This is a genomic window from Streptococcus sp. VT 162 (genome assembly GCA_000688775.2).
Lineage (GTDB): Bacteria > Bacillota > Bacilli > Lactobacillales > Streptococcaceae > Streptococcus.
Genome location: CP007628.2, coordinates 115344 through 230686 on the forward strand (window position 1 = coordinate 115344; position 115343 = coordinate 230686).

At 42.1% G+C, this 115343-nt stretch carries 108 protein-coding genes, 4 tRNA genes and 1 pseudogene (2 of these 113 cut by a window edge); 97 read left to right on the forward strand and 16 right to left on the reverse strand.

Annotated elements, in window-relative coordinates; translation table 11 throughout:
* Positions 1-808, forward strand: the 3' end of a protein-coding gene (locus V470_00625; GenBank protein AHZ46960.1) for a maltose phosphorylase. It extends 1451 nt beyond the left edge of the window; only the last 808 of its 2259 coding nucleotides appear in the window; its start codon lies off the left edge, out of view; it ends in the stop codon at positions 806-808.
* Positions 809-870: 62 nt separating this feature from the next.
* Here the strand turns inward: V470_00625 and V470_00630 are convergent, their stop codons facing one another.
* The gene (locus tag V470_00630; GenBank protein AHZ46961.1) at positions 871-1719 is read right to left on the reverse strand and encodes an rRNA (guanine-N1)-methyltransferase; all 849 of its coding nucleotides are present in this window, start codon (positions 1717-1719) and stop codon (positions 871-873) included.
* 151 nt (positions 1720-1870) lie between these two features.
* Between V470_00630 and V470_00635 the strand changes: the two genes are divergently transcribed.
* A complete protein-coding gene (locus V470_00635) occupies positions 1871-2149 on the forward strand; it encodes a hypothetical protein (protein ID AHZ46962.1) in 279 nt (92 codons plus the stop codon).
* Position 2150: 1 nt separating this feature from the next.
* Positions 2151-4211 carry an ATPase P gene (locus tag V470_00640; GenBank protein AHZ46963.1) on the forward strand — a complete coding sequence of 687 codons (2061 nt, stop codon included), beginning with the start codon at positions 2151-2153 and terminating at the stop codon, positions 4209-4211.
* Positions 4212-4288: 77 nt separating this feature from the next.
* Here V470_00640 and V470_00645 read toward each other — a convergent pair whose 3' ends face one another.
* Positions 4289-5545, reverse strand: coding sequence for a tyrosine--tRNA ligase (locus V470_00645; GenBank protein AHZ46964.1), 1257 nt, complete (start codon positions 5543-5545; stop codon positions 4289-4291).
* A 140-nt stretch (positions 5546-5685) separates the two neighbouring features.
* Here V470_00645 and V470_00650 point away from each other — a divergent pair, with 140 nt between their 5' ends.
* From V470_00650 to V470_00675, 6 genes are all read left to right on the forward strand, one after another.
* Positions 5686-8187, forward strand: coding sequence for a transglycosylase (locus V470_00650; protein ID AHZ46965.1), 2502 nt, complete (start codon positions 5686-5688; stop codon positions 8185-8187).
* A gap of 77 nt (positions 8188-8264) precedes the next feature.
* Positions 8265-9176: a membrane protein gene (locus V470_00655; protein ID AHZ46966.1), complete on the forward strand. Its 912-nt coding sequence runs from the start codon at positions 8265-8267 to the stop codon at positions 9174-9176.
* Between the two features lie 84 nt (positions 9177-9260).
* Entirely contained in the window at positions 9261-9959 is a 699-nt protein-coding gene (locus V470_00660) for a 2,3,4,5-tetrahydropyridine-2,6-carboxylate N-succinyltransferase (protein AHZ46967.1), read from the forward strand.
* A gap of 61 nt (positions 9960-10020) precedes the next feature.
* The gene (locus tag V470_00665; protein ID AHZ46968.1) at positions 10021-11151 is read left to right on the forward strand and encodes an N-acetyldiaminopimelate deacetylase; all 1131 of its coding nucleotides are present in this window, start codon (positions 10021-10023) and stop codon (positions 11149-11151) included.
* Positions 11152-11162: 11 nt separating this feature from the next.
* Positions 11163-11702, forward strand: a complete 540-nt coding sequence (locus V470_00670) for a 5-formyltetrahydrofolate cyclo-ligase (GenBank protein ID AHZ46969.1) — start codon at positions 11163-11165, stop codon at positions 11700-11702.
* Positions 11686-12366 carry a peptidase C54 gene (locus tag V470_00675; protein ID AHZ46970.1) on the forward strand — a complete coding sequence of 227 codons (681 nt, stop codon included), beginning with the start codon at positions 11686-11688 and terminating at the stop codon, positions 12364-12366. Before V470_00670 ends, V470_00675 begins: the two co-directional genes overlap by 17 nt.
* A 120-nt stretch (positions 12367-12486) precedes the next feature.
* On the opposite strand, the gene V470_00680 is transcribed toward V470_00675, so the two are convergent.
* Positions 12487-13386: a UTP--glucose-1-phosphate uridylyltransferase gene (locus V470_00680; protein ID AHZ46971.1), complete on the reverse strand. Its 900-nt coding sequence runs from the start codon at positions 13384-13386 to the stop codon at positions 12487-12489.
* 21 nt (positions 13387-13407) lie between these two features.
* A complete protein-coding gene (locus tag V470_00685) occupies positions 13408-14424 on the reverse strand; it encodes a glycerol-3-phosphate dehydrogenase (GenBank protein ID AHZ46972.1) in 1017 nt (338 codons plus the stop codon).
* A 206-nt stretch (positions 14425-14630) separates the two neighbouring features.
* On the opposite strand from V470_00685, the gene V470_00690 reads away from it, so the two are divergent.
* The 23 genes and pseudogenes from V470_00690 to V470_00800 all read left to right on the forward strand — a co-directional run bounded on the left by V470_00690 (position 14631) and on the right by V470_00800 (position 36376).
* On the forward strand, positions 14631-16337 hold the full coding sequence (locus V470_00690; protein ID AHZ46973.1) for a multidrug ABC transporter ATP-binding protein: 1707 nt from the start codon (positions 14631-14633) through the stop codon (positions 16335-16337).
* Position 16338: 1 nt separating this feature from the next.
* Positions 16339-18105 carry a multidrug ABC transporter permease gene (locus V470_00695; protein ID AHZ46974.1) on the forward strand — a complete coding sequence of 589 codons (1767 nt, stop codon included), beginning with the start codon at positions 16339-16341 and terminating at the stop codon, positions 18103-18105.
* A gap of 139 nt (positions 18106-18244) precedes the next feature.
* Complete coding sequence (locus tag V470_00700) at positions 18245-18934, forward strand: gamma-glutamyl hydrolase (GenBank protein AHZ46975.1); 690 nt, start codon at positions 18245-18247, stop codon at positions 18932-18934.
* Positions 18935-19102: 168 nt separating this feature from the next.
* Positions 19103-20452, forward strand: coding sequence for a glucose-6-phosphate isomerase (gene pgi / locus V470_00705; protein AHZ46976.1), 1350 nt, complete (start codon positions 19103-19105; stop codon positions 20450-20452).
* A 183-nt stretch (positions 20453-20635) separates the two neighbouring features.
* Positions 20636-21436 carry a sorbitol-6-phosphate 2-dehydrogenase gene (locus tag V470_00710; GenBank protein AHZ46977.1) on the forward strand — a complete coding sequence of 267 codons (801 nt, stop codon included), beginning with the start codon at positions 20636-20638 and terminating at the stop codon, positions 21434-21436.
* Between the two features lie 23 nt (positions 21437-21459).
* Complete coding sequence (locus tag V470_00715; GenBank protein ID AHZ46978.1) at positions 21460-23325, forward strand: regulator; 1866 nt, start codon at positions 21460-21462, stop codon at positions 23323-23325.
* The gene (locus V470_00720; GenBank protein AHZ46979.1) at positions 23325-23822 is read left to right on the forward strand and encodes a transcriptional regulator; all 498 of its coding nucleotides are present in this window, start codon (positions 23325-23327) and stop codon (positions 23820-23822) included. The genes V470_00715 and V470_00720 overlap by 1 nt, the downstream gene beginning before the upstream one ends.
* Positions 23819-24364: a PTS system glucitol/sorbitol-specific transporter subunit IIC gene (gene srlA / locus V470_00725; protein ID AHZ46980.1), complete on the forward strand. Its 546-nt coding sequence runs from the start codon at positions 23819-23821 to the stop codon at positions 24362-24364. Before V470_00720 ends, srlA begins: the two co-directional genes overlap by 4 nt.
* 13 nt (positions 24365-24377) lie before the next feature.
* Positions 24378-25358 carry a PTS sorbitol transporter subunit IIB gene (locus V470_00730; GenBank protein ID AHZ46981.1) on the forward strand — a complete coding sequence of 327 codons (981 nt, stop codon included), beginning with the start codon at positions 24378-24380 and terminating at the stop codon, positions 25356-25358.
* Between the two features lie 97 nt (positions 25359-25455).
* Positions 25456-25827 carry a PTS sorbitol transporter subunit IIA gene (locus V470_00735; protein ID AHZ46982.1) on the forward strand — a complete coding sequence of 124 codons (372 nt, stop codon included), beginning with the start codon at positions 25456-25458 and terminating at the stop codon, positions 25825-25827.
* A gap of 196 nt (positions 25828-26023) precedes the next feature.
* Positions 26024-26500, forward strand: a pseudogene (pgi, locus tag V470_10475) (glucose-6-phosphate isomerase).
* Positions 26501-26627: 127 nt separating this feature from the next.
* Positions 26628-28088: a glutamyl-tRNA synthetase gene (locus V470_00745; protein ID AHZ46984.1), complete on the forward strand. Its 1461-nt coding sequence runs from the start codon at positions 26628-26630 to the stop codon at positions 28086-28088.
* 12 nt (positions 28089-28100) lie between these two features.
* Positions 28101-28535, forward strand: coding sequence for a cytidine deaminase (locus V470_00750; GenBank protein ID AHZ46985.1), 435 nt, complete (start codon positions 28101-28103; stop codon positions 28533-28535).
* Between the two features lie 165 nt (positions 28536-28700).
* Positions 28701-28771 (forward strand) — tRNA-Trp (locus V470_00755).
* 14 nt (positions 28772-28785) lie between these two features.
* Positions 28786-28858 (forward strand) — tRNA-His (locus tag V470_00760).
* A 13-nt stretch (positions 28859-28871) separates the two neighbouring features.
* Positions 28872-28949: transfer RNA gene (locus V470_00765), tRNA-Gln, on the forward strand.
* Between the two features lie 9 nt (positions 28950-28958).
* Positions 28959-29042 (forward strand) — tRNA-Leu (locus V470_00770).
* A gap of 183 nt (positions 29043-29225) precedes the next feature.
* Positions 29226-30503 carry a glutamyl-tRNA synthetase gene (locus tag V470_00775; protein AHZ46986.1) on the forward strand — a complete coding sequence of 426 codons (1278 nt, stop codon included), beginning with the start codon at positions 29226-29228 and terminating at the stop codon, positions 30501-30503.
* Positions 30504-30578: 75 nt separating this feature from the next.
* Entirely contained in the window at positions 30579-32063 is a 1485-nt protein-coding gene (locus V470_00780) for a threonine synthase (GenBank protein ID AHZ46987.1), read from the forward strand.
* Positions 32064-32123: 60 nt separating this feature from the next.
* Complete coding sequence (locus V470_00785) at positions 32124-33404, forward strand: sodium:solute symporter (GenBank protein ID AHZ46988.1); 1281 nt, start codon at positions 32124-32126, stop codon at positions 33402-33404.
* 3 nt (positions 33405-33407) lie between these two features.
* Entirely contained in the window at positions 33408-34064 is a 657-nt protein-coding gene (locus V470_00790) for an HAD family hydrolase (protein AHZ46989.1), read from the forward strand.
* A 129-nt stretch (positions 34065-34193) separates the two neighbouring features.
* On the forward strand, positions 34194-35366 hold the full coding sequence (locus tag V470_00795; protein ID AHZ46990.1) for a peptidoglycan-binding protein LysM: 1173 nt from the start codon (positions 34194-34196) through the stop codon (positions 35364-35366).
* Positions 35367-35506: 140 nt separating this feature from the next.
* Positions 35507-36376, forward strand: a complete 870-nt coding sequence (locus V470_00800; GenBank protein ID AHZ46991.1) for a hypothetical protein — start codon at positions 35507-35509, stop codon at positions 36374-36376.
* 141 nt (positions 36377-36517) lie between these two features.
* Here the strand turns inward: V470_00800 and V470_00805 are convergent, their stop codons facing one another.
* Complete coding sequence (locus tag V470_00805; GenBank protein AHZ46992.1) at positions 36518-37375, reverse strand: beta-carotene 15,15'-monooxygenase; 858 nt, start codon at positions 37373-37375, stop codon at positions 36518-36520.
* A gap of 116 nt (positions 37376-37491) precedes the next feature.
* Between V470_00805 and tgt the strand changes: the two genes are divergently transcribed.
* The 24 genes from tgt (at position 37492) to V470_00925 (ending at position 59756) form a co-directional block, all read left to right on the forward strand.
* The gene (gene tgt / locus V470_00810) at positions 37492-38634 is read left to right on the forward strand and encodes a queuine tRNA-ribosyltransferase (GenBank protein AHZ46993.1); all 1143 of its coding nucleotides are present in this window, start codon (positions 37492-37494) and stop codon (positions 38632-38634) included.
* A gap of 133 nt (positions 38635-38767) precedes the next feature.
* Positions 38768-40585 carry an acyltransferase gene (locus V470_00815; protein ID AHZ46994.1) on the forward strand — a complete coding sequence of 606 codons (1818 nt, stop codon included), beginning with the start codon at positions 38768-38770 and terminating at the stop codon, positions 40583-40585.
* A gap of 140 nt (positions 40586-40725) precedes the next feature.
* The gene (locus V470_00820; protein ID AHZ46995.1) at positions 40726-41877 is read left to right on the forward strand and encodes an N-acetylglucosamine-6-phosphate deacetylase; all 1152 of its coding nucleotides are present in this window, start codon (positions 40726-40728) and stop codon (positions 41875-41877) included.
* Between the two features lie 153 nt (positions 41878-42030).
* Positions 42031-42396, forward strand: a complete 366-nt coding sequence (locus V470_00825; GenBank protein ID AHZ46996.1) for a superoxide dismutase — start codon at positions 42031-42033, stop codon at positions 42394-42396.
* 69 nt (positions 42397-42465) lie between these two features.
* The gene (locus tag V470_00830) at positions 42466-43407 is read left to right on the forward strand and encodes a competence protein CglA (GenBank protein AHZ46997.1); all 942 of its coding nucleotides are present in this window, start codon (positions 42466-42468) and stop codon (positions 43405-43407) included.
* Positions 43355-44371 (forward strand): competence protein CglB, encoded by a 1017-nt coding sequence (locus V470_00835; GenBank protein ID AHZ46998.2) that lies wholly within the window; start codon positions 43355-43357, stop codon positions 44369-44371. Before V470_00830 ends, V470_00835 begins: the two co-directional genes overlap by 53 nt.
* A gap of 1 nt (position 44372) precedes the next feature.
* Positions 44373-44696 (forward strand): competence protein ComGC, encoded by a 324-nt coding sequence (locus V470_00840; protein ID AHZ46999.1) that lies wholly within the window; start codon positions 44373-44375, stop codon positions 44694-44696.
* Entirely contained in the window at positions 44659-45093 is a 435-nt protein-coding gene (locus tag V470_00845) for a competence protein CglD (GenBank protein ID AHZ47000.1), read from the forward strand. The genes V470_00840 and V470_00845 overlap by 38 nt, the downstream gene beginning before the upstream one ends.
* Entirely contained in the window at positions 45056-45358 is a 303-nt protein-coding gene (locus V470_00850) for a hypothetical protein (protein AHZ47001.1), read from the forward strand. Before V470_00845 ends, V470_00850 begins: the two co-directional genes overlap by 38 nt.
* Entirely contained in the window at positions 45321-45782 is a 462-nt protein-coding gene (locus V470_00855; protein AHZ47002.1) for a competence protein ComGF, read from the forward strand. The genes V470_00850 and V470_00855 overlap by 38 nt, the downstream gene beginning before the upstream one ends.
* Positions 45760-46173 carry a competence ComGF domain protein gene (locus V470_00860; protein AHZ47003.1) on the forward strand — a complete coding sequence of 138 codons (414 nt, stop codon included), beginning with the start codon at positions 45760-45762 and terminating at the stop codon, positions 46171-46173. Before V470_00855 ends, V470_00860 begins: the two co-directional genes overlap by 23 nt.
* A gap of 32 nt (positions 46174-46205) precedes the next feature.
* Positions 46206-46796, forward strand: a complete 591-nt coding sequence (locus V470_00865; protein ID AHZ47004.1) for a methyltransferase — start codon at positions 46206-46208, stop codon at positions 46794-46796.
* Positions 46797-46854: 58 nt separating this feature from the next.
* Positions 46855-47808, forward strand: coding sequence for a DNA methyltransferase (locus V470_00870; GenBank protein ID AHZ47005.1), 954 nt, complete (start codon positions 46855-46857; stop codon positions 47806-47808).
* 50 nt (positions 47809-47858) lie between these two features.
* Positions 47859-49049 (forward strand): acetate kinase, encoded by a 1191-nt coding sequence (locus V470_00875; protein AHZ47006.1) that lies wholly within the window; start codon positions 47859-47861, stop codon positions 49047-49049.
* Positions 49050-49198: 149 nt separating this feature from the next.
* The gene (locus V470_00880) at positions 49199-49570 is read left to right on the forward strand and encodes a ribonuclease P (protein AHZ47007.1); all 372 of its coding nucleotides are present in this window, start codon (positions 49199-49201) and stop codon (positions 49568-49570) included.
* Positions 49539-50372, forward strand: coding sequence for a membrane protein (locus V470_00885; protein AHZ47008.2), 834 nt, complete (start codon positions 49539-49541; stop codon positions 50370-50372). The genes V470_00880 and V470_00885 overlap by 32 nt, the downstream gene beginning before the upstream one ends.
* A 14-nt stretch (positions 50373-50386) precedes the next feature.
* Complete coding sequence (locus V470_00890) at positions 50387-51373, forward strand: DNA-binding protein (protein AHZ47009.1); 987 nt, start codon at positions 50387-50389, stop codon at positions 51371-51373.
* Positions 51374-51428: 55 nt separating this feature from the next.
* Entirely contained in the window at positions 51429-52052 is a 624-nt protein-coding gene (locus tag V470_00895) for a ribonuclease P (GenBank protein AHZ47010.1), read from the forward strand.
* Positions 52053-52170: 118 nt separating this feature from the next.
* Entirely contained in the window at positions 52171-54147 is a 1977-nt protein-coding gene (locus V470_00900; protein AHZ47011.1) for a transketolase, read from the forward strand.
* Between the two features lie 117 nt (positions 54148-54264).
* Complete coding sequence (locus V470_00905; protein AHZ47012.1) at positions 54265-54585, forward strand: preprotein translocase subunit YajC; 321 nt, start codon at positions 54265-54267, stop codon at positions 54583-54585.
* A gap of 48 nt (positions 54586-54633) precedes the next feature.
* On the forward strand, positions 54634-55077 hold the full coding sequence (locus tag V470_00910; GenBank protein AHZ47013.1) for a phosphatase: 444 nt from the start codon (positions 54634-54636) through the stop codon (positions 55075-55077).
* Positions 55064-55477 carry a membrane protein gene (locus tag V470_00915; GenBank protein ID AHZ47014.1) on the forward strand — a complete coding sequence of 138 codons (414 nt, stop codon included), beginning with the start codon at positions 55064-55066 and terminating at the stop codon, positions 55475-55477. The genes V470_00910 and V470_00915 overlap by 14 nt, the downstream gene beginning before the upstream one ends.
* Before the next feature lie 296 nt (positions 55478-55773).
* Positions 55774-58425, forward strand: a complete 2652-nt coding sequence (locus tag V470_00920) for an acetaldehyde dehydrogenase (protein AHZ47015.1) — start codon at positions 55774-55776, stop codon at positions 58423-58425.
* A gap of 320 nt (positions 58426-58745) precedes the next feature.
* Positions 58746-59756 (forward strand): glyceraldehyde-3-phosphate dehydrogenase, encoded by a 1011-nt coding sequence (locus V470_00925; protein AHZ47016.1) that lies wholly within the window; start codon positions 58746-58748, stop codon positions 59754-59756.
* Between the two features lie 66 nt (positions 59757-59822).
* Here the strand turns inward: V470_00925 and V470_00930 are convergent, their stop codons facing one another.
* Complete coding sequence (locus V470_00930) at positions 59823-60659, reverse strand: pseudouridine synthase (GenBank protein ID AHZ47017.1); 837 nt, start codon at positions 60657-60659, stop codon at positions 59823-59825.
* Positions 60660-60784: 125 nt separating this feature from the next.
* On the opposite strand from V470_00930, the gene V470_00935 reads away from it, so the two are divergent.
* From V470_00935 to V470_00995, 12 genes are all read left to right on the forward strand, one after another.
* On the forward strand, positions 60785-62980 hold the full coding sequence (locus tag V470_00935) for a penicillin-binding protein (protein ID AHZ47018.1): 2196 nt from the start codon (positions 60785-60787) through the stop codon (positions 62978-62980).
* A 214-nt stretch (positions 62981-63194) separates the two neighbouring features.
* A complete protein-coding gene (gene secE / locus V470_00940) occupies positions 63195-63371 on the forward strand; it encodes a preprotein translocase subunit SecE (protein ID AHZ47019.1) in 177 nt (58 codons plus the stop codon).
* Between the two features lie 58 nt (positions 63372-63429).
* On the forward strand, positions 63430-63966 hold the full coding sequence (locus tag V470_00945; GenBank protein ID AHZ47020.1) for an antitermination protein NusG: 537 nt from the start codon (positions 63430-63432) through the stop codon (positions 63964-63966).
* A gap of 120 nt (positions 63967-64086) precedes the next feature.
* On the forward strand, positions 64087-64560 hold the full coding sequence (locus V470_00950; GenBank protein ID AHZ47021.1) for a transcriptional regulator: 474 nt from the start codon (positions 64087-64089) through the stop codon (positions 64558-64560).
* A 258-nt stretch (positions 64561-64818) separates the two neighbouring features.
* Entirely contained in the window at positions 64819-69210 is a 4392-nt protein-coding gene (gene polC / locus V470_00955) for a DNA polymerase III PolC (protein ID AHZ47022.1), read from the forward strand.
* Between the two features lie 151 nt (positions 69211-69361).
* The gene (locus tag V470_00960) at positions 69362-69931 is read left to right on the forward strand and encodes a Zn peptidase (protein AHZ47023.1); all 570 of its coding nucleotides are present in this window, start codon (positions 69362-69364) and stop codon (positions 69929-69931) included.
* The gene (locus tag V470_00965) at positions 69924-71030 is read left to right on the forward strand and encodes a hypothetical protein (GenBank protein AHZ47024.1); all 1107 of its coding nucleotides are present in this window, start codon (positions 69924-69926) and stop codon (positions 71028-71030) included. Before V470_00960 ends, V470_00965 begins: the two co-directional genes overlap by 8 nt.
* Positions 71031-71197: 167 nt before the next feature.
* A complete protein-coding gene (locus V470_00970; GenBank protein AHZ47025.1) occupies positions 71198-72439 on the forward strand; it encodes a peptidase M29 in 1242 nt (413 codons plus the stop codon).
* 9 nt (positions 72440-72448) lie between these two features.
* Positions 72449-72679, forward strand: a complete 231-nt coding sequence (locus V470_00975) for a membrane protein (protein AHZ47026.1) — start codon at positions 72449-72451, stop codon at positions 72677-72679.
* Positions 72680-72912: 233 nt separating this feature from the next.
* A complete protein-coding gene (locus V470_00985; protein AHZ47027.1) occupies positions 72913-73635 on the forward strand; it encodes a 16S rRNA pseudouridylate synthase in 723 nt (240 codons plus the stop codon).
* Between the two features lie 110 nt (positions 73636-73745).
* Positions 73746-75080: an aminopeptidase C gene (locus V470_00990; GenBank protein ID AHZ47028.1), complete on the forward strand. Its 1335-nt coding sequence runs from the start codon at positions 73746-73748 to the stop codon at positions 75078-75080.
* Positions 75081-75245: 165 nt separating this feature from the next.
* Positions 75246-77474 carry an ATPase gene (locus V470_00995; GenBank protein AHZ47029.1) on the forward strand — a complete coding sequence of 743 codons (2229 nt, stop codon included), beginning with the start codon at positions 75246-75248 and terminating at the stop codon, positions 77472-77474.
* Between the two features lie 59 nt (positions 77475-77533).
* Here the strand turns inward: V470_00995 and V470_01000 are convergent, their stop codons facing one another.
* The 4 genes from V470_01000 to V470_01015 all read right to left on the reverse strand — a co-directional run bounded on the left by V470_01000 (position 77534) and on the right by V470_01015 (position 81432).
* Entirely contained in the window at positions 77534-78445 is a 912-nt protein-coding gene (locus V470_01000; protein AHZ47030.1) for a PTS system mannose family transporter subunit IID, read from the reverse strand.
* Positions 78446-78459: 14 nt separating this feature from the next.
* Positions 78460-79272, reverse strand: coding sequence for a PTS mannose transporter subunit IIC (locus V470_01005; GenBank protein AHZ47031.1), 813 nt, complete (start codon positions 79270-79272; stop codon positions 78460-78462).
* Positions 79273-79347: 75 nt separating this feature from the next.
* Complete coding sequence (locus V470_01010; GenBank protein ID AHZ47032.1) at positions 79348-80337, reverse strand: PTS system mannost-specific transporter subunits IIAB; 990 nt, start codon at positions 80335-80337, stop codon at positions 79348-79350.
* A gap of 282 nt (positions 80338-80619) precedes the next feature.
* On the reverse strand, positions 80620-81432 hold the full coding sequence (locus V470_01015) for an HAD family hydrolase (protein AHZ47033.1): 813 nt from the start codon (positions 81430-81432) through the stop codon (positions 80620-80622).
* A gap of 187 nt (positions 81433-81619) precedes the next feature.
* On the opposite strand from V470_01015, the gene V470_01020 reads away from it, so the two are divergent.
* The 7 genes from V470_01020 (at position 81620) to V470_01050 (ending at position 88978) form a co-directional block, all read left to right on the forward strand.
* Positions 81620-83038 carry a guanine permease gene (locus tag V470_01020; GenBank protein ID AHZ47034.1) on the forward strand — a complete coding sequence of 473 codons (1419 nt, stop codon included), beginning with the start codon at positions 81620-81622 and terminating at the stop codon, positions 83036-83038.
* A gap of 54 nt (positions 83039-83092) precedes the next feature.
* Positions 83093-83800 (forward strand): CAAX protease, encoded by a 708-nt coding sequence (locus tag V470_01025; protein ID AHZ47035.1) that lies wholly within the window; start codon positions 83093-83095, stop codon positions 83798-83800.
* A 76-nt stretch (positions 83801-83876) separates the two neighbouring features.
* Positions 83877-84863 (forward strand): dihydropteroate synthase, encoded by a 987-nt coding sequence (locus V470_01030; protein ID AHZ47036.1) that lies wholly within the window; start codon positions 83877-83879, stop codon positions 84861-84863.
* A 1-nt stretch (position 84864) separates the two neighbouring features.
* Positions 84865-86187: a dihydrofolate synthase gene (locus V470_01035; protein AHZ47037.1), complete on the forward strand. Its 1323-nt coding sequence runs from the start codon at positions 84865-84867 to the stop codon at positions 86185-86187.
* A complete protein-coding gene (locus V470_01040; GenBank protein AHZ47038.1) occupies positions 86168-86722 on the forward strand; it encodes a GTP cyclohydrolase in 555 nt (184 codons plus the stop codon). Before V470_01035 ends, V470_01040 begins: the two co-directional genes overlap by 20 nt.
* Positions 86723-86880: 158 nt before the next feature.
* A complete protein-coding gene (locus V470_01045) occupies positions 86881-87702 on the forward strand; it encodes a 2-amino-4-hydroxy-6-hydroxymethyldihydropteridine pyrophosphokinase (protein ID AHZ47039.1) in 822 nt (273 codons plus the stop codon).
* On the forward strand, positions 87695-88978 hold the full coding sequence (locus V470_01050; GenBank protein ID AHZ47040.1) for a membrane protein: 1284 nt from the start codon (positions 87695-87697) through the stop codon (positions 88976-88978). Before V470_01045 ends, V470_01050 begins: the two co-directional genes overlap by 8 nt.
* A 47-nt stretch (positions 88979-89025) precedes the next feature.
* Here V470_01050 and V470_01055 read toward each other — a convergent pair whose 3' ends face one another.
* Complete coding sequence (locus V470_01055; protein AHZ47041.1) at positions 89026-89343, reverse strand: GTP cyclohydrolase; 318 nt, start codon at positions 89341-89343, stop codon at positions 89026-89028.
* Between the two features lie 204 nt (positions 89344-89547).
* Here V470_01055 and V470_01060 point away from each other — a divergent pair, with 204 nt between their 5' ends.
* A complete protein-coding gene (locus tag V470_01060) occupies positions 89548-90558 on the forward strand; it encodes a catabolite control protein A (GenBank protein ID AHZ47042.1) in 1011 nt (336 codons plus the stop codon).
* 52 nt (positions 90559-90610) lie between these two features.
* On the opposite strand, the gene V470_01065 is transcribed toward V470_01060, so the two are convergent.
* A complete protein-coding gene (locus V470_01065; protein ID AHZ47043.1) occupies positions 90611-91573 on the reverse strand; it encodes an asparaginase in 963 nt (320 codons plus the stop codon).
* Positions 91574-91638: 65 nt separating this feature from the next.
* Here V470_01065 and V470_01070 point away from each other — a divergent pair, with 65 nt between their 5' ends.
* Entirely contained in the window at positions 91639-93030 is a 1392-nt protein-coding gene (locus tag V470_01070; GenBank protein AHZ47044.1) for an alanine aminotransferase, read from the forward strand.
* A gap of 496 nt (positions 93031-93526) precedes the next feature.
* On the forward strand, positions 93527-95503 hold the full coding sequence (locus tag V470_01075; protein AHZ47045.1) for a cell wall protein: 1977 nt from the start codon (positions 93527-93529) through the stop codon (positions 95501-95503).
* Positions 95504-95624: 121 nt separating this feature from the next.
* Here V470_01075 and V470_01080 read toward each other — a convergent pair whose 3' ends face one another.
* Positions 95625-96077 (reverse strand): universal stress protein UspA, encoded by a 453-nt coding sequence (locus V470_01080; protein ID AHZ47046.1) that lies wholly within the window; start codon positions 96075-96077, stop codon positions 95625-95627.
* A gap of 166 nt (positions 96078-96243) precedes the next feature.
* On the opposite strand from V470_01080, the gene V470_01085 reads away from it, so the two are divergent.
* The 3 genes from V470_01085 (at position 96244) to V470_01095 (ending at position 98180) form a co-directional block, all read left to right on the forward strand.
* Complete coding sequence (locus V470_01085; GenBank protein ID AHZ47047.1) at positions 96244-96543, forward strand: hypothetical protein; 300 nt, start codon at positions 96244-96246, stop codon at positions 96541-96543.
* 143 nt (positions 96544-96686) lie between these two features.
* The gene (locus V470_01090) at positions 96687-97901 is read left to right on the forward strand and encodes an aminotransferase (GenBank protein ID AHZ47048.1); all 1215 of its coding nucleotides are present in this window, start codon (positions 96687-96689) and stop codon (positions 97899-97901) included.
* A gap of 144 nt (positions 97902-98045) precedes the next feature.
* Complete coding sequence (locus V470_01095; GenBank protein AHZ47049.1) at positions 98046-98180, forward strand: 50S ribosomal protein L34; 135 nt, start codon at positions 98046-98048, stop codon at positions 98178-98180.
* Between the two features lie 181 nt (positions 98181-98361).
* On the opposite strand, the gene V470_01100 is transcribed toward V470_01095, so the two are convergent.
* The gene (locus tag V470_01100; GenBank protein ID AHZ47050.1) at positions 98362-100206 is read right to left on the reverse strand and encodes an amino acid permease; all 1845 of its coding nucleotides are present in this window, start codon (positions 100204-100206) and stop codon (positions 98362-98364) included.
* Positions 100207-100357: 151 nt separating this feature from the next.
* Between V470_01100 and V470_01105 the strand changes: the two genes are divergently transcribed.
* The 15 genes from V470_01105 (at position 100358) to pflA (ending at position 113882) form a co-directional block, all read left to right on the forward strand.
* Positions 100358-101131: a hydrolase TatD gene (locus tag V470_01105; GenBank protein ID AHZ47051.1), complete on the forward strand. Its 774-nt coding sequence runs from the start codon at positions 100358-100360 to the stop codon at positions 101129-101131.
* Positions 101131-101694 (forward strand): DNA primase, encoded by a 564-nt coding sequence (locus V470_01110; GenBank protein ID AHZ47052.1) that lies wholly within the window; start codon positions 101131-101133, stop codon positions 101692-101694. Before V470_01105 ends, V470_01110 begins: the two co-directional genes overlap by 1 nt.
* Before the next feature lie 11 nt (positions 101695-101705).
* A complete protein-coding gene (locus V470_01115) occupies positions 101706-102560 on the forward strand; it encodes a dehydrogenase (GenBank protein AHZ47053.1) in 855 nt (284 codons plus the stop codon).
* 234 nt (positions 102561-102794) lie between these two features.
* Positions 102795-104186, forward strand: coding sequence for a hypothetical protein (locus V470_01120; GenBank protein AHZ47054.1), 1392 nt, complete (start codon positions 102795-102797; stop codon positions 104184-104186).
* Between the two features lie 7 nt (positions 104187-104193).
* A complete protein-coding gene (locus V470_01125; protein AHZ47055.1) occupies positions 104194-104490 on the forward strand; it encodes a hypothetical protein in 297 nt (98 codons plus the stop codon).
* 156 nt (positions 104491-104646) lie between these two features.
* Positions 104647-105465, forward strand: coding sequence for a dimethyladenosine transferase (locus V470_01130; GenBank protein ID AHZ47056.2), 819 nt, complete (start codon positions 104647-104649; stop codon positions 105463-105465).
* A gap of 12 nt (positions 105466-105477) precedes the next feature.
* A complete protein-coding gene (locus V470_01135) occupies positions 105478-106350 on the forward strand; it encodes a 16S rRNA methyltransferase (GenBank protein ID AHZ47057.1) in 873 nt (290 codons plus the stop codon).
* 1 nt (position 106351) lies between these two features.
* Complete coding sequence (locus V470_01140; protein AHZ47058.1) at positions 106352-107230, forward strand: ribosome biogenesis GTPase RsgA; 879 nt, start codon at positions 106352-106354, stop codon at positions 107228-107230.
* Between the two features lie 10 nt (positions 107231-107240).
* A complete protein-coding gene (locus V470_01145; protein ID AHZ47059.1) occupies positions 107241-107897 on the forward strand; it encodes a ribulose-phosphate 3-epimerase in 657 nt (218 codons plus the stop codon).
* Positions 107860-108522 (forward strand): thiamine pyrophosphokinase, encoded by a 663-nt coding sequence (locus V470_01150; GenBank protein AHZ47060.1) that lies wholly within the window; start codon positions 107860-107862, stop codon positions 108520-108522. Before V470_01145 ends, V470_01150 begins: the two co-directional genes overlap by 38 nt.
* A 1-nt stretch (position 108523) precedes the next feature.
* Positions 108524-109780, forward strand: a complete 1257-nt coding sequence (locus V470_01155) for a recombinase RmuC (GenBank protein ID AHZ47061.1) — start codon at positions 108524-108526, stop codon at positions 109778-109780.
* Positions 109770-110711, forward strand: a complete 942-nt coding sequence (locus V470_01160) for a 3'-5' exonuclease (protein ID AHZ47062.1) — start codon at positions 109770-109772, stop codon at positions 110709-110711. Before V470_01155 ends, V470_01160 begins: the two co-directional genes overlap by 11 nt.
* Before the next feature lie 104 nt (positions 110712-110815).
* Positions 110816-111643, forward strand: a complete 828-nt coding sequence (locus tag V470_01165; GenBank protein AHZ47063.1) for a purine operon repressor — start codon at positions 110816-110818, stop codon at positions 111641-111643.
* A gap of 66 nt (positions 111644-111709) precedes the next feature.
* Complete coding sequence (locus V470_01170) at positions 111710-112966, forward strand: diaminopimelate decarboxylase (protein ID AHZ47064.1); 1257 nt, start codon at positions 111710-111712, stop codon at positions 112964-112966.
* Positions 112967-113087: 121 nt separating this feature from the next.
* A complete protein-coding gene (gene pflA, locus V470_01175; GenBank protein ID AHZ47065.1) occupies positions 113088-113882 on the forward strand; it encodes a pyruvate formate lyase-activating enzyme 1 in 795 nt (264 codons plus the stop codon).
* Between the two features lie 71 nt (positions 113883-113953).
* Here the strand turns inward: pflA and V470_01180 are convergent, their stop codons facing one another.
* Together V470_01180 and V470_01185 are read right to left on the reverse strand one after the other, a co-directional pair.
* On the reverse strand, positions 113954-114883 hold the full coding sequence (locus tag V470_01180; protein AHZ47066.1) for a membrane protein: 930 nt from the start codon (positions 114881-114883) through the stop codon (positions 113954-113956).
* A 77-nt stretch (positions 114884-114960) separates the two neighbouring features.
* Positions 114961-115239 (reverse strand): acylphosphatase, encoded by a 279-nt coding sequence (locus V470_01185; GenBank protein ID AHZ47067.1) that lies wholly within the window; start codon positions 115237-115239, stop codon positions 114961-114963.
* A gap of 33 nt (positions 115240-115272) precedes the next feature.
* Here V470_01185 and V470_01190 point away from each other — a divergent pair, with 33 nt between their 5' ends.
* On the forward strand, positions 115273-115343 hold the 5' portion of the coding sequence (locus V470_01190; protein ID AHZ47068.1) for an RNA methyltransferase. The gene runs 670 nt beyond the window's last position; only the first 71 of its 741 coding nucleotides appear in the window; the start codon lies at positions 115273-115275; the stop codon falls past the right edge of the window.

Consider the following 115343-nt stretch of genomic DNA (forward strand, 5'->3'; position numbering starts at 1 on the left):
CTCTATCTTTGATATCCAAATCAAACGCCTTCACGAGTACAAACGCCAACAAATGAACGCTTTGTATGTCATCCACAAATACCTTGATATCAAGGCTGGTAACATCCCTGCTCGTCCAATCACAGTCTTCTTTGGTGGTAAAGCAGCCCCTGCCTACACAATCGCCCAAGACATCATTCACTTGATCCTTTGCTTGTCAGAAGTGATTGCAAATGATCCAGAAGTAGCTCCACACTTGCAAGTGGTTATGGTTGAAAACTACAACGTTACTGCAGCAAGCTTCCTCATCCCAGCATGTGACATCTCAGAACAAATCTCACTTGCTTCTAAAGAAGCTTCAGGTACTGGTAACATGAAATTCATGTTGAACGGAGCTTTGACTCTTGGTACTATGGACGGAGCTAACGTGGAAATTGCTGAGTTGGTTGGCGACGAAAATATCTACATCTTCGGTGAAGATTCAGAAACTGTTATCGACCTTTACGCAAAAGCAGCTTACAAATCAAGCGAATTCTACGCTCGTAAAGCTATCAAACCATTAGTTGACTTCATCGTGAGTGACGCTGTTCTTGCAGTAGGCAAGAAAGAACGCTTGGAACGCCTTCACAACGAATTGATCGACAAAGACTGGTTCATGACTCTCCTTGACTTGGAAGATTACATTAAAGTCAAAGAGCAAATGCTTGCTGACTACGAAGACCGTGACGCATGGTTGGATAAAGTCATTGTTAACATTGCCAAAGCAGGATTCTTCTCATCTGACCGTACAATCGCTCAGTACAACGAAGATATCTGGCACTTGAACTAATAATTACATAACTTAAACCCGTACCTTGAAGGTGCGGGTTTTGTCTTATCTGAAAGTTTTATTTACAGTGCTTTCCCAACCAAAATCTCTGCCTCAATGGTAATCTCTGTCAGTTGACTCCAGTCAATTTTGGTCTGGTCAACATGAAAGAGAAGGGGGGTCATGCTAAGTAAAGCTTGGCGTTGCTCGGCTGTGATGGGTTTGGTTAGGGAAGCTATTTGGATAGATTGGATGCTGAAGTATTCCTGGAAATGTTCCTTGATATCTTGGTTGGAATAGTCCTTGTTTGTCAGCTGGTCTTGTACCCTTTGACGGATTTCTTTGAGGTGATTTTCAGTCGGGATGACCTTGATCAAGATGCCATCTTTGGATAAAACGCGACGGAATTCCCCATAGTTGGCAGGTGAAAAGATGTCGAGCAGGATATCCATACTGGCGTCTTTTATAGGAAGTCGAGCCAGGTCACCGACAAACCAATTAACTGACCAGTTGAGTTCACTTTTAGCTGCGATTTGGACCGAGTCTTTTGAAATGTCAAAGGCATAGAAGGTTTTATCAGAGTGACTTTCTTGGAGTTTACGAGAGTAGAAACCTTCGCCACAACCGATATCCAAGACTGTTTTTGCGGATGGATTAGTTGTTAGTAAGTCCGAGATACCTTCTAAAATAGCCTGATAAAAACCAGCTTCAAGAATTTGCTGGCGGTTTTGGAAGTTTTCCTTGTCGTAGTTGGCAGATTGCTTGATTTGCGGAGCCAAGTTGACATAGCCGAATTTTGCCAGATCAAAAGAATGGCGGTTGCTACACTTGAGGCTAGACTCTACCAAGGCCAGATTTTCTTGGCAGATAGGGCAGGAAAAGGCAGTCGCAGAAGCAAAACGCTGAAGTTTGGGTTTGAGGTTTGTATTCATAGTTTAAGTGTATCAAAAGAGGCAAATGAAAGCAACTTTAGAAATAAGTAGATGGGAGATTCAGTAGAAATAAAACTAATTCTCCAATTTATAGAATAAAATTGCTTTTATATCTAAATTTCTATATAATAATGATAAGGAGGAAATAAGTATGTTAAAAGAAGTATTAACCGTTGCAAAAGTTGCGAAAAAATCATCACTCTTTTTGGGTGGTGTCGCATTTGGTACCCTTGGTTTGAAAATCTTGGCAAGTAAGGAAGCTAAAAAAGGTTATTCTAAAGCTTTGGCTAAGGCTTACAAGTTGAAAGACGGGCTAGATGCATCTGTTTCTGTTGTGAAACAACATGGAGACGATGTCTTGCAAGATGCCAAATATTTGTACGAGCAAGAGAAAAAAGAAGAGCAATTAGATAGCCTTATAGGAGAATAATATGTCTTTTAAAGTGCTACATAGAGGATACCAACATATCCGACTATCATCTTCTTTTTCACTCACCTTGGATATTCAAGACTATCTTCGTTCCTTGGCGAGAGATGAAAAGGGGATTGAGTCTATCCAGTTTTACATGGATCAACAGCACTTTACTCTACGCATAAAAGAAGGCTTTTCTGTATTAGATAATGCAGAAGCCTTTTTAAAAAGAATTGATAAAGGGAAAGTTTCTGAGTTGATGACTCTTCCCATTCGTAGAGAAGAGAGTGCTTATTCTATTGTTTCAGGTGCAGCGATTAAGCGTGTACTTTTTCGTAGTTTTGTGCCGTATCCTATTCGCTATATATGGACTTGTTATCAGGCTTTGGGTTATATTAGAGAAGCCTATCAAACACTAGCGCGTAAGGAACTAACGATGGAAGTCTTGGACTGTTCGGCGATTTTATTGTCCTTGTTTATGAACCAATCCAAGACAGCTAGCAATATCATGTTTATGCTTGATTTGGGGAATCATTTAGATCAGTGGTCTTTGAAAAAAACTGCAACAGATTTAGAACAAAGCCTTCTTGCAAAAGAGAGCGACGTATTCTTAGTACAGGGCGATACGGTTGTTAGTATCAAGAGTTCCGATGTTCAAATAGGAGATGTCTTGGTCCTATCTCAAGGAAATGAAATTCTGTTTGATGGACAAGTAGTTTCAGGTTTAGGTATGGTCAACGAAAGTTCCTTGACGGGAGAGAGTTTTCCAGTTGAAAAAAGAGAGTCTGATTTGGTTTGTGCAAATACAGTATTAGAAACTGGAGAGTTACGCATTCGTGTAACCGATAATCAGATGAACAGCCGGATTTTACAACTGATTGAGTTAATGAAGAAATCTGAAGAAAACAAGAAAACGAAACAACGCTATTTCATCAAGATGGCGGATAAGGTCGTCAAATATAATTTCTTGGGGGCTGGGCTAACTTACCTATTAACAGGTTCTTTTTCTAAGGCTATTTCTTTCCTATTAGTCGATTTCTCCTGCGCTTTGAAAATCTCTACTCCTGTAGCTTATTTGACAGCTATCAAGGAGGGGTTGAACCGTGAAATGGTGATTAAGGATGGGGATGTTCTGGAGAAATATCTGGAAGTTGATACTTTCTTGTTTGATAAGACGGGAACAATCACAACTAGTTATCCTATAGTTGAAAAGGTGTTACCTTTTGGGGACTATAGTGAGGAAGATATTCTCAGAATCAGTGCCTGTCTTGAGGAACACATTTATCATCCTATTGCTAATGCCATCGTCAAGCAAGCTGAGATAGAGGGAATTGAACATGAGGAAATGCATGGGAAACTCCAATATATTGCAAGCAAGGGGATCAAATCTCATATAGATGGCCAACCAGTTCTTATTGGGAATTATGTCTTGATGCAGGATGAGCAGATTCATATCAGTTCAGAACAAAATGCTTTAATTGAAGAGTACAAGAGTCACTACAATCTCTTATTCTTGGCTTATCAGAATGAATTGATTGGAATGTTCTGCATTCATACTCCTTTGAGAAAAGAAGCAAAAGCAGCCTTGGAGAAACTTAAGGCACAAGGGAAAAAATTGATTCTGGCAACAGGGGACACCTTGGTTAGGACAGAGGAATTAGTCAAAGATTTGCCCTTTGATCAGGTCTATACAGACTTGAAACCTGATGGGAAATTTGAGTTAGTAGAGGAACTGCAGAAAGCAGGTCACACGATTTTGATGGTTGGAGATGGATTGAATGACTCAGCGGCTCTAACCCTATCAGATATCGGTGTGGTGATGAATGAGAGTGCAGATATTTCTAAGCAGATGAGCGATATCTTATTGTTAGATAATCGTTTGGATTTCTTCCAAGAGTTGGATTGGCTATCATCATCTTTGCAAACACTCATCAAGAAGAATATTCAAGATACCGTTGTCGTAAATAGTAGTTTGATTGGCTTTGGCTTGTTTAATTGGCTCAGTCCTTCAAACCTCTCTATCCTACATAATCTAACAACCTTACGCATAGTCCTGCGTAGCCTGTCTATTAAGGGATAGGTGGGGACTATTCACAGCAAAAAGGAGTTACCTTTCTCGAGGGTAACTCCTTTGTTTATAGGTAAATGTTTAACAATTTAGTAAGTCAACACAAAGTATTTCTTCTTCCCGCGGCGGATAACAGTGAGTTCGTTTTCTAACTTATCTGCGTCACTCAAGACATAGTCAAGGTCTTGGATACGGTCGCCGTTGACGTAGATAGCTCCGTTTTGGACGTCTTCACGGGCTTGGCGTTTTGAATTCACCACACCAGATGACACGAGGAGTTCCACGATATTGTGGTTTTCGTCTGCTTTTACTTGGTAGTTTGGCACTCCACGAAGTCCTTGTTTGAGTTCTTTGACAGAAAGGTTTTTGATGTTTCCAGCAAAGAGTTGCTCGGTGATGTTAAGGGCTTCTTTGTAAGCTTCTTCTCCGTGAACAAGAGTCACGACTTCACGAGCGAGGACCTTTTGTGCCAAGCGTTCGTGTGGAGCCGCTTCAAACTCTTTGCGGATGTCTTCAATCTCATCGAGTGACAAGAAGGTAAAGATTTTCAAGAAGCGAACAGCGTCAGCATCCATCACGTTCATCCAGAATTGGTACATTTCGTATGGAGAAGTCTTTTCAGGGTTAAGCCAAACTGCGTTTCCTTCTGACTTACCAAATTTCTTACCAGTTGCGTCTGTGATGAGTGGAACAGTGATCACGTGACCAGTCTTGTCAGCCTTACGACGAAGCAATTCGGTACCAGCTGTCATATTTCCCCACTGGTCAGAACCACCGATTTGCAGAGTAACATTGTAGTCTTGGTTAAGGACATAGAAGTCGTACCCTTGCATGATTTGGTAGGCAAACTCAGTGTAAGAAATCCCTGTCTCGATCCGTTTCTTCACAGATTCCTTACTCATCATGTAGTTGACAGTGAAGTATTTTCCGACGTCACGGAGGAAGTCAATGAAGCTGATACTGCCAAACCAGTCGTAGTTGTTGACCATGACAGCCTTATTTTCACCATTTTCAAAGTCAAGAAAACGAGAAAGTTGCCCTTGGATAGACTTGACCCAGCCCTCTACTGTGTCTTTTGTTTGGAGACTACGCTCAGCATCTTTGAAGGACGGATCTCCGATGAGACCTGTAGCACCGCCAACGAGCGCATATGGTTTATGACCTGCTAACTGCAAGCGACGACTGGTCAAGATTGCGACAAGGTGGCCGAGGTGAAGGCTATCAGCAGTTGGATCGTAGCCAGTATAATAAGAAACTTGACCTTCTTCTAGGGCTTTACGCAAAGCTTCTTCATCAGTCGTTTGAAAAATCAAACCACGCTCTTTTAGCTCATCAAAAATGTGCATGTGTCTTTTCTCCTTTATAAAATATTGTTTCTACCTATTGTATCACAAACTCGGACAATAGCCTAGTGGAATAGGGAAGAAAGTGGCTATTTTATTGAAAGTTTCCCTTTTATGGTATAATAGAGAAAGCGAGGACATTCATGAAAGAAAGAATTAATGAATTAAAAACAAAAATGCTGCATTTTTTCCAGCAGCTAATGCAACGAATTGCAAAATGGAAGAAAAGACTAGCAGAAAAACTGGCTAATAAGAAAACCGGTAAAAAGGGGACCTCTTCTGACAAAGTTGGAAGGGCAGGATCTAATTTTGCTAAGGTTTTGAGTGGGTTTAAAATAGTCTTTAACACTCTCTTTATCTTAGGTTTTATCGGTGGACTGTTTGGCGCTGGTGTAGCTATGGGTTATGGAGTCGCTCTATTTGACAAGGCTCAGGTGCCTCAAGCAGAAGAGTTGGTCAAGCAAGTGAAGGATATTGCCTCTATCTCAGAAATCACTTATTCTGACGGCAGTACCATTGCCTCGATCGAGGGTGATTTGTTGCGCACTTCAGTCGCTTCAGATGCTATCTCAGATAACCTTAAGAAAGCCATTGTTGCGACAGAGGACGAGCATTTCAATGAGCACAAGGGAGTTGTGCCTAAGGCCGTTATTCGTGCGACCTTGGGAACCTTTGTCGGTCTAGGCTCGTCTAGTGGTGGTTCGACCTTGACCCAGCAGGTCATCAAGCAACAAGTAGTGGGGGATGCTCCAACTCTAGCTCGTAAGGCTAAAGAGATTATTGATGCTCTTGCTTTAGAAAGGGCCATGGGTAAGGATGAGATTTTGACAACCTACCTTAACATAGCTCCTTTTGGTCGCAATCATAAAGGCCAAAATATTGCAGGTGCCCAGCAGGCTGCAGAAGGAATCTTTGGTGTCAATGCTTCGGATTTAACGGTCCCTCAAGCTGCCTTTATCGCAGGATTGCCACAGAGTCCAATCAGTTATTCTCCTTATGAATCTGATGGTAGCATGAAGAGTGATGAGGACATGGCTTTGGGAATTAAGCGTGCCAAGGATGTCCTCTACAATATGTACCGAACAGGGGCTCTAAGTCAGGAAGACTACGATAAGTACAAAGATTATGACTTTAAGAAAGACTTCCTACCATCAGGTAGTGTTAGTGGTACTTCGCGTGACTATCTCTACTATGCAACCTTGGCAGAAGCAACTGATCGTATGTATGACTACCTCGTCCAACGAGATAATGTTTCTGCGCAAGAATTAAAGAATGAGTCCATTCAGAAATCCTATCGTGATTTAGCCACTAAGGAAATTGAAAATGGTGGATATAAGATTACGACAACTATCAATAAAAATGTTCATGCTGCGATGCAAAATGCGGTTGCGACCTACGGCTATCTGCTAGATGATTCGACAGGCCAGCCTGAGGTGGGGAATGTCCTCATGGACAACCAAACGGGAGCTATCCTTGGATTTGTTGGTGGCCGTAATTATCAAGAAAATCAGAACAATCACGCTATTGATACCAAGCGTTCTCCTGCTTCGACTACTAAGCCGATATTGGCTTACAGTATTGCCATTGATCAAGGTCTGATGGGAAGTGCAAGTATCTTGTCAAACTATCCTACCAACTTCTCAAACGGGAATCCCATCATGTATGTCAATAGTCCTGGTACGGGCATGATGACATTGGGAGAAGCCCTTAACTACTCATGGAATATCCCAGCCTACTGGACGTATCGTACGCTTCGAGAGAAGGGTGTTGATGTCAAGGGCTATATGGAAAAAATGGGTTATGAAATCCCAGAATATGGCATTGAAAGTTTACCGATGGGTGGGGGGATTGACGTTACAGTTGCCCAGCATACCAACGGGTATCAAACTCTGGCTAACAATGGAGTTTACCATAAGAAACATATGATCGCTAAGATCGAGTCAACGGATGGCCGACTGGTATACGAGCACAAGGATGAGCCTGTCCAAGTTTATTCAAAAGCGACAGCAACCATCATGCAAAGTTTGCTTCGCGATGTTATTTCATCTCGGATTACTTCAAGTTTCCAGACGGATTTGACGACTATCAATCCATCCCTAGCTCGTGCTGACTGGATCGGAAAAACTGGTACGACCAATGAAGATGAAAATATGTGGCTCATGCTTTCTACACCTCGCTTGACTTTGGGTGGCTGGTTAGGTCACGATGACAACCGACCACTAGCCAAAGGAGCAGGCCACTACCGTAATGCCAACTATATGGCCCACTTGGTCAATGCTATCCAACAAGCTGAACCTGGAATATGGGGGAATGAGCGCTTTAATCTGGATCCAAGTGTGACCAAGTCACAAGTTCTCCGATCTACAGGGCAAAAACCGGGCAAGGTTTCCATCAATGGGAAAGAAATAGAAGTTTCTGGATCAACAGTAACGAGCTACTGGGCTACTAAAGAAGGTGCCCCAGTGACCACCTATCGCTTTGCTATTGGAGGAAGCGATGCAGATTATCAGAATGCTTGGAAGAATATTCTAGGAAGTATTCCTGCAGTAACTTCTCCAAGCTCAAGTAGCGGTTCGGGAACAACAAGTTCGAGTGGAAATACTCAGAGTGGCTCTTCAGGACGTTCACGTCTGTTTAATCGCTAAGATAGAGTAGCAGCAAGGTTAGTAATTTCCCCTTGTTGCTACTTTTTTCTTGGTTGGTTTCGTGTTACAATAGGAGTATGAATCATTATCAGAAAAAGATTGTTAAGGGAACACTATACTCGCTACTCTCAGGCCTAATCTGGGGGATCTGTGGGATTTTAGGAGAGTATTTTTTCACTCATTATCCAGTGTCTTCTGGATGGATTACTTCTATGCGTTTACTGGTAGCGGGGAGTTTGGTTTTAGGCTTATCGGCCTTTCAGTTGCGCACTCGATTATTGGATATCTGGCGTGATAAGAAAAATTATCTACCTTTTTTAGCCTATGCTATTCTAGGTATTTTTTCTGTGCAGTTTTTCTTCTATCTCTGCGTTGAGTATTCCAATGCGACGACGGCGACCATTTTGCAATTTATCAGCCCCGTTTTTATTTTGTTTTACAATCGCATTGTCTACCAGAAGAAGGCTTCGATTACAGCTGTGTTCTATGTTTTGATTGCCATGCTAGGTGTTTTTTTGATGGCTACAAAAGGGGATTTGTCCCAGTTATCCATGACACCTTTGGCTCTAGTGACAGGTTTGCTCAGTGCAGTAGGGGTCATGTTTAATGTTATCCTTCCCCAACGCTTTGCACGGCGCTACGGATTTGTTCCGACTGTTGGTTGGGGGATGATTCTGGCAGGTCTCTTTAGTAATTTCCTCTACCCTATTTATCGGATAAGTTTTCAAGTGGATCTGGTAAGTGTGCTGATTTGTCTGACGATTGCCGTGTTTGGTACTGCTTTTGCCTTCTTCCTATCTATGAAGGCTGTGTCACTCGTTTCCCCGCTGGTTGTATCGGTTGTGAGTGCTAGCGAACCGCTTTCTTCAGCTTTATTAAGTGTTCTTTTTCTGGGATTGGTCATGGATGGTTTTTTGGCCTTGGCTATGGTGTTGATTATCGTTCCGATGATTTTTTTATCTGTAGAAGAAGCAAAACAAGCCAGGTAAAGATGATTATTTGATAGTTGAGGCTTCAAATTTGAAGCCTTTTTTGGTAGAATAGGTATCATTATAACGAACCAGGAGGCACCTATGACTGCTACAAAAATGAACGCTCAAGAAATTATCCAATTTATCGCCAATGCGGAAAAGAAAACCAGTGTCAAAGTAACTTTTGAGGGAGAACTTGCAACTGCTGTGCCAAGCTCTGTTGTCAAACTAGGAAATGTTTTATTCGGAGACTGGAAGGACGTGGCTCCGCTTCTTGAAGGTTTGGTAGAAAATCAAGATTACGTTGTCGAGCAAGATGCTCGTAATTCTGCAGTTCCTTTGTTAGATAAACGTGCTATCAATGCTCGTATCGAGCCAGGTGCTATTATCCGTGACCAGGTTGAAATTGGTGACAATGCTGTTATCATGATGGGAGCTGTTATCAATATCGGTGCTGAAATCGGTGCTGGAACCATGATTGACATGGGTGCCATCCTTGGAGGTCGTGCTATCGTTGGGAAAAACAGTCACGTTGGTGCAGGTGCAGTTTTGGCAGGTGTGATTGAGCCAGCTAGCGCTGAACCAGTCCGTGTCGGAGACAATGTTCTTATCGGTGCCAATGCAGTGGTTATCGAAGGAGTTCAAATCGGCAGTGGTTCAGTTGTCGCAGCAGGAGCTATTGTTACCCAGGATGTCCCAGAAAACGTGGTAGTGGCAGGTGTTCCGGCTCGTATCATCAAAGAAATTGATGCCCAAACCCAACAAAAAACAGCGCTTGAGGATGCGCTTCGTACCTTGTAAAAATAAAAAGAGGCGGATACTTCTTCCAGCCTCTTTCTTCTATCAAAAGGAGGATCGATAGATGTTAGATTTGATTCAGACTAGACGAGATTTACACCAGATTCCAGAGATTGGCTTGGAGGAATTCAAGACTCAGGCTTATTTGCTGGATGTGATTGAGAAATTGACTACGGGCAAGGATTTTGTTCAAATTCGTACTTGGCGAACAGGGATTTTGGTCTACCTGCAGGGAAGTCAGCCGGAGCGAACCATTGGTTGGCGAACAGACATTGATGGTCTGCCTATTGTCGAACAAACAGGTCTACCTTTTGCTTCTCAACACCAAGGTCGCATGCATGCCTGTGGCCATGATTTTCATATGACCATTGCCTTGGGCTGTCTCGAGCGTGCTCTTGAGGAACAACCCAAGAATAATCTGCTTTTTCTGTTTCAACCTGCTGAAGAAAATGAAGCTGGTGGTATGCTCATGTATGAGGATGGTGCTTTTGGAGATTGGTTGCCAGACCAGTTTTATGGTCTCCATGTTCGTCCGGATCTGAAGGTTGGACAGATTGCGACCAACACCCATACGCTCTTTGCAGGGACTTGTGAGGTGAAGATTCGTTTCAAAGGAAAAGGTGGGCACGCAGCCTTCCCGCATGAAGCCAATGACGCCTTGGTGGCGGCTAGTTACTTTGTAACCCAGGTGCAGTCAGTTGTCAGCCGCAATGTCAACCCAATCGAGGGAGCGGTGGTGACCTTTGGCCTTTTCCAAGCTGGAACAACCAACAATGTCATTACAGACACAGCATTTTTACACGGAACCATTCGCGCTTTGACTCAAGACATGAGCCTCTTGGTGCAAAAAAGAGTCAAGACTGTCGCAGAAGGGGTTGCAGCAGCCTTTGATATGGAAGTCGAAGTAGAACTCAAGCAAGGAGGCTACCTACCTGTTGAGAACAATCCAGCCTTGGCGCGTGAACTGATGGACTTTTTTGAAGAGAAAGACGGAATCGAGTTGATTGATATCGAGCCTGCTATGACTGGTGAGGACTTTGGTTATCTCCTTTCGAAGGTAGATGGCGTTATGTTCTGGCTAGGTATCGATAGTCCCTACGCCCTTCATCACCCTCAGATGAGTCCTGAGGAAGAAGCCATAGCCATTGGGGTAGATGTAGTCTCTAGTTTCTTAAAAAAGAAGGCAGCAGAGTAGAGGAATTGTCTATGAAAGCAGAACTACGCAAGAAAATTTTGCAAGAAATGAAGACTCTATCTCAGGAGCAAAAACAGGCTATGGATCGAGTTTTAACTGAACGATTTTTAAAGCATCCCTTTTACCAAGAAGCTAAGGTCATCGCAACCTATCTCTCCTTCCCTCATGAATTTCAAACGCAGGAACTGATTGAGCAGGCGCTGAAGGACGGCAAGAAGGTTTTGATACCCAAAACCTATCCCAAGGGGCGCATGGAGTTTGTGGTCTATAATCCGCAGCAGTTGGCAAAAACTTCCTTTGGTTTACTGGAACCGCAAGGAGACTTGGAAGTGGTGGAACCGTCTCAGATTGATTTAATTCATGTTCCGGGTTTGGCTTTTACAACAGAGGGCTATCGGATCGGATATGGTGGAGGATATTATGACCGCTATCTGGAACATTTTGCTGGGCATACCATGAGTACAATCTATCCTTGTCAAGTTCAGGAGTTTAACTCGGAAGACCATGATATTGCCGTCCAGGAGGTGCTAATAGATGAAAGAAATCTTTGATAAACGTTATCCTGTGACTAGTTTTTTTCTCCTAGTGACAGCATTGGTATTTCTCTTGATGTTGGTTCTTACAGGTTTAAATTTTGAACGAGCAGATACCTTACTTCAGTTTGGAGCCATGTATGGACCGATCATTCGTTTGTTTCCCGAGCAGATATGGCGCCTTTTTTCGGCTATATTTGTACATATCGGTTGGGAACATTTCATTGTCAATATGATTTCACTCTACTTTCTTGGACGACAGGTGGAGGAGATTTTCGGTTCTAAGCAATTCTTCTTTCTCTATCTCTTATCAGGAATGATGGGCAATCTCTTTGTTTTTGCTTTCACGCCGAAAGTTGTAGCAGCAGGAGCGTCCACTTCTCTTTACGGACTATTTGCTGCGATTATCGTCTTGCGTTACGCAACTCGCAACCCCTATATCCAGCAGTTGGGGCAATCCTATCTGACACTTTTCGTGATAAATATCATTGGAAGTGTTCTGATTCCAGGAATCAGCCTAGCAGGCCATATCGGAGGTGCAGTAGGCGGTGCCTTTCTAGCAGTCATCTTCCCAGTTAAATGGGAGAGAAGGATGTACAGTACCAGCCAGCGAATCGGAGCAACTGTACTTTTTATTGCACTAGCCGTTTTCCTTTGCTATAAGGGAATGAACTATGTGTAGGGGGGATAGTTAAATGCGAGCACCGATTCGGTTGCTAATAAGTCATCTGCAAAGATGGCTTTTTTTATTGCAAGCTTCAACAAAAAAACAAAGCCCTTATTTAAGAGCTTTGTTTTTCTTCTATTCCTCCTCAGCTAACTCTTTTCCGAGTTGGATGAGGTAGTCTTTCAAGTCGTCTTTAACTTGGGGGTGTTTGAGAGCGTAGTCGATGGAGGTTTTCATAAAGCCAAACTTGTCTCCAACATCGTAACGAGCCCCTTTGAACTCACGAGCAAATACACGTTGTGTTTTATTGAGGGTATCGATTGCATCTGTCAGCTGAATTTCATTTCCTGCACCTGGAGCTTGGTTTTCGAGGATTTGGAAAATTTCAGGAGTGAGGAGGTAGCGCCCGATGATAGCAAGGTCGCTAGGAGCATCCTCTGGCGCAGGTTTTTCAACGAAGGTTTCAACGCTATAAAGGCCGTCTTTTCCTTCGCCTTGCGGAGCAATAACCCCATAAGCAGATACTTCGTCGTGTGGGACTGGCATGACAGCGATAGTAGAGGCGTGGGTACGCTCGTAGTCATCCATGAGTTGTTTGGTAAGTGGAACAGCCTTTTCGTCCGTGATATCCATCAAGTCATCACCAAGCATAACGACAAAAGGTTCATTTCCGACGAAAGCTTTGGCTTGCAAGACAGCATCTCCGAGACCACGTGGATGTGTTTGACGGATAAAATGCAGGCGCATGCCAGTTGTTTCATCAACTAGCTTCAGAAGATCTGTTTTCCCTTTTTCTTTGAGGTTGTATTCCAATTCGAAGTTTGAGTCGAAGTGGTCCTCGATGGAACGTTTTGACTTACCCGTAACAACCAAGATATCTTCGATACCAGATTTGAGAGCTTCTTCAACGATAAACTGGATAGTGGGCTTGTCTACGATTGGCAACATTTCCTTGGCCAAGGCCTTAGTTGCTGGGAGGAAACGAGTTCCCAATCCAGCGGCAGGGATGACTGCTTTTCTGACTTTTTGTTTCATGATGTTCCTTTCTATAAGGGTCTATGACCATTCGTTTTCTGCTTTAAATTCATTGCTCATGATGTCAGTGATTGCTTCTTTGATATTGACACCTTCGTAGATCACTCGGTAAATAGCCTGTGTGATTGGCATGTAGACACCCAATTCCTGAGCTAGTTCGTAAGCTGCTCGAGTTGTTGAGATTCCTTCGATGACCATGCCCATGTTTGCTTCGATGTCTGCGAGGGATTCTCCACGACCGAGAGCATCACCAGCTCTCCAGTTACGAGAGTGGACAGATGTCCCCGTTACAATCAAATCTCCAACTCCAGAAAGACCGCTATAAGTCAGAGGATTAGCTCCCAGAGCGACCCCTAGACGGGTGATTTCAGCCAAGCCACGGGCAATGATAGCCGCCTTGGCATTGTCGCCAAATCCTAGACCATGTAGTGCTCCAGCGCCAACTGCGATAATGTTTTTGAGAGCACCAGCGGTTTCAACTCCGATAACATCCGTATTAGTATAGAGACGGAAGTAGTGATTGCTAAAGAGATTTTGGACGTACTGGGCCGTTTCAAGGTCTTTAGAGGCTGCAGTGATCAAAGTAATATCCCGCACAATAGTTTCCTCAGCATGGCTAGGTCCTGAAACAACGACGACTTCACTACGGAGATCGACTGGAATTTCCTCTTCAATAATAGTTGATAGACGTTTGTGGCTATCTGGTTCCAATCCTTTGGAGGCATGCATGATGACAACCTTGTGATCAAGCACCTTTGCTACTTGTTGGGCAACCAGTCTCGTTACTTTTGTTGGGACCACAAATAAAACAGCATCCACATCCTTTAGTGTTTCTTCCAAGTCATGATAGGCTTTGATTTTTTCGTCGAGTAGGATATCTTTGAAGTAGCGTTTGTTTGTATGTTGGTTATTGATTTCATCAATTTGGTCAGAAATATTTCCCCAAATTCGAACCTCGTGTCCATTGTCGTTTAGGACCTGCGAAAGGGCAGTTCCCCAAGAACCAGGACCCAAGACAGCGATGGTTTGTTTCTTCATCTTTTCCTCCTTGTAAGAGTTCTTCCTTTCATTTTACCATAAAAAGCCTTTTCATGCATCACCTGTAGATGAAAGCGCACTAATTTATAATAAGGAGACTTCTTTGACAAGATGCCTCTTTTTTGCTAGAATAGCATCAATATGAACGAATGAGAAGGAGCTGACGCAGGATGTCGCTCCCTTTATCTATTTTATTAGGAGGAAATATGCTCATTAAAAAAATAAAAACCTATAAATGGCAGGCCTTGGCATCCTTAATGATGACAGGCTTGATGGTTGCGAGTTCGCTCTTGCAACCGCGCTATTTGCAAGAGGTGTTAGAGGCTTTGCTGGCCGGTCAAAATGAGGCTATTTATAGTATTGGCGCTTGGCTGATAGGAGTAGCCCTAGTCGGTCTGGTTGCAGGTGGGGTCAATGTAACACTTGCAGCCTACATTGCTCAAGGAGTGTCTTCGGACCTTCGTGAAGACGCTTTTCGCAAGATCCAGACTTTTTCTTATGCCAATATCGAGCAATTCAATGCGGGGAACCTTGTCGTCCGTATGACCAATGATATCAACCAAATTCAGAACGTGGTGATGATGGCTTTTCAAATTCTCTTCCGTCTCCCTCTTCTCTTTATCGGTTCCTTTATCTTGGCGGTTCACACTCTTCCGTCACTTTGGTGGGTGATTGTCCTCATGGTGCTCCTAATCTTTGCACTAACTGCTATCATGATGGGAATGATGGGGCCACGATTTGCTAAGTTTCAAACCCTTCTTGAACGGATCAATGCTATCGCCAAGGAAAATCTACGTGGTGTGCGCGTAGTCAAATCCTTTGTACAAGAAAAAGCACAATTTACCAAATTTACCGAGGTTTCAGATGAACTTCTCGGCCAAAATCTTTATATCGGTTATGCCTTCTCAGTTATAGAACCCGTTATGATGCTAGTCGGCTATGGAGCGGTCTTCCTCTCTATCTGGTTGGTGGCAGGCATGGCTCAGTCAGATCCGTCTGTAGTGGGCTCGATTGCTTCCTTTATCAACTATCTCAGCCAGATTATCTTTACCATCATTATGGTTGGATTTTTAGGAAATTCTGTCAGCCGTGCCATGATTTCCTTACGTCGTATTCGCGAAATTCTAGATACCGAGCCAGCGATGACCTTTAAAGATCTTCCAGATGAAGAGTTAGAAGGAAGTCTCTCTTTTGAAAATGTGACCTTCACCTATCCTAATGATGATGAGCCTATGCTGAAGAATGTAACCTTTGAAATTGCGCCTGGTCAGATGGTCGGTGTGGTTGGGGCTACTGGAGCAGGGAAGTCCACCCTAGCTCAGTTAATTCCACGACTTTTTGATCCACAGGAGGGATCTATCAAGATTGGTGGCAAGGATATTCGAGACGTCAGCGAGGGAACCTTACGTAAAACAGTTTCCATTGTCTTGCAACGTGCTATTCTCTTTAGCGGAACCATTGCAGATAATCTTCGTCAAGGGAAAGGCAATGCCAGCGTGTCAGAAATGGAACGTGCAGCACGGATTGCCCAAGCCAGTGAATTTATCGGGCGCATGGAAAACAAATTTGAGAGTCAGGTCGAAGAACGAGGCACCAATTTTTCTGGTGGACAAAAACAACGGATGTCCATTGCCCGTGGGATTGTCAGCAATCCCCGTATCCTGATTTTTGACGATTCGACTTCAGCCTTGGATGCTAAGTCAGAGAGACTCGTGCAGGAAGCTTTGAACAAAGACCTGAAAGGGACAACAACCATTATCATCGCTCAAAAGATCAGTTCAGTCGTCCATGCGGACAAGATTTTGGTCTTGGATCAAGGGCGTTTGATTGGAGAAGGACGGCATGCAGATTTGGTAGCTAACAATGCCGTCTACCGCGAAATCTACGAAACACAAAAGGGAAAGGAGGAATAAAATGAAAACCGTTCGATTTTTCTGGAATTATTTTAAAGTTTACAAGTTCTCCTTTGTCATTGTGATTCTGATGGTTGCAGTTGCGACGATTGCCCAATCCCTCTTTCCTGTTTTTTCAGGTCAAGCAGTAACAGAGCTCGCTAACCTAGTGCTGGCTTATCAAAATGGAACTTCCGAACTAGCCTGGCAGAGTTTATCAGCTCTGATGCTGAATCTAGCTCTGGTTGTCCTTGCCTTAGTGGTATCCAGTTTGATTTACATGACCTTGATGACCCGTGTGATTGCTGAGTCAACAAATGAGATGCGTAAGGGCCTCTTTGGCAAACTGTCTCGTTTAACGGTTTCTTTCTTTGACCGCCATCAGGATGGTGACATCCTCTCTCGCTTTACGAGTGACTTGGATAACATCCTTCAAGCCTTCAATGAAAGCTTAGTTCAGGTTATGAGCAATATTGCTCTTTACATCGGTTTGATTTTTGTCATGTTTTCAAGAAATGTGACGCTATCCCTGATAACAGTAGCCAGCACCCCAGTGGCCTTTCTCATGTTGGTCTTCATTGTGAAAATGGCCCGTAAGTACACTAATCTCCAGCAAAAAGAGGTAGGGAAACTCAACGCCTACATGGACGAGAGTATTTCTGGACAGAAAGCTGTTATCGTACAAGGAATTCAAGATGACATCGTAGCAGGCTTTGTGGAGCAAAATGAGCGCGTGCGCAAGGCAACCTTTAAAGGGAGAATGTTCTCAGGCATCCTGTTTCCTGTTATGAATGGGATGAGCTTGGTCAATACGGCCATCGTTATTTTTGCAGGTTCTGCGGTCTTGCTGAATGATCCAAGTATCGAAACAACGACAGCCCTAGGTTTGATCGTTATGTTTACCCAATTTTCTCAGCAGTACTACCAGCCGATTATCCAGGTGGCTGCGAGTTGGGGGAGTCTCCAGTTGGCCTTTACTGGGGCGGATCGTATCCAAGAAATGTTTGATGCAGAAGAAGAGATTCGCCCACAAAATGCGCCTGCCTTTACGGAATTGCGAGAAGGTGTTGAAATCAGTCACATTGATTTCTCTTATGTGCCAGACAAGCCGATTTTAAAAGATGTTAGCATTTCAGCTCCTAAGGGGCAGATGATAGCAGTTGTTGGTCCGACTGGTTCAGGGAAAACGACCATCATGAACCTCATCAATCGTTTCTACGATGTGGATGCAGGCAGGATTTGCTTTGATGGCAAAGACATCCGTGACTACGACTTGGACAGCCTGCGGAGCAAGGTCGGGATTGTCCTGCAGGATTCGGTCTTGTTTAGTGGAACGATCCGAGACAATATCCGTTTTGGTGTGCCAGATGCCAGTCAGGAAATGGTCGAAGCAGCTGCCAAGGCAACTCATATTCATGACTATATCGAAAGCTTGCCTGATAAGTATGATACCCTTATTGATGATGAGCAAAATATCTTCTCGACTGGTCAGAAACAATTGATTTCCATCGCTCGGACCTTGATGACAGATCCTCAAGTCCTAATTTTAGATGAAGCGACTTCCAATGTGGATACCGTAACAGAAAGCAAGATTCAACATGCCATGGAGGCAGTTGTAGCAGGACGAACCAGTTTTGTCATTGCCCATCGTCTCAAGACCATCCTCAATGCCGATCAGATTATTGTCCTCAAAGATGGAGAGGTTATTGAACGTGGAAATCATCACGAGTTGCTCAAACTCGGTGGCTTCTACTCAGAACTCTATCACAATCAATTTGTCTTCGAATAAGAAAGAAGTTGTCCTCGTTGGGCAGCTTTTTCTTGTCCATAAAAAATACTTATCACGGTCTTTAAAAAAACATATTAGACAGGAAAGGGGTGGAGTGATAAGATAAGACTGTCGCAAGAAAATCGAAAGGAGACACATCATGGCTAGAACGGTTGTAGGAGTTGCTGCAAATCTATGTCCTGTAGATGCAGAAGGGAAAAACATTCACTCATCTGTATCCTGTAAATTTGCAGAGAGCATTCGTCAAGTCGGCGGTCTTCCTTTAGTAATTCCTGTAGGGGATGAGACCATTGTGCGCGATTATGTAGAAATGATTGACAAACTCATCTTGACAGGTGGGCAAAATGTCCATCCTCAGTTTTATGGAGAGAAAAAGACCATTGAGAGCGATGATTACAACCTTGTACGCGATGAGTTTGAACTAGCCCTCTTGAAAGAAGCGCTCCGTCAGAATAAACCAATTATGGCAATCTGTCGTGGGGTTCAGCTTGTCAATGTTGCTTTTGGCGGCACTCTCCACCAAGAAATTGAAGGCCACTGGCAAGGCTTGCCTTTTGGAACATCTCATTCTATTGAGACGGTAGAAGGGAGTGTGGTGGCTAAGTTGTTTGGCAAAGAAAGTCAGGTCAACTCAGTTCATCGTCAAAGTATCAAAGACCTGGCACCTAATTTCCGTGTGACAGCGGTGGACCCTCGCGACCAGACGGTGGAAGCGATTGAGTCTATCGACGAGCATCGTATCATTGGTTTACAGTGGCACCCAGAGTTCCTGGTCAATGAAGAAGACGGCAATTTAGAACTATTTGAGTATTTATTAAATGAATTGTAACGGTTAGAGCCTCTAGCCGTTTTTATTCGTCCTTTCAGATTTTTTATATTTTAGCAAATTTACGCAAACGTTTGAATTCTGATAAAAATTGGGCAAAATCAATAAAAAAACTTGAAAAAATCTAAGGTAAGGGTTATGATAGAAGAGAAGAAATTTTGGAGGAATATTATGTCACATATTAAATTTGATTATTCAAAAGTATTAGATAAATTTGTTGCACCACATGAACTAGATTATATGCAGCCTCAAGTGACTGCAGCAGATTCTGCTCTGAGAAATGGTACAGGTCCTGGGGCAGAAATGACTGGCTGGTTGAACTTACCTGAAGAATATGACAAAGATGAATTTGCTCGTATTCAAAAGGCTGCTGCTAAAATCCAATCTGATAGTGAGGTATTGATCGTAATCGGTATTGGTGGTTCCTATTTAGGAGCTCGTGCAGCTATTGATTTCTTGAATAATTCATTTGTAAACTTGCAAAGAAAGGAAGAACGCAAGGCACCTCAGATCCTCTATGCTGGAAACTCTATCTCTTCAAGCTATTTGGCTGATTTGGTAGACTATGTATCAGACAAAGATTTCTCAGTAAACGTGATTTCTAAATCAGGTACAACAACTGAACCGGCTATTGCTTTCCGTGTCTTCAAAGAACTCTTGGTTAAGAAGTACGGTCAAGAAGAAGCTAACCAACGTATCTACGCAACTACAGACCGCGCTAAAGGTGCAGTTAAAGTTGAAGCAGATGCTAATGGCTGGGATACTTTTGTAGTGCCTGATAGTGTAGGTGGTCGTTTTACAGTATTGACAGCAGTGGGGCTCTTGCCAATCGCAGCTGCAGGAGCTGATATCAGCAAGTTAATGGAAGGAGCAAATGCTGCTCGCAAGGCTTATGCTTCTGATAAGTTGGCTGAAAATGAAGCATATCAATATGCAGTTGTACGCAATATCTTGTACCGTAAAGGTTATCTGACAGAAGTTCTAGCTAACTATGAACCATCTCTGCAATACTTCTCTGAGTGGTGGAAGCAACTGGCTGGTGAGTCAGAAGGGAAAGACCAAAAAGGGATTTATCCAACTTCAGCTAACTTCTCAACAGACTTGCACTCTCTGGGACAATTTATCCAGGAAGGTACCCGTATCCTCTTTGAAACAGTTATCCGTGTAGATAAACCTCGCAAAAATGTGCTGATTCCTGAATTGGCAGAAGACTTGGACGGTCTTGGCTACTTGCAAGGAAAAGATGTTGACTTTGTCAATAAAAAAGCTACAGATGGAGTGCTGTTAGCACACACTGATGGTGGAGTTCCAAATATGTTTGTGACACTGCCTGAGCAAGATGAGTTCACTTTGGGCTACACTATTTACTTCTTTGAGTTGGCTATTGCTCTTTCTGGCTACCTGAATGGTATCAATCCATTTGACCAGCCTGGAGTTGAAGCTTATAAGAAAAACATGTTTGCTCTTCTTGGGAAACCAGGCTTTGAAGAGCTGGGTGCTGAGTTGAATGCACGCCTTTGATTCTCATATGCTTTGAGTTCATTTAGAATATAAAAAGATCCACAAGTTCATTTCTTGTGGATTTTTAGTACAAGCCTCTTAATTAGTTTATTATTTTTTTTAAAAGTGTAAAAAAGAGTGTCTTAATTCTTTTATGAAAGCGCTGTATAATTGCCTTGTAAATAAAATTTGAGAGGTATCAAAATGAATGATTGGTTAAACATAAAAGGCAAAACAGTTCTTGTGACTGGCGCGTCATCTGGGATCGGTAAGGCAATCGTTGAAGAATTGCTGGAATTAGGAGTCAATGTAGCGAATTTTGATCTTAGCGACAACGATTTGCGTCACCCGAATCTATTATTTGTAAAAGTTGATGTAACTTCTCGCTCTGAAGTAGAAGAGGGTGTTGCCAAAATAGTTGAAAGATTTGGCAATATTGATGCAGTGGTCAATAATGCAGGGATTAATATCCCTAGATTATTAATCGATGCAGAAAATCCTAAAGGTCCTTACGAATTGGACGATGAGACGTTCGAAAAAGTAACGATGATTAATCAAAAAGGTTTGTATCTGGTTAGTCAGGCAGTGGGACGTATTTTAGTGAAAAATGGAAAAGGTGTAATTGTGAACATGGCTTCAGAAGCAGGCTTGGAAGGTTCTGAAGGACAAAGTGCCTATGCTGCCACAAAAGCAGCAGTCTATAGTTACACTCGTTCATGGGCAAAAGAGCTGGGTAAGCATGGTGTACGTGTGGTTGGAATTGCTCCAGGAATTATGGAAGCTACGGGACTTCGAACTCTTTCTTATGAGGAAGCTCTTGCTTATACCCGTGGAAAGACGGTAGAAGATATTCGAGCTGGTTATGCTTCAACTTCAACAACTCCTTTGGGACGAAGTGGTAAACTACGGGAAGTAGCTGACCTTGTAGCATTCTATATTTCAGACCGTTCTAGCTATATAACTGGAGTCACTACAAATATTGCCGGAGGGAAAACTCGCGGTTAAAAAAATGAAGGTGAGGAAGAGAGTTGACCATAGTAAATCGATGGTATAATATTTTAGAAAAAATGGTCTCACAGCCAACTTATTCCTTGGTAGATATGCGCTCAGAGCTGGATATTAGTATGCAAACCTTGCAAAAGAGTATCCAACAATTAAATGATGTTTTGGCTCCGAGTATCCAGATTATCTCACAAGATGATCAGTTAATGTTAGAGGTGTATGACTATACTGAGTTGGAAAGGATTTTATCTGGTAGTTTAAAACGGGAGAGTGACTTCAATTCTTCCAGTAAAAGAATTGCCTATTTACTAAAACGTTTAATTGAGTCAACCTCCCCTCTTCTTATTGACGACTTGGCTGAGGAAGCAGGTGTTAGTAGAAGTACCCTTAATAAGGATTTAAAACAAGTAAAATCTTTGGCAGAGAGTTACTCTATCACTATTTCAGGAAAGCCCAACCGTGGGCTGGAGGTCTTGGGGTCCGAGCTGAATTTGCGCTTGCTCTATATTCACCAAGTGGCCCCTTACTTTGAAGGAAAGACACTCACCGAGGCAACATCTTCTTTTCTGGAGACGCTACTCCAGGAGTATAAAATCCCGAAAGAAACAAAGGAACTCCTTCGAAAGACAATTTCAATTATGGTGGAGCGTATTCATGCATCTAGGGTGTTGAGTTGCCCTATTCCTTACTATAGGAATGATTTAACAGAGACACCTTTGGTTGAAAAATTAATCTATCATATTGAGATGACTTATAAGATTTCCCTCAGTCAGTTTGAGATAGACTTTTTGTGTTTTCCGTTTAATATCCGTTTTATTGACACTTTAAGCAAGCCGTCTTATCAATCTGAACAGCTTGCAAACATTTTTCAAGGGATTGTCAAGAAAGTCAAAGAAACAATGTTGGTTAACTTTGATGATGAAGAATTATTTGAAGAAATCAAGTCTCATCTAGGCTCCTTAATCAATCGACTGATTTTCCATGTGCAAGCTAATGATATATTCCATGGCGAGGTTCAAACTCAATATCCTTTTGCTTTTGAAATGGCGAAAATTGCTGGAGAAGAACTATCTGCAATTTTTGGTTCTGAATTGGAATTATCTGAAATCGGATATCTGGCTTTGTATTTTGAAATGATTTTAAGAAAGCAAAACTCTGTTGTAAATGGTTCTCGCAAGCAGATAGCTGTAGTTTGCACAACAGGAAGAGGAACTGCTGCGATGATTATTCAGCAACTCAGACGAATTCTTGGAAATGATGTAGACATTACTCAGTATTCTGAAGAGGATTTTAATCTGGATTTGAATCAGGACTATTTCGCGATTTTTACGACAGTTCCTCTAAAATATAAAGATTCTAAATCTCCAGTCATTCAAGTTAATCATCTTTTTGATGATCAATGGCTGCAGGAAGAATGGCAGAGGGCCAATGCTTTTCATCAAAAAAATCTAGAAACAGTCAGCTTACGTTTTCTTCGTTTGACTCCCCAAAAAACCTATCAGCAATACTTGCTAAATATGGTTGCAGAGTTAGAGAAACTTCAGATGATTGATGAAGGTTTTAGAAATCGGATAATTGATAGGGATAAAAAACAATCAACCATTTTTGGTGGAGGAATTGCCTTCCCCCATACAATTAACCAGGGTTATGCAAAGACTATTTTAATGTTTGGAAAGCTAGAAGAGCCTTATCAAAAAGGAGATGATTGGATTGAATTTATCTTTCTAGTCGCCATTCCCTCAGAAATTGAAAGCAAAATGGAGAGTGAATTGCTGGAATTGTATGACGACATTTTTCGAATTGCAGGAGAGCCTTCTCTAAAAGAAGCATTGAGGGCTGTAGAAACAGAGACAGAGTTTCTATCATTTTCTAAGAGCAAAGGAGTATTTTAATGAATTCGCTAATAATTTTCGCTGTATTTGTCATGGCAGCTTATATATTTCAAATGTTCCTCGGCTGGCAGCAACTCAAAGACTTCAATAAGACCTATACGATGCTCCGAAAACTGGGGCGCGTAGCGATTGGCAGGAAGTCCGGAAGAATCAAATCCGGTACGATTGTCATGTTCGCGGTTGATGAAAACGGTCGGGTTCTTAAAGCTAGCAAAATGCAAGGAGTCACAATCTTAGCACGTTTTCAAAATATGGACGATTATGTTGGAGAAGACATCCATTATTTTGACAAGTATAATCCTCTTGTGAGAAAAGAAAATAAGTTGATGCAATCAGCCATAGAAGATGCTAGAAAAGTCTATCTTTGGAATGAGGCAGGTATTGAGAAAGAGACAAGTTCATCTGATTCTTTTCTGGGATTCGGCTTTTATGCGAATTACTTACAATTATCTATTAAACAGTTATTTAAAAAAAATAAGAAAGGGAGTTCCTTATGAATCACATTACAAATTTTGCAGAGAGTTTTATGAAACTCTTCCAATTAGGTGGAGAAACCTTTATTAGCTGGATGACAAATATTGTACCGCTTGTCTTAATGCTATTGATTGCAATGAATACCCTTATCGCTTTCTTGGGAGAAGAGAAGGTCAATTCCCTGGCTAAGATTTCTGCCAAAAATCCTGTTAGCCGGTATATGATTTTACCTTTCATTTCTGCCTTTATGCTGGGGAATCCGATGGCAATCAGTATGGGACGTTTCTTACCAGAATATTATAAACCTAGTTTTGTAGCAGCTCAGATGCAGTTCTGCCATACTTCAAATGGTGTATTTCCACATATCAATCCTGGGGAATTATTTGTATGGATGGGAATTGCGACAGGAATTCAAACTTTAGGTTTAAGTCAAATGGACTTAGCCATTCGTTACATGCTTGTTGGGCTTGTCATGAACTTTGTAGGTGGTTGGGTAACCGATTTTACAACTGCTTATGTAGCAAAACAGCAAGGTGTTACCTTGAGTAAAACATTTGATTTATAGAAAGAGTGAAATTATGTCATATAAGAGTATAAAAGTTGTTAAAGGAAATGGCGGTTTCGGAGGACCTTTGGTCATTACACCTAGTGAAGCTAAGCATAAATTCATCTATATTACTGGTGGCGGAGAAAAGCCAGATATTGTAGATAAAATTGCTGATTTGACCGGTATGGAAGCTGTTAATGGGTTTAAAACTTCTATCCCAGATGAGGAAATTGCTTTAGCAATCGTGGATTGTGGCGGTACTCTTCGCTGTGGTATTTATCCTAAAAAGGGAATCCCTACAATAAATATTGTCGCTACAGGGAAAAGTGGGCCTCTAGCTCAATATATAACCGAGGAAATCTATGTGTCAGCAGTTGGCCTTAATCAAATTTCTGCTGCTAATGAAGACGAAAAAGCGACAACTGTGGTAACTGAAAAGCCAACTTACGATACTAGTAAAAAAATTACAGAGCAAAAAGCTGAAACAAGTATTGTAGCACGAATTGGGATGGGGGCTGGTAAGGTCGTTGCAACTTTCAACCAGGCTGCTCGTGAAGCCATCCAAACAATGCTCAATACAATAATTCCTTTCATGGCCTTTGTTTCCTTGCTGATTGGGGTTATTCAAGGATCTGGTGTTGGAAATTGGCTGGCAAAATTAATGGTTCCCCTAGCGGGGAACATCTGGGGACTCGTTTTAATTGGCTTTATCTGTTCCTTACCATTCCTATCTCCTTTGTTAGGTCCCGGAGCTGTTATTAGTCAGATTATTGGAACTTTAATTGGAGTCGAAATCGGAAAAGGGACTATTCCGCCCCAAATGGCTCTGCCAGCTTTATTTGCTATCAACACTCAAAACGGTTGTGATTTCATTCCTGTAGCACTCGGCCTATCTGAAGCCAAGGCTGAAACAGTTGAGGTTGGTGTCCCTTCGGTACTTTATTCACGCTTTCTCAATGGTGTTCCGCGGGTGCTAGTTGCTTGGATAGCTAGTATTGGTCTTTATCAGTAGACCTTTGATAGATGCCTGAAAACAGAGAACTATTATGTTAAACTTATCTATAAGCCTAAGTTTATGACAAATTAGAGAAAGTATGAATAGAAATCAGATGAAGAAAATTTTTGAAACTAAAGTAATTCAAGTAGGGTCTGAAGCTCAGAATATGATTCAAGATGCCAATATGCTCATTTTATTTGGAGAAGAAGCACCAGAAGATTTATCAGAGTATTGTTTTAAGATTGATAACAAAAATCTGCTAGGTTCAATACTAGAAGGTGGCAAGCTGGTGGTAGATAATCAGGAATATTCGATTAGTTCCGTAGGAAATGTAGTAGAAAAAAATTTAACTGGACTGGGACATATCACGATTTCTTTTGATGGTTCAAAAGAGGGGAGCCTTCCTGGTACACTCCATGTTGTAGCAGATCAAGCGGTAGTAATTGATAAAGATTCTACCATTCAGATTTTTGAAACTGCTTAACCATAATAAAATTTCAAATCAAGCAATTTAGAAAAATAAAAGTCTAAAAAATTGATTCAGAGCCTGGACCAAAAGTCCAGGCTTCTGGGTCTAAATTAGAAAAAATAGATGACGCAGTGGTTGATTGGCAAGTCAATCAAACTAGCCAGTCAGTGCAAGGGAATTTCCAGCAGATGCATCCACAAGGGGTGCCTGAACAGAAGGGAAAGACCAAAAAGGAATCTACCCAACTTCAGCTAATTTCTCAACTGACTTGCACTCATTGGGTCAATTTATCCAAGAAGGAACTCGTATCATGTTTGAAACAGTTGTCCGTGTTGACAAACCACGTAAGAACGTGATTATCCCTACTTTGGAAGAAGACCTTGACGGACTTGGTTACCTTCAAGGAAAAGACGTTGACTTTGTAAACAAAAAAGCGACTGACGGTGTTCTTCTTGCCCACACTGACGGTGATGTGCCAAATATGTACGTAACTCTTCCAGAGCAAGACGCTTTCACTCTTGGTTACACTATCTACTTCTTCGAATTGGCAATTGCCCTTTCAGGTTACTTGAATGCCATTAACCCATTTGACCAACCAGGTGTTGAAGCATACAAACGCAACATGTTTGCCCTTCTTGGAAAACCAGGATTTGAAGAATTGAGCAAAGAGCTTAACGCACGTCTATAATAGAAGAAAAGAGTGGCTTGCCCACTCTTTTTACTCTCTTTATTCCTAGACATTGGACTCAGGCGAGACTTGTGATATAATATAGAAAGCAAAAAGGCAGACGCCTAGAGACTTTATAGGAGAAACTATGTCAAAAGATATCCGCGTACGCTACGCACCAAGTCCAACAGGACTACTACACATCGGAAATGCCCGTACAGCATTGTTTAACTACCTTTACGCACGCCATCATGGTGGAACTTTTATCATTCGTATCGAAGATACTGACCGTAAACGCCATGTTGAGGATGGAGAACGCTCACAGCTTGAAAATCTTCGCTGGTTGGGGATTGACTGGGATGAAAGTCCAGAAACTCATGAAAATTACCGTCAATCAGAGCGTTTGGAACTCTATCAAAAATATATCGACCAATTGCTAGCTGAAGGAAAAGCCTACAAATCATACGTTACAGAAGAAGAGTTGGCGGCTGAGCGCGAACGCCAAGAAGCAGCTGGCGAAACACCACGTTACATCAATGAATACCTTGGTATGAGCGAAGAAGAAAAAGTAGCTTACATCGCAGAACGTGAAGCAGCTGGTATCATCCCAACTGTTCGTTTGGCTGTCAATGAGTCTGGTATCTACAAATGGCATGATATGGTCAAAGGTGATATCGAGTTTGAAGGTGGCAACATCGGTGGCGACTGGGTTATCCAAAAGAAAGATGGTTACCCAACTTACAACTTTGCCGTTGTCATCGATGACCACGACATGCAAATTTCCCATGTTATTCGCGGTGATGACCACATTGCCAACACCCCAAAACAGCTCATGGTCTATGAAGCGCTTGGTTGGGAAGCTCCAGAGTTCGGTCACATGACTTTGATCATCAACTCTGAAACGGGTAAAAAATTGTCTAAACGCGATACCAATACCCTTCAATTTATCGAAGATTACCGTAAGAAAGGCTATCTTCCAGAAGCTGTATTTAACTTTATCGCTCTTCTTGGTTGGAATCCAGGTGGCGAAGATGAAATCTTCTCTCGTGAAGAACTCATTAAACTTTTCGATGAAAACCGCCTCAGCAAGTCTCCAGCAGCCTTCGACCAGAAAAAACTTGACTGGATGAGCAACGACTACATCAAGAGAGCCGATCTAGCTACTATCTTTGAAATGGCTAAACCTTACTTAGAAGAAGCAGGGCGTTTGACTGATAAATCTGAAAAAATGGTAGAACTCTACAAACCACAAATGAAGTCAGTGGATGAAATCGTTCCATTGACAGATCTTTTCTTCTCAGATTTCCCAGAGCTGACAGACGCTGAGCGCGAGGTCATGGCAGGAGAAACCGTTCCGGTTGTTCTGGAAGCCTTCAAAGCGAAACTAGAAGCAATGACAGATGAAGAATTTGTGACAGAAAACATCTTCCCACAAATCAAAGCAGTTCAAAAAGAAACAGGTATCAAAGGGAAAAACCTCTTCATGCCGATTCGTATTGCCGTTTCAGGTGAAATGCATGGACCAGAATTACCAGACACCATTTTCTTACTCGGACGTGAAAAGTCAATCCAGCATATTGAAAACATGCTCAAAGAGATTTCTAAATAAAAAGGACTGCAGATGGATATCTGGGAAAAGATGTATGAAGAAGCGCGAACTTTATACAATCCCCATGAGGTTTCTGACTTTGTTTATGCTAACCATGTTGTTGCCGCGGTAGAAGCAGAAGATGGTCAGATCTTCACAGGATTTTGTATGGAGGGCACTTGTGGCGTTTTTCATCTCTGTGCAGAACGGGCAGCTCTCTTCAATATGTATCAATTTTCAGGACAGACCAAAGTTAAGAAAATCCTCGCCTTTCGAGATAAACCTCCCTACGGAGAAGGATCAGGTATGCCCTGTGGCGCTTGCAGAGAATTTCTCTTAGAATTGAATGCTGAGAATAAAGAAGCAGAGTTCATGATGGACTACGAAACAAGAAAAACAATTAAGGTTGCCGAATTGATCCCTTACTGGTGGGGAGAGGAACGTGCGACTAATTGGCAAGATAAATAGAAGGAGTCAGTTTAACTGGCTCTTTCCCTAATCTTTTCAGAATTTCGGTAAAGAGGAAAAAAAGTTCTTGACAAAGGTAAAAAAGTAGGTATAATAGAAAGAGTTGTGTAAATCCGCTCCTTCGGGTTCGGGGGTTCGAATCCCTCCCCTTCCATTACTTTAGTTACGGGCATAGTTTAAAGGTAGAACTAAGGTCTCCAAAACCTTCAGTGTGGGTTCAATTCCTACTGCCCGTGTTAATATGATTATGGCGGGTGTGGTGAAGTGGTTAACACACCAGATTGTGGCTCTGGCATGCGTGGGTTCGATCCCCATCACTCGCCTATTTTATATTATTGGGGTATAGCCAAGCGGTAAGGCAAGGGACTTTGACTCCGACTCCCTCATGCGTTGGTTCGAATCCAGCTACCCCAGTTACTATTTGCCGGCGTGGCGGAATTGGCAGACGCGCTGGACTCAAAATCCAGTGTCCGCAAGGACGTGCCGGTTCGACCCCGGCCGCCGGTATAGTATTAAAGACAAGGTTTTCGGACCTTGTTTTTTGATTTAGTGAAGATTTTGATATTTTTCTTTAAGTACTGATAACTGATGAATGATCTTTTTCTTCTTATTCTAATCATTTTTAGTGTATTTTTGGTATAATATTACTTATTCACAATTTATTTTGATTATGAAAGAGTTTGGTGGTTAATGTCTCGGTCTGTTGAATTACTAAAGAAACGTTACTTAAAAAATATAAAAGAGAATCCAGATTTATTTATTGGGATTGAGTTAGAATTTCCTATTGTAAATTTAGAGGGTAAAGCTACAGATGGTGAAGTTGTTAAGGATCTCTTTCGGTATTTACCATCAGTACTGGGTTTTACTATCGAAAAAGTGGATGATTTTGGGAATCCAATTCAGTTGCTTGATCCAGTCAGTCAAGATACAATCTTATTCGAGGTTGCTTATACTACAATTGAGTTTGCATTCGGAAAGGCCGAATCTATCCAAGAGGTAGAAGAACGCTTTAACTTCTATATGGCTACGATTCAGAATAAGTTGGGCGAAGCTAATCATGCTATTGTTGGTTGTGGTATTCATCCCAACTGGGATAAAAATGAGAATTGTCCAGTGGCTTATCCCCGCTATCAGATGTTGATGGATTATTTGAATTTGAGTAGCAATGTTACTAAATCAGATTTACATCAATTCCCTGAGTATGGAGCCTTTATCTGTGGGAGTCAGGTTCAACTAGACGTTTCAAGGTCCAACTACCTGCGTGTTATCAATGCTTTTACGCAAATTGAAGCAGCAAAAGCCTATTTGTTTGCAAACTCTGAGTTTTCAGGGGCAGATTGGGATACTAAGATTTCCAGGGATATTTTTTGGGAAGAATCCATGCATGGTATCTATCCAGAGAATGTAGGTGTCAATGCTAGACTCTTTAAAGACGAGGATGATTTTTTTGACTATCTAAATCATTCTGCGATTTTTACTGCGGAGCGTGATGGGCAGACCTATTATTTTTATCCGATTCAGGCTAGAGATTATTTGCCTACACGTGAAATTCAGGCATTTACCCTTAATGGGGATGAGGTGTTAATTCACCCTCAGGAGGAAGATTTCCAAACTCATCGTAGTTACCAGTACCAAGACTTAACGACTCGAGGAACAGTTGAGTTTCGTAGTGTGTGTACTCAGCCGCTTGATAGGACCTTTGCTTCTGCTGCTTTTCACTTGGGCTTGTTGGTTCATTTAGACAAGCTTGAAGCTTACTTGCGAACTGCTCCATTTTTTACCACAGCTGGTCGTGATTATAAGCTTTTAAGACGACAATTTTCTAAAAAACAACTCACAGATGAAGAAGAAGCTGCGGTTCTCGAGTTTTCTGAAGATTTACTCACCCTAGCTGAGGAAGGACTGGAGAAAAGAGATAATCAAGAAATGACCTATTTACAGCCTTTGAAAGAACAATTGGGATTATAATTTCTCTTATAAAGGGAGAATTTTCTGAAAAATCGTGATATAATGGAAGAGACTATAGATAAAGGATAGAGATTCATGACATTAGTTTATCAATCAACGCGTGATGCCAATAATACAGTAACTGCCAGCCAAGCTATTTTGCAAGGATTGGCGACGGATGGTGGTTTGTTTACACCGCTTTCTTATCCAAAGGTTGATTTGGACTTTGACACATTAAAGGATGCTTCTTACCAAGAAGTGGCTAAATTAGTTTTATCAGCATTTTTAGATGACTTTACGGCTGAGGAGTTGGACTACTGTATCAACAATGCCTACGATAGCAAGTTTGATACTCCAGCTATTGCGCCATTGGTGAAACTGGATGGGCAATACAACTTGGAATTGTTCCATGGTTCAACGATTGCCTTTAAAGATATGGCCTTGTCTATCTTGCCGTACTTTATGACGACAGCCGCTAAAAAGCATGGTTTGGAGAACAAGATTGTCATTTTGACAGCGACATCTGGTGATACTGGGAAAGCTGCTATGGCAGGGTTTGCCGATGTGCCTGGAACTGAGATTATCGTCTTTTATCCAAAGGATGGTGTCAGCAAGGTGCAAGAGTTGCAAATGACTACTCAGACTGGCGACAATACTCATGTTATCGCTATTGATGGAAACTTTGATGATGCGCAAACCAACGTCAAACATATGTTTAACGATGTAGCTCTTCGTGAAAAGTTGGCTGCCAATAAACTTCAATTTTCATCAGCTAACTCTATGAATATTGGTCGTTTGGTACCACAGATTGTTTATTATGTCTATGCCTACGCTCAGTTGATTAAGACTGGTGAGATTGTGGCTGGTGAAAAGGTCAATTTTACAGTACCAACAGGAAACTTTGGAAATATCTTGGCTGCCTTTTATGCTAAACAAATCGGTCTGCCAGTTGGCAAATTAATCTGTGCTTCAAATGACAATAATGTTTTAACTGACTTCTTTAAAACACGTGTTTACGACAAGAAACGTGAGTTCAAGGTAACGACTAGTCCATCTATGGATATCTTGGTATCTTCAAACTTGGAGCGTTTGATTTTCCATCTTTTGGGGAATGATGCGGTTAAGACAGCTGAACTCATGAATGCCTTGAGTACACAAGGACAATATGAATTGACAGACTTTGATGCAGCGATTCTGGAACTCTTTGCAGCTGAATATGCGACTGAGGAAGAAACTGCGGCAGAAATTAAACGTGTTTATGATACAGATGCCTATATCGAGGATCCACATACGGCGGTTGCCTCAGCTGTTTATAGAAAATACCAAGTGGCTACTGGCGATGCGACTAAGACAGTGATTGCTTCAACAGCTAGTCCTTACAAGTTCCCAGTGGTTGCCGTAGAAGCGGTAACAGGAAAAGCAGGCTTGACTGACTTTGAAGCCTTGGCTCAATTACATGACATTTCAGGAGTGGCAGTGCCACCAGCGGTTGATGGCCTTGAAACAGCTCCAGTTCGTCATAAAACAACAGTGGCAGCTGCTGACATGCAAGCAGCGGTTGAGGCTTATCTAGGACTTTAAGACAGAGGGAGTAAACTCGGTTGGGAAACCAACTGAGTTTCTTTTCATCAGGAGGAGAGATTGTTTAAGAAAAATAAAGACATTCTTAATATTGCATTGCCAGCTATGGGTGAAAACTTTTTGCAGATGCTCATGGGAATGGTGGACAGTTACTTGGTCGCTCACTTGGGCTTAATCGCCATTTCAGGTGTTTCAGTGGCTGGCAATATTATCACGATTTACCAGGCGATTTTTATCGCTCTGGGAGCTGCTATCTCCAGTGTTATTTCAAAAAGTTTGGGGCAGAAAGATCAGTCCAAGTTGGCTTATCACGTGACAGAGGCTCTCAAGATAACCCTATTGCTGAGTGCACTTTTAGGCGCTTTATCCATCTTTGCTGGGCAAGAGATGATAGGACTTTTGGGAACTGAGCAGGAGGTGGCTGAGAGTGGTGGACTTTACCTATCTTTGGTGGGTGGATCGATTGTTCTCTTGGGCTTGATGACGAGTCTAGGTGCCTTAATTCGTGCAACGCATAATCCACGTCTGCCTCTCTATGTTAGTCTTTTATCCAATGCCTTGAATATTCTTTTTTCAAGTCTAGCTATTTTTGTCCTTGATATGGGCATAGCGGGTGTTGCTTGGGGGACTATCTTGTCTCGCTTAGTCGGTCTTGTGATTTTGTGGTCGCAATTAAAGCTGCCTTTTGAGAAACCGACTTTTGGACTCGATAAAGACTTACTGACCTTGGCATTGCCAGCAGCAGGAGAACGTCTCATGATGCGGGCTGGAGATGTAGTGATTATTGCCTTGGTTGTTTCTTTTGGGACGGAGGCAGTAGCGGGGAATGCAGTTGGAGAAGTCTTGACCCAGTTTAACTACATGCCTGTCTTTGGTGTCGCTACGGCAACGGTCATGCAGGTGGCTCGAGCAGTTGGAGAGGATAACTGGGAAAGAGTAGACGAGGTAAGCAAGCAAACCTTTTGGCTTTCTCTGCTTCTCATGTTGCCCTTAACTCTCAGTATCTATGCCTTGGGGACACCATTGACTCATCTCTATACGACGGACCCTATAGCAGTTGAAGCGAGCGTTTTGGTGGCACTGTTCTCTCTACTAGGAACTCCCATGGCGACAGGGACAGTTATATATACGGCAGTGTGGCAGGGATTGGGAAATGCTCGCCTCCCCTTTTATGCGACAAGTATTGGGATGTGGTGTATCCGTATAGGGACAGCCTATCTTATGGGTATTGTTCTTGGTTGGGGCTTGCCTGGTATTTGGGCAGGGACTCTCTTGGATAATGGTTTCCGTTGGTTATTTCTACGTTACCGTTACCAGCGTTATATGAGCTTGAAAGGATAGGAGATGCAAAAAATAGCCTTTATTTGGGATTTAGACGGGACTTTATTGGACTCTTACGAAGCGATTTTGTCAGGGATTGAGGAGACCTTTGCTCAATTTTCTATTCCTTATGATAAGGAAAAAGTGAGAGAGTTTATCCTCAGGTACTCTGTGCAGGATTTGCTGGAGCAGGTAGCAGAAGAGAGAAATCTGGATGCGGAAGTACTCAATCAGGTGCGTGCCCAGAGTCTGGCTGAGAAGAATACTCAGGTAGTTTTGATGCCAGGTGTGCGTGAAGTGCTAGCTTGGGCAGACCAAGCAGGGATTCAGCAGTTTGTCTATACTCATAAGGGGGACAATGCTTTTGCCATTCTTAGAGACTTGGGGTTGGAATCCTATTTCAAAGAGATTTTAACCAGTCAGAGTGGCTTTGCGCGCAAGCCCAGTCCAGAAGCGGCGACCTATCTGCTAGACAAGTATGAGTTGGATTCTGAGAACACCTACTATATAGGAGACCGAACTTTGGATGTGGAATTTGCCCAGAATAGTGGCCTTCAAAGCATCAACTTTTTAGAGTCTTCTTATGAAGGGAATCAGAGGATTCAAGCACTGGCAGATGTTCCTCATATTTTTGAGGATTGGGGACGAGAAGATTGTGTCAGTTTTATGACAGAAGGCTAACAAACTATTTCAACTGATCTAGTTTGTTACAAGGAATAGACAGTTCTGTTAAATAGGCCCGAGAGGGCTTTTTTTCTGTTTTTTTTGTGTTATGATAGACAGGTACTCATTTGAAAGGAATATGAACGAATGAAGAAAAGAATTATTTTAGCCTCAACAGTAGCCCTGTCTCTTGCTCCCGCATTAGGAGCTAAAGCTCAAGAAATCTCTTGGACAGCACGTAGCGTTGAGCAAATCCAAAATGATGTGACGAAAAACGAGAACAAAAACAGCTATACAGTTCAGTATGGTGATACCCTGAGCACGATTGCAGAAGCTTTGGGAGTAGATGTAACCGTTCTTGCTAATTTGAACAAAATCACTAATATGGACTTGATTTTCCCAGATACTGTCCTCACTACAACTGTCAATGAGGAAGAAGAGGTGACGGAAGTTGAAATCCAAACTCCTCAAGCGGATTCTAGTGAAGAAGTGACGACTGCGACAGCTGATTTGACGACGAATCAAGTGACAGTTGATGAACAAACAGTTCAAGTAGAAGATCTTTCTCAACCAATTGAGGATGCTCCAACTGTAACAGAGACTGAAAAACCAACAGAAGTAGCGCCAAATTCAGAAGTTTCTGAGACAGCGACAGTTGCTGAAGAGACACCATCTACAGAAACACCTGTAGCAGCAGAAACAACTAGTCCAGTTGAAGAAGAAGCTCCTCAAGCAGCGACTCCAGCTACTGAAGAAACGGCAGCAACAACTCCAGCAGAAGCACCAGTAGCAGCTGCTCCAGCAACTGAAACACCTGCTGATACAACAGGAACAAGTGCAACAGAAGAAGCAGCATCAACAGCAACTTCTGACACTGCAACTTCGACTTATCAAGCAGAGCAAAGCCAAACTCCGTCAAGAACTTATTCAGCTCCAGCGGCTCCTGACTATGCAGGACTTGCTGTAGCTAAGTCTGAGAATGCTGGTCTTCAACCACAAACGGCGGCCTTTAAAGAAGAAGTAGCCAACTTGTTTGGAATTACATCTTTTAGTGGCTACCGTCCTGGTGACAGTGGGGACCATGGTAAAGGTTTGGCCATCGACTTTATGGTTCCAGTGAGTTCAGCACTCGGAGATCAAATTGCAGAATATGCAGTCAAAAATATGGCTAGCCGTGGTATCAACTATATCATTTGGAAACAACGTTTCTACGCTCCATACGATAGTAAATATGGACCAGCCTATACGTGGAATCCAATGCCAGACCGTGGTAGCGTAACCGAAAATCACTATGACCACGTTCACGTTTCAATGAACTAATAGAAAAAGAAGCTGAAAACTCATAAGGTTGAGGCTTCTTTTTGTTGTTCTAAGTCAAAATGTTTTCAAAGTTATGCTATAATCAAACTGAAGTTGACTGAAAATCAAGTATTTTTATTTTAGTAGAAGGTGAGAACACTATGATGAATAGTTTGAAAAAAACATTTGAGAAAACCATTGATGACTTTGAAAAAGAATTTTGTGGTGAAGTCGTTGAACTCTTGATTATCACTTTACAAAATGTGGGAGGTGCGACTGTTTTAAAGAATGGATGGAAGTTGCCTTCGGTTCATTTTGTAGCAAGTGTGAATGTGGGGACAAAGGAGTTCTCGGAAATAGAGGGACGTTTGGAGTGGTTGGTGAGTCCAGAGGAATATGAAGAAAAGGGCTTGCTCTATAGCTATAGTTTCGAGCCCTATCAGATTCATCACATCAAATGTCAGAAAAGACCACAAAGGCAATTAGAACCTTATATGGCAGCAGTAGCGAATAACTGTTATCGTCTGCTGGAATACATTGAAGATGGGCAGTCGGATAGTAGATTAGAAGCTCTGATTGCAGAATATGTTAAACCAGTCGTCATCAAAGATTCTATAGGCGAATTCACTTTAAATAGAGCTTATTCATGGTTTGAGGGAAGTATGGATCTTGCGGGAAGCAGGGTTAGCGTGATGTTGGATGCAAATGAAGATGCCAGCTTACCACCAAAATCATTTGGCTACTTGAAAACATTTGTCAGGGATATTGACCGAAGAGACTCTGAAATCCGAGACGTTATAGTAAAAGAGATGTGGGAAACAGCAGAGGACTGGCTAGCTTCAGACGGAGATGCCGAAGTATTAACAGAGGACTATTTTTATAATTCCTTGTATCTGGGGGAACTGTCTATCAGCGAAGCGGGGGATTTGACTCTTTATTATGGAGATAAAGAGGATATTTTTGCTGGGCATGCGGTAGAAGTCAGGGCAGATATTGAAGGAAATATAGAAAATGTGACCTTGGTAGGGTAAATGGACAGCATGTGATTATTTCTTTATTGTGAATAAGCAACTTAGTCCTGTTACAGGAGTTTCTTCATTATATTTTAAAAATAACTGAAATCAGCACCTTCTTTAGAAAGTGCTGATTTTTTTGAGATAATAGTAGAAAGTTTATACTTTTCGGCGTTTGAGAGCGAGCAAAGTTCGATAGAAAATGATTTGGCTGCTCTGGATATAGGGAAGGATTGAAAAACTAGCAATTCCAAAAGTGAGCCAGTTGAGGAAGTACCAAGGGAGTAGTTGTAGGTCGAGGACAAAGCGCTGGAATTTGTAACCTTTCATCAAGAAACGGCTGGTTTTAAGTATTTGCATTGGTTTAGCCTGTCCTAAATCCAGAGTGTCGCAGAGGAGGAATTCTACTTGCGAGTAGGCATAATGTTGCGGAACGTAGAGGATGTTCCCTACAATCATCAAGATGAGGCTCGCGAAAAAGTAGAGCCCAAAGGTCATAAGGAATTGCTCTGTTTCAAGGGATGAGAGGTCTAATTTTGGAAATTCAGGATGTAGGGCGACAAATCTCCGAGCTAAGAGATTGCTATAAAAGAGAAAATAAACGCCTACTAAGTTTGGAATGCTCCATAAAAAGAGGTAGAAACGTTTGAGGAGCAGAGTTAGGAAGGTTTGCGAGAAGCGCTCTGCAGCAAAGAGGGCTAGACTTGATTTTACTGAGAGTTCTGTATCAGGATCCTTGAGGAGTCGGAGTGTCGCAAAGGCAGCACCTGCTAGAAAAATCGTGCTCACAAAAGAAACCACTAGCGGGAAGAGATAGGCTTGGAGCACTTGTGCCAGCATGCTGAAAAAGGATTGCTCTAAAACATTTTCTTGGAGACGAGCCAAGGGGTTGAGAAAGCCTGATAAGATGACCAGTATGCTAGGTAAGAGATAGACGAGAAAGAGGCGGGGATTTTCAGCCTGAAACTGCCTCGTCTGCAGACGAATGGTTTTTAAATCAATTTTTGGGTATTTCATTCTCTCATTATACCATAGTTCGTGACAGTTCCTGGTTTTTTTGATAAAATCATACAGTATGCCTTTGGGCACAAAGTATGAACTGGGACTGTCTTTCCCAGCTTCGGAGGTAGAAAATGTCAGATTCACCAATCAAATACCGTTTGATTAAGAAAGAAAAACATACAGGAGCTCGTCTGGGAGAAATCATCACCCCGCACGGTACCTTTCCAACGCCTATGTTTATGCCAGTTGGGACCCAAGCTACTGTAAAAACCCAGTCACCAGAGGAGTTGAAGGAGATGGGATCAGGGATTATCCTCTCTAATACCTATCATCTCTGGCTTCGCCCTGGAGATGAACTCATCGCACGCGCAGGTGGTCTCCACAAGTTCATGAATTGGGACCAACCAATCTTGACGGATAGTGGTGGTTTCCAGGTTTATTCCCTAGCTGATAGCCGAAATATCACCGAAGAAGGAGTAACCTTTAAAAACCATCTCAATGGTTCCAAGATGTTCCTATCGCCAGAGAAAGCCATCTCTATTCAGAATAATCTAGGCTCCGACATCATGATGTCCTTTGACGAATGTCCTCAGTTTTACCAACCCTATGATTACGTTAAGAAATCAATCGAACGTACTAGTCGTTGGGCTGAGCGTGGTTTGAAGGCTCATCGTCGTCCGCATGACCAAGGTTTGTTTGGAATTGTACAGGGAGCAGGCTTTGAAGATCTTCGCCGTCAGTCAGCTCATGACCTTGTCAGCATGGATTTCCCAGGCTACTCTATCGGTGGTTTGGCAGTGGGAGAAACGCACGAAGAAATGAATGCAGTCTTGGACTTCACAACTCAACTGCTACCTGAAAACAAACCTCGCTATTTGATGGGTGTTGGAGCGCCAGATAGCTTGATTGATGGGGTTATTCGTGGTGTGGATATGTTTGACTGTGTCTTACCGACTCGTATCGCTCGTAACGGAACTTGTATGACCAGTCAAGGTCGTTTGGTTGTCAAAAATGCCCAATTCGCTGAGGACTTTACGCCACTGGATCCTGAGTGTGATTGCTATACATGTAAAAACTACACACGCGCTTATCTTCGTCACCTGCTCAAGGCTGATGAAACCTTTGGTATCCGCTTGACTAGTTACCACAATCTCTACTTCTTACTCAACCTGATGAAGCAGGTCCGCCAAGCCATCATGGATGACAATCTCTTGGAATTCCGTGAGTATTTTGTAGAAAAATATGGCTACAACAAGTCAGGGCGCAATTTCTAAAGTGTAAAATTAGAATGCCAAAATCCTAAGTTTTCTCTTAGGATTTTTCCTATTTTTTTGATAGAATAGGGAGTATAATGGAATGGAAATTAGGCGGTGTTTTGCTTCCTAATTTAATGGAGAATAGACTCGTATGCGTATTAAATGGTTTTCCTTGATTAGGATTACAGGTTTACTTTTGGTGCTTTTGTACCACTTCTTTCAAACGATCTTTCCTGGAGGCTTCTTTGGGGTAGATGTCTTTTTCACTTTTTCAGGATTTTTGATCACCTCCCTCCTTTTAGAAGAATTTGGGAAGGCACGCCAGATTGACTTACTGGGCTTTTTTAAGAGACGGTTTTACCGCATCGTGCCACCTGTGGTGCTGATGGTTTTGGTGACCATGCCTTTTACTTTCTTGGTTCGTCAAGACTATGTTGCTGGAATTGGTGGCCAGATAGCTGGAGTTCTCGGTTTTATGACCAACTTCTACGAAATGTTAACAGGGGGTAGTTATGAATCCCAGTTCATTCCGCATCTCTTTGTTCACAACTGGAGCCTAGCTGTTGAGGTTCACTACTATATCCTTTGGGGCTTAGCGGTTTGGTTCTTATCGAAACGTTCAAAATCTAGTAGTCAATTGAGAGGGATAGTCTTTCTCCTTTCTGCAGGAGCTTTTATCATTAGCTTTTTCTCCATGTTTATTGGTAGTCTAATGGCTAGTTCCTATTCATCTGTCTACTTTTCAAGTTTAACCCATGTCTATCCCTTCTTTTTAGGAAGCATTTTGGCGACAGTTGTGGGGGTTCGTCAGACGAGCGATTTAGTCAAGCAGTTTGACCGGATGTGGGACCTTCGTCAAAATCTACTGGTATTTGCTGCGGGGCTTTTGGTATTGTTGCTTCTGACTTTCTTTGTCAAATTTACCTACCTGTTTGCGTACTTATTTGGCTTCTTGCTAGCAAGTTTAGCGGCAGTGACCATGATTTTTGCTGCGCGTGTCTTGCATGAGAAAACGCCTGAGATACAAGAACCTCGGATCATTACATTTTTAGCGGATACCAGCTACGCGGTTTATCTCTTCCACTGGCCTTTTTATATTATCTTTTCTCAGTTGATGAGTAATTTGCCTGCTGTTATTCTGACAATCATCTTTTCTTATTTCTTTGCTATCCTATCCTTCTATATCATTGAGCCGTTGATTGCTGGTAAATCCAATCCTTTAATACGGAAGATTAGTCGATTGCCTCATATTAAACCAATTAGTGGTGCTGGTGCTGGCATTCTTACCCTGATTGCCTTGATTATCATAGCTGTGGCTCCTCAAGTTGGAGCTTTTGAGACAGACTTGATGGTCAATGGTTTCAAACAAGCCCAGACTAATATAGGACAAACAAAGACTCTTGCTGAACAAGCTGAACTGAGTCGTCTAGGAATTTCTGAGGGAACAAGCCTAATAGGAGATTCGGTAGCCTTGCGTGCCAATACAGCCTTACAAGAGGCACTTCCTGAAGCAAATATCAATGCCCAGGTTAGTCGAACGACCAAGCAAGCCAACGATATTATGCTCAATAACAGTCAGAACAAGGCGCTGCTAAAAACAGTTGTTATTGCAACGGGAGTCAACAATCCTGAAGGCTATAAGAATGACTTGGACAGCATCGTGAACAATCTACCGAAAGGACACCATCTGATACTGGTGACACCTTATGAGGGAGATAAGAGTAAGGACACTTACACATCAGTGGAGCAGTATGCGACTTATGCGCGGGAATTAGCTGAAAAGAATCCTTACGTGAGCATCGCTGACTGGAATAAGGTTGCTAAGGAACACCCTGAAATCTGGGCTGGAACCGACCAAGTTCACTTTGGGAATGATAGCAACATGATTGAAGAAGGTGCTAAACTTTACGCAGAAACGATTGCAGCTGCTGTTAAGGCTGCTCAAGAACTGCCTGTGAAATCAAAATAAAATCAAAGAGTTGGAGAAATCCAGCTCTTTTAAAATATCTCTAGAAAATAGGTCTATACCATTTACAAATGAAAAAGAAAGGTTTATAATGTAATTGACATAATAAATTCTAGAAACAATCTATCAAGGAGGTTATCATTATGCCTAATTATATTAAAGCGGATCAGTTTTTCTACCCACACGGAGTTCGTCGTGGCGGTTACTTGGAACTTGTGGATGGCAAGTTTGGAAAGCATGTAGAAGAGATTCCTGAAGGCTCTGACGTCATTGACTATACAGGCTACAGCATTGCACCAGGACTTGTGGATACCCACATTCATGGATTTGGTGGTGTGGATGTTATGGATAATAACATCGAAGGAACCCTTCATACCATGAGTGAAGGCTTGCTTAGCACGGGCGTTACCAGCTTCTTGCCAACGACGTTGACTTCCTCTTACGAGCAGTTGCTTGCGGTAACAGAAAATATCGGTGCTCGTTACCAGGAAGCAAGTGGAGCCAAGATTCGTGGGATCTATTTTGAAGGGCCTTATTTCACAGAGAAATACAAAGGAGCCCAAAACCCTGCCTATATGAAAGACCCTCGTATGGATGAGTTTCGTGCTTGGCAAAAAGCAGCCAATGGCCTGCTCAATAAAATCGCCCTTGCGCCAGAACGCGAAGGTGTAGAAGACTTTGTTCGTACGATTACGGGTGAAGGAGTGACCGTTGCTCTTGGACACTCAAATGCGACTTTTGATGAAGCTAAAAAAGCAGTCGATGCTGGAGCGAGTGTTTGGGTACATGCCTACAACGGAATGCGAGGGTTGACTCACCGTGAGCTCGGTATGGTGGGAGCCATGTATGAGTTGCCACATACTTACGCAGAATTGATTTGTGACGGTCACCACGTAGATCCAAAGGCCTGTGACATTTTGCTCAAGCAAAAAGGAACTGAAAATATCGCCCTTATCACAGACTGTATGACAGCTGGTGGCTTGGAAGATGGAGACTACATGTTGGGAGAATTCCCAGTAGTAGTTGCTAATGGAACTGCTCGCCTCAAATCTACAGGTAATTTGGCAGGTTCTATCCTCAAACTCAAAGATGGTTTGAAGAATGTGGTCGAATGGGGCATTGCGAATCCGCATGAAGCAGTCATGATGGCCAGCCTCAACCCAGCAAAATCTGTTCACATCGATGATGTCTGTGGTCAAATCCGTGAAGGTTATGACGCTGACTTTATCGTACTAGATAAAGATTTGGAATTGGTAGCAACCTACCTAGATGGTGTGAAACGTTATCAAGCCTAAGAAGATAAAAAATAGGGGTCAATAAAGGACTCCTATTTTTATGATAGGCTGAAAAGCTATTTAAAGAAGTCTTCCTAAAGGGAAAGGCAAGCAAAATCCTTTTCTTGTAATAAAAAATTAGATATAATATACGATACAAAGGAAGTAGTAAGAATGTATCGTGTTATAGAAATGTATGGGGATTTTGAACCGTGGTGGTTCATAGAAGGTTGGGAAGAAGATGTCATCATGAGTCAATCTTTTGACAAGTATTATGATGCTCTAAAATATTATAAATCATGTTGGTTTGAGCTGGAAAAGAAGAATCCTCTTTATAAGAGTCGGAGTGATTTGATGACTATTTTTTGGGATCCTGCCGACCAACGCTGGTGTGATGAGTGTGATGAGTATTTGCAGCAGTACCATTCTTTGGCACTTTTACAGGATGAGCAAGTCATTCCCGATGAAAAGCTACGTCCAGGCTACGAAAAACAAACAGGTCAAGAAAAGCACCGTTCTTGCCGCATGAAATGGAGATAAAAAGTAACTTTTAAAAGTTGCTTTTTATTTTTTTCAATTTTTTGCGAATAGTTAGATAAGGAGGGCGGTATGGTACAAGAAATTGCACAGAAAATTATTGCTACTGCTAAGGAAAAAGGAGCTCAGGATATTTATTTTATCCCCAAAGAAGAGTCCTATGAGCTTCACATGCGGGTTGGAGACGAACGATGTCTAGTTGACTCCTATAAGTTTGATGTTTTAGCTGCAGTGATTAGTCATTTTAAGTTTGTAGCGGGTATGAATGTAGGGGAGAAGAGACGTAGTCAGCTGGGATCTTGCGACTATCAGCATGGGGAGAAGGTGTCTTCTCTGCGTTTGTCTACCGTAGGAGATTATCGGGGACATGAGAGTTTGGTTATTCGTTTGTTGCACGACGAAGAGCAGGACCTGCATTTCTGGTTTCAGGATATGAACGAACTGGGTGAGCAGTACAGGCAACGGGGCCTCTACCTTTTTGCGGGTCCAGTTGGAAGTGGCAAGACGACCTTGATGCACGAATTAGCCAAGTCTCTGTTTATGGGGCAACAGGTTATGTCCATCGAAGATCCTGTCGAAATCAAGCAGGACGACATGCTCCAGTTGCAGTTGAATGAGGCGATTGGCTTGACCTATGAAAATCTGATCAAACTGTCTCTCCGGCATCGTCCGGACCTCTTGATTATTGGTGAAATTCGGGATAGCGAGACGGCGCGTGCAGTTGTCAGAGCCAGTTTGACAGGGGCGACAGTTTTTTCAACCATTCATGCCAAGAGTATCCGAGGTGTTTATGAACGCCTTCTGGAGTTGGGTGTGACGGAGGAGGAACTAGCAGTTGTCCTGCAAGGAGTCTGCTACCAGAGATTAATCGGGGGAGGAGGAATCGTTGACTTTGCAAACAAAGACTATCAAGAACACCAGCCAACTAGCTGGAATGAGCAGATTGATCAGCTTCTTAAAGATGGACATATCACAAGTCTTCAGGCTGAAACGGAAAAAATTAGCTACAGCTAAGCAGAAGAAAATCATCACTTTGTTTAACAACCTCTTCTCCAGTGGCTTTCATTTGGTGGAAATTATTTCTTTCTTGGGAAGAAGTGCCCTGCTGGAAAAGGACTATGTGGCCCAGATGCACCAAGGCTTATCTCAGGGGGAATCTTTCTCAGAAATGATGAACAGCTTGGGTTTTTCAAGTGCTATTGTGACCCAATTATCCCTAGCTGAAGTTCACGGGAATCTCCATCTGAGTCTGGAAAAGATAGAAGAATATCTGGACAATCTGGCCAAGGTCAAGAAAAAGTTAATCGAAGTGGCGACTTATCCCCTGATTTTGCTGGGATTTCTCCTGCTAATCATGCTGGGATTGAGAAACTATTTGCTGCCTCAACTGGACAGTAGCAATATCGCCACTCAAATCATTGGCAATCTGCCACAAATTTTTCTAGGACTAGTGTTGGTTTGCTCTCTATCTTTACTTTTAGCCCTCGCTTTTTACAAAAGAAGTTCCAAGATGCGGGTTTTCTCGATGTTGGCACGGGTTCCCTTTATAGGAATCTTTGTCCAGACCTATCTGACGGCTTATTACGCGCGTGAATGGGGCAATATGATTTCACAGGGGATGGAGCTGACGCAGATTTTTCAGATCATGCAGGAACAGGGTTCTCAGCTCTTTAAAGAAATCGGTCAAGATTTGGCTCAAGCCCTGCAAAATGGCCGCGAATTTTCTCAAACCATAGCGACCTATCCTTTCTTTAAAAAGGAGTTGAGTCTCATCATCGAGTATGGGGAAGTCAAGTCCAAGCTGGGGAGTGAGTTGGAAATCTATGCTGAAAAAACTTGGGAAGCCTTTTTTACCAGAGTTAATCGTACCATGAATCTGGTACAGCCACTGGTTTTTATCTTTGTGGCCCTGATTATCGTTTTACTTTATGCGGCAATGCTTATGCCCATGTATCAAAATATGGAGGTAAATTTTTAAAATGAAAAAACTCATGACAAATTTAAAAAAAGCCAAGGTTAAAGCTTTCACGTTGGTAGAAATGTTGGTGGTTTTGCTTATCATCAGTGTTCTTCTCTTGCTCTTTGTGCCCAATTTGACCAAGCAAAAGGATGCCGTCGATGACAAAGGAAAAGCTGCTGTTGTCAAGGTCGTAGAAAGCCAGGCAGAGCTCTATAGTCTGGACAAGAATGAAGATGCTAGCCTTAGCAAATTACAAGCAGACGGTCGTATCACAGCTGAGCAAGCCAAAGCTTATAAAGACTACCATGCAAAACAAAAAACAAGTCAAACTGTTGCAGATTAAGGCCTTTACCATGCTGGAAAGTCTCTTGGTTTTGGGACTTGTAAGTATGATTGCCTTGGGCTTGTCCGGTTCTGTCCAGTCCACTTTTGCAGCGGTAGAGGAGCAGATTTTCTTTATGGAGTTTGAAGAACTCTATCGGGAAACACAAAAACGCAGTCTAGCCAGTCAGCAAAAGACCAGCTTGAACTTAGATGGACAGACGATCAGTAATGGCAGTCAAAACTTGACAGTTCCTAAAGGAATTCAGGCACCATCAGGACAAAGCATTATATTTGACCGAGCTGGGGGCAATTCGTCCCTGGCTAAGGTTGAATTTCAGACAAGTAAAGGAGCGATTCGCTATCAATTATATCTAGGAAATGGAAAAATTAAACGCATTAAGGAAACTAAAAATTAAGGCAGTGATCTTACTAGAAGCAGTAGTAGCGCTAGCCATATTTGCCAGTATTGCAACCCTCCTCTTGGGACAAATTCAGAAAAATAGGCAGGAAGAGGCAGAAATCTTGCAAAAAGAAGAAGTCTTACGTGCGGCTAAGATGGCTCTGCAGACAGGTCAAAATCAGGTAAACATAAACGGAGTGGAGATTCAGGTATTTTCTAGTGAAAAAGGATTGGAGGTCTACCATGGTTCAGAGAAGTTGCTCGACCTTAAAGAGCAGTAAGGTAAGAGCGTTCACTCTATTAGAATCTCTGATTGCCCTTATCGTCATTAGCGGAGGCTTGCTCCTTTTTCAAGCTATGAGTCAGCTCCTCATTTCAGAAGTTCGTTACCAGCAGCAAAGCGAGCAAAAGGAGTGGCTCTTGTTTGTGGATCAACTGGAGGCAGAGTTAGAGCGTTCGCAGTTTGAAAAGGTAGAAGGCAATCGCCTCTATTTAAAACAAGATGGTAAGGATATCTCTATAGGGAAGTCTAAATCGGATGATTTTCGAAAAACGGATACCAGCGGACGGGGCTACCAACCTATGGTTTATGGACTTAAATCAGCTCAAATTACAGAGGAAAATCAATTGGTTCGCTTTCGTTTCCAATTTCAAAAAGGCTTAGAAAGGGAATTCATCTATCGTGTGGAAAAAGCAAAAAGTTAAGGCAGGCGTTCTTTTATATGCAGTTACCATGGCAGCTATTTTTAGCCTTTTGTTGCAGTTTTATTTGAATCGGCAAGTCGCCCATCACAAAGACTTTGCCCTAAACAAAGAAAAGTTGGCTGCTTTTGCCATGGCCAAGCGAAGTAAAGATAAGGCTGAGCAAGAAAGTGGGGAACGAGTCTTCAACTTAGGAAAAGTCAGGTATCACAATACGAAAACAGGTTTTGCAACAAGTGTTCGTATGAATAAGGGCAACTATGAATTTCTCTTTCCTCCGATGAAAACCCAAGAAAAGAAAACAGCTAAAAAGGAAGAGGTAGCGACTGATTCAAGCAATCAAGCAGGGAAGAAAAAATCAGAAGAAAAGCCTGAAAAGAAAGCCAATGCCTAGGCAATTCAACTACTTTGTGCTAAACTAAAAGCATGAGACATGATTTTAATCACAAAGCAGAAACCTTTGATTCGCCCCAAAATATCTTTCTTGCAAACTTGGTTTGTCAAGCGGTCGAGAAACAGATTGCCCTTCTATCAGACAAGGAAATATTGGACTTTGGTGGTGGGACGGGTCTATTAGCCTTGCCCCTAGCCAAGCAGGCCAAGTCGGTTACCCTTGTAGACATCTCGGAGAAAATGCTGGAGCAAGCCCGTTTGAAAGCAGAGCAACAAGACATCAAGAATATCCAGTTTTTGGAGCAGGATTTACTGGCAAATCCCTTGGAACAGCAATTTGACCTGATTGTTGTCAGTCGGGTTCTTCATCATATGCCTGATCTAGATGCAACTCTTGCCATGTTTTACCATCACCTTAGGGAGAAGGGACAAGTCCTCATTGCTGATTTTGTCAAGACAGATACCAACCACCACGGCTTTGAATTGGCTGAACTGGAAACCAAGCTCGCCCAGTTTTGTTTTTCAAGTATTGACAGTCAGATTCTCTATAGTGCTGAAGGTCTTTTCCTAGGAAATTACGCAGAACTCTTTTTAGCAGTAGCCCAAAAATCACTCGCTGACTAAAGCAGTGATTTTTTCTCTTCAGATGGAAAAAAGGAGGGAAATTTGATAAGATAGGAATATGGATTTTGAAAAAATTGAACAAGCTTATACGTATTTACTAGAGAATGTCCAAGTCATCCAAAGTGATTTGGTGACCAACTTTTATGACGCCTTGGTAGAGCAAAACAGTATCTACCTAGATGGCGAGACCGAACTAGAGCAGGTCAAGGAGAACAATCAAGCCCTTAAACGCTTAGCGCTTCGAAAGGAAGAGTGGCTCAAGACTTACCAGTTTCTCTTGATGAAGGCAGGACAAACGGAACCTTTACAGGCCAATCACCAGTTTACGCCGGATGCCATTGCCCTCCTCTTGGTACTTGTTGTAGAAGAGTTGTTTGAACAAGAGGAAATTAGCATCCTCGAAATCGGTTCTGGTATGGGGATTTTGGGGGCTACTTTCTTGACTTCTCTTGCTAAAAAAGTAGATTACTTGGGAATCGAAGTGGATGACTTGCTGATTGATTTGGCAGCCAGTATGGCAGATGTGATTGGTTTGCAAGCTGGTTTTGTCCAAGGAGACGCCGTTCGTCCGCAAATGCTTAAAGAAAGCGACGTGGTCATCAGCGACTTGCCTGTAGGCTATTACCCAGACGATGCCATCGCTTCTCGCTATCAAGTGGCTTCTAGTCAAGAGCATACCTATGCCCACCATTTGCTAATGGAACAAGGCCTCAAGTACCTTAAGTCAGATGGCTATGCAATTTTTCTAGCTCCGAGTGATTTATTGACCAGTCCTCAAAGTGATTTATTAAAAGGGTGGCTCAAAGACGAAGTGAGTCTGGCTGCTATCATCGCTCTGCCAGAGGATATTTTCTCAACTGCAAGCCAAGCTAAAAGTATTTTTGTCTTACAGAAGAAAAGAGACAAGGAAATAGAACCCTTTGTCTACCCTCTTACTAGCTTGCAAGATCCGTCAGTTTTGTTGACCTTTAAAGAAAATTTTCAAAATTGGAGCAAAGGTACTGAAATATAAAAGAGATTTTGTTATAATAGATGAAAACGCTTAAAAAGAGGTATCATCTTATGACAAAAACAATTGCAATCAATGCAGGAAGCTCAAGCTTGAAATGGCAACTTTATCAAATGCCTGAGGAAAAAGTTTTGGCTAAAGGCTTGATTGAACGTATTGGATTGAAAGATTCCATTTCAACAGTAAAATTTGACGGTCGTTCGGAGCAACAAATTCTTGATATTGAAGACCATACACAAGCCGTTAAAATTTTATTGGATGACTTGATTCGTTTTGACATTATCAAAGGGTACGACGAAATTACAGGTGTCGGCCACCGCGTCGTTGCAGGTGGTGAATATTTCAAGGAATCAACAGTTGTTGAGGGAGATGTGTTAGAAAAAGTTGAGGAATTGGGACTCTTGGCTCCCCTTCACAATCCAGCTAACGCAGCTGGAATTCGCGCATTTAAGGAATTGCTGCCAGATATTACCAGTGTTGTCGTATTTGATACTTCATTCCACACAACCATGCCAGAGAAGGCTTATCGCTACCCTCTACCAACTAAATACTACACAGACAACAAGGTTCGTAAATATGGTGCCCACGGGACAAGTCACCAGTTTGTCGCAGGAGAAGCAGCGAAACTTTTGGGTCGTCCTCTAGAAGACTTGAAATTGATTACCTGCCATATTGGTAACGGGGCTTCTATCACAGCTGTTAAGGGTGGGAAGTCTGTAGATACTTCTATGGGATTCACACCACTTGGCGGTGTGATGATGGGAACTCGTACAGGAGATATTGACCCTGCTATCATCCCTTATCTCATGCAATATACAGAGGACTTTAACACGCCTGAAGATATTAGTCGCGTTCTCAATCGTGAATCAGGCCTTATGGGAGTTTCTGGTCAGTCAAGCGATATGCGTGATGTGATTGCTGCTATGGAAGCAGGAGACCATGATGCGACTTTGGCTTATGAAATGTATGTTGATCGTATCCAAAAACATATCGGCCAGTACCTTGCAGTCCTAAATGGAGCAGATGCGATTATCTTCACAGCAGGGATTGGTGAAAATGCAGCTTTGGTTCGTGAGGATGTCATTTCAGGTATCTCTTGGTTTGGTTGTGATGTGGATCCAGAAAAGAACGTCTTTGGCGTAACGGGAGACATCTCAACTGACGCAGCGAAAATCCGTGTCTTGGTTATTCCAACAGATGAAGAATTGGTGATTGCACGCGATGTTGAGCGCTTGAAAAAATAAGTAAATACACGTAAAATTAGATTGTGAAAAGAAGTTGGGAAAGAGATTTTCCAGCTTTTTTTATGTAGAAAATGTCTAAAACCTTGCTGTTATTGGCTTTTTCAAAAAATATGGTATAATAGTAGTAATTTAATAGATGGAGTTGAGTTTTGAAGAAAAGCTTTCGTGTAAAAAGAGAGAAAGATTTTAAGGCGATTTTCAAGGACGGAACAAGTTTTGCCAATCGAAAATTTGTTGTCTACCAATTGGAAAACCAGCAAAACCATTTTCGAGTAGGACTGTCTGTCAGCAAAAAGCTGGGAAATGCAGTTACCAGAAATCAAATCAAGAGACGAATCCGGCACATTCTACAAAGTGTAAAAGGGAGTTTAGTAGAGCATGTTGATTTTGTCGTGATTGCCCGAAAAGGGGTTGAAACCTTGGAATATGCAGAGATGGAGAAAAATCTACTCCACGTATTAAAGTTATCAAAGATTTACCAGGAAGGAAATGGGAGTGAAAAAGAAACTACAGTTGACTAGTTTGTTGGGCTTGTCCTTGTTTATCATGACAGCCTGTGCAACAAATGGTACAGCTAGCGATATAACAGCAGACTCAACAGACTTTTGGAGCAAATTCGTCTATTTTTTTGCTGAAATTATCCGCTTTTTGTCCTTTGACATTAGTATCGGAGTGGGGATTATCCTCTTCACAATCTTAATCCGGACGATTTTATTGCCGGTCTTTCAGACACAGATGGTTGCCTCTAGAAAAATGCAAGAGGCTCAACCACGTATTAAGGCTTTGCGAGAGCAATATCCGGGTCGTGATATGGAAAGTAGAACCAAGCTAGACCAGGAGATGCGCAAGGTTTATAAAGAGTTAGGGATCAAGCATTCATCCTCTCTCTGGCCAATTTTAATACAAATGCCGGTCCTCTTGGCACTCTTTCAAGCCTTGAGTCGAGTAGACTTTTTGAAAACAGGTCACTTTTTATGGATTAATTTGGGAGGAGTAGATACAAGTTTTGTCCTTCCGATTTTGGCGGCAGTCTTTACCTTCTTGAGTAGCTGGTTATCGAATAAAGCTTTGTCCGAAAAAAGTGGAGCTACGACAGGGATGATGTATGGTATGCCCGTATTGATCTTTGTTTTTGCCATCTCCGCCCCAAGTGGTGTAGCTTTGTACTGGGCTGTATCCAATGCTTATCAAGTTCTGCAAACCTATTTCTTGAACAATCCTTTCAAGATTATTGCTGAAAGAGAAGCAGTGGCGCAAGCAGAAAAAGATTTAGAAGGCAAGAAGAGAAGAGCTTTGAAAAAAGCACAGAAAAAGAAAAAATAAGGAGGAATCTGATAATGGTATTATTTACAGGTCCAACGGTTGAAGAAGCAATCCAAAAAGGATTGAAAGAATTAGACATTCCAAGAATGAAGGCCCACATCAAGGTCGTTTCAAAAGAGAAAAAAGGATTCTTAGGCTTGTTTGGTAAGAAGCCAGCTCAAGTTGATATCGAAGCTATTAGTGAAACGACAGTGATCAAAGCCAATCAGCAGGCCATTAAAGGGGTTCCAAAAGAAGTCAATGAAAAAAATGAACCCGTGAAAACAGTAAGTGAAGCAACTGTTGATTTGGGGCATGTAGTTGAAGCGATTAAGAAGATTGAAGAAGAAGGTCAAGGTGTTTCTGAAGAGGTCAAGGCTGAAATCCTGAAAAATGAAAAACATGCCAGCACGATTTTGGAAGAAACAGGTCATATTTCAATTTTAAATGATTTGGAACCAGAGGATACTGCCGAGGAAGTGGAATCTGCTCCAGAAAAAGAAACTGAAACGCAGGAAGCAACAAGCCAATCTTTGGAAGATTTAGGCTTGAAAGTAGAACCAAGTTATGACATCGAACAAGTGGCAACTGAAGTAGCTAACTACGTTCAAACCATTGTAGATGATATGGATGTTGAAGGGACGATTTCAAGTGACTACAATCGCCGCACCATCAATCTTCAAATTGACACGAATGAACCAGGCCGTATTATCGGCTATCACGGAAAAGTCTTGAAAGCTCTTCAACTATTGGCGCAAAATTACCTTTATAATCGCTATTCAAGAACCTTCTACATCACAATCAATGTCAATGATTACGTTGAACACCGTGCAGAAGTCTTGCAAACCTACGCTCAAAAATTGGCGACTCGCGTTTTAGAAGAAGGGCGTAGCCAACAAACTGATCCAATGTCAAATAGCGAACGCAAGATTATCCATCGCATTATTTCACGCATGGATGGCGTGACGAGTTACTCTGAAGGTGACGAGCCAAATCGCTATGTTGTCGTAGATGCAGAATAAGCAAAGCAAAATCAGGTTCATCCTGATTTTTTGCTAGGAAAGGAAAGATTCAGATATGCTGAAAGCAGTTAGAGAATACCTATCATTTGCAGGAGTTCAGTACCGTAATCCTGATAAAGCTGGCGATGAAAGAGAAAAGATGTTGGATTTGCGGCAAAAAGGTCAAGAGGCTCGGAAGTCTTTTACAGAACTTGCCAATACCTTTCAAGCTAATCATCCAGAATGGCAACTGCAACAGACTAGTCAGTGGATGAACCAAGCGCAACGCTTGCGGCCGCATTTCTGGGCCTATCTACAGAGAGACGGACAAGTGACAGAACCTATGATGGCTCTTCGTTTGTATGGAACACCTGCTGACTTTGGGATTTCTTTGGAAGTCAGTTTCATCGAGCGCAAGAAAGACGAACAGACCTTAGACAAACAAGCCAAGGTTTTAGAACTTCCAGTGGTAGAAGGAATTTATTATCTAGTCTACTCAAATGGGGAAAGTCATAAGGTGGAGGCTAATGAAGAAAATCGTCGTACTTTACGAGAGAAGTTGAGAAATCAGGAAGTTCGTAAAGTCTTAGTCAAGTCAGATGTTTCCCTCATTGAAAATCAGTCAGTAGAAGCGATATTGGAGGAGCTAGAAGATGCTTATACGCGCTTGCTCCCTTACTATGAGGTGACGAGGGAATAGACAAATTAAATGTGTTAGATGAACGCAAATTGTTTTATTGCTATTCTATGCATTTTTTCATATAATAGTAAAATAGGATGTGTGATTCATTAATCACCTCAAAGAGAAAGGAAATTCTATGTCAAATCTATCTGTTAATGCAATTCGTTTTCTAGGTATTGACGCCATCAACAAAGCAAACTCAGGTCACCCAGGGGTGGTTATGGGGGCTGCTCCAATGGCCTATAGCCTCTTTACAAAGCAACTTCGTATCAATCCAGCTCAACCAAACTGGATCAACCGCGACCGTTTTATTCTTTCAGCAGGACACGGCTCTATGCTCCTTTATGCCCTTCTTCACCTTTCTGGTTTTGAAGATGTTAGCATGGATGAAGTCAAGAACTTCCGCCAATGGGGTTCAAAAACGCCAGGTCACCCAGAATTTGGCCATACAGCAGGGGTTGACGCTACAACTGGTCCTCTAGGACAAGGAATTTCTACTGCTACTGGTTTTGCCCAAGCAGAACGTTTCTTAGCAGCCAAATATAACCGCGAAGGCTTCAATCTCTTTGACCACTATACTTATGTGATCTGTGGAGATGGAGATTTGATGGAAGGTGTCTCAAGTGAGGCGGCTTCATACGCAGGGTTGCAAAAACTTGACAAGTTGGTGGTTCTTTATGATTCAAATGACATCAACTTGGATGGTGAGACAAAAGATTCCTTCACAGAAAGTGTTCGTGATCGTTACAATGCCTACGGTTGGCATACAGCCTTGGTTGAAGATGGAACAGACTTGGAAGCTATCCATGTTGCTATCGAAACAGCTAAAGCTTCAGGCAAACCATCTTTGATTGAAGTGAAGACTGTGATTGGATATGGTTCTCCAAACAAACAAGGAACTAATGCGGTACACGGTGCTCCTCTTGGAGCAGATGAAACTGCAGCAACTCGCCAAGCGCTCGGTTGGGACTATGAACCATTTGAAATTCCAGAGCAAGTTTATGCTGATTTCAAGGAAAATGTTGCAGATCGTGGCGCATCAGCTTATCAAGCTTGGACAAAACTAGTTGCTGATTATAAAGAAGCTTATCCAGAACTTGCTGCAGAAGTAGAAGCTATCATTGACGGGCGCGACCCAGTTGAGGTAACTCCAGCAGACTTCCCAGCCTTAGAAAATGGTTTCTCTCAAGCTACTCGTAATTCAAGCCAAGATGCTTTGAATGTTATCGCAGCTAAGTTGCCAACTTTCCTAGGTGGATCCGCTGACCTCGCTCACTCAAACATGACTTATATCAAGACTGATGGACTTCAAGATGACGCTAATCGCTTGAACCGCAACATTCAGTTTGGTGTTCGTGAATTTGCAATGGGAACGATCTTGAACGGGATGTCCCTTCACGGTGGACTTCGTGTATACGGAGGTACTTTCTTCGTCTTCTCTGACTATGTGAAAGCAGCTGTCCGCTTGTCAGCCTTGCAAGGACTTCCTGTGACTTATGTCTTTACTCACGATTCAATCGCAGTTGGTGAAGATGGTCCAACTCACGAACCAGTTGAACACTTGGCAGGTCTTCGTGCCATGCCAAATCTAAACGTTTTCCGCCCAGCAGATGCGCGTGAAACTCAAGCAGCTTGGTACCTTGCCGTGACAAGCGAAAAAACACCAACTGCCCTTGTCTTGACACGTCAAAACTTGACTGTTGAAGAAGGAACAGACTTTGACAAAGTTGCGAAAGGTGCCTATGTTGTCTATGAAAATGCAGCAGACTTTGACACTATCTTGATTGCGACTGGTTCAGAGGTGAATTTGGCGGTCGCAGCTGCCAAAGAATTGGCTAGTCAAGGTGCAAAAGTCCGTGTAGTCAGCATGCCATCAACAGATGTCTTTGACGCACAAGATGCAGCATACAAGGAAGAAATCCTTCCAAATGCAGTTCGCCGTCGTGTTGCAGTCGAAATGGGTGCAACCCAAAACTGGTACAAATATGTTGGTCTTGATGGTGCCGTTCTCGGTATTGATACCTTTGGAGCATCTGCCCCAGCACCAAAAGTATTGGCAGAGTACGGATTTACAGTTGAAAATCTAGTCAAAGTCGTTCAAAACTTGAAATAATCGCAGAAATCAGAGTGAAAACTCTGATTTTTTATAACCATAAAAACAAGGCACAATCTTGTAAAAGTAGTTGAAATTTGATATAGTAGTCCTATGTAAAATACAAAGGAGAAAATAATGAATCCAAATATTACTTTTTTAATCATGCTTGTAGGTATGTTTGCCTTGATGTTCTTTATGCAACGTTCTCAAAAGAAACAAGCTCAAAAGCGTATGGAAAGCTTGAACAAGCTTCAAAAAGGCTATGAAGTCATTACAATCGGTGGACTCTACGGAACAGTGGATGAAGTCGATACTGAGAAACAAACAATCGTACTTGATGTAGATGGGGTCTACTTGACTTTTGAATTGGCTGCTATCAAGACAGTGTTGCCACTCAAAGAAGCTGTGACGCCAGAAGGAACAGTTGTTGACGAAGGCGGAGCAATCGAAGAATAAAACGGGATTCTATCACTCCCGTTTTTCTATGATATGAGAGGAAAAGGGATGAAAAAAATAGTATTTGTGTGCTTAGGAAATATTTGCCGTAGCCCCATGGCAGAGTTTGTGATGAAGTCCATGACGAGTGATTATCAAGTTGAGAGTCGTGCAACTTCGTCTTGGGAACATGGCAATCCGATTCATAAGGGAACGCAGGCGATTTTCCAGCAGTATCAGATCCCGTATGACAAAGATAAAACATCGCTTCAGATTGGCAGAGAAGACTTTGAATCGTTTGATTATATTATCGGTATGGATGCTTCAAACCTTTCAGATCTGCGTCACATGTGTCCTCAGGAACTACAGTACAAAATTTACTCTTTTGCATCTGAAAGTGTCCCAGATCCTTGGTATACAGGAGATTTTGAGGAAACCTATACTCGTATCACAAGTGGATGTCAAAGCTGGCTAGATCGATTAGAAAAAGAGAGTGACAATGGAAAAGCTTAAACAATTTTATGAGAAGTGTAGAGTTTACCTAACTCGTCCTAGGATAGAGCTCATTGCAGTTGTCGTAATGGTAATCTGTGCTCTTTCGGTATTTCTGCTAAATACGCCTAAAAAGGGTGTCCTGACACTTGATAGTGGAGCTCTTGTTTATGATGGCACCTTGGTACGAGGGAAAATGAATGGTCAAGGAACCCTGACCTTTGAAAATGGAGACCGATATACAGGTGATTTCAATAATGGTGCCTTTAATGGAAAAGGGACTTTCCAATCAAAAGATGGCTGGAAATACGAAGGTGATTTTGTAAATGGTCAGGCTGAAGGTCAAGGGAAGTTGACTACAGAGCAAGAAGTCGTTTATGAAGGAACCTTTAAGCAAGGCGTTTTTCAGCAAAAACAGTAGTCTCCAAGTTAGGAGACTATTTTTTAAAACCAGCAAGAAAGCGCTTTCTAAAGTTGGTTCAGAAAAATGGGAATGATAAAGGGAAAGCTTTGTGAAATAAAAAAAATTTCTCCATAATTTCACAATCATCCGGCCAAAACTCTATTGCACAGCCATATTGAGAAAAAAATCACAATTTCAGAAAAATTCTTTGTGAAATACTTATGAAACTGTTTACAAAGCATAAAAAAAGAGTTATAATAAACTTGTGAAAAAATTAACAAAGGATAACATCCTTAAAGGCTATGGAGGATAATATGGCTGATAAAAAAACAGTAACACCAGAGGAAAAGCAACTTGCTGCTGAGAAGCATGTCGACGGTCTCGTGAAAAAAGCCTTGGTTGCGCTTGATGAAATGCGCAAGTTGAACCAAGAGCAAGTTGACTATATCGTGGCAAAAGCTTCGGTTGCAGCACTTGACGCACATGGTATCCTTGCACAACATGCAGTTGAAGAAACTGGCCGTGGGGTATTTGAAGACAAGGCAACAAAAAACCTATTTGCCTGTGAACACGTAGTGAACAATATGCGTGGAGTTAAAACAGTTGGAGTTATTGAAGATGATCCAATTACAGGTTTGACAAAGATTGCGGAGCCTGTCGGGGTAATCTGTGGTGTCACTCCTACCACAAACCCAACTTCAACAGCGATTTTCAAATCACTCATTGCTTTGAAAACACGTAACCCAATCGTTTTCGCTTTCCACCCATCAGCTCAAGAATCATCAGCACACGCAGCACAAATCGTTCGCGATGCAGCCATCGCAGCCGGTGCACCTGAAAACTGTGTACAATGGATTACAAAGCCATCCATGGAAGCAACTGGAGCGCTAATGAACCACGAAGGTGTTGCAACTATCCTCGCAACTGGTGGGAATGCTATGGTTAAAGCTGCATACTCATGTGGAAAACCAGCTCTTGGGGTAGGTGCCGGAAACGTTCCTGCCTATGTGGAAAAATCAGCTGACCTTCGTCAAGCGGCTCATGACATCGTGATGTCTAAATCATTTGATAATGGGATGGTCTGTGCATCAGAACAAGCGGTTATCATTGATAAAGAAGTATATGACGAATTTGTAGAAGAATTCAAATCATATCACACTTACTTTGTAAACAAAAAAGAAAAAGCCCTTCTTGAAGAATTCTGTTTCGGTGTGAAAGCTAACAGCAAAAACTGTGCAGGTGCTAAACTAAATGCAAACATCGTTGGTAAACCAGCAGCATGGATTGCTGAACAAGCAGGATTTAGCGTTCCAGAAGGAACAAACATCTTGGCTGCAGAATGTGCAGAAGTAGGACCAAAAGAACCATTGACTCGTGAAAAATTGTCACCAGTTATCGCTGTCCTAAAAGCTGAAGATACAGAAGACGGTCTTAAAAAAGCTCGTCAAATGGTTGAGTTTAACGGACTTGGTCACTCAGCAGCCATCCATACAAAAGACGAAGCTCTTGCTAAACGCTTTGGTACAGAAATCAAAGCAATGCGTATTATCTGGAACTCTCCATCTACTTTCGGTGGTATCGGGGACGTATACAATGCCTTCATTCCATCATTGACACTTGGATGTGGTTCATATGGACACAACTCAGTCGGTGATAACGTGAGTGCGATCAACCTTCTAAACATCAAGAAAGTAGGGAAACGTAGAAATAATATGCAATGGTTTAAAGTTCCTTCAAAAATTTACTTCGAACGCAACTCTATCCAATACCTTCAAACATGTGAAGATATTGAACGCGTTATGATTGTTACAGACAAATCGATCGAAAAACTTGGTTTTGTTCAACGCATTATTGACCAATTGAACAAACGCAGCAACCGTGTAACTGTCCAAGTCTTCTCAGACGTTGAACCAGACCCAGATATCACAACTGTAGAACGTGGTACTGAAGTAATGAGAGCATTTGAACCAGACACAATCATCGCTCTTGGTGGTGGTTCTCCAATGGATGCAGCGAAAGTAATGTGGCTCTTCTACGAACAACCACAAATCGACTTCCGTGACTTGGTTCAAAAATTCATGGACATCCGTAAACGTGCCTTCCGCTTCCCATCACTTGGTAAAAAAGCGAAGTACATCGGTATCCCAACAACTTCAGGTACAGGTTCAGAAGTAACACCATTTGCCGTTATCTCTGATAAGAAAAACAACCGTAAATACCCATTGGCTGACTACTCATTGACACCAACTATTGCCATTGTTGACCCTGCTTTGGTTGAGTCAGTTCCAGACTTCATCGCAGCTGATACAGGTATGGACGTCTTGACTCATGCTACTGAAGCCTACACTTCAAACTTTGCTAACGACTACACAGACGGTATCGCCCTTCAAACAATCAAACTTGTATTTGAATGGTTGGAAAAATCTGTTAAGACAGCTGACCCAGAAGCACGTGAAAAAATGCACAATGCATCTACAATGGCTGGTATGGCCTTTGCCAATGCCTTCCTTGGTATGAGCCACTCAATGGCCCACAAGATCGGTGCGGTTCACCATACTGTTCACGGACGTACAAACGCAATCTTGCTTCCATACGTTATCCGTTACAATGGTACTCGCCCATCTAAGACGACTACATGGCCTAAGTATAACTACTGGAAAGCTGACGAAAAATTCCAAGATATTGCTAGAATGCTTGGATTGCCTCACTCAACTCCAGAAGAAGCGGTTGAAGCTTATGCCAAAGCAGTTTACGATCTTGGTGAAGCAGTTGGAATCACAATGAACTTCAAAGGCTTTGGAATCGATGAAAAAGCTTGGAAAGACAGCTTGCATGAAATTGCCTTACTTGCTTATGAAGACCAATGTTCACCTGCTAACCCTCGCTTGCCAATGGTAGCTGACATGGAAGAAATCATGGCAGATGCTTACTATGGTTATGCAGAACGTCCAGGACGTCGTAAATAATCGTTTATCAGCCTAGAGGCAGGAAATATCCTGTCTCTCTTTTTTGTAAACTCTGAAAGCGTTGAAATTGGAGTTTCACCTTGAAATAAAGAGAATATACAGATATTATAAAAGATTCTAGAGATATACTTTGAAAATAAAAAAATGGATGAATAAAAAGGGGGAGAAAAAGTAGAAAAGCTGGAGAGAAAATCAACGCCCGTACTTGCAATTAAACTCAAATAGTTATATAATAGGTTTGTTGAAAGGTGATTTGTAGTGATTCAAGTTACTCTTTTCACAATAAAATTTTCATGATTTTCATAAGGAGGAAATCACTAATGGTAGTTAAAGTTGGTATTAACGGTTTCGGCCGTATCGGTCGTCTTGCTTTCCGCCGTATCCAAAACGTAGAAGGTGTTGAAGTTACTCGCATCAACGACCTTACAGATCCAGTTATGCTTGCACACTTGTTGAAATACGACACAACTCAAGGTCGTTTTGACGGTACTGTAGAAGTTAAAGAAGGTGGATTCGAAGTTAACGGTAAATTCGTTAAAGTTTCTGCTGAACGTGATCCAGAACAAATCGACTGGGCTACTGACGGTGTAGAAATCGTTCTTGAAGCAACTGGTTTCTTTGCTAAGAAAGCAGCGGCTGAAAAACACTTGCACGCTGGAGGAGCTAAAAAAGTTGTTATCACTGCTCCTGGTGGAAACGATGTTAAAACAGTTGTATTTAACACTAACCACGACGTTCTTGACGGTACTGAAACAGTTATCTCAGGTGCTTCATGTACTACAAACTGCTTGGCTCCAATGGCTAAAGCTCTTCAAGACAACTTCGGTGTTGTAGAAGGATTGATGACTACTATCCACGCTTACACTGGTGACCAAATGATCCTTGACGGGCCACACCGTGGTGGTGACCTTCGCCGTGCTCGCGCTGGTGCTGCAAACATCGTTCCTAACTCAACTGGTGCTGCTAAAGCTATCGGTCTTGTAATCCCAGAATTGAACGGTAAACTTGACGGATCTGCACAACGTGTTCCAACTCCAACTGGATCAGTTACTGAATTGGTAGCAGTTCTTGAAAAGAACGTTACTGTTGATGAAGTGAACGCAGCTATGAAAGCAGCTTCAAACGAATCATACGGTTACACAGAAGATCCAATCGTATCTTCAGATATCGTAGGTATGTCTTACGGTTCATTGTTTGACGCAACTCAAACTAAAGTTCTTGATGTTGACGGTAAACAATTGGTTAAAGTTGTATCATGGTACGACAACGAAATGTCATACACTGCACAACTTGTACGTACTCTTGAATACTTCGCAAAAATCGCTAAATAATTCTTGAGTCGATAAAAGCAAGGCCTTCTGGTCTTGCTTTTTTGTATAGAAAAATGAATGATAGTGTCATCCATTTTGTTTTAATTCTATTTCGAAAGTATCCGAGAGGGCAGTGAAACTCAATTTTTCTAAGGTGAGTGGATGAGTAAAGGAGAGTCGAAAGGCGTGGAGCATCAGCCGGCTCGTTTTTGATCTAGAGTTATAGAGAGGATCGCCCAGGATAGGATGCTTGTGATGAGAGAGGTGAACACGGATTTGATGTGTTCGACCGGTCTTTAGTTTGCAACGAACAAGGGTAGTCTTGTTTGGGAATTGTTTTAATCGACTGATATGTGTTTCAGCATATTGTCCATTTTTTGCATCAACTATTCTTTTTCTACGATCGTGGCGATCACGGCCGATTTTATCTCGGAAGATAAGTTCTTTACTCTCTACTCGCCCTTCTATAAGTGCCCAGTACTCACGAACGATTTCCTTTTTTTCCAACAAATGATTGAGAATGGGTAAGATAAAAGGATTTTTAGCAAAAAGCACTAAACCGCTTGTTTCCATGTCCAGGCGATGAACGACATAGCAGGTTTGACCAACGTAGGCAGAGACATGGTTGAGAAGGGCAATTTCATTAGGTTGATTTCCGTGAGTTTTCATGCCTTCGGGCTTGTTGACGATAATGAGATGTTGGTCTTGATAAATCTCTTGAACGAGGTCTGGATTGCCCCAAAGGATTTCTTTTTGGGGATAATCTTCCTCGTCAAAAGTCAACTGGCAAATGTCCCCTGGCTTGACCATCTCGTTCCAGTGAATTTCTTTGTGGTTAATTAGGATGTTCTTCTTTATTCTCAAAAAATGGCGGATTTTTCTAGGGATGAGGAGTTGTTCCTCTAAGAATTGTTTGACCGTCATTTGAGGCAAGGATTCGGGTAATGTAAATGTGAATTGCATACAGATATTGTAACAAAAAAAGCCCTATTTGGATAGGGAGTAGCTAAATTCTTGAGTTCCTATGGTGAAGATGATAAAATAAACGCATGAAATTAGATAAATTATTTGAGAAGTTTCTTTCTCTCTTTAAAAAAGAAACGAATGAATCAGCGGAGTCTGATTCGACTAGCATGCGCCGTTCACGGAGCGATAGAAAAAAATTGTCCCAAGTAGGCCCGATTCGGAAATTTTGGCGCCGTTATCATCTGACAAAAATTGTCATCATTTTAGGGTTAAGTGCAGGTTTGCTAGTAGGAACCTACCTATTTGCGATAGCCAAGTCGACCAATGTCAATGACTTGCAAAATGCCTTGAAAACGCGAACTCTGATTTTTGACCGCGAAGAAAAAGAGGCAGGAGCCCTATCAGGTCAAAAGGGAACCTATGTTGAACTGACAGATATTAGTAAAGACTTGCAGAATGCTGTCGTCGCGACAGAGGACCGTTCCTTTTATAAAAATGATGGGATTAACTACGGTCGTTTCTTTCTAGCCATCCTTACAGCGGGTCGTTCTGGAGGGGGTTCCACCATCACTCAACAGTTGGCGAAAAATGCCTATCTTTCCCAGGACCAGACCGTTGAACGGAAGGCCAAGGAGTTTTTCCTTGCCTTAGAGTTGACAAAGAAATACAGCAAGGAGCAAATCCTTACTATGTACCTCAATAACGCCTACTTTGGAAATGGAGTATGGGGCGTTGAAGATGCAAGTAAGAAATATTTTGGTGTATCGGCTTCACAACTAACGCTTAATCAGGCGGCTACTCTAGCAGGGATGCTCAAGGGACCAGAATTGTACAATCCATTAAATTCTGTTGAAACTTCGACCAACCGTAGGGATACTGTTTTGCAAAATATGGTTGCAGCGGGCTATATTGATAAAAATCAAGAAACCGAAGCGGCTGGAGTAGATATGGCTTCTCAACTGCAAGATAAGTATGAAGGCAAAGTTTCGGATTATCGTTACCCGTCCTATTTTGATGCAGTTGTCAACGAAGCAGTTTCCAAGTACAATCTCACAGAAGAAGAGATTGTCAACAACGGCTATCGAATCTACACAGAGCTTGACCAAAACTACCAAGCAAACATGCAGGTTATTTACGAAAACACTTCGCTATTTCCAACGGCAGAAGATGGAACGCATGCCGAATCAGGTAGTGTTGCTCTAGAGCCTAAAACGGGTGGAGTGCGTGGAGTTGTTGGCCGTGTAGCTGGTGATGACAAACCAGGCTTCCGCAATTTCAACTATGCCACTCAGTCTAAGCGTAGCCCAGGCTCAACTATTAAACCTTTAGTCGTTTATACACCCGCAGTAGAAGCAGGATGGGCCTTGAACAAGCAACTGGATAATCATACGATGCAGTACAACAGTTATCAAGTAGATAACTATGCGGGTATTAAGACATCTCCAGAAGTACCTATGTATCAGGCCTTGGCGGAATCACTCAACCTGCCAGCTGTTGCGACTGTAAATGAATTAGGTATTGACAAAGCTTTTGACGCTGGGGAGAGATTTGGTCTGAATATGGAAAAAGTTGACCGAGTTCTTGGAGTTGCTCTTGGTGGAGGTGTGGAAACGAATCCTCTCCAGATGGCGCAAGCCTATGCAGCCTTTGCTAATGGAGGTTTGATGCCTGAAGCACATTTCATCACTCGTATTGAAAATGCCAGCGGCCAGATCATCAAGAGTCATAAAAACTCCCAAAAACGAGTGATTGATAAGTCGGTAGCCGATAAAATGACCAGCATGATGCTAGGAACATTTACCAATGGTACAGGAATTAGTTCGTCACCGGCAGATTATGTTATGGCTGGTAAAACAGGTACGACTGAAGCTGTTTTCAACCCAGAATATACCAGTGACCAGTGGGTGATCGGCTATACTCCGGATGTGGTAATCAGCCACTGGCTCGGTTTCCCAACAACAGATGAGAACCATTATCTAGCAGGTTCGACCTCCAATGGAGCAGCCCATGTCTTTAGAAGTATGGCTAATACCATTTTACCTTACACTACAGGTAGCACTTTTACAGTTGAGAATGCTTATAAACAAAATGGTATTGAACCAGAAAATACGAAAAAGCAGGTTGTTGAAAATGAGACAAACCAGTCTGAGGACCCAATAGGAGATATTCGTAGTCGTGCACAAAATCTTGTAGATGAAGCAGGTCGTGCGATTTCAGAAGCTAAAATAAAAGAAAAAGCCCAGACAATATGGGACTCAATCCTTAATCTATTTCGTTAAGAGGCTTGTCAAAGCCTAGGTTTCTTGTTATAATAGATAAGATGGAGGCGTTATGGCACTAAAAAAAGCAAGCCTAGCTTGTGCAGTTTGTGGTTCAAGGAATTATTCAATCAAAATTAGTGGGAACCCCAAGCCAACACGACTAGAAGTAAATAAATTTTGTAAACATTGTGGAAAATATACGACACATAGAGAAACGAGATAGGAGAGAACGATGGGCTTTATTAAGGATATTTTTAAACTTCTTAAAGAAACAACTTGGCCAACTCGCAAAGAAAGCTGGAGAGATTTTCGCTCTATTATGGAATACACAGCCTTCTTTGTGGTCATCATTTACATTTTTGACCAGTTGATTGTATCAGGTTTGATTCGATTTATTAACATTTTTTAGAAGAAAAGTGGAGAAGTTCTGCTAACTTTCTTCTATCATATGTATGAAAGGAAATATCATGGATAGTTTTGACAAGGGATGGTTTGTTCTACAAACTTATTCTGGCTATGAAAATAAGGTAAAAGAAAATCTATTGCAACGTGCGCAAACATATAACATGTTGGATAATATTCTACGTGTTGAGATTCCAACACAAACCGTGCAAGTTGAGAAAAATGGAAAGAAAAAGGAAGTTGAAGAGAATCGCTTTCCAGGTTATGTCCTTGTAGAAATGGTCATGACCGATGAAGCATGGTTCGTCGTTCGAAACACACCTAACGTAACAGGATTCGTCGGCTCACACGGTAACAGATCAAAACCAACTCCACTTTTGGAACAAGAAATCCGTGATATTCTGGTTTCAATGGGACAAACTGTTCAAGAGTTCGATATTGATGTTGAAGTTGGCCAGACAGTCCGCATCATTGATGGCGCTTTTGCAGACTACACAGGTAAAATTACTGAAATTGATAACAACAAAGTGAAGATGATTATCTCTATGTTTGGTAATGATACGATTGCAGAAGTGAATCTCAACCAAATTGCAGAATTATAACCCCAGAGAGGCTTTGCCTCTCTTTTTATGTGCCGTTGGGGGAGGAAGAAGTATAGAATAGAGGAAGTAGACCCAGTGGCTCGCGCATTTTGCTAAACTAAATGCAGAAAGGAGAGGTCTATGAATCTAAAAGATTTATATGAAGAAAGTAAGGGAATCGTCCATAAGTGTCGCAAAGATTATCATTTGCATCTGTGGGAGAAAGAGGACTGGGATCAGGAAGGCATGTTATGTCTGTATGAGCTGGTGAGTTGCAACCCAGAGTTACTAGAGGGGGAGCGCCATCGACTTTATGTCTGCTTTAAAACAAAGTTTAGAAATCGTATCCTAGATTACATCCGTAAACAGGAAAGCCACAAGCGCCGTTTTGACAAAGAACCCTATGAAGAGGTGAGTGAGATTAGTCATCGTCTAGGAGAAAAAGGACTCAGGCTGGACGATTATTATCTCTTTCACGAACTTCTAAAGAATTACAAATCAAAGCAGAGTATGGAAAAACAAGAGTTAATAGACCGTCTAATGGGAGGAGAAGTCTTTAGAGGACGTAAAGCTCTCCTGAGAGAACTTTCCCTTATCTTTTCAGAATTTCGGTAAAGAGGGAAAAAAGTCCTTGACAAAGGTAAAAAAGTAGGTATAATAGGACCAAGGTGTCGCAGGTTCGAATCCTGTCTTCCCGATTGATTACGAGGATACTTAAGGGTATCTTTTTTTATTTACTAAGGAGATTCTGTGAGTCTTCTTTTTTGTTTACGGAACAAATTTGTGTAAACTAGCAGTGCTTAAGGAATGGTACTAGTCATATATTTTCTTTAATTATGGTAAAATAGTAAGAGAATAATGTGAGGAAAATGAATGTCAAGTAAGTTTGAAATTTTAATGAATCAACTAGGAATCTCTGATCAATTGAGACGGGATCCTGCTCTTGTTGATGCCAGAATTGAGCGTGTTGTGGTTCATAAAATTAGTAAGATTTGGGAATTTCATTTTGTATTTTCTAATATTTTACCGATTGAAATTTTTTTTGAGTTAAAGAAAGGGCTTAGTGAAGAATTTTCTAAAACAGGCAATCGAGCTGTTTTCGAAATCAAGGTTCTCTCTCAAGAATTCTCTAATGAACTCTTACAAGCCTACTATAGAGAGGCTTTTTCTGAAGGTCCATGTGCAAGTCAAGGGTTTAAATCTCTTTACCAGAATTTAAACGTTCGTGCGGAGGGAAATCAACTCATTATTGAAGGTTCAGAGGCGATTGATAAGGAGCACTTTAAGAAGAATCATCTTCCTAATTTGGCAAAGCAACTCGAAAAGTTTGGTTTTCCAGCTTTTGTATGCCAAATAGAAAAGAATGATGCTCTTACTCAAGAGCAGGAGGAAGCCTTCCATACGGAGAATGAACAGATTGTTCAAGCTGCCAATGAGGAAGCGCTCCGGGCTATGGAGCAACTGGAACAGGTGGCTCCTCCTCCAGTAGAAGAGAAGCCAGCCTTTGATTTTCAGGCTAAAAAGGCTGCGGCCAAGCCTAAACTAGATAAGGCTGAAGTTACCCAGATGATCGACGTGACGACTGAGGAAAATCGCCTGGTCTTTGAAGGGGTCGTTTTTGATGTGGAGCATAAGGTGACCAGAACTGGTCGTGTTTTGATCAACTTTAAAATGACAGACTACACTTCAAGTTTTTCAATGCAAAAATGGGTTAAGAATGAAGAAGAGGCTCAGAAGTTTGACATCATTAAGAAGAATTCTTGGCTTCGAGTTCGTGGGAATGTGGAGATGAATAACTTCACACGTGATTTGACCATGAACGTGCAGAATGTGCAGGAAGTTGTTCACTATGAGCGGAAGGATTTGATGCCAGAAGGTGAGCGTCGGGTTGAGTTTCATGCTCATACCAACATGTCGACCATGGATGCTTTACCAGAGGTAGAGGAGATCGTTGCGACAGCTGCTAAGTGGGGACACAAGGCGGTTGCCATCACGGACCATGGAAATGTTCAATCTTTCCCACACGGCTATAAGGCGGCCAAGAAAGCTGGAATCCAGCTGATCTATGGAATGGAAGCCAATATCGTGGAGGACCGTGTCCCTATCGTTTACAACGAAGTGGAGATGGACTTGTCAGAAGCTACCTATGTGGTTTTTGACGTGGAAACGACGGGACTTTCAGCCATCTATAATGATTTGATTCAGGTTGCGGCCTCTAAGATGTACAAGGGGAATGTTATTGCCGAATTTGATGAATTTATCAATCCCGGACATCCCTTATCAGCCTTTACTACTGAGTTGACTGGTATTACAGATGATCATGTCAAAAATGCTAAATCACTGGAACAAGTTTTGCAAGAATTCCAAGAATTTTGCAAGGATACAGTCTTAGTTGCTCACAATGCGACCTTTGACGTTGGCTTTATGAATGCCAACTATGAGCGTCATGGTCTGCCTAAGATTAGCCAGCCAGTTATCGATACGCTGGAGTTTGCTAGAAACCTCTATCCTGAGTATAAACGTCATGGTTTGGGGCCTTTGACCAAGCGTTTTGGTGTAGCACTGGAACACCACCACATGGCCAACTACGATGCGGAAGCTACTGGTCGTCTGCTTTTCATCTTTATCAAAGAGGTAGCAGAAAAACATGGTGTGACTGATTTAGCTAGACTCAACATTGATTTGATTAGTCCAGACTCTTATAAAAAAGCTCGGATCAAGCATGCGACTATTTATGTCAAGAATCAGGTAGGTTTAAAAAATATTTTTAAGCTGGTTTCTTTGTCCAATACCAAGTACTTTGAAGGAGTACCACGGATACCGAGAACGGTTCTAGATGCCCATCGGGAGGGCTTGATTTTGGGGTCGGCTTGCTCCGAGGGCGAAGTTTTTGACGCAGTTGTTTCCCAAGGTGTGGATGCGGCGGTTGAGGTGGCCAAGTATTATGACTTTATCGAGGTCATGCCACCAGCTATCTATGCTCCCTTGATTGCTAAAGAGCAGGTCAAGGATATGGAGGAACTCCAGACTATTATCAAGAGTTTGATAGAAGTGGGAGACCGCCTTGGCAAGCCTGTTCTAGCTACGGGAAATGTCCACTATATCGAACCGGAAGAAGAGATTTACCGTGAAATTATTGTCCGTAGTTTGGGACAGGGGGCTATGATTAACCGGACCATTGGTCACGGTGAACATGCCCAGCCAGCTCCTCTTCCCAAGGCTCATTTTAGAACGACTAATGAGATGTTGGATGAATTTGCTTTCTTGGGAGAAGATTTAGCACGCAAATTAGTCATTGAAAACACCAATGACTTGGCAGATATCTTTGAGCCTGTTGAGGTCGTTAAGGGCGACTTGTACACGCCTTTCATTGACAAGGCTGAAGAAACGGTCGCTGAGCTGACCTATAAGAAAGCTTTTGAGATTTATGGAAATCCGCTGCCAGATATCGTTGATTTGCGGATTGAAAAGGAATTAACTTCTATTTTGGGGAATGGATTTGCCGTGATTTATCTGGCATCGCAGATGCTGGTACAACGTTCCAATGAACGGGGCTACTTGGTGGGTTCTCGTGGATCTGTCGGTTCCAGTTTCGTTGCGACTATGATTGGGATTACGGAGGTTAATCCTCTCTCTCCACACTACGTCTGTGGTCAGTGTCAGTATAGTGAGTTTATCACGGATGGTTCTTACGGTTCAGGTTTTGATATGCCCAATAAGGATTGTCCAAACTGTGGTCATAAACTCAGCAAAAATGGGCAGGATATTCCGTTCGAGACCTTCCTTGGTTTTGATGGAGACAAGGTTCCCGATATTGACTTGAACTTCTCGGGAGAAGACCAGCCTAGCGCCCACTTGGATGTACGTGATATCTTTGGTGAGGAGTATGCCTTCCGTGCGGGAACGGTTGGTACGGTAGCTGCCAAGACTGCCTATGGATTTGTCAAGGGCTATGAGAGAGACTATGGGAAATTTTATCGTGATGCAGAGGTGGAACGTCTTGCCCAAGGTGCTGCCGGTGTCAAGCGGACTACAGGACAACACCCAGGAGGAATCGTTGTTATTCCGAACTACATGGATGTCTACGACTTTACGCCTGTTCAGTATCCAGCGGATGACGTGACGGCTGAATGGCAGACGACTCACTTTAACTTCCACGATATCGATGAGAATGTCCTCAAACTCGATGTGCTGGGACATGATGATCCGACCATGATTCGGAAATTGCAGGACTTGTCTGGGATTGACCCTAATGAAATTCCTATGGATGATGAAGGTGTCATGGCCCTCTTTTCTGGAACTGATGTGCTAGGTGTGACGCCTGAGCAAATCGGTACGCCGACGGGTATGCTGGGGATTCCAGAGTTTGGAACCAACTTTGTACGTGGGATGGTAGACGAGACGCATCCGACGACTTTTGCAGAGTTGCTTCAGCTATCAGGTCTATCCCACGGTACCGATGTGTGGTTGGGAAATGCTCAGGATTTGATCAAGCAAGGGATTGCAGACCTATCAACTGTTATCGGTTGTCGGGACGACATCATGGTTTACCTCATGCATGCTGGTCTTGAACCTAAGATGGCCTTTACCATCATGGAACGGGTACGTAAGGGCTTGTGGTTGAAGATCTCCGAAGAGGAGCGAAATGGCTACATCGAGGCTATGAAGGCTAATAAGGTACCAGAGTGGTATATCGAATCCTGTGGAAAAATCAAGTATATGTTCCCTAAGGCCCATGCGGCAGCCTACGTTATGATGGCCTTGCGTGTAGCCTACTTCAAGGTTCACCATCCCATTTATTATTACTGTGCTTACTTCTCTATCCGTGCCAAGGCCTTTGATATCAAGACCATGGGTGCCGGCTTGGATGCCATCAAACGTAGAATGGAAGAAATCGCTGAAAAACGGAAGAATAATGAAGCCTCTAATGTGGAAATTGACCTCTATACAACTCTTGAGATTGTCAATGAAATGTGGGAACGTGGCTTTAAGTTTGGCAAGTTAGACCTCTATCGTAGTGATGCGACTGAATTCATCATTGATGGAGATACCCTCATCCCACCATTTGTAGCAATGGATGGTCTGGGAGAGAACGTTGCCAAGCAGTTGGTGCGTGCGCGTGAAGAGGGTGAGTTCCTCTCTAAGACAGAACTGCGCAAGCGTGGCGGACTCTCATCAACCTTGGTTGAGAAGATGGATGAAATGGGGATTCTTGGTAATATGCCAGAGGATAACCAGTTGAGTTTGTTTGATGATTTGTTTTAATAAAATAGGAATTTTGAATTACAGATTGAAGGGAAATACCAGACTAAAAGGTATATTTCTTCAATCTGTTTCATTGTAAAAAAAAAATTTATTGCGAATAGTATAGATGAATTATGATATAATAGAGGTGATAGTTATCAGGAGGAAAGCTATGAGTTATAAAGATATATATAGTCCTGAGTTTTTGAAAAAATTTGGAGAATATGAACAAAATATTGCGAATATTCCTTTAGGAACAAGTCAAGAAATAGATGTCAATGCAATAGCTCGGGCATGCGATATTGATGTGAAATTTGATTTTGTTGGGCACTCTGGTTGGAGTATCAATAATGATGAAGAGAACCAACAACGAGAAATTATTGTAAATCAGTTTGAGCCTGAATATAGGCAAAGATTTACTATTGCTCATGAAATTGGACATATTATATTGGGCCATAAAGGGAAATCATATCGAACAGATGATATGACAAAATATAAAAATACTATTGATAGAATGAATGAAGTTGCTGCTAATAATTTTGCGGCAGATTTGATAATGCCTAGAAATTTAGTTATAAGTGTAATAATGGAGTCTATAGCTAATCTAGGGTATTCTGTTGATCAAAGTTTTGATGAATATGATATTTCGGAGATTACTAAATTGGCTGCTGTGACACTCAATGTATCTAAGCAAGCTCTAAGTTACAGACTGGAGAATTTACAGGTATTTATAGATGAATAATTCTAGTGAATGGACAGAAGACTCGTACAATAAAATTTTTCAAAAATATAAATCTGAAGACTATTTTGACGAAGTTGAGATAGTTATAAACTATGTAAAAAATTTAGATGCTCAACCAGATGGGAGAGTATATAAAATTCAATCATTACAGATTGGTGAATACAATGAGCAAAATGATTATTTTAGCGAGTTGAAAAATTTTATTGATCTTTTTAACAATATTTTATTTGGAAATAGTTATCCTGATGATTGGCAGCTGTTTTATGTATATAAGGAATTGTTTCAATTTTGCATTGGTAAAGCTAAGACAGGTAGCTGTAACTATTTTCGAGGGCAATCGCATCATTACGATTTGGTACCTGGTATATTGAGAGGAAATGTCCAAAACTCTTATAGAAAAGAATTCGAATCATTATATTTAAAAATAGCAAATGAGTTTCCCGACAAAGTATCTTACTTTGACTTTAGATCGTCCGATAGCATAGAGCAGAGAGAGTATCAATTATCTTTATTGCAACATTATGGTTTAAAAACAAGTCTCTTAGATATAACAAAAAATCCATATATAGCCATGTTGTTTATGTTGTCAGAACAATTTAATAAATATAAAGAACCAACTATTTATCTTTTTAATATAGATGAACAAGTTCATAGGAAGAAGCATCTATTTACTGAAGTGAAAAAAAGTGAGAAAAATGAACGAATAATAGCGCAACAAGGGGCTTTTTTAAATTTTGATAAGATTTTTAATAATAAATCTTTTGATATAGAAAAAATAACCTGTATAAAAATAGTTTTACATTTTTCAGAAGATTATTATACAAATTATCTAGATGAAGAGAAGAAAAATTTATCAAATATTGAAAAATTAGATGATTCTGATAGCAAGGCTGATTATGAACAATTGTTGGATAGGGAAAAACAGCAAATTCAAAATTCTAAATTGAACTGTTTAAAGTTTATTAAAGATGAGCTTACTCAGAAATTGAGAGAATATTATTATTTTGAAGAGGATTTATTTCCAGATTTTGAGAAGCGAATACAGTATTTATCAGAAAAATATGAGTCAAATGGACAAGAAAAGAAAATCTCAAGCTGACTATATTTCAGTTTGTTTTAAAAAATTTAAATCTGAGGCGATATGATAAGATGTCTGGCTCTTAAAGATATATAAATTTATTTTAAATTGACAGATATAAAGCCATTGCTTTAGCAGGATTATTTTCTGCTTTGAAGGAAAAATAACAAAAGAAAAGGAAGAATAGAATGGTTTTACCAAATTTTAAAGAAAATCTAGAAAAATATGCGAAATTATTGGTTGCGAACGGAATTAACGTGCAACCTGGTCACACTTTGGCTCTTTCTATCGATGTGGAGCAACGTGAGTTGGCGCATTTGATCGTGAAAGAAGCTTATGCCTTGGGTGCACATGAGGTCATCGTTCAGTGGACAGATGATGTGATCAACCGTGAGAAATTCCTCCACGCGCCGATGGAGCGTCTGGACAATGTGCCAGAATACAAGATTGCTGAGATGAACTATCTCTTGGAGAATAAGGCTAGCCGTCTCGGTGTCCGTTCTTCTGATCCAGGTGCCTTGAACGGAGTGGATGCGGACAAGCTTTCAGCTTCTGCAAAAGCGATGGGACTCGCTATGAAGCCGATGCGCATCGCAACTCAATCCAACAAGGTTAGTTGGACTGTAGCAGCTGCAGCAGGGCTTGAGTGGGCCAAGAAGGTCTTTCCAAATGCTGCGAGCGATGAAGAAGCAGTTGATCTTCTTTGGGATCAAATCTTCAAAACTTGCCGTGTCTATGAAGAAGATCCAGTTAAGGCTTGGGAAGAACATGCAGCCATTCTTAAGAGTAAGGCAGAAATGCTTAATAAAGAGCAATTTTCAGCCCTTCACTACACAGCGCCGGGAACTGATTTGACACTTGGTTTACCTAAGAACCACGTTTGGGAATCAGCTGGTGCTATCAATGCACAGGGAGAAGGATTCTTACCAAATATGCCAACAGAAGAAGTCTTTACGGCGCCTGACTTCCGTCGTGCAGATGGCTATGTAACCTCTACAAAACCACTTAGCTACAACGGAAATATCATCGAAGGCATTAAAGTAACCTTCAAGGATGGTCAAATCGTAGACATTACTGCTGCAAAAGGTGATCAGGTCATGAAAGACCTTGTCTTTGAAAATGCTGGTGCGCGTTCCTTGGGTGAATGTGCCTTGGTACCAGATCCAAGCCCAATTTCTCAGTCAGGGATTACCTTCTTTAACACTCTTTTCGATGAGAATGCTTCAAACCACTTGGCTATCGGCGCAGCCTATGCGACCAGCATTGTTGGTGGGGCAGAGATGAGCGAAGAGGAGCTTGAAGCTGCAGGACTGAACCGTTCAGATGTTCACGTGGACTTTATGATTGGGTCGAGTCAAATGGATATCGATGGTATCCGTGAGGATGGAACACGTGTACCACTCTTCCGCAATGGAGACTGGGCAATTTAAGGAGAAGCTATGCTTGGAAGTATGTTTGTTGGTCTCCTAGTGGGACTCTTGGCAGGTGCTTTGACCAATCGTGGAGAAAGTATGGGATGCTTTGGGAAAATGTTTCTCGGCTGGATTGGTGCTTCTTTGGGGCACCTGCTCTTTGGGACTTGGGGTCCAAACCTAGCGGGGATAGCTATTGTTCCAGCTGTTTTAGGTGCTATGGTTGTCTTAGCTATTTTCTGGAGACGAGGAAGTTAGTTTCTTAAATCTGATACTCAATGAAAATCAAAGAGCAAACTAGGAAACTAGCCGCAGGCCGCTCAAAGCACTGCTTTGCGGTTGTAGATAGAACTGACGAAGTCAGCTCAAAACACTGTTTTGAGGTTGCAGATGGACGTTGACGCGGTTTGAAGAGATTTTTGAAGAGTATGAAAAGAAAAGGAGGTTGGTCACTTGGGTCAGCCTCCTTTTGAGTATGATATAATAGTTCTATGAGATTAGATAAATTTTTAGTTGCCTGTGCTGTGGGGAGTCGGACAGAAGTCAAAAACTTGCTCAAGGCTGGGCGGGTGACGGTAAATGGTAAAAAAGAAAAGTCAGCTAAACTGCAGATCAATGAGGAAAGAGATGAGATTCGCTTTGATGGCCAAGTGCTGGAGTACGAGGAGTTTGTCTACTACATGATGAACAAGCCCCAAGGAGTCATTTCAGCGACTGAGGATTCTATACACAGAACGGTGTTGGACTTGTTGGATGATATTGCTCGGACCAAGGAAGTTTTTCCAGTAGGGCGCTTGGATATCGATACGCATGGCCTCCTGCTCTTGACCAATGATGGCCAGCTGGCTCATGCTCTTCTTTCACCAAAACGTCATGTGGATAAGACCTATCTGGCACAAGTCGAGGGAATTATGACCCAAGAAGATGTGGAGACATTTGTCAAGGGCATTCCGCTTAAGGACTTTACCTGCCAGCCAGCTAAGCTGGAGATTGTGTCGGTAGATTCAGTAAAGAATCAAAGTTTGGTTCGTGTGACCATTGCTGAAGGGAAGTTCCATCAAGTCAAGCGTATGGTGGCCTACTGTGGTAAGGAAGTGGTGGACTTACAACGTTTGACGATGGGAACTCTAGCCTTGGATGAGAACTTAGAACGAGGAGAATGGCGCCGCCTGACCAAGGAGGAATTAGAGGAGCTCCTTGCTAGTATTGCTTAGTTTCGATTATGTTAGAAAAGGTGAGGAGAATGTCCTTGCCTTTTTAAGTTTTTCGGTTGCTTCCTTTGTGAAAAGAGTTATAATAGACAGTAGAATAAAAGGAGGAATCTATGAACGCGATTCAAGAATCATTTACAGATAAATTATTTGCTAACTATGAAGCAAATGTTAAATACCAAGCGATCGAAAATGCTGCCAGCCATAACGGAATTTTTGCAGCCCTAGAACGTCGCCAAAGCCATGTAGACAATACACCTGTTTTCTCATTGGATTTGACCAAGGATAAGGTAACCAACCAGAAAGCATCTGGTCGCTGCTGGATGTTTGCAGCTCTCAACACCTTCCGCCACAAACTTATCTCTCAATACAAGCTTGAGAACTTTGAATTGTCACAGGCTCACACTTTCTTCTGGGACAAGTATGAGAAATCAAACTGGTTCTTGGAGCAAGTGATTGCTACTGCAGACCAAGAATTGACGAGCCGCAAGGTTAGCTTCCTACTCCAAACACCTCAACAAGACGGTGGTCAGTGGGATATGGTAGTGTCCCTCTTTGAGAAATACGGTGTCGTGCCCAAGTCTGTTTACCCTGAGTCTATCTCATCTAGCAACAGCCGTGAGCTCAATGCAATTCTTAACAAATTGCTTCGCCAAGATGCTCAAATCTTGCGTGACTTGCTCGCTTCTGGTGCAGACCAAGCGACTGTTCAAGCTAAGAAAGAAGACCTCTTGCAAGAAATCTTTAACTTCCTTGCTATGTCACTAGGTCTTCCACCACGTAAATTTGACTTTGCTTATCGCGATAAGGATGATAACTACCAAAGCGAAAAGGGTATCACACCACAAGAGTTTTACAGGAAATATGTCAATCTTCCTCTAGAAGACTACGTTTCTGTTATCAATGCTCCAACTGCTGACAAGCCTTACGGCAAATCTTACACAGTTGAGATGTTAGGAAATGTGGTTGGTAGCCGTGCAGTTCGCTACATCAACGTTCCAATGGAACGCTTGAAAGAATTGGCGATTGCCCAAATGCAAACAGGAGAAACTGTTTGGTTTGGTTCAGATGTCGGCCAACTTAGCAACCGCAAAGCTGGAATCCTTGCGACAGATGTTTATGACTTTGAATCAAGCATGGATATTCAACTCACTCAAGACAAGGCTGGACGTTTGGACTACAGCGAAAGCTTGATGACCCACGCCATGGTCTTGACAGGTGTGGATTTGGATGAAAATGGCAAGTCAACCAAGTGGAAGGTTGAAAACTCATGGGGAGACAAGGTCGGTACAGATGGTTACTTCGTTGCCTCAGATGCTTGGATGGATGAATACACTTACCAAATCGTTGTCCGTAAAGAATTACTAACAGCAGAAGAACGAGCTGCTTATGAAGCAGAACCAATCGTACTTGCACCATGGGATCCAATGGGTGCCTTGGCAGAATAAAGTATAAAGAAAAGAGGTTAGGGAAATCCTAGCTTCTTTTTTAAGTCCTTCTTGAAGTGGCGATAGATGATGCTTGCCAAGGGAGTTCTTCCTATTTTGAGTCTTTAAGTGACAGAGAAAAAGATATGTGTTACTATAGTAGTACAAAAGGATATCGGAGTAGAAATGAAGTATTTAAGCAGTCAAGACATCAAGAATCGTCAACGAAACATCAGCGATATTAAACCCTATAAAACAACCAAGGAAATCGTCGTTTCAAATATCTTTACCTTCTTTAATGCCATGAACTTGGCTCTGGCAGTTCTGGTAGCCACAACCTTGCGATTTGAAAATATGCTCTTTTTAGGTGTGATTGCTATCAATACAGCCATTGGGATTTTCCAAGAAGTGCGTTCAAAAAATGCTCTAGAAAAGCTAAGTTTGCTTGGTAAAAGTAAGTACAGAGTCAACCGAGATGGCCAAACGATTGAGATTGATCCAGAGGACATCGTTCTAGGCGAGTACCTGCATCTCAATCTGGGAGATCAGGTGCCTGTCGATGCAGAAGTCCTTGAAGGGAATATTGAAGTTGATGAGTCCTTGCTGACGGGTGAAAGTGATTCGGTCTTTAAAACAGTTGGTGACAAGCTGATGAGTGGAAGCAATGTCGTCAGCGGTACTTGTCTGGTCACGGCGACAGCTGTGGGTCCCGATAGTTATATCAACAAGCTCGCAAAATCCAGCAAGGAATTCAAAAAATACCCTTCTCAACTGCGCGATTATATGGATAAGATTTTAAAAATCGTTTCTATCTTGCTGGTGCCAGTTGCCATTCTGCTCTATGTCAGAGGTTTTAGTCTAGGACGGACTTATGTTGAAATCGTCTTGGGAAGTTCAGGTGCCTTGGTCGGCATGATTCCAGAGGGCTTGATTCTCCTAGTTAGTGTGTCCCTAGCAGTAGCAGCCATGAAGCTGGCTAAAAAGAAGGTTCTAGTGCAGGAACTATACTGTGTGGAAACTTTGGCGCGAGTAGATGTTCTTTGTTTTGATAAGACAGGTACCATCACGACTGGTAATATGAAGGTCCAAGAAATGAATGCTAATGTGGCAGAGAAACTATCTTCTTATCTGGCTTATTTCGAGGATGAAAATGCAACTTCCCGAGCTCTGAAGACTTACTTAACCTGTGAGAAAAAGTGGGAAGTTCAAGAAGTTGGTGCCTTTTCAAGTAAAAATAAGTATTCCTTTGTCCAAGTAAAAGACAGTGGGACCTATTTCTTCGGAGCCTATGAATTTCTAGGCTTTACCCAGCCGATGGATGCCTACTATGAGCATCTGAAACAGCAAGGTTTTCGAATCTTAACACTCGCTCATAGCAAGGACCAGATTACTAGTCCAGCTAATATGGAACTACTAGGCCACGTCGTTTTGTCAGATGAGATTAAGGACAATACCAAGGAAACCTTTGACTATTTCGAATCTCAAGGTGTTGAAGTGAAGATTATCAGTGGTGATAATCATGTGGCTGTATATGGGGTGGCTCGTAAGGCAGGTTTTAAGGAAGAAGCGCGGGCTATTGATATGACCAAGGTGAGCGATGATGACTTTGAAAGAGTGGTCTTGGAACACGAAATATTTGGACGTGTGACACCTGAACAGAAGCAAAAGATGGTATCTATTTTGCAAAATGCTGGTAAAACAGTTGCCATGAGTGGTGATGGAGTCAATGATGTTCTGGCTCTCAAGAAAGCAGATATTAGTTTTGCCATGAAGGGGGCTACGAGTGCAGCCAAAAGTGTATCCAATATTGTTTTTCTCACAGATGACTTTGCAGTATTTTATGATATCTTGATGGAAGGACGCCGGGTCATTAACAACATCCAAAAGGTAGCCTCTCTTTTTCTAACAAAGACCTTCTTCTCCATCGTTTTTGCCATTTTGAGTGTGGTATTTGGTTTGGAATTTGCCTTTATCCCCATTCAGTTTACAATCATTTCAGCCATTACGATTGGGATTCCATCCTTCTTCCTGACTTTTGAGTCCAATAAAGAAAAGGTTAGCACTCACTTTATGAGAGATATCCTAACCAACGCGGCGATTGGTGGTGGCGTTCTGGTTGCTAGTGTTCTTTTGACCAATTTCTTTATCACTGTCCCAGGTCAGGTCAAATTTATTTGCTTCCTCCTTGCCCTGATCAATGGTCTGTGTCTAGTTGCCAAGGTCAGCTTGCCTTTTAATCGATACAAGATGCTTTTGCTCACGTTTTTGAGCCTTGCAGCCCTTGTTGGTGTACTTGCCAATACTTTTATCCTACAGGGAGCTTTTGTGCCTTTAGAAGCCAAACAGCTACTCTATGTTGCCATACTAGCAGTGGTGATTGGGTGCTTTCATTATCTTACTAGGAGAAAAAGTTGATACATAAAAAGAATCAGGTTTAATCCTGATTCTTTTTTGTTTATATATTCTCACCGAGATTACATGATACCGAAGAAACGAGCTGCGATACCAACTGCAAAGAGGGCAAGGATGATTGTGATTGGAGATACTTTTTTCTTAAGCAACCACATGCAAAGGAAAGTAAGGAGAAGTCCCATCAATCCTGGAATCAATGAGTCCAACTGACCTTGAAGCGTTTGTGGTTGAACTCTATCTAGGCTCATACCACTAAGCGCTTGACCAAGAATGCCCTTCAACTCAGCTCCTGTAACAGGACCTTCTGGGAAGTTGATGTAGGCACCTTCTGACAATTGTTTGCCTGGAAGGTTGATAGTGAAGTTGATGGATACCCAACGTTGTACAAGAACGGCAAGGATGAACATACCAAGGATAGAAGCACCTTTAGTGATGTCTTTCAAGATACCACCAGACATGTCTTTAGTGATCTCAGATCCAGCTTTGTAACCGAACTCTTGTGTATACCATAGGAAGGCCATACGGATAGCATTCCATCCAAAGAAGAAGAGAAGGGGACCAACAATGTTACCAGATGCAGCAAGTGATGCACCAAGGGCTCCAAGGATAGGACGAACTGTAAACCAGAATACTGGGTCACCGATACCAGCAAGAGGTCCCATCATACCGATTTTAACCCCTTGGATAGCCGCGTCATCGATTTCTACACCGTTAGCGCGCTCTTCTTCAAGTGCAAGAGTAACCCCCATGATAGGAGCAGCTACGTATGGGTGAGTGTTGAAGAACTCAAGGTGACGCTCAAGAGCAGCCGCTTGGTCTTCTTTTTTAGTGTATAATTTTTTGATAGCTGGGATTAATGAGTAAGCCCAACCCAAGTTTTGCATACGTTCGTAGTTCCAAGAACCTTGAAGGAATTGTGAACGCCACCAAACTTTTTGACGATCTGATTTTGATAATTGAATTTTTTCAGCCATGATTGTTCCCCTTTCTAGTAGTCTTCTAGGATATCACCGATTGGGTCGTTAGAAGTCGCAGCTCCGCCGCCACCGTTTCCACCTTGTTTTGTAAGGTTAAGGTAGATGAAGGCAAGGGCAACACCGATGACACCAAGGGCAATCAAAGTCAATTGAGAGATAGCTGCAAGAGCAAAACCGATAGCGAAGAATGGCCATACTTCACGAGTTGCCATCATGTTGATAACCATAGCGTAACCAACGGCAACGACCATAGCACCACCGACAGCCATACCACCGTTCAACCAGTCTGGCATCAAACCAAGAGCGTCTTGAACAGCAGAAGCTGGGATAGCGATAAGGAAGGCAGCAGGGATTGCAATACGAAGACCTTGAAGAAGAAGTGCAACAAAGTGAGCACGCTCAACAGCTGCAATGTTTCCGTCTTTAGCAGCAGCATCAGCTGAGTGAACTAAGGCAACTGAGATTGTACGAACAATCATTGTCAAGAAAAGTCCAGCTACAGCAAGAGGGATAGCTGTTGCCGTTGCAACGGCGATACCATCAGTAGTAAAGTTACCACCTTTGATCAAGATGATTGCTGCAGCAACAGATGCAAGAGCAGCGTCAGGAGCTACGGCAGCTCCGATGTTTGCCCAACCAAGGGCGATCATTTGAAGAGATCCACCAAGCATAACCCCTGCTTCGAGGTTACCAGTTGCAAGTCCGATAAGGGTACATGCGACGATTGGTTGATGGAATTGGAATTGGTCGAGGATACCTTCAAGACCTGCAAGGAAGGCAACAACTACAACCAAGATAGCAGAAATGATTGAAATATCTGACATGGTTTTATTCCTTTTCTATTTAGTTTTAATAAAGTATTTAATCCTGTTTTCAAAAATGATAGAAACAGATTAACATTATTGAACGTTTGCTTTCTTAATCAAGTCAAACAAATCTTTTTTCGTGTCGTTTGGTACTTTACGTACATCAAATTCAACACCGAGGTCACGCATTTTTTCAAAGGTTGCAACGTCTTCTTTGTCCATAGACAAAACGTTGTTAATCATTGTCTTACCTGTTGAGTGAGCCATAGAACCAACGTTAAGGGTCTTGATTGGCACGCCACCTTCGATAGCACGAAGTGCATCTTGTGGAGTTTCAAACAAGATAAGGGCATGAGTTTCTCCGAAACGTGGGTCTTTTGCAACGTCGATCAATTTCTGGATTGGGACAACGTTAGCTTTTACTCCGTTAGGAGCAGCTTGCTTGATCAATTCTTTACGCAATTCGTCGTTTGCAACGTTATCTGAAGCAACGATGATACGGTCTGCTTTTGAATCTGGTGTCCAAGCAGTTGCGACTTGTCCATGAAGGAGACGAGTGTCTAGACGAGCAAGGTTGATTTTCAGTTTACCGTCACCGATAACTGTTCCTTCTGGAATAGCAGCTTGTGCAACTGGAGCAGCTGCAGCAGTTGCAACTTCCTCAACTGGGTTAAGCTCTTCTGGAAGAGCCTTGATGCCATCTTTGGCTTCTTTAATGATATTCGCAGCGACTTTATCCACACCTGCATTCGCGTCCATAAGGCGCTCTGTGTAGGCTTGGATCAACATCGGCAAGTTCAGTCCTGTGATGATGGCAAACTTACGTTCTGGATTTTCTCCCATTACGCGGCTAGCTTGGTTGAATGGAGATCCACTCCAAAGGTCAGCCAATACTAGAACCTCATCTTCTGCGTCAAATGCAGCCACAGCGTTGTTGAATTTAGCGTAAAGGTCATCTGGACCTTCATTTGGCATAAAGGTCACAACTTGAACCTTTTCTTGTTCACCAAAGATCATAGATCCTGACTGATGAATACCCGCAGCAAATTCGCCGTGGCTCGCAATAATGATTCCGATACTCATTATTGTCATTCCTCCTTATAAAATGTTTGACTGTATGTTTAAGAAAACTTTAAGCCTAACTTTAAGTATAAACCGTTTTCATATAAAAATCAACTACTTTTTCTAAAAAGATGTAAAAGTTTTCATAGAATGACTTTTTAAAAATATTAATATATCAATGCTTTTGAGAGATAAATGAAAATGGTAATAGAAAATTTAATATAAAAATACAGAAAATGAGCTGCTTTTGTGAAAACAGAATGAAAACAAAAAGGAAAGATTGCACCCCTGCAATCTTTCCTTTTATAGGAACAAATTTTGTAAAGCGTGGGCAACTCCATCTTCTTCGTTGGTCAGAGGAAGTTGTTCGTCTGCATATGGAAGAAGAGCAGGATTGGCGTTTTTCATAGCATATCCCTTGCCTGCAAATGCCAACATTTCAGTGTCATTATGCTCATCACCAAAGGCGATCAAGTCTTTTTTATCACGATTCATCACATTGAGCAAGTACTCTAGAGCAAAGGCCTTGTTTACCCCCTTGGGAGTACACTCGAGGATGTTGAGGGGCCCGCCCCAGGTATTGATAGCTAGTTGGTGCTGATAAAAACGATTCATCTCGTCCGCTAAAGCGTATTTGTCTTCAGCCCTTGTTTGCAAGAGGATGCAGTTGGGATCTTTGGTTACTCGTTCGGGCTTGAATTGATTTTCCGGCCGGAAGTTCTCTACGCCAAATAGTTTAGGGTCTGCAATTTCCTCATTCGGAGTCGTGATATAGAATTTTTTTCGGTATTCTCCTGCAATAAAATCAGCCTGGATGTCTTCCGTGCGCTTGACCATGTCTAGGAGGTATTTTTTGTCCAAGGTTAAACATTTTTCATGCGCCCAAGCCTGTCCTGGTAGATGGGTAAGAGAACCATTAAAGTTAATCATGGGAGTATGCAATTCTAGCTCACGATAGAAGTCTTTTGCCATACGATACGGACGGCCTGTCGTGATGATGACATGGTGTCCTTTTTCTGAAATTTTTTTGATCGTCTCTTTGGTGAAATCGGAGAGCTTGCTTTCACTATTTAGCAGGGTTCCGTCCAAATCGACTGCGATAATTTTTTTAGTCATATAAACCTTCCTAGTCGTTTCCAGATAAGATGTCTACTATTATATCAAAAAGAAGGAAGAAAAGCAGATAAGAACAAAAACTACAGTTGCTTTGATTTATTAAATAAATCAAACAAACATATTGAAAAGGTGAATGATAAATGATATAATACTAATATTGTTCGTAAAAAACAAAAGGAGATTAAAGATGGACAAACTATTTAAACTAAAAGAGCACGGGACAGATGTCCGTACAGAGGTGCTTGCTGGTTTAACAACATTCTTTGCAATGAGTTATATTCTCTTTGTAAACCCTCAAATGCTTTCACAAACAGGAATGCCTGTTCAAGGTGTATTCTTGGCAACAATCATCGGTTCTGTTGTGGGAACTTTGATGATGGCTTTCTATGCTAACTTGCCATATGCACAAGCACCAGGTATGGGACTAAATGCCTTCTTCACCTTTACAGTTGTATTTGGAATGGGCTATACTTGGAAAGAAGCTCTTGGTATGGTCTTCATCTGTGGAATTATTTCACTGATTATTACCTTGACAAATGTTCGTAAAATGATCATCGAATCTATTCCTACAACACTTCGTTCAGCTATTTCGGCTGGTATTGGTGTTTTCCTTGCCTATGTTGGGATTAAGAATGCCGGTCTCTTGAAATTCTCAATCGATCCAGGTACTTATACGGTAGCAGGTGAAGGAGCGGACAAGGCTCAAGCTGCACTTACTGCAAACTCAGCAGCTGTTCCAGGATTGGTAGACTTCAATACTCCAGCAGTATTGGTGGCTCTTGCAGGTCTGGCTATTACCATCTTCTTTGTTGTTAAAGGCATCAAGGGTGGAATTATTCTTTCTATTTTAACAACGACTGTCCTTGCCATTGCTGTTGGTGTTGTCAAATTATCAGGGATTGACTTTGCTAGCAACAATCTTTCAGCAGCGGTTAATGATTTAGGAACTTTGTTTGGTGCTGCTCTTGGTTCAGAAGGTTTAGGATCTTTGATTTCAAACACTTCACGTTTACCAGAAACCTTGATGGCTATTCTTGCCTTCTCACTAACGGATATTTTTGATACAATCGGTACTCTTATCGGTACTGGTGAAAAAGTTGGTATCGTTGCGACAAGTGGGGAAAACCATGAGTCCGCTAAATTGGACAAGGCTCTATACTCTGACTTGGTGGCAACTTCGGTAGGTGCCATTGCAGGTACTTCAAACGTCACAACCTATGTTGAGTCTGCGGCGGGTATCGGTGCTGGTGGACGTACTGGGTTGACAGCCCTAGTGGTTGCGATCTGTTTTGCTCTATCTAGCTTCTTTAGCCCACTTCTAGCGATTGTTCCGACAGCTGCAACAGCACCAATTTTGATCATCGTCGGAATCATGATGCTTTCTAACTTGAAAAATATCCCTTGGGATGATATGGCTGAAGCGGTTCCTGCCTTCTTCACTTCTATCTTTATGGGATTTAGCTACTCTATCACACAAGGGATTGCTGTTGGTTTCTTGACATACACCTTGACAAAAGTTGTCAAAGGTCAAGCCAAGGATGTGCACGTGATGATTTGGATTTTGGATGCCTTGTTTATCCTTAACTATATCAGTATGGCGCTATAAATGGTATAATAGAAAAAGGGGAGTCTCCCCTTTTTAATTATAAGGAGGTACATCATGAAAGATAAGACGGTTTGGCAAGAGGTTTTAAACAGAGGGAAATGGGTGCTCATCCTTTTGGTAGCTTTTGTTCTATCTCAATTTCCCATAGGACTTGCTTTGTTTTTAGCAAACAAACAGTTTCCGATTTTACAGTCAGGGCTCTTAGTTGGTGCCCTATCCATAGTCGTTTTGATTGTATTCATTATTGGTGCACGAAAAACACAACTTGCTACTTTTAATCTATCCTTTTTTAAGGCAAAAGACTTGGCTCGCTTGGTACTGAGTTATCTGGTGATTTTTGCGACAAATCTCTTGGGTTCACTCCTGCTTCGACTAACAAATGAGGCAACAACCAGTAACCAATCAATACTGAATGGTTTGGTTCAGAATAGTTCTTTGATTTCAACTTTCTTCCTATTAGTCTTGATTGCGCCGATTTGTGAAGAAATTTTGTGTCGTGGGATTATTCCAAAAAAGATCTTCCGTGGAAAAGAAAAACTTGGCTTTGTTGTTGGTGCAATTGTCTTTGCCTTGCTCCATATGCCAACCAATCTACCTTCTGTGATTATTTATGGAGGAATGTCAACGGTTTTGACTTGGACAGCCTATAAGACTGAGCGTTTAGAGATGTCCATTTTGCTTCATATGATTCTCAATGGTATTGCATTTTGTTTGTTGGCCTTATTGGTATTGATTAGTAGAAATCTAGGTCTATCATTCTAAACCATTGGCCTACTTGGAAAAGATGAATACTAAAGTGTCCATCTTTTTTCTTTTTATGGTAAAATAGAGAGATAATATGGTAGAGAACCTTAAGGGAGTAACCGTTATGTCCAATAAAGTCAACCGCGAAAAAACAGCCATTTGTGGAATTATCAATGTGACGCCAGATTCCTTTTCAGATGGTGGTCAGTTTTTTGCTCTTGAGCAGGCACTCCAGCAGGCTCGTAAATTGATAGCAGAAGGAGCGAGCATGCTAGATATCGGTGGAGAATCAACTCGGCCGGCAACTCGGCCGGGCAGTAGCTATGTTGGGATAGAAGAGGAAATCCAGCGTGTTGTTCCAGTGATTAAAGCTATCCGTGAGGAAAGTGATGTTCTCATTTCCATCGATACTTGGAAAAGTCAGGTGGCAGAGACTGCTTTGGCTGCTGGTGCCAATCTGGTCAATGATATCACTGGTCTCATGGGAGATGAGAAAATGGCGGATGTGGTTGCTAAGGCTGGAGCGAAAGTGGTTATCATGTTTAATCCAGTCATGGCTCGACCTCAGCACCCTAGTTCGCTCATATTTCCTCATTTTGGTTTTGGGCAAGCTTTTACAGAGGAAGAGTTAGCTGACTTTGAAAAAATGCCAATCGAAGACTTGATGGAGGCTTTCTTTGAACGTGCTCTAGCGAGAGCGAACCAAGCTGGGATAGCAAGAGAAAACATTTTGCTGGATCCAGGAATTGGCTTTGGTCTGACTAAGAAAGAAAATCTGCTTCTTCTACGGGATCTGGATAAACTCCATCAGAAAGGCTATCCGATCTTTCTTGGAGTTTCGCGCAAGCGGTTTGTCATTAATATCCTAGAAGAAAATGGCTTTGAAGTTAATCCTGAGACCGAACTTGGTTTCCGCAATCGGGACACAGCTTCGGCTCATGTAACCAGTATCGCTGCGAGACAGGGTGTGGAAGTGGTGCGCGTGCACGATGTAGCCAGTCACAGGATGGCGGTTGAAATTGCGTCAGCCATTCGTTTGGCAGATGATGCAGAAAATCTAGATTTAAAACAATATAAATAAGATGAACGAAATTCAAAACAATCAGTGGATTGCCCACTACCGGACGGACCAACCGCATTTTGGTTTGGAACGAATGGTGGAACTCCTAGCTCTGCGAGGCAATCCCCATCTCAAACTTAAGGTCATCCATATCGGCGGGACCAATGGTAAGGGGTCTACCATTGCTTTTTTGAAAAAGATGCTGGAAAAGCTAGGTCTAAGAGTTGGTGTGTTCAGCTCGCCCTATCTCATTCATTATACGGATCAGATTAGCATCAATGGGGAATCTATTCCCGAGGCTAGGCTAGAAGCCCTCATGGCAGACTATCAGTCTTTGCTTGAAGGGGAATCTGCTGACAATTTGCAGGGAACAACCGAGTTTGAGATTATCACAGCTCTAGCTTATGATTACTTTGCCTCAGAGCAAGTAGATGTGGCCATCATGGAAGTGGGCATGGGTGGTCTTTTGGATAGTACCAATGTCTGCCAGCCGATTTTAACAGGAATTACGACCATTGGACTGGATCATGTAGCCCTACTTGGTGACACCTTGGAAGCTATAGCAGAGCAGAAGGCTGGTATTATCAAACAAGGTATTCCCTTGGTGACAGGTCATATTGTTCCTGAAGCCTTGACTGTGATAGACTCTATTGCAGAAGATAAAAATGCATCGAGACTTGCCTATGGGAAAGATTATCAGGTTCGTCACCAAGAAAGTGTGGTAACGGGTGAAATATTTGATTATACCAGTTCTCTCAGACAAGGTCTCTTTCAGACTGGTTTGCTTGGTTTGCACCAGATAGAAAATGCGGGGATGGCCATAGCTTTACTTGATACTTTTTGTCAAGAAGATGGGCGGGAGTTGGCAAGTAATGACTTAATTGCTCAAGCTTTGAAAGAGACCAGATGGCCAGGGCGTTTGGAGGTCGTGTCTAGCGACCCCTTGATGATTTTGGATGGGGCCCACAATCCCCATGCTATCAAGGCTTTATTAGCAACCTTGCAAGAACGCTTTGCGGATTATCATAAGGAAATCCTCTTTACTTGTATCAAGACCAAGGCCTTGGAGGATATGCTGGATTTGCTAGAGACGGTGCCAGATAGCCAATTGACTTTAACCCATTTTGACGATAGTCGGGCGACGGATGAAAGCGTGCTGAAAGAGACAGCCAAGTCTAGAAATCTCAATTACCAAATTTGGCAGGATTTTCTAGAGCAGAAATTGACAGATAAAAATGAAGAGAAACAAACAGTTAGGATTGTCACAGGTTCCTTGTATTTCTTGAGCCAAGTGAGAGCCTATCTGATGGAGAGGAAGAACGAGAATGGATACACAAAAGATTGAAACGGCTGTAAAAATGATTATTGAGGCTGTTGGTGAGGACGCTAACCGCGAGGGCTTGCAGGAAACACCTGCTCGTGTAGCTCGTATGTACCAAGAGATTTTTTCAGGTCTTGGCCAAACTGCTGAGGAACACCTGTCAAAATCCTTTGAGATTATCGACGATAATATGGTTGTAGAAAAGGATATCTTTTTCCACACTATGTGTGAGCACCACTTTTTGCCCTTTTATGGGAGAGCGCACATTGCCTACATTCCAGATGGTCGGGTGGCAGGCTTGTCCAAGCTTGCCCGTACGGTTGAAATTTATTCTAAAAAACCACAGATTCAAGAACGGTTAAATATTGAAGTGGCCGATGCCTTGATGGATTATCTGGGGGCTAAAGGAGCCTTTGTTGTCATTGAGGCCGAGCATATGTGTATGAGCATGCGTGGTGTCAGAAAACCAGGTACTGCGACTTTGACGACAGTAGCGCGAGGTGTATTTGAAACAGATAAAGACCTCCGAGACCAGGCTTATCGTTTAATGGGACTATAATACTCTTCGAAAATCAAATTCAAACCACGTCAGCTTCCATCTGCAACCTCAAAACGGTGTTTTGAGCAGCCTGCGGCTAGCTTCCTAGTTTGCACTTTGATTTTCATTGAGTATAAAAAGAATCCGCTTCATGCGGATTTTTCTAGAAAGGACTAGTTATGGATCAACTGCAGATTAAAGATTTGGAAATTTTTGCCTATCATGGTCTTTTTCCAAGTGAGAAAGAATTGGGGCAGAAGTTTGTTATTTCCGCAAGCTTATCCTATGATATGACCAAGGCGGCGACAGACTTGGATTTAACAGCATCTATCCATTACGGAGAACTGTGTCAGCAGTGGACGACTTGGTTTCAGGAAACCGCTGAGGACTTGATTGAAACGGTAGCCTACAAACTAGTTGAACGTACCTTTGAGACCTATCCTCTTGTCCAAGAGATTGAGTTGGAACTAAAAAAACCGTGGGCTCCAGTGCATTTACCATTGGATACCTGCTCGGTGACCATTCACCGTCGTAAGCAACGGGCCTTTATCGCCCTAGGAAGTAACATGGGAGATAAGCAAGCAAACTTGGAAAAAGCCATTGACAACCTGCGAGCTCGTGGCATCCATATTCTCAAAGAGTCCAGTGTTTTGACGACGGAGCCTTGGGGTGGTGTGGAGCAGGATAGCTTTGCCAATCAGGTGATTGAAGTAGAAACCTGGTTACCAGCATCAGTCTTGTTAGAAACATTATTAGCTATTGAGTCAGAAATGGGACGGGTTCGAGAGGTGCATTGGGGGCCTCGTTTGATTGATTTGGACCTACTCTTTGTGGAGGACCAGATCATTTACACAGACGAGCTCATCTTGCCTCATCCTTATATAGCAGAACGCCTCTTTGTTCTTGAGCCGTTAGTGGAAATAGCTCCCCATTTTATCCATCCGATCCTAAAGCAACCAATTCGTTATTTGGTTGACCAGTTGGAGCAAGGAAATGCCTAAGCTTTCCGAGACCTATAGTAAGTGGAAGAGTATCGGGGAGGGACTACTTGCTATTGTTTTAGGGCTTCTCTTGATCCGATTTGGACAAGTTATTCCGCGAATGGGGTACCAGTTGCTGATGGGCTACTTTTCCTTATCAGCAGTTTGGCACTTGTTGACTCGCTGGTTTCAGGATAAAAAACGTCGGGAAAATATTTTTGTAACCTTGGGCAAGCTGGTGGTTGCGGCTCTGGTGTTTGACTCTATCATTTTGCAAGACCTTGCCCTCTATCTCTTGGTCTTTATCATTGCGAGCTACCAGCTGTTTACGGGCATCATTAGTCTTGTGACCTGGTCTCTCTATCGAAAAAATGCTATTCATCCTCGGCTCCATCATCTCTTCGATGCTGTATGGATGATAGGATTCGGTCTTTATAGCATCTCTCCTTTTCACGATGCAGCGAATTTTGAATTGCTCTTGCTTGGGTTTTACTTGCTCATGCTAGGAGCCAGTAGCCTCCGGGATGGTTTCTTTTTTGAAAGGATAGAAAACAATCCCAAGCTGAAACGACGAATGCGAATGACCTTGCCGATCTTTGTGACAGCTCTTATTCCTATTAGTACCTTGCGAAAACTAAATGAGTGGCTGGCAAATCATGAAAGTCAAGAAGGGGAAGTTCATTCAGAAAGAAAAAATGACCAGACGGTTGATCTGGAAATTTTTATCCATACCTCAGAAACATCTTTCTTCCTCGCCATGGGACATGTGGATATTTGTTATCAAGGGAAGGTTATTTCCTATGGTTCCTATGATCCCCACTCGGAGCGTCTATTCGGCATGGTTGGAGACGGCGTTTTGTTTAAGGCCAATCGGGAAAAATACATCGAGCTCTGTAAGAGGGAAAGTCAGAAGACCTTGTTTGCTTATGGTCTGAGTTTGACGGACCAACAGAAAACAGCTATCCAAGCTCGCCTAGCAGAGATAGAAGATCTGTTAATTCCTTGGGAACCAAGTTCGCAGTTGATGAAAAGAAGAGAGGGAGAGGTCAAGCATACCTACTCCTACCAACTGAAAGAGGAAGCAGATGCGACCCTCTATAAATTCAGCTCATCCGAGTTTAAGACCTACTTTGTTCTCAGTACCAATTGTGTTCTGCTAGCAGACTCTATCGTGGGAAAAGCTGGAACTGATATATTGAGTCCCCAAGGTTTCATTGTGCCAGGGACTTATCAGGATTACCTTGATTTAGAGTATACAAAACCCAATGGTCTAGTTGTTAGTCGATCCATTTATTAGAAAAAAACTCTAGTTCCTCAGCAGTTTGCGCCGAGAAGCTAGAGTTTTTAAAATAGGTCATTTTCTTCTGGAAGGAGGATGGTTTCTCTGCCGTCTAGGTCTAAAACAAGGACCCTAGGCGGGTAAAGCGGATCGAAAGGATGATTGAAATCAAAATCGATGCTAGTCGGAAGGTGCTGACTAGAAAAATGGAAGGTGATGGTCCCCTTATTGTTGAGCAGTTGAAACTCAAGTTCTTCTTCTAGTTCAAAGACATTTTTCAGGAAATGATCGATAATATACCATAAAGAGTCAATGACATCGTCAGGCAGGCTGGTCACGACACCAAAACTAGCGGAACGTCTCTGTGTATTTGTAAAAGCCATGTTTTCATCCCCCTTTTATTTTCCTTATCATACAGCAAAATGTCTTAAAAATCAAGAAATCGTAATTGCTTTTTCAAAATGGGAATAAACTGTGAAATTTTTTCAAAGTTTCTCTAAAAAATACTTGAAAGTGTTTACAATAAGTGATAAAATGGAGTAAGTAGATGCGTGAAAGCGAAATTTTCATTATAGAAAGGAAACGGAATGAACACAGATGATACAGTAACGATTTATGACGTTGCTCGTGAAGCAGGAGTTTCAATGGCAACAGTTAGCCGTGTCGTTAATGGCAACAAGAATGTTAAAGAGAACACTCGAAAAAAAGTCCTCGAAGTGATTGAACGCTTGGACTATCGTCCAAATGCGGTCGCTCGTGGTTTGGCTAGTAAGAAAACAACGACAGTCGGAGTTGTGATTCCTAACATTACCAATGGTTATTTCTCAACGCTTGCTAAGGGGATTGACGACATTGCTGAAATGTACAAGTATAACATTGTCCTTGCAAATAGTGATGAGGATGATGAAAAGGAAGTTTCAGTGGTTAACACTCTCTTTTCAAAACAAGTCGATGGGATTATCTTTATGGGCTATCACTTGACTGAAAAGATTCGTTCAGAGTTTTCTCGTTCACGGACACCGGTTGTTCTTGCTGGTACTGTGGATGTCGAACACCAACTTCCAAGTGTCAATATCGACTACAAACAAGCAACGATTGATGCTGTGAGTTACCTTCTCAAAGAAAATGAGAAAATTGCTTTTGTGAGTGGACCACTCGTCGATGATATCAATGGCAAGGTTCGTTTGATCGGTTACAAGGAAGCCTTGAAAAAAGCAGGACATTCTTATAGCGAGGGATTGGTCTTTGAATCAAAATACAGCTATGACGATGGTTATGCCTTGGCAGAACGCTTGATTTCATCACAAGCTACAGCCGCAGTTGTAACAGGTGATGAATTGGCAGCAGGTGTGTTGAATGGTTTGGCTGACCATGGCGTATCTGTGCCGGAAGAGTTTGAAATCATTACGACAGATGACTCTCAGATTGCACGATTCACTCGTCCAAACTTGACGACAGTTGCCCAACCTCTTTATGATCTAGGTGCTATCAGCATGCGTATGTTGACTAAGATTATGCATAAGGAAGAGTTGGAAGAACGTGAAGTTCTCTTGCCTCATGGTTTGACAGAGCGCCGCTCTACACGAAAACGTAAATAGTAAAAATAGGAAATCGTGAAGATTTCCTATTTTTGCGTTCTAGAGAAGAGGTTTAGCCTTCCATATAGTCTTTCAAAGCCTGTCCTTTTAGTCTAGCATTGAGGGCAATTAATAATTTGAGGCGCGCTTTTTGAGCGTTGAGTTCTTTGACAAAGAAAACACCAACTCGTTGCAACTGCACTCCTCCACCTTGGTAGGCGTAGACAGGTTCAGCAATGCCATTAAAGCATCGTGAGACCAAGGCGACTGGAATTCCTTTTTGGAGGAGATTTTCCAACTTTTGAGCTGTTTCTTTGGGAACATTGCCTGCTCCGAAGGCCTGAATAACTAAGCCATCCAGCTGTTCCAAGTCTAACATATCAATCAGCTCGTCTGTCATACCGGCATAGGCTGAGATGATGGGAACCAGACCTTGAATATGCTCAAGATCAAACCGGACACGAGGTTCAGCTGTTTTGAAGTAGAGGATTTCTTGCTTCATGATAAGACCAAGTGGTCCATGTGTTGGGGTTTGAAAGGTGCTGACGTTGGTCGTATGAGTTTTGGTAACATACTTGGCTGCGTGGATCTCGTCGTTCATGACGACCAGTACACCCTTGTCGGCTGCTTTGTCATCGCTGGCAACTCGCAAAGCGCTCAGATAGTTATATACACCGTCGCTACCAAGTTCGTTTGAACTACGCATGGCCCCTGTTAGAACGATGGGGATGGGCGGAATTTTCATGGTATCAAGGAAGTAGGCTGTTTCTTCTAAGGTATCTGTACCATGTGTGATGACAACTCCATCATAGTTATCAGCTTCCTCTTTAATCTTATGATAGAGTGCAAGCATATGCTTGGGTTTGATATGAGGGCTTGGCAGATTAAAAAAGTCTAGGGCATGAACCTCAATCCCTTCAAGCGGATTGGAAACATGGTTCATGGGATTGTCCTGGCTAGTTACAACGGCACCAGTGGCGTCTGCTTGCATGGAAATAGTCCCACCTGTATGTAAAACAAGGATTTTCTTAGGCATGATTTAGTCACTCTTTCTGAAATGTGGTATAATCATTGTAACACAAAAGGGGAGAATGGGATAGGATGGAAGTCAAAGCTGTTTTTTTTGATATCGATGGAACGCTAGTCAACGATCGCAAGAGTGTTTTGAAATCCACTAAGGACGCGATTAAGATTGTCAAAGAGCAAGGAGTGCTTGTTGGAGTAGCGACAGGACGAGGGCCGTTTTTTGTCAAGGAATTGATGGAAGACTTGGACTTGGATTTTGCGGTGACCTACAATGGCCAATACATTTTTAATAAAGAAAAGGTACTCTTTGCAAGTCCGATTGCTAAGTCAAGCCTGCGTCAACTGATTGCTTACGCTAAAAAGGAGCGTAAAGAAATCGCTCTTGGAACCGAGCATGCCGTTGTTGGTTCGAAAATTATGTCATTTGGTCTCGGCTCCTTTTCCCAGCTGGTTAGTCGTTTTATTCCGACTGTTCTGACAAGAACCGTTAGCCGTTCCTTTAATCGAATGGTCAGCAAGGCAGTTCCTCAAAAGGAAGACGACTTGCTTAACTTGATTAATCAACCCATTTATCAAGTTTTGATGCTGATGACGCCAGAAGAATCTGAGAAGGCAGCAAGTGATTTTGAAGATTTGAAATTAACTCGAAGCAATCCTTTTGCAGCAGATATCATTAACCAAGGAAATTCCAAACTAGAAGGCATTCGCCGAGTCGGGAAAGAATATGGCTTTGATCTCAACCAAGTCATGGCCTTTGGTGATTCAGATAACGACCTGGAAATGCTGGCGGGTGTCGGTATGTCAGTCGCTATGGGAAATGGCAGTAGCAGTGTCAAAGAGGTTGCTAAACACATTACGGCAAGCAATCAACAAGATGGCATCCACAAGGCGCTCGAGCACTTTGGTGTTTTGGCTTCAGAAAAAGTGTTTGTCAGTCGGGACTACCACTTTAATAAGGTCAAGACCTTCCATCACATGATGGATGAACGAACTCAGGAAGAGCCACAGGCATGGGATGCTGAAGGTGCAACCCACCGCGCAGACTTTAAAATTGAAGAATTAGTAGAGTTTGTTCGCGCAGCAAGTTCTTCGGAGGAAGAATTCCAAGACTCCCTTGCAAGCATGCATGAGGCACTTGATAAGGCTGCAGAGAAAGTGGCGAAAAAGACGCCTGCTAAGCAAAATCTGGTCGGTCAAGTGGATGCTTTGATCGATACATTGTATTTCACATACGGTAGTTTTGTTTTGATGGGAGTAGATCCAGAACGTATTTTTGATATTGTCCATGAAGCGAATATGGGGAAAGTTTTCCCTGATGGAAAAGCTCATTTTGACCCAGTTACACACAAGATTTTAAAGCCAGATGACTGGGAAGAAAAATATGCTCCAGAACCTGCCATCCGACAGGAACTACAACGTCAGTTTAAAGCTTATGAGCGACATAAAGAAAGAAAAAATAAAAAATAAGAGAAAATTCTTTTCCCTGGATGAAAAATTCGGGGATTTTTTGAGCGGAAAAACCGAACAATTTTATATATATCACTAATTATTATTAGCATATTTATACTAGAAAAAGAAAAGAAAAAATGAAAAGATAGTGAAAATAAAATAATAGGAAATTACATTTCTTACAAAGAATAGTTAAAAAGCTAGATATATTAGTAATATATCTAGCTTTTCTTTTGAAAGAATATCAAAAAAAGACAAGTCAAATTATTTGATGTTTGAAAGTTGATGTGTTAGAATAAATTCAGAAAGCGAATAAATATAAAATACTCATGCTACTATGATATGCTCTTTTTAAAGACAGAAAGTCAACTTGTTTATTTCAGGCCTGTTAACAAGTTGATGTGAGGAGTTCACTCTAGCTTTGAGGTTTAGTTATAAAATTGTGCACAATTGCTTTCCAAATTTTTATTATTTTAATTTTCAAGTTTAAAAATTAGAGAATTAAGAGGTTGAAATGAAGAAAAAATATACCTATTTGACAGCTTCTGTTTTAACAGCTGTAACAATGCTTCCAACTTTTGCACCAAGTGAAGCTCACGCTGCTTACAATTGGAATGGGAATAATAGCTACTATACAAGAACTAGCCGTCGTTCAAGCAATCGTACTTCTAACCGTACTACTGCAAATCGTAGCCGTACATCAAACTATACTGTAAGAAGTTACGGCTACAATAGTTATTACCCAAGCTATAACTATGGCTACAATAGCTACTACCCAAGCTATAACTATGGATATGGTAGCTATTACCCAAGTTACAACTACGGTTACAATAATTGGAATAACTACTATGGCTATGGCAACAGTAGCAACTACTATGGTTATAACTATTGGAATAATTACAACAACCTTGCTAGCGATGAAAACTATATTTACTGGAATGGCAATCACTACTACCGTATGAACGATGGTAGCTTCCGTATTTATCGTAACGGTCAGTGGAAACCTTTGACAAACAATAGTAATAACAACTCATCTACTAACAACTTGGAAAACGATCCTCACTATCGTTACGAAAATGGGTACCATTACTATGTATTGGACAATGGTGATTATTACTACTACCAAAATGGTAAGTGGGTATTGGTGAAAGATTCTGCTGATACAACACTAGCACAACCGGCAACACCTGCTGAACCAAAACCAGAACAACCAACAACTCCGGTTGAGCCAGCACAACCAAGTCAACCTGAAGTTCCTGCTCCAACACCAGCAGAACCAGAGACTCCAACACCAGCACCTAGTGATAAACCTGAAGAGCCGACAACACCAACTGAGCCACAACCAGCACAACCAGCAACTCCAAGTGTTGACCTACCAGAAAATCCACCAATTAATGGTGCTGATAGTGAATTTGATCCATTCAAGCCATCAACAGAAACGCCAGTAGAACCAAAACCAGAAACACCAGCAACTCCAGCTATCCCAACAACACCAGGTTTGGTAACGACTGATGAACCAAGTGAAAACCAAATCCCTGATTATGTTGAAAAACCAGCTGAAGGATTGGAACACTTGGCTTGGGCACCAAATGGACAAACTCCAAAATTGGTTTACCCACCAGGTAAACCAGGTGATGCAGTCCTCAAGAATGATAAAAACTACTACTTCGACGGTAGTGTACATTACTACTATGTACCATCTAACTCAGAGCGTACAGGTTACTCAGCATACTGGAAGTGGCTTGGAGGAAAATGGAAACTTCAAGGGATGACTGATCCAAACGATCCAGCTCGTGATCCAAAACTTCACGAAAACACTGCTGATGACGAGTACATGTACAGTGACAAGAACTCAAGTGTGAAACTTTACTCAACTAACTTGGTAACGACTGCTAAAGCAGGTCAAGCATTGCCATTCAAGAATGTTGAAGAGTTCAAAAACTATGTCATCGAAAAAATGAATCCTAAGTTCCTTGATAACTCTGGTTGGGATGCTAAAGTTGAGTGGGAAATCGAAGATCCAGAAATCTTTGAGAAGACGAAAGAAAACCCATACGCTAAGGACTATGTCTTGATTGCAAATCTCAAGAGTGGTGTCGAAGACAAGAAATACAGTGATGTAGAATTTGGTTATGTGAAGTTTGTTTACCGTGTTGAAGCAACAAACGATACAAACTATGACTATGTTTCAAAAGCGAAAGAAGCTTTCGCTAAAATCAATGAGACTCGTAAAGCTCAAGGATTGAAAGAATTGACTTGGTCTGAAGACATTTATCAAAATCAAGCACTTCCGAAAGTAAATGAAATTTCACGTCAATACGATAGCACAGGCTTTGTAGGACGTCGTGATGAAGATGCTGCTGTTGTCGTTAAGAAATGGGCAAACAGTGGTTTGAGAGACTTGCTTCTCGATCCAAATGTCACTGAGGGAGCTGTAGCAGCAGTAGTTGATGGAAATGGTGTATACTACTGGGCATACAGTTACAAATAATTCAATCTTTTGAGATTGACTACTTTCTAAATAAGATAGAGGCTTTAAACAATTGTTTAAAGCCTTTTTGTGACCCAATCAGGATAAACAAAAAGGAGCCAGAGGCTCCCTTTTTTAATGATTACAATGTTTTTTCACTTTCTCTCACGACCAGCAAATCGACTTTTGCATGGCGGAGAATGTACTCAGATGAAGAGCCAACCAAGAGGCGTTCAAAGGCATTAAGCCCTGTTGCACCAACGAGAATCAGGTCAACATTTTCTGCGTCTGGAATAGTACGGGCAAGGAGGGTTTTTGGATTTCCCATTTCGATGACGATGTGAATATCGGTCACACCAGCATCTCTTGCGCGCTTTTCGTACTCCTTCATCAGACTTTCAGCATCGACTTGGAGTTCTTCGTAAACTTCAGCATCAAAGGTAGACACGCTTTGAAGAGCGCGTGTGTCGATAACATGGGCAATGGTGAGCTTGGATTCGTTGCGTAGAGCAGTGTAAACACCTTTGACGAAAGCCAAGTCCGCTTCTTTAGAACCATCAATTGCGACCATAACATTTTGGTAACGTTGTGCCATAATGAAACCTCCTGAAATTTTCTTACTGTTATTGTAACCCTTTTCACTAAAGAAGTAAAGTAAAAATCATATTTAAATAAATATTATTGGAGATTCGATTTGGTGGAGATATGTTAAAATAAAAGAAAACGAGCTAGTAGGAAACACAGCGAGGGGATGAGAAAGTATGAAAGGGTCTGCTCAAGCTTCTAAAAAAATAAGTTTTCTTTATCATGGAATTATCCTTGCGTCACTTGTAGGTGAAGTAGTGATGCTTTGGCAGCTGGAAAGAGTCGTGCCCGTTCTTTATCCAGGATTTGTTGGATTTCTTCTCTTTCACCTAGTCTACCACATCATTTTATTGGTGATTGCAAAGAGAAGTGGTCGTTTGGACTATTTGGTCACGTGGGGGCTCTTTCTCATGTTTAATCTTTTATATGACTCCTTTTTAGCGCTGGTCTTTCTAGGTTTGTCTTTTGGTATGTGAGAAAATACTTCTGTATTCTAGTTGTTTAGACGGTGAGAACCTAGTCGTTGTGAGTTTTTTCTTTACTTGCTCATTTCAGGAAACTTGTCGCAATCCCTTTCTAGTGGTATAATGTTACTATCTCGATGAATTGAGGAAACAAGATGAAAGAATATAACAAGTCTAGTAAGTTAGAGCATGTTGCCTATGATATCCGTGGTCCTGTTTTGGAAGAAGCTATGCGGATGCGAGCAAACGGAGAAAAGATTTTACGTCTGAATACAGGGAATCCAGCAGAATTTGGCTTTACAGCGCCAGATGAGGTCATTCATGACTTGATTATGAATGCGCGTGATAGTGAAGGGTACTCTGATTCCAAGGGTATTTTTTCGGCGCGTAAGGCTATCATGCAGTATTGCCAACTGAAGAAATTTCCCAATGTGGACATTGATGATATCTACCTTGGAAATGGTGTCAGTGAGCTGATTGTTATGTCCATGCAAGGGCTTTTGGATAATGGCGATGAGGTCTTGGTGCCTATGCCAGACTATCCTCTCTGGACAGCCGCGGTCAGCCTAGCTGGGGGAAATGCCGTTCACTATATCTGTGATGAGGCTGCAGAATGGTACCCAGATATTGATGATATTAAGTCAAAAATTACTTCCAATACCAAGGCAATCGTCCTTATCAATCCGAACAACCCAACTGGAGCCCTTTATCCTAAGGAACTCTTGTTGGAGATTATTGAGATTGCTCGTCAAAACGATTTGATTATCTTTGCGGATGAGATTTATGACCGCATGGTGATGGATGGGCATGTGCATACGCCTGTGGCGAGCTTGGCACCTGATGTTTTCTGTGTCAGCATGAATGGTCTGTCAAAATCTCACCGTATCGCTGGTTTTCGTGTAGGCTGGATGGTCTTGTCTGGTCCTAAGCACCATGTCAAGGGTTATATCGAAGGGCTCAATATGCTGTCAAATATGCGCCTTTGCTCCAACGTTTTGGCCCAGCAAGTCGTACAAACATCACTAGGTGGGCACCAGTCAGTGGATGAATTGCTCCTCCCTGGTGGACGGATTTACGAGCAAAGAAACTTTATCTATAATGCCATTCAAGATATTCCAGGTTTATCTGCAGTCAAGCCTAAGGCGGGTCTTTATATCTTCCCTAAAATTGACCGTAATATGTACCGCATTGATGATGATGAACAGTTCGTTCTTGATTTCTTGAAGCAGGAAAAGGTTCTCTTGGTTCATGGTCGTGGTTTTAACTGGAAGGAACCAGACCATTTCCGTATCGTTTACCTTCCTCGTGTGGACGAATTAGCGCAAATCCAAGAAAAGATGACACGTTTCTTGAGTCAGTATCGTAGATAAGGCTTTCATAGGGAAAAGCAGGAAACATTTCCTTAGAGCTATTGACAAATAGGTCAGAATCAGATAGAATAGTAAAGTATGTTTAGTAACTGATCACTTTATAGCCGGCTAAACGAATACAAAATCTATGAGGAGGTATTCATCGTGAAACGTACTTATCAACCAAGTAAACTTCGTCGTGCGCGCAAACACGGATTCCGTAACCGTATGTCAACTAAAAACGGTCGTCGCGTATTGGCAGCTCGTCGTCGTAAAGGACGCAAAGTTTTGGCTGCATAATCCAAACGAATTCAACAAAGAAGTCAGTAGGAACTCGAGTCTACTGGCTTTTCTTTTTATCATAAAGAGTGAACTGTCTACGAAATCGGTCATTTTAGATGAAACTCATGGAGGGCTCGTTTAAAAGGTCACATACAAAAAACTCAAAACCAGATATAAGTTACTGATTTTGAGTTTTTGTTTATTCTTTTAAGTGATAAGAGTAGCTAGCGATAACGACGTCTTCATGCCATCTGAGAGCGTATTTTAGTTTAAGGCTCATTTGATTGTGCAGGATATTTTGCCAAGGCTTGTTAGGGATAAACTGTGGGACAAGGACTGTAACAGTGTAGTTTTTTTGCTTAGCTTCTTGGGCGATTCGTTTGACATACTTAACGCTAGGGGTGATGATGTCGCGGTAGCTAGTATTGATATTCTTCAGAGTGATACTTGGAAAGTAATCGGCAAATTCCTGAAGAATTTCTTGGTCTTTTTCTGCCGTTTCTTTAGTAGAAATGTGCATGGCTAACACTTCGTCACCGATACTTTGAGCGTAGTTAATGGCTCCAACACTTACTCGAGTAACATTTCCTACTAGGACAAGGACAAGATTGCCGTCGTAAGTGCGCTTTTCAATTCCTTCGTAGAGTCGCAGTTGTTTTGCCACTTTTTGGTAATGGCTGTGAATGGACAAAAAGAGGAAGGTTAAGACTAGGATAATTGGGAAGAATGGCCAGATATCACCCAGTCTGAAGAGGAGTAAAATGAGAACAATAGCATAACAAATGATGGCCCCTAGGATATTAGCAAAGGCAGGTTTTAAGAAGTTTGCTCCTTTTTCCTTTTTCCAATGACGAATCATCCCAGTCTGAGAAAGGGCAAAGGGAACGAAGACCCCGATAGTATAAAGAGGAATCAAGCGTTCAGTATTCCCGTTAAAAATGAGAAGAAGGATCATAGCTCCAAAAGCCAGAGTTAAGATACCGTTGGAGTAGCCAAGGCGATCCCCTTTTTCCATAAAGAGATGGGGCATGTACTTGTTTTTAGCCATATTGTAAGCCAGCATAGGGAAGGCTGAAAAGCCAGTATTTGCAGCTACAGCTAGAATCAAGGCTGTTGAGAACTGGAAGAGATAGTAGCTAGCATGGCCAAAGAATGAATCACCAAGAATGCCCTTGGCCATTTGCGAGAGGATGGTTTCTCCATTTTGAGGAGTGATGCCCATCCAGTAGTTTAGGAAGGTGATGCCTGCAAAAAGAAAACCTAAAATCAAGGACATGATGGTCAAGGTCTGAGCAGCATTCTTTTCTTTCGGAGTTTTGAAAAATGGTACCGCATTTGAAATAGCTTCAACCCCTGTCAGAGAGGCAGAGCCACTGGTAAAGGCTCTCAATAGGAGAACGATGGAAAGACTCGGAACGGTTTGCCCAATGGTTGAAGTCGCCTGATAGTTTAGGGAACCTGTGAATAGTTGAAAGAACCCATAAAGCAAGAGAAAGACGGTACTGAAGATAAAGAGGTAGACGGGAATCATTAGAGAGCTGGCAGATTCTTTCAATCCTCTTAAATTCAAGAGCATGAGCAGGCAGACTAGGAAAATAGAGATATGAAGATTGTAGGGATGGAGGGCAGGGATGGCTGCTGTAATAGCATCAGCTCCAGACGCAACGGATACGGCTACTGTCAGCATATAGTCAACAAGGAGGCTGCCTCCTGCAATCAAGCCTAGTTCAGGGGAGAGATTTTCCCGAGTGACCATATAAGCTCCTCCACCTTGAGGATAGGCGTGGATGATTTGACGATAGGAAATGGTCAAACTAGCGAGGAGTAAGAGGACAAAAATACCGATAGGGAGGCTCCACCAAATAGCGAGAGGAGAGAGACTGACTAAAACGAGAATGACTTGTTCAGGTCCATAGGCAATAGAAGACAGGGCATCACTAGATAACATTGCAAGTGCCTGCATTTTTCCAAGTAATCCCCCTTCACCATCTGTGAGAGACTTGAGTGGTCGACCGATAAAGGTATATTTTAATTTTCTAAACATTTTCTTTTCCTTTGATGAAAATTTCAATAAGTGTTATTATACTGCTTTGAAAAAATGCAGTCAAGGGAGAATGATCGGTATTAGAATATTTTTACAAGCCGGGGGATGCTATTTTTGGTATAATAGATGGAAGAAAATGAGGTTAGAAGAGATGATTTTTGATACGCACACACATTTAAATGTAGAAGAATTTGCAGGACGTGAGGCAGAAGAAATCGCCTCGGCGGCTGAGATGGGTGTGACACAGATGAATATTGTTGGTTTTGATAAACCGACCATTGAACGAGCCCTAGAGTTGGCAGATGAGTATGAGCAACTCTACGCAACTATTGGCTGGCATCCGACGGAAGCAGGGACTTACACAGACGAGGTCGAAGCTTACTTGCTTGAAAAACTAAAACATCCCCAGGTTGTTGCTTTAGGTGAGATTGGACTGGACTATCACTGGATGACAGCACCTAAGGAAGTGCAGGAGCAGGTTTTTCGCCGTCAGATTCAGTTGTCTAAGGATTTGAATTTGCCTTTTGTGGTCCATACCCGTGATGCGCTAGAAGATACTTATGAGATTATCAAGAGCGAGGGCGTTGGTCCTCGTGGTGGGATTATGCATTCATTTTCAGGTTCTCTTGAGTGGGCTGAGAAGTTTGTCGAGCTTGGAATGACTATTTCTTTCTCAGGTGTGGTGACCTTTAAAAAAGCGGCGGATATCCAAGAGGCTGCTAGAGAACTTCCTTTAGACAAGATTTTGGTAGAGACGGATGCCCCTTACCTAGCTCCTGTTCCTAAACGTGGCCGTGAAAACAAAACAGCCTACACACGCTATGTGGTGGACTTTATCGCCGACTTGCGTGGGATGACGACAGAAGAGCTGGCGGCAGCAACGACTGCAAATGCAGAGCGTATCTTTGGATTGGACAGCAAGTAATGAAAGAAAAAATTTTACAAGTCATCGTGGTTGAAGGTCGCGATGATACGGCCAATCTCAAACGTTACTTTGACGTAGAGACCTATGAAACACGAGGATCGGCAATCAATGATCAAGATATAGAGCGAATTCAACGCCTGCATGAACTGCATGGGGTCATTGTCTTTACAGATCCTGACTTTAACGGTGAGCGGATTCGGCGCATGATTATGACGGCCATTCCAACAGTCCAGCATGCCTTCCTCAAGCGAGATGAGGCTGTTCCCAAATCCAAGTCCAAGGGACGTTCTCTGGGAATCGAACACGCCAGCTATGAAGACCTAAAAACAGCGCTGGCTCAGGTGACAGAGCAATTTGAAAACAAGAACGAGTTTGACATCAGTCGTGGTGACTTGATTCGCCTAGGTTTCCTAGCGGGAGCAGACAGCCGTAGGCGCCGAGAGTATCTAGGCGAACAGCTCCGCATCGGCTATTCCAACGGCAAGCAACTCCTCAAGCGCTTAGAGTTATTTGGGATAACCTTGGCAGAAGTGGAAGAAATGATGGCTAAGTATTCAGACTAACGGAGTCAGAAATGAATAAAGTGATTATTACGGGTGGCAATAGTGGTATTGGCTACCAGTCTGCTAAACAGTTGGCTGAAAAGGGCTGGTCGGTAACTCTATTTTGCCGACGGAAAGAAGCAGCTGAGCAAGCCTGTGAAAAAATCCGTCAACAAACAGGAAATCCGCATGTAGATTATATCTTGGTTGATTTATCTGAGATGAAAAGTGTCAAGGAAGCGGTAGAACAGTATATCCAAAAAGAAGAGGCTTTAGATGTTTTAATTAACAATGCGGCTGATTTTGACTTATCGTTCAAAAAGCCAATCCTGACTAGGGAGGGTTTAGAAAAGCAATTTGCGACCAACGTGGTTGCTCCCTTTTTACTTTCTACCTTGTTAAAGGGTTTGTTGGAAAAGTCAAAAAGTGGTCGGATTATTAATATTTCTTCCCAAGGGCTAATGATTTATCCCTTCATGAAGCTTGATTTTGAAAATTTATCCGGTCAAAAACATTACAATCCTGCTAAGACTTATTATCAGAATAAACTGGCCTTGTTGATGCTGTCGCTTTATATGCGGAAACATTGGAAAGGTATCAAGGTTCAGGCAATCCGTGTGACCAATGTCAAAGTTGATATGCGTCGCTATGATCACCTCAGCACTTTTATGAAAAATTTGTATAAAATCAAGTCAAGATTTTCAATTAGTCCGGAAGAAATGGCCAAAGTCTATACAGCCTTATCTACAGAAGATGGATATGACGGGTTTTTGTATGACGAGAAATGCAGGGAGGTAAAAGCAAATAGATCTGCTTACGAAGAAGAGGGGCAAGCAAAACTCTATTCCTTACTTGAACAACTGACCTTTTCAAGAGACAATCTATAAAGAATTAGAAAAATAAATTTTATGCTTACTTCAAGAGTGGAAAGAAATTTAGATATCGAAATCTGTTTGGAGAGTTCTGAAAAGTGATAACAATAACCAGATAACCCGAAAATATAAGGGGAATGTGTTACAATAGAGGTAATAGCATATGCTTCAACTATGCTCAATACCATGCCTGATAAAAAAAGATAATTGATAAAATCTGCACTTGGGTGAAATTAATGAGGAAAAGCAATGGGAATTTTTGATTTTTTTAAAAAGACAGAAGCACAGAAGACAACAGAAGAAATCAAAGGAGATGCTTGTCTAGGAGTTTTGGGTTTCTTCCCGATGAAAGAAAAGAGGGAATTACTGATTGCTGCGACTTTGGAAGGGAGTTTGACAGTTGGTGATCGTCTTCAGTTTTGCAATCCCGATCAAGGTATGGATACTCTTGAAACTGTAGTCGTGAAAAAACTTTCTTGCCAAAAGCAGGATGTGAATTCCCTTAGCGATGAGGAGTTAGTTTATCTAGAGATCGATATGCTTCCCTCTCTAGCTAAGTTAAAAAAGGGAAGTGTGCTCTGTAGTCCTGGTGTAGATGAGAAAAAGCGTTTATCTAGCTATGCTTATGCTCTCTATCGAACTTTTGTGACTATTCAAGAAGGTAAAGTAAGCGATGAGGACTATCAGAATCTTAGTCTTGATGATAGTATCGAAATTTTACAGGCTTTTTTATGGGATTGCCGTCAAAAATCAAAAAGTGAAGAGAGCAATCAAGAAAATACTCGTAAGTCAGAGCGTCTAGCAGAAATTGTCAAGGACAAGTTGCTAGAAGCAGATTCGATTTATGCTGTTTATTCAGAAAATACTGGGGAACCTTATCTTTTCTCAACTACATATGATAGAGGTGACGAAGGCTATCTATGCACTGACCCGATGATTATGCTATTTACCCCTCGTTGGTATCATCAGTATAAGGAAACAATTGAAAACCAATTAAAAGTGGTAAAACGGATTGAAAATACGGAAGATAAAAAAGGAATTGAGAATTTTCTTGGAACAGCCTTTTACTTGAACGGTGCTTTAGGAGCATTCTTTAATACCAAAGAAGTTAGTATAAGTTCTTCTATTTTAGTTCAAAAACCAGATTTTTCAGGCTTGCCAGAGATACAAGTTCCTGTTATGAACCCTGATATTGTGAGATGGATGCTTTTGATGGGACAGATGGATAGACCGACTACAGAAGAGGAAGAATTAATTTATAAACTCTATTATAAGTTCTTTTCAATGGCAATGCCAAAAGCTAAATTCCTTCTTCCTATAAATGCAACATCAGGATTTCCTGAACCTAGTCAGGAAAGTAATGCTCATGTTTTAGAAGAATCTGCTACATTTAATCTTCCGACTAGAGAAGGAAAAAATGGACGAAATTCGGTTTCAGTGTTTACTGATTGGAAACGTTTGCGAATGGTTTTCGATGAAAATTGGAGCGCGATGATTGAAAACGCTGGAGGCATGATTGAAATCTTTGACTATGCCATTAACCAGACTGAGTATTATAAAGCGGGTGTTTATGTCAGTGACAAAGCGTTTAAAGAAATGCAACTGTTCAGTGAGGAACTAGAAGGAAGAGCTAAAGGTTGATCAAGAGATGAAAATAATCGTTGATAGAGTGTCTATCTGTATGGGGGATGATGTTCTGCCTCACAAGGTAGAACTTGAAGTTCCTGAGGACATGACAGTAGAGGAATTTTGTGATTTTCTTCAAAAGGACAGATATTTGCCTAGATTGGATACAGAGTGGCTTCTCCGACATGGTGGGCAGACAATAACAAGCTATCATACAGAAACAAAAGAACTGACGAATCCCAATATCTATTTAAAAGACCTGATTCATCAGAGTTCTAGAGGAAATGAATTTGTTTGGATATATCGCCGTTCCTATTAGAAAAGAGAATAAATGATTTTCTTAAAAGATAATGAATGAAAATTAGAACAATATGCATTGATTTTTTGACAACAAGAGGCGATCTAAACAGTTGGCCCTGTTTGGGGTGACTTTGACGGAAGGTAAAGCCTTCATAAAATGGTGAAAGGAAACGATATGGCAAATAGAAGCTATATTTATTTAAAAAACGGGAAAGATGTACGTATTTTAACGGAGGGAGTTTACACTATTCCTTATTTTTGGCAATTATTTTGGGATGAAAAAGATGTGCGAATGCCTAATATTCTATGGAAAAAATTTAATATCTTACTTCCTATTGAAAAATTCCAGAAAAAGGCCACCCAAAATCGCTCCTTTTTAGAACAGAACGCTCCTCAGACCTTGCAACTATATGATGATTTTGTTCGCTATATTCTTGCAAATGTCAAAGCAGGTGACATGCTAGGATTTGATGTTTTAGAAGTTGCTGATATGGATGGATTGACTACAGCTTCGCGTAAGCTTATAAAAAATATCCGAGCCATTCAGGAAAATCAACCCCAAGAATTGGATTTTTCTTTAACAGAAAAGAACGTAATTTGGTCTGCTATGGGATTTCCTGATTATTATGCCTCAAAATTATTGCCAGAAGATAATATTCTAGACTCGGTTGCATACCAAGATGAATTGAAGAAAATGCAAGGCCCAAAAGATAAGCAAGAACAAGAGCAAGAAGAAAAACAAGCACAAGGTCAAGAAGAGAATCAAAAGCAAGAGCAATATCAAGAAGAGAATCAAAAGCAAGAGCAATATCAAGAAGACGAGCAAGCGCAAGGCCAAGAAAATGAGCAAGCACCACGCAAAGAAGATGAGCAAGTGCTTAATGAGAACGGTGCCGAATCTAAAGATGACGAGTACCATATTCCTTTGAGATTTTGGTTTCTCTTGGTGTTGGTAATTGTTTGGGTTTATAGATTGTTTTTAGCTAACAAATAGAAAAGAGAATAGATGAGAATTGCAGATTATAGCGTGACCAAGGCAGTGCTGGAGCGTCACGGTTTTACCTTTAAAAAGTCCTTCGGGCAAAATTTCTTGACGGATACCAATATTCTTCAAAAAATTGTGGATACAGCTGAAATTGATGACCAGGTCAATGTTATCGAAATTGGGCCAGGGATTGGTGCTTTGACGGAGTTTCTAGCTGAGCGTGCAGCTCAAGTCATGGCCTTTGAGATCGACCACCGTTTGGTACCGATTTTGGCAGATACTCTTCGTGATTTTGACAATGTAACAGTGGTTAACGAGGACATTCTCAAAGTGGATTTGGCGCAACATATCCAGAATTTCAAAAATCCAGAATTGCCGATTAAGGTAGTAGCCAACTTGCCCTACTATATCACAACGCCTATTCTCATGCACTTGATCGAAAGTGGCATTCCTTTTAGTGAGTTTGTCGTCATGATGCAAAAAGAAGTGGCGGACCGTATCTCAGCACAGCCAAATACTAAGGCTTATGGTAGTTTGTCGATTGCTGTGCAGTATTATATGACAGCTAAGGTTGCCTTCATCGTGCCTCGTACGGTCTTTGTGCCAGCCCCAAACGTGGACTCAGCCATTTTAAAAATGGTGCGCCGTCCAGAGCCTGCTGTAGCAGTAAAAGATGAGAACTTCTTCTTTAAGGTTTCCAAGGCTAGCTTCACTCATCGTCGCAAGACCTTGTGGAATAACTTGACAGGCTATTTTGGAAAGACTGAGGAAGTCAAGGATAAGCTGACCAAGGCTTTGGATCAGGCGGGCTTGTCACCATCTGTGCGTGGGGAAGCACTTAGCTTGGAAGAGTTTGCCAGTCTAGCTGATGCGCTTAAAGGACAAGGACTCTAAGATGCAGGGACAAATTATTAAAGCCTTGGCAGGATTCTACTATGTAGAGAGTGATGGCCAAGTCTATCAGACACGCGCGCGTGGAAATTTCCGTAAAAAAGGCCACACGCCCTATGTTGGGGATTGGGTAGACTTTTCTGCCGAGGAAAATTCAGAAGGTTATATCCTCAAAATTCACGAACGGAAAAACAGTCTGGTTCGTCCACCCATTGTCAATATTGACCAAGCTGTGGTGATCATGTCCGTCAAGGAACCGGACTTCAACAGCAACTTGTTGGATCGTTTCTTGGTTCTTTTGGAACACAAGGGCATTCATCCCATCGTCTATATTTCCAAAATGGATTTGCTGGAAGATAGCGAAGAATTAAGTTTTTACCAACAAACCTATGGTGCCATTGGTTATGACTTTGTGACCAGTAAGGAGGAACTCCTGCCCCTGTTGACAGGGAAAGTGACGGTCTTTATGGGGCAGACTGGTGTTGGAAAATCAACCCTCCTCAATAAAATCGCACCAGATCTCAATCTTGAAACAGGAGAAATCTCAGACAGTCTGGGTCGCGGTCGCCATACCACTCGAGCTGTTAGTTTTTACAACCTCAATGGGGGTAAAATAGCAGACACACCAGGCTTTTCATCGCTGGATTATGAAGTGTCAACGGCTGAAGACCTCAATCAGGCCTTTCCAGAGATTGCCAGTGTCAGTCGAGACTGCAAGTTCCGTACTTGTACCCATACCCATGAGCCGTCCTGTGCGGTTAAGCCGGCTGTTGAAGAAGGAATCATTGCATCCTTCCGTTTTGATAACTACCTGCAATTTCTCAGTGAGATTGAAAATCGCAGAGAAACCTATAAAAAAGTCAGCAAAAAAATTCCAAAATAAGGAGAAACCTATGTCTCAATACAAGATTGCTCCGTCAATTCTGGCAGCAGATTATGCCAACTTTGAACGTGAAATCAAACGCCTAGAAGCAACTGGTGCAGAATATGCCCATATCGATATCATGGATGGTCATTTTGTACCGCAAATCAGTTTTGGTGCAGGTGTGGTTGAAGCTCTTCGTCCACATAGTAAGATGGTCTTTGACTGCCACTTGATGGTAGCTAATCCTGAGCATCATCTAGAAGATTTTGCGCGTGCAGGAGCGGATATCATCAGTATCCATGTAGAAGCAACGCCTCATATCCATGGCGCCCTCCAAAAAATTCGCTCTCTCGGTGTTAAACCTTCGGTTGTTATCAATCCTGGGACACCTATCGAGGCGATCAAGCACGTCCTTCACCTAGTTGACCAAGTCTTAGTCATGACAGTGAACCCTGGATTTGGCGGTCAAGCCTTTCTGCCTGAAACCATGGACAAGGTTCGTGAGTTGGTTTCCCTTCGTGAGGAAAAAGGCTTGGACTTTGAGATTGAAGTCGATGGCGGTATTGATGACCAGACCATTGCTCAAGCCAAAGAAGCTGGTGCAACAGTTTTTGTAGCGGGATCTTATGTCTTTAAGGGAGATGTCAATGAACGAGTGCAAACTCTCAGAAAACAACTGGACTAGGGTTGCTGTTTTTGCCGGCGGAGATCGCGGTCATTATCGGACGGATTTTGATTGCTTTGTCGGTGTGGATCGCGGTTCGCTCTGGGTCTTGGAAGAAGATCTGCCTCTGGCTCTAGCAGTTGGGGATTTTGATTCGGTGACTGCAGACGAACGTCAGTTGATTCATGCACGTGCCCAGCACTTTGTTCAAGCCCAGCCAGAAAAGGATGATACGGATCTGGAACTAGCACTTTTAACGATTTTTGAAAAAAATCCTCAAGGCCAAGTGACCATTTTTGGGGCTTTGGGTGGTCGTATTGATCATATGCTGGCTAATGTCTTTCTGCCTAGCAATCCCAAGTTGGCACCCTATATGCGCCAGATAGCGATTGAGGATGGGCAAAACTTGATTGCCTATTGTCCAGAAGGAACCAGTCAGCTAGAGCCCCGTTCAGACTACGATTATCTAGCCTTTATGCCAGTTCGGGATAGTCAGTTGACCATTATCGGAGCCAAGTACGAGTTGACAGAGGAAAATTTTTTCTTTAAAAAAGTGTACGCTTCTAACGAATATATAGATAGGGAAGTTTCGGTGACTTGCCCAGATGGCTATGTCGTCGTGCTACATAGCAAGGACAGGAGGTAGGATGGAGACTGTATTATTACTATTATTAATTGCCAACCTAGCTGGACTCTTTCTCATTTGGCAAAGGCAGGATAAGCAAGACAAATACCTAGCCAAGAGTTTGGAGGATCAAGCAGACAATCTTTCAGATCAACTGGATTACCGCTTTGAACAAGCCAGACAAGCCAGTCAGCTGGATCAAAAAGATTTGGAAGTGGCTGTCAGTGACCGCTTGCAGGAGGTGCGAATGGAGTTGCACCAAGGCTTGACTCAAGTTAGACAGGAGATGAACGAGAATCTCCTTCAAACCAGAGACAAGACTGACCAACGTCTCCAGGCCCTGCAGGAATCAAATGAGCAACGTTTGGAACAAATGCGCCAGACGGTCGAGGAAAAGCTAGAGAAGACCTTGCAGACGCGCTTGCAGGCTTCCTTCGAGACAGTTTCCAAGCAACTGGAGTCTGTCAATCGTGGTCTTGGAGAGATGCAGACAGTTGCCCGCGACGTCGGTGCCCTCAACAAGGTTCTCTCTGGAACCAAGACGCGAGGGATTCTGGGTGAATTGCAACTGGGGCAAATCATCGAAGACATCATGACCCCTGCCCAGTACGAACGAGAATTTGCAACGGTTGAGAACTCCAGTGAACGAGTAGAGTATGCCATCAAGTTACCTGGCCAAGGCGATCAAGAATATGTCTACTTACCGATTGACTCCAAGTTTCCACTGGCAGATTATTACCGCTTAGAAGAAGCTTATGAAGCAGGCGATAAGGACGAGATTGAACGTTGTCGCAAGTCACTCCTAGCCAGTGTTAAGCGATTTGCCAAGGATATCAAGAGCAAGTATCTGGCGCCGCCTCGAACGACCAATTTTGGAGTCTTGTTTGTTCCAACAGAAGGACTTTACTCAGAAATCGTCCGCAATCCTGTCTTCTTTGATGATTTGAGACGGGAGGAGCAGATTATTGTTGCTGGTCCAAGTACCCTATCAGCCCTGCTTAACTCTCTATCAGTTGGCTTCAAGACTCTCAATATCCAAAAGAGTGCCGACCATATCAGCAAGACTCTTGCCAGCGTCAAGACCGAGTTTGGCAAGTTCGGAGGCATTCTGGTCAAGGCACAAAAGCATCTCCAACATGCCTCTGGCAATATTGATGAATTATTAAACCGTCGTACCACAGCTATCGAGCGGACGCTCCGTCACATTGAGTTATCAGAAGGTGAGCCTGCGCTTGATCTACTCCATTTCCAAGAAGATGAGGAAGAATATGAAGATTAGTCACATGAAAAAAGATGAGCTGTTTGAAGGTTTTTACCTGATTAAGTCAGCTGACCTGAGACAGACGCGTGCTGGGAAAAATTACCTAGCCTTTACCTTCCAAGACGATAGTGGCGAGATTGAAGGGAAACTCTGGGATGCCCAACCTCATAACGTCGAGGCCTTTACCGCAGGGAAAGTGGTCCACATGCAGGGACGTCGAGAAGTTTATAACAACACTCCTCAAGTCAATCAAATTACTCTTCGCTTGCCTCAGCCTGGGGAACCCAATGATCCAGCTGATTTCAAGGTCAAGTCGCCAGTTGATGTCAAGGAAATCCGTGACTACATGTCACAAATGATTTTCAAGATTGAAAATCCTGTCTGGCAGCGTATCGTTCGTAGTCTCTACACCAAGTATGATAAGGAATTCTACTCCTATCCAGCTGCCAAGACCAACCACCATGCCTTTGAGACGGGTTTGGCCTATCATACAGCAACCATGGTGCGCTTAGCAGATGCCATTAGCGAGATCTATCCTCAGCTCAATAAGAGCCTCCTCTATGCGGGAATTATGTTGCATGACTTGGCCAAGGTTATTGAGTTGACGGGACCAGACCAGACGGAGTACACAGTTCGAGGCAATCTCCTTGGGCATATCGCTCTCATCGATAGTGAAATTACCAAGACCGTCATGGAACTAGGCATCGATGATACTAGAGAAGAAGTGGTGTTACTGCGCCATGTCATCCTCAGTCATCATGGCTTGCTAGAGTATGGAAGTCCAGTCCGTCCACGCATTATGGAAGCAGAGATTATCCATATGATTGACAATCTAGATGCCAGCATGATGATGATGTCAACAGCTCTAGCTTTGGTGGACAAAGGAGAGATGACCAATAAAATCTTTGCTATGGACAATCGTTCCTTCTATAAACCAGATTTAGATTAATAATTTAAGAAAAACGAGCATTTTTTACGCAATAATGTTCGTTTTTTTATGTGAATATGGTATAATGGATAAAATATCAAAATTAAATGGAATGGTAAATAAAAATGAAATTAAGAAGAAGTGATCGGATGGTTGTCATTTCCAACTATTTGATTAATAATCCATACAAACTAACCAGTCTCAATACCTTTGCAGAAAAGTACGAATCTGCTAAATCATCGATTTCAGAGGACATCGTGATTATCAAGCGTGCCTTTGAGGAAATCGAAATCGGTCATATTCAGACTGTGACGGGAGCAGGTGGTGGCGTTATCTTTACACCATCAATCTCGAGTCATGAAGCCAAAGAAATGATCGCAGACTTGCGTGACAAACTTTCAGAAAGCGACCGTATCTTGCCAGGTGGCTACATCTACCTGTCTGATTTGCTTAGTACGCCTGCCATTTTGAAAAATATTGGGCGTATCATTGCCAAGAGCTTTATGGACCAAAAAATCGATGCCGTTATGACAGTAGCAACAAAAGGTGTGCCACTCGCAAATGCAGTTGCCAATGTCCTCAACGTTCCATTTGTCATTGTGCGTCGTGACTTGAAAATTACCGAAGGTTCAACGGTCAGCGTCAACTATGTTTCAGGTTCCAGCGGTGACCGTATTGAGAAAATGTTCCTTTCAAAACGCAGCCTCAAGGCAGGCAGTCGTGTCTTGATTGTGGATGACTTCTTGAAAGGCGGCGGAACTGTCAACGGGATGATCAGCCTCTTGCGTGAGTTTGATTCAGAGTTGGCTGGTGTCGCAGTTTTTGCAGACAATGCCCAAGAAGAACGTGAAAAGCAGTTCGATTACAAGTCACTCTTGAAGGTTACCAATATTGATGTTAAGAACCAATCCATCGATGTTGAGATTGGAAATATCTTTGACGAAGACAAATAAGAGATAGAACTAAAGGTTGGAACGATTGTCCCAGCCTTTCTTTGCAAACAGAATAGAAGGATGCTTATGAAAACACCATTTATCAGCCGTGAAGATTTAGAAACAATTGTTGCAGAGTTCCCGACTCCCTTTCATTTGTATGATGAGAAGGGGATTCGTGAAAAAGCAAGAGCCGTCAACCAGGCCTTTTCTTGGAATAAGGGATTCAAAGAATATTTTGCCGTCAAGGCCACTCCAACCCCAGCCATCTTGAAAATCCTCCAAGAGGAAGGTTGTGGTGTGGACTGTTCTAGTTACGTGGAGCTCTTGATGAGCCATAAACTGGATTTCCCCGGTTCTGAAATCATGTTCTCTTCTAACAACACGCCTGACAAGGAATATGCCTATGCGCGTGAATTGGGCGCAACTATTAACTTGGATGCCTTTGAAGATATTGAACATCTGGAGCGAGCGGCAGGCATTCCAGAAATTATCTCTTGTCGTTACAATCCTGGAGGCGTTTTTGAGCTAGGAACAGACATCATGGACAATCCTGGGGAGGCCAAGTTTGGGATGACCAAGGACCAGCTTTTTGAAGCCTTTGCTATTTTGAAGGAAAAAGGAGCCAAGACTTTTGGGATTCACTCTTTCCTAGCATCCAATACTGTCACCCATCTCTACTACCCAGAGTTGGCGCGTCAGCTTTTTGAATTAGCCGTTGAAATCAAGGAAAAGTTGGGTATTTCGCTAGACTTTATCAATCTTTCCGGCGGTATTGGTGTCAACTATCGTCCTGAGCAGGAGCCAAATGACATCGCTGTGATTGGTGAAGGGGTGCGTAAGGTTTATGAGGAAGTTCTTACACCTGCAGGACTTGGTCAGGTTAAGATTTTCACAGAATTAGGCCGCTTTATGTTAGCCCCTCACGGAGCTCTCGTCACAAGAGTCACTCATAAGAAAAAAACTTACCGTACCTATCTAGGTGTTGATGCATCAGCAGTCAACCTCATGCGCCCAGCCATGTATGGAGCCTACCACCATATCACCAATCTGACTCATCCAGATGAACCTGTTGAGGTGGTAGACGTGGTCGGTTCACTCTGTGAAAACAATGATAAATTTGCAGTGAACCGCGAACTACCTCATACAGAAATCGGTGATTTGCTAGTGATTCATGATACAGGTGCACATGGATTCTCCATGGGTTACCAGTACAATGCCAAACTACGCTCGGCAGAAATCCTCTATACCGAAGAAGGAAAAGCCCGCCAAATCCGCCGTGCAGAGCGTCCTGAGGACTATTTTGCAACCTTGTATGGTTTTGATTTTGAATCGGATCAGTAAAAGAAATTGAAAATGAAAGTGAAAAACAGATTGCTTTCTAAAAAATAGACAAAAAAACCTTGTTTTTCACCTTACTCGTGATATAATAAAACTATAAAACGGTTTCAAGGAAGGTGACGATATGTCTGAAGAAACAATTGACTATGGACAAGTGACAGGAATGGTGCATTCGACAGAGAGTTTTGGGGCGGTAGATGGCCCTGGGATTCGGTTTATTGTCTTTTTGCAGGGCTGTCACATGCGTTGCCAGTACTGTCATAACCCCGATACATGGGCTATGGAGACCAATAAATCACGCGAACGGACAGTAGACGATGTCTTGACAGAAGCTCTTCGCTACCGTGGTTTCTGGGGAGACAAGGGAGGAATCACTGTTAGTGGAGGAGAAGCTCTCTTACAGATTGATTTCCTAATTGCCCTCTTTACCAAGGCCAAGGAAAAAGGAATCCACTGTACCTTGGACACCTGTGCCCTTCCATTCCGTAACAAACCACGTTATCTCGAAAAGTTTAATAAACTCATGGCGGTGACAGACTTGGTTCTCCTGGATATCAAGGAAATCAACGAAGAACAGCATAAGATTGTCACAAGCCAAACCAATAAAAACATCTTGGCCTGTGCCCAGTACCTATCAGATATCGGGAAGCCTGTTTGGATTCGCCACGTGCTGGTTCCAGGATTGACAGATAGAGATGAGGATTTGATCGAACTTGGTAAGTTTGTCAAGACCCTCAAAAATGTTGACAAGTTTGAAATCTTGCCTTATCACACGATGGGTGAGTTCAAGTGGCGTGAACTTGGGATTCCTTATTCGCTTGAAGGGGTAAAACCACCAACAGCAGACCGTGTCAAGAATGCCAAGGAATTAATGGATACAGAAAGCTACCAAGACTATATGAAACGTGTTCATGGATAAAAAAGAAGCCTGATGGAGACATCGGGCTTTTGTGATGCAAAAAGGCTTAGCTGAGAGGCTAAGTCTTTTTCTTATTTTCTAGAATGTTGTTTACCAGCATTGCGTTTTTTATGTTTCTTATTAGTCATAATCGCAGTTGCTTGGTTTGGAGTGACATCTTTGCGTCCGCCTCCAGTTGAAAATGAACTTGCTTTTGGTGGATTTTTGGCAAATTCTTCACGAACTTTTTTGCGAAGTTTTGGACGAACGACATAGTTAACGATGAACTGTTGGAGAATCATCATGAAACCACCGACAACCCAGTAAAGGGTCACACTGGCTGGTGCGAAGAAGGAGAAGACGACAATCATGAGTGGGCTCATGTAAATCATTTTCTTGAGCTGTTCTCTTTGCATCTCATCTTCTACTCCATGAAGTGAAAGGAGTGATTGGAGATAGTAGAGGATACCAGCGAAGGCGACAAGGAGCAGACTTGGGGAACCAAGATTGATACCCAAGAAGGTAGAGCTAGCTACACCATCAGTGTATTGGGCTGCAAAGTAGATAGCAGAGAAGAAAGGCATTTGAATGAGGATAGGGAAACATCCTACTCCACCGAACATGCTGATGCCATGTTCTTTCTGAGTATCCCAGAGAGCTTGTTGCGCTTCTAGTTTTTCTTCTTGAGTTGTTGCCTCTTTGAGGCGTTTTTGATGTGGTTCGAGGACGTGTTTGAGGGCATTCATCTTTTCAGAGTGAAGCGTTGCCTTCCATGATTGGTAGATACCAAGTGGCAAGATAATCAAACGCACGATGATGGTTACGATGATGATAGCCACACCAAAGCCTAGACCTTTATCAGTAGCAAAGTACTTGATGGCCTCTGCCATAGGTGCTCCGATGGTATTCCAAATCAATCCTGTGGGTTGTCCTGTTGCTTTGTCTACTTGGACACAGCCTGACAAGACGAGTAGCATAGCCACTCCCATAGCAGAGAGGGCAAAACGTTTAATAGATTTCAATGTTTTCATTCCTTCTTTAAAAATTATACCTTTCTATTCTACTGTTTTTTTGTAAAATATACAATAGTTCTAGAGACCTAATTTGCGACTTTGAAGTCCGAATAGGATGAAAAGTTGCTCATTTGTACATCTAGATAGGTAACTTTTGAAAAAGGTGTCGGACCTTTTCGGATTTCTTGGATAAATTTTGCCATAGTTGCAGAGGAGTCTGCCTGAGCAAGAATTTCCACTGTGCCATCATCGTTATTCCAGACACGACCAGTGATACCACCGATTTCAAGAGCTAAAGTATAAACACCCCAGCGAAAACCAACACCCTGCACCCTGCCTTGGGCAATCATTCTAACCTTTTGCATACCAAACCCCTTTGATTGTGATATAATATTTCTATGACTATTATAACCTCAAAAGCCAATTCTGTGGTAAAAAATGCCAAGAAATTACATCAAAAAAAATATCG

Bases quoted from the DNA above. Each gene is read 5' to 3' on its own strand.
- V470_00950 (AHZ47021.1), top strand. From the start codon at position 64,087: ATGAATCTAAAAGATTTATATGAAGAAAGTAAGGGAATCGTCCATAAG.
- srlA (AHZ46980.1), top strand. From the start codon at position 23,819: ATGAATCACATTACAAATTTTGCAGAGAGTTTTATGAAACTCTTCCAA.
- V470_00870 (AHZ47005.1), top strand. From the start codon at position 46,855: ATGGATTTTGAAAAAATTGAACAAGCTTATACGTATTTACTAGAGAAT.
- V470_01060 (AHZ47042.1), top strand. From the start codon at position 89,548: ATGAACACAGATGATACAGTAACGATTTATGACGTTGCTCGTGAAGCA.
- pflA (AHZ47065.1), top strand. From the start codon at position 113,088: ATGTCTGAAGAAACAATTGACTATGGACAAGTGACAGGAATGGTGCAT.
- V470_01030 (AHZ47036.1), top strand. From the start codon at position 83,877: ATGGTAGAGAACCTTAAGGGAGTAACCGTTATGTCCAATAAAGTCAAC.
- V470_00995 (AHZ47029.1), top strand. From the start codon at position 75,246: ATGAAGTATTTAAGCAGTCAAGACATCAAGAATCGTCAACGAAACATC.
- V470_00820 (AHZ46995.1), top strand. From the start codon at position 40,726: ATGCCTAATTATATTAAAGCGGATCAGTTTTTCTACCCACACGGAGTT.
- V470_01120 (AHZ47054.1), top strand. From the start codon at position 102,795: ATGGGAATTTTTGATTTTTTTAAAAAGACAGAAGCACAGAAGACAACA.
- V470_00865 (AHZ47004.1), top strand. From the start codon at position 46,206: ATGAGACATGATTTTAATCACAAAGCAGAAACCTTTGATTCGCCCCAA.
- V470_01010 (AHZ47032.1), bottom strand. From the start codon at position 80,337: ATGAGTATCGGAATCATTATTGCGAGCCACGGCGAATTTGCTGCGGGT.
- V470_00690 (AHZ46973.1), top strand. From the start codon at position 14,631: ATGCTCATTAAAAAAATAAAAACCTATAAATGGCAGGCCTTGGCATCC.
- V470_01050 (AHZ47040.1), top strand. From the start codon at position 87,695: ATGCCTAAGCTTTCCGAGACCTATAGTAAGTGGAAGAGTATCGGGGAG.
- V470_00990 (AHZ47028.1), top strand. From the start codon at position 73,746: ATGAACGCGATTCAAGAATCATTTACAGATAAATTATTTGCTAACTAT.
- V470_00905 (AHZ47012.1), top strand. From the start codon at position 54,265: ATGAATCCAAATATTACTTTTTTAATCATGCTTGTAGGTATGTTTGCC.
- V470_00895 (AHZ47010.1), top strand. From the start codon at position 51,429: ATGCTGAAAGCAGTTAGAGAATACCTATCATTTGCAGGAGTTCAGTAC.
- V470_00710 (AHZ46977.1), top strand. From the start codon at position 20,636: ATGAATGATTGGTTAAACATAAAAGGCAAAACAGTTCTTGTGACTGGC.
- V470_00800 (AHZ46991.1), top strand. From the start codon at position 35,507: ATGATGAATAGTTTGAAAAAAACATTTGAGAAAACCATTGATGACTTT.
- V470_00695 (AHZ46974.1), top strand. From the start codon at position 16,339: ATGAAAACCGTTCGATTTTTCTGGAATTATTTTAAAGTTTACAAGTTC.
- V470_01040 (AHZ47038.1), top strand. From the start codon at position 86,168: ATGGATACACAAAAGATTGAAACGGCTGTAAAAATGATTATTGAGGCT.
- V470_00960 (AHZ47023.1), top strand. From the start codon at position 69,362: ATGAGTTATAAAGATATATATAGTCCTGAGTTTTTGAAAAAATTTGGA.
- V470_00630 (AHZ46961.1), bottom strand. From the start codon at position 1,719: ATGAATACAAACCTCAAACCCAAACTTCAGCGTTTTGCTTCTGCGACT.
- V470_01025 (AHZ47035.1), top strand. From the start codon at position 83,093: ATGAAAGATAAGACGGTTTGGCAAGAGGTTTTAAACAGAGGGAAATGG.
- V470_01100 (AHZ47050.1), bottom strand. From the start codon at position 100,206: ATGTTTAGAAAATTAAAATATACCTTTATCGGTCGACCACTCAAGTCT.
- V470_00965 (AHZ47024.1), top strand. From the start codon at position 69,924: ATGAATAATTCTAGTGAATGGACAGAAGACTCGTACAATAAAATTTTT.
- V470_01110 (AHZ47052.1), top strand. From the start codon at position 101,131: ATGAAAGAAAAAATTTTACAAGTCATCGTGGTTGAAGGTCGCGATGAT.
- V470_00885 (AHZ47008.2), top strand. From the start codon at position 49,539: ATGGGAGTGAAAAAGAAACTACAGTTGACTAGTTTGTTGGGCTTGTCC.
- V470_00730 (AHZ46981.1), top strand. From the start codon at position 24,378: ATGTCATATAAGAGTATAAAAGTTGTTAAAGGAAATGGCGGTTTCGGA.
- V470_01185 (AHZ47067.1), bottom strand. From the start codon at position 115,239: ATGCAAAAGGTTAGAATGATTGCCCAAGGCAGGGTGCAGGGTGTTGGT.
- V470_00645 (AHZ46964.1), bottom strand. From the start codon at position 5,545: ATGCACATTTTTGATGAGCTAAAAGAGCGTGGTTTGATTTTTCAAACG.
- V470_01075 (AHZ47045.1), top strand. From the start codon at position 93,527: ATGAAGAAAAAATATACCTATTTGACAGCTTCTGTTTTAACAGCTGTA.
- V470_01000 (AHZ47030.1), bottom strand. From the start codon at position 78,445: ATGGCTGAAAAAATTCAATTATCAAAATCAGATCGTCAAAAAGTTTGG.
- V470_00680 (AHZ46971.1), bottom strand. From the start codon at position 13,386: ATGAAACAAAAAGTCAGAAAAGCAGTCATCCCTGCCGCTGGATTGGGA.
- V470_00700 (AHZ46975.1), top strand. From the start codon at position 18,245: ATGGCTAGAACGGTTGTAGGAGTTGCTGCAAATCTATGTCCTGTAGAT.
- V470_00675 (AHZ46970.1), top strand. From the start codon at position 11,686: ATGAAAGAAATCTTTGATAAACGTTATCCTGTGACTAGTTTTTTTCTC.
- V470_01015 (AHZ47033.1), bottom strand. From the start codon at position 81,432: ATGACTAAAAAAATTATCGCAGTCGATTTGGACGGAACCCTGCTAAAT.
- V470_00900 (AHZ47011.1), top strand. From the start codon at position 52,171: ATGTCAAATCTATCTGTTAATGCAATTCGTTTTCTAGGTATTGACGCC.
- V470_01065 (AHZ47043.1), bottom strand. From the start codon at position 91,573: ATGCCTAAGAAAATCCTTGTTTTACATACAGGTGGGACTATTTCCATG.
- V470_00780 (AHZ46987.1), top strand. From the start codon at position 30,579: ATGACATTAGTTTATCAATCAACGCGTGATGCCAATAATACAGTAACT.
- V470_01090 (AHZ47048.1), top strand. From the start codon at position 96,687: ATGAAAGAATATAACAAGTCTAGTAAGTTAGAGCATGTTGCCTATGAT.
- V470_01085 (AHZ47047.1), top strand. From the start codon at position 96,244: ATGAAAGGGTCTGCTCAAGCTTCTAAAAAAATAAGTTTTCTTTATCAT.
- secE (AHZ47019.1), top strand. From the start codon at position 63,195: ATGGGCTTTATTAAGGATATTTTTAAACTTCTTAAAGAAACAACTTGG.
- V470_00795 (AHZ46990.1), top strand. From the start codon at position 34,194: ATGAAGAAAAGAATTATTTTAGCCTCAACAGTAGCCCTGTCTCTTGCT.
- pgi (AHZ46976.1), top strand. From the start codon at position 19,103: ATGTCACATATTAAATTTGATTATTCAAAAGTATTAGATAAATTTGTT.
- V470_00840 (AHZ46999.1), top strand. From the start codon at position 44,373: ATGAAAAAACTCATGACAAATTTAAAAAAAGCCAAGGTTAAAGCTTTC.
- V470_01020 (AHZ47034.1), top strand. From the start codon at position 81,620: ATGGACAAACTATTTAAACTAAAAGAGCACGGGACAGATGTCCGTACA.
- V470_00720 (AHZ46979.1), top strand. From the start codon at position 23,325: ATGAATTCGCTAATAATTTTCGCTGTATTTGTCATGGCAGCTTATATA.
- V470_00735 (AHZ46982.1), top strand. From the start codon at position 25,456: ATGAAGAAAATTTTTGAAACTAAAGTAATTCAAGTAGGGTCTGAAGCT.
- V470_01165 (AHZ47063.1), top strand. From the start codon at position 110,816: ATGAAATTAAGAAGAAGTGATCGGATGGTTGTCATTTCCAACTATTTG.
- V470_00850 (AHZ47001.1), top strand. From the start codon at position 45,056: ATGGAAAAATTAAACGCATTAAGGAAACTAAAAATTAAGGCAGTGATC.
- V470_00915 (AHZ47014.1), top strand. From the start codon at position 55,064: ATGGAAAAGCTTAAACAATTTTATGAGAAGTGTAGAGTTTACCTAACT.
- V470_01135 (AHZ47057.1), top strand. From the start codon at position 105,478: ATGAGAATTGCAGATTATAGCGTGACCAAGGCAGTGCTGGAGCGTCAC.
- V470_00650 (AHZ46965.1), top strand. From the start codon at position 5,686: ATGAAAGAAAGAATTAATGAATTAAAAACAAAAATGCTGCATTTTTTC.
- V470_00875 (AHZ47006.1), top strand. From the start codon at position 47,859: ATGACAAAAACAATTGCAATCAATGCAGGAAGCTCAAGCTTGAAATGG.
- V470_00910 (AHZ47013.1), top strand. From the start codon at position 54,634: ATGAAAAAAATAGTATTTGTGTGCTTAGGAAATATTTGCCGTAGCCCC.
- V470_00985 (AHZ47027.1), top strand. From the start codon at position 72,913: ATGAGATTAGATAAATTTTTAGTTGCCTGTGCTGTGGGGAGTCGGACA.
- V470_00685 (AHZ46972.1), bottom strand. From the start codon at position 14,424: ATGAAGAAACAAACCATCGCTGTCTTGGGTCCTGGTTCTTGGGGAACT.
- polC (AHZ47022.1), top strand. From the start codon at position 64,819: ATGTCAAGTAAGTTTGAAATTTTAATGAATCAACTAGGAATCTCTGAT.
- V470_00935 (AHZ47018.1), top strand. From the start codon at position 60,785: ATGAAATTAGATAAATTATTTGAGAAGTTTCTTTCTCTCTTTAAAAAA.
- V470_00855 (AHZ47002.1), top strand. From the start codon at position 45,321: ATGGTTCAGAGAAGTTGCTCGACCTTAAAGAGCAGTAAGGTAAGAGCG.
- V470_00805 (AHZ46992.1), bottom strand. From the start codon at position 37,375: ATGAAATACCCAAAAATTGATTTAAAAACCATTCGTCTGCAGACGAGG.
- V470_01005 (AHZ47031.1), bottom strand. From the start codon at position 79,272: ATGTCAGATATTTCAATCATTTCTGCTATCTTGGTTGTAGTTGTTGCC.
- V470_00665 (AHZ46968.1), top strand. From the start codon at position 10,021: ATGTTAGATTTGATTCAGACTAGACGAGATTTACACCAGATTCCAGAG.
- V470_01055 (AHZ47041.1), bottom strand. From the start codon at position 89,343: ATGGCTTTTACAAATACACAGAGACGTTCCGCTAGTTTTGGTGTCGTG.
- V470_00845 (AHZ47000.1), top strand. From the start codon at position 44,659: ATGCAAAACAAAAAACAAGTCAAACTGTTGCAGATTAAGGCCTTTACC.
- V470_01045 (AHZ47039.1), top strand. From the start codon at position 86,881: ATGGATCAACTGCAGATTAAAGATTTGGAAATTTTTGCCTATCATGGT.
- V470_01125 (AHZ47055.1), top strand. From the start codon at position 104,194: ATGAAAATAATCGTTGATAGAGTGTCTATCTGTATGGGGGATGATGTT.
- V470_00970 (AHZ47025.1), top strand. From the start codon at position 71,198: ATGGTTTTACCAAATTTTAAAGAAAATCTAGAAAAATATGCGAAATTA.
- V470_00790 (AHZ46989.1), top strand. From the start codon at position 33,408: ATGCAAAAAATAGCCTTTATTTGGGATTTAGACGGGACTTTATTGGAC.
- V470_01140 (AHZ47058.1), top strand. From the start codon at position 106,352: ATGCAGGGACAAATTATTAAAGCCTTGGCAGGATTCTACTATGTAGAG.
- V470_01070 (AHZ47044.1), top strand. From the start codon at position 91,639: ATGGAAGTCAAAGCTGTTTTTTTTGATATCGATGGAACGCTAGTCAAC.
- V470_00890 (AHZ47009.1), top strand. From the start codon at position 50,387: ATGGTATTATTTACAGGTCCAACGGTTGAAGAAGCAATCCAAAAAGGA.
- V470_01105 (AHZ47051.1), top strand. From the start codon at position 100,358: ATGATTTTTGATACGCACACACATTTAAATGTAGAAGAATTTGCAGGA.
- V470_01150 (AHZ47060.1), top strand. From the start codon at position 107,860: ATGAACGAGTGCAAACTCTCAGAAAACAACTGGACTAGGGTTGCTGTT.
- V470_00655 (AHZ46966.1), top strand. From the start codon at position 8,265: ATGAATCATTATCAGAAAAAGATTGTTAAGGGAACACTATACTCGCTA.
- V470_01170 (AHZ47064.1), top strand. From the start codon at position 111,710: ATGAAAACACCATTTATCAGCCGTGAAGATTTAGAAACAATTGTTGCA.
- V470_00825 (AHZ46996.1), top strand. From the start codon at position 42,031: ATGTATCGTGTTATAGAAATGTATGGGGATTTTGAACCGTGGTGGTTC.
- V470_00920 (AHZ47015.1), top strand. From the start codon at position 55,774: ATGGCTGATAAAAAAACAGTAACACCAGAGGAAAAGCAACTTGCTGCT.
- V470_00925 (AHZ47016.1), top strand. From the start codon at position 58,746: ATGGTAGTTAAAGTTGGTATTAACGGTTTCGGCCGTATCGGTCGTCTT.
- V470_00835 (AHZ46998.2), top strand. From the start codon at position 43,355: ATGGACATATCACAAGTCTTCAGGCTGAAACGGAAAAAATTAGCTACA.
- V470_01080 (AHZ47046.1), bottom strand. From the start codon at position 96,077: ATGGCACAACGTTACCAAAATGTTATGGTCGCAATTGATGGTTCTAAA.
- V470_00830 (AHZ46997.1), top strand. From the start codon at position 42,466: ATGGTACAAGAAATTGCACAGAAAATTATTGCTACTGCTAAGGAAAAA.
- V470_01145 (AHZ47059.1), top strand. From the start codon at position 107,241: ATGTCTCAATACAAGATTGCTCCGTCAATTCTGGCAGCAGATTATGCC.
- V470_01130 (AHZ47056.2), top strand. From the start codon at position 104,647: ATGGCAAATAGAAGCTATATTTATTTAAAAAACGGGAAAGATGTACGT.
- V470_01155 (AHZ47061.1), top strand. From the start codon at position 108,524: ATGGAGACTGTATTATTACTATTATTAATTGCCAACCTAGCTGGACTC.
- V470_00975 (AHZ47026.1), top strand. From the start codon at position 72,449: ATGCTTGGAAGTATGTTTGTTGGTCTCCTAGTGGGACTCTTGGCAGGT.
- V470_00660 (AHZ46967.1), top strand. From the start codon at position 9,261: ATGACTGCTACAAAAATGAACGCTCAAGAAATTATCCAATTTATCGCC.
- V470_00750 (AHZ46985.1), top strand. From the start codon at position 28,101: ATGGATATCTGGGAAAAGATGTATGAAGAAGCGCGAACTTTATACAAT.
- V470_01035 (AHZ47037.1), top strand. From the start codon at position 84,865: ATGAACGAAATTCAAAACAATCAGTGGATTGCCCACTACCGGACGGAC.
- V470_00745 (AHZ46984.1), top strand. From the start codon at position 26,628: ATGTCAAAAGATATCCGCGTACGCTACGCACCAAGTCCAACAGGACTA.
- V470_01115 (AHZ47053.1), top strand. From the start codon at position 101,706: ATGAATAAAGTGATTATTACGGGTGGCAATAGTGGTATTGGCTACCAG.
- V470_00635 (AHZ46962.1), top strand. From the start codon at position 1,871: ATGTTAAAAGAAGTATTAACCGTTGCAAAAGTTGCGAAAAAATCATCA.
- V470_00815 (AHZ46994.1), top strand. From the start codon at position 38,768: ATGCGTATTAAATGGTTTTCCTTGATTAGGATTACAGGTTTACTTTTG.
- V470_00775 (AHZ46986.1), top strand. From the start codon at position 29,226: ATGTCTCGGTCTGTTGAATTACTAAAGAAACGTTACTTAAAAAATATA.
- V470_00670 (AHZ46969.1), top strand. From the start codon at position 11,163: ATGAAAGCAGAACTACGCAAGAAAATTTTGCAAGAAATGAAGACTCTA.
- tgt (AHZ46993.1), top strand. From the start codon at position 37,492: ATGTCAGATTCACCAATCAAATACCGTTTGATTAAGAAAGAAAAACAT.
- V470_00930 (AHZ47017.1), bottom strand. From the start codon at position 60,659: ATGACGGTCAAACAATTCTTAGAGGAACAACTCCTCATCCCTAGAAAA.
- V470_00945 (AHZ47020.1), top strand. From the start codon at position 63,430: ATGGATAGTTTTGACAAGGGATGGTTTGTTCTACAAACTTATTCTGGC.
- V470_01160 (AHZ47062.1), top strand. From the start codon at position 109,770: ATGAAGATTAGTCACATGAAAAAAGATGAGCTGTTTGAAGGTTTTTAC.
- V470_00640 (AHZ46963.1), top strand. From the start codon at position 2,151: ATGTCTTTTAAAGTGCTACATAGAGGATACCAACATATCCGACTATCA.